The organism is Streptomyces sp. ISL-100 (assembly GCF_018614615.1).
Taxonomy (GTDB): Bacteria; Actinomycetota; Actinomycetes; order Streptomycetales; family Streptomycetaceae; genus Streptomyces.
Genome location: NZ_JAGGOK010000071.1, coordinates 1 through 91,746 on the forward strand (window position 1 = coordinate 1; position 91,746 = coordinate 91,746).

General features: G+C 69.3%; 82 protein-coding genes and 6 pseudogenes. 40 read left to right on the forward strand and 48 right to left on the reverse strand.

Translation table 11 applies throughout. The annotated features are described in order from the left end of the window. The coding region (locus J7E89_RS30590) for a GntR family transcriptional regulator (protein WP_214977986.1) at positions 1 to 758 on the reverse strand (758 nt) is incomplete at its 3' end. 327 nt (positions 759 to 1,085) lie between these two features. Here J7E89_RS30590 and J7E89_RS30595 point away from each other — a divergent pair. The 4 genes from J7E89_RS30595 to J7E89_RS30610 all read left to right on the forward strand — a co-directional run bounded on the left by J7E89_RS30595 (position 1,086) and on the right by J7E89_RS30610 (position 5,927). Continuing rightward, on the forward strand, positions 1,086 to 2,384 hold the full coding sequence (locus J7E89_RS30595; protein ID WP_214977842.1) for a sugar ABC transporter substrate-binding protein: 1,299 nt from the start codon (positions 1,086 to 1,088) through the stop codon (positions 2,382 to 2,384). A gap of 110 nt (positions 2,385 to 2,494) precedes the next feature. Then, positions 2,495 to 3,502, forward strand: coding sequence for a carbohydrate ABC transporter permease (locus J7E89_RS30600; protein ID WP_214977844.1), 1,008 nt, complete (start codon positions 2,495 to 2,497; stop codon positions 3,500 to 3,502). After that, entirely contained in the window at positions 3,499 to 4,380 is an 882-nt protein-coding gene (locus J7E89_RS30605; RefSeq protein WP_214977846.1) for a carbohydrate ABC transporter permease, read from the forward strand. Before J7E89_RS30600 ends, J7E89_RS30605 begins: the two co-directional genes overlap by 4 nt. An 8-nt stretch (positions 4,381 to 4,388) precedes the next feature. Next, a complete protein-coding gene (locus J7E89_RS30610) occupies positions 4,389 to 5,927 on the forward strand; it encodes a glycoside hydrolase family 3 protein (protein ID WP_214977848.1) in 1,539 nt (512 codons plus the stop codon). A gap of 62 nt (positions 5,928 to 5,989) precedes the next feature. Here the strand turns inward: J7E89_RS30610 and nagB are convergent, their stop codons facing one another. Further along, entirely contained in the window at positions 5,990 to 6,775 is a 786-nt protein-coding gene (gene nagB, locus J7E89_RS30615; RefSeq protein ID WP_214977850.1) for a glucosamine-6-phosphate deaminase, read from the reverse strand. A gap of 139 nt (positions 6,776 to 6,914) precedes the next feature. Between nagB and J7E89_RS30620 the strand changes: the two genes are divergently transcribed. Together J7E89_RS30620 and J7E89_RS30625 are read left to right on the forward strand one after the other, a co-directional pair. Then, positions 6,915 to 7,196: a hypothetical protein gene (locus J7E89_RS30620; RefSeq protein WP_214977851.1), complete on the forward strand. Its 282-nt coding sequence runs from the start codon at positions 6,915 to 6,917 to the stop codon at positions 7,194 to 7,196. 269 nt (positions 7,197 to 7,465) lie between these two features. Further along, positions 7,466 to 8,932 (forward strand): sensor histidine kinase, encoded by a 1,467-nt coding sequence (locus J7E89_RS30625; protein WP_214977988.1) that lies wholly within the window; start codon positions 7,466 to 7,468, stop codon positions 8,930 to 8,932. Between the two features lie 168 nt (positions 8,933 to 9,100). On the opposite strand, the gene J7E89_RS30630 is transcribed toward J7E89_RS30625, so the two are convergent. After that, positions 9,101 to 9,358 carry a WhiB family transcriptional regulator gene (locus tag J7E89_RS30630; RefSeq protein ID WP_004937597.1) on the reverse strand — a complete coding sequence of 86 codons (258 nt, stop codon included), beginning with the start codon at positions 9,356 to 9,358 and terminating at the stop codon, positions 9,101 to 9,103. Between the two features lie 318 nt (positions 9,359 to 9,676). After that, a complete protein-coding gene (locus tag J7E89_RS30635) occupies positions 9,677 to 10,645 on the reverse strand; it encodes a diacylglycerol kinase family protein (protein ID WP_214977853.1) in 969 nt (322 codons plus the stop codon). A 73-nt stretch (positions 10,646 to 10,718) separates the two neighbouring features. On the opposite strand from J7E89_RS30635, the gene J7E89_RS30640 reads away from it, so the two are divergent. Then, entirely contained in the window at positions 10,719 to 11,150 is a 432-nt protein-coding gene (locus J7E89_RS30640) for a hypothetical protein (protein WP_214977855.1), read from the forward strand. 40 nt (positions 11,151 to 11,190) lie between these two features. On the opposite strand, the gene J7E89_RS30645 is transcribed toward J7E89_RS30640, so the two are convergent. The 3 genes and pseudogenes from J7E89_RS30645 to J7E89_RS30655 all read right to left on the reverse strand — a co-directional run. Then, on the reverse strand, positions 11,191 to 12,228 hold the full coding sequence (locus tag J7E89_RS30645; RefSeq protein ID WP_214977857.1) for an RNA polymerase sigma factor SigF: 1,038 nt from the start codon (positions 12,226 to 12,228) through the stop codon (positions 11,191 to 11,193). Further along, a complete protein-coding gene (locus J7E89_RS30650; RefSeq protein ID WP_214977859.1) occupies positions 12,225 to 12,638 on the reverse strand; it encodes an anti-sigma regulatory factor in 414 nt (137 codons plus the stop codon). The genes J7E89_RS30645 and J7E89_RS30650 overlap by 4 nt, the downstream gene beginning before the upstream one ends. Before the next feature lie 227 nt (positions 12,639 to 12,865). Beyond that, a pseudogene (locus J7E89_RS30655) lies at positions 12,866 to 13,021 on the reverse strand (UBP-type zinc finger domain-containing protein); the annotation flags it as partial. A gap of 53 nt (positions 13,022 to 13,074) precedes the next feature. On the opposite strand from J7E89_RS30655, the gene J7E89_RS30660 reads away from it, so the two are divergent. Next, a complete protein-coding gene (locus J7E89_RS30660) occupies positions 13,075 to 14,271 on the forward strand; it encodes an RNA-guided endonuclease TnpB family protein (RefSeq protein ID WP_214977861.1) in 1,197 nt (398 codons plus the stop codon). Positions 14,272 to 14,330: 59 nt separating this feature from the next. Beyond that, a pseudogene (locus tag J7E89_RS30665) lies at positions 14,331 to 14,654 on the forward strand (Na+/H+ antiporter); the annotation flags it as partial. Here J7E89_RS30665 and J7E89_RS41295 read toward each other — a convergent pair. Together J7E89_RS41295 and J7E89_RS30680 are read right to left on the reverse strand one after the other, a co-directional pair. Further along, the gene (locus tag J7E89_RS41295; protein WP_251061330.1) at positions 14,633 to 15,772 is read right to left on the reverse strand and encodes a 1-aminocyclopropane-1-carboxylate deaminase/D-cysteine desulfhydrase; all 1,140 of its coding nucleotides are present in this window, start codon (positions 15,770 to 15,772) and stop codon (positions 14,633 to 14,635) included. The pseudogene J7E89_RS30665 and the gene J7E89_RS41295 overlap by 22 nt on opposite strands. Before the next feature lie 22 nt (positions 15,773 to 15,794). Further along, on the reverse strand, positions 15,795 to 16,385 hold the full coding sequence (locus tag J7E89_RS30680) for an N-acetylmuramoyl-L-alanine amidase (RefSeq protein WP_214977993.1): 591 nt from the start codon (positions 16,383 to 16,385) through the stop codon (positions 15,795 to 15,797). Positions 16,386 to 16,634: 249 nt separating this feature from the next. Here J7E89_RS30680 and J7E89_RS30685 point away from each other — a divergent pair, with 249 nt between their 5' ends. The 3 genes from J7E89_RS30685 to J7E89_RS30695 all read left to right on the forward strand — a co-directional run bounded on the left by J7E89_RS30685 (position 16,635) and on the right by J7E89_RS30695 (position 19,919). Beyond that, complete coding sequence (locus J7E89_RS30685) at positions 16,635 to 18,047, forward strand: family 2B encapsulin nanocompartment shell protein (protein WP_214977863.1); 1,413 nt, start codon at positions 16,635 to 16,637, stop codon at positions 18,045 to 18,047. Between the two features lie 84 nt (positions 18,048 to 18,131). Beyond that, on the forward strand, positions 18,132 to 19,175 hold the full coding sequence (locus tag J7E89_RS30690) for a family 2 encapsulin nanocompartment cargo protein polyprenyl transferase (RefSeq protein WP_214977995.1): 1,044 nt from the start codon (positions 18,132 to 18,134) through the stop codon (positions 19,173 to 19,175). A gap of 129 nt (positions 19,176 to 19,304) precedes the next feature. Next, positions 19,305 to 19,919 (forward strand): N-acetyltransferase, encoded by a 615-nt coding sequence (locus tag J7E89_RS30695; protein WP_214977865.1) that lies wholly within the window; start codon positions 19,305 to 19,307, stop codon positions 19,917 to 19,919. Here J7E89_RS30695 and J7E89_RS30700 read toward each other — a convergent pair. Next, the gene (locus J7E89_RS30700) at positions 19,894 to 20,469 is read right to left on the reverse strand and encodes a TetR/AcrR family transcriptional regulator (RefSeq protein WP_214977867.1); all 576 of its coding nucleotides are present in this window, start codon (positions 20,467 to 20,469) and stop codon (positions 19,894 to 19,896) included. The two genes, J7E89_RS30695 and J7E89_RS30700, sit on opposite strands and share 26 nt — an antisense overlap. 130 nt (positions 20,470 to 20,599) lie before the next feature. On the opposite strand from J7E89_RS30700, the gene J7E89_RS30705 reads away from it, so the two are divergent. After that, positions 20,600 to 21,178, forward strand: a complete 579-nt coding sequence (locus J7E89_RS30705; protein ID WP_214977869.1) for a dihydrofolate reductase family protein — start codon at positions 20,600 to 20,602, stop codon at positions 21,176 to 21,178. A gap of 48 nt (positions 21,179 to 21,226) precedes the next feature. Continuing rightward, positions 21,227 to 21,949 (forward strand): DUF6304 family protein, encoded by a 723-nt coding sequence (locus J7E89_RS30710; protein WP_214977871.1) that lies wholly within the window; start codon positions 21,227 to 21,229, stop codon positions 21,947 to 21,949. Positions 21,950 to 22,081: 132 nt separating this feature from the next. On the opposite strand, the gene snpA is transcribed toward J7E89_RS30710, so the two are convergent. Further along, on the reverse strand, positions 22,082 to 22,717 hold the full coding sequence (snpA, locus tag J7E89_RS30715; RefSeq protein WP_214977873.1) for a snapalysin: 636 nt from the start codon (positions 22,715 to 22,717) through the stop codon (positions 22,082 to 22,084). Between the two features lie 195 nt (positions 22,718 to 22,912). On the opposite strand from snpA, the gene J7E89_RS30720 reads away from it, so the two are divergent. Then, positions 22,913 to 23,875, forward strand: a complete 963-nt coding sequence (locus J7E89_RS30720; RefSeq protein WP_214977875.1) for a LysR family transcriptional regulator — start codon at positions 22,913 to 22,915, stop codon at positions 23,873 to 23,875. Positions 23,876 to 23,890: 15 nt separating this feature from the next. Here J7E89_RS30720 and J7E89_RS30725 read toward each other — a convergent pair whose 3' ends face one another. After that, entirely contained in the window at positions 23,891 to 24,493 is a 603-nt protein-coding gene (locus J7E89_RS30725) for a TetR/AcrR family transcriptional regulator (RefSeq protein WP_251061331.1), read from the reverse strand. A 76-nt stretch (positions 24,494 to 24,569) separates the two neighbouring features. On the opposite strand from J7E89_RS30725, the gene J7E89_RS30730 reads away from it, so the two are divergent. The 3 genes from J7E89_RS30730 (at position 24,570) to J7E89_RS30740 (ending at position 27,651) form a co-directional block, all read left to right on the forward strand. Then, a complete protein-coding gene (locus tag J7E89_RS30730) occupies positions 24,570 to 25,487 on the forward strand; it encodes a DMT family transporter (protein ID WP_214977877.1) in 918 nt (305 codons plus the stop codon). A gap of 68 nt (positions 25,488 to 25,555) precedes the next feature. Then, the gene (locus J7E89_RS30735) at positions 25,556 to 26,437 is read left to right on the forward strand and encodes an NAD(P)H-binding protein (RefSeq protein ID WP_214977879.1); all 882 of its coding nucleotides are present in this window, start codon (positions 25,556 to 25,558) and stop codon (positions 26,435 to 26,437) included. A gap of 11 nt (positions 26,438 to 26,448) precedes the next feature. After that, positions 26,449 to 27,651, forward strand: coding sequence for a winged helix DNA-binding domain-containing protein (locus J7E89_RS30740; RefSeq protein ID WP_214977999.1), 1,203 nt, complete (start codon positions 26,449 to 26,451; stop codon positions 27,649 to 27,651). Between the two features lie 20 nt (positions 27,652 to 27,671). Here J7E89_RS30740 and J7E89_RS30745 read toward each other — a convergent pair whose 3' ends face one another. Next, the gene (locus J7E89_RS30745; protein ID WP_214977881.1) at positions 27,672 to 28,337 is read right to left on the reverse strand and encodes an HNH endonuclease family protein; all 666 of its coding nucleotides are present in this window, start codon (positions 28,335 to 28,337) and stop codon (positions 27,672 to 27,674) included. Between the two features lie 384 nt (positions 28,338 to 28,721). Here J7E89_RS30745 and J7E89_RS30750 point away from each other — a divergent pair, with 384 nt between their 5' ends. Together J7E89_RS30750 and J7E89_RS42490 are read left to right on the forward strand one after the other, a co-directional pair. Next, positions 28,722 to 30,794 carry a calcium-binding protein gene (locus J7E89_RS30750; RefSeq protein ID WP_251061332.1) on the forward strand — a complete coding sequence of 691 codons (2,073 nt, stop codon included), beginning with the start codon at positions 28,722 to 28,724 and terminating at the stop codon, positions 30,792 to 30,794. Between the two features lie 130 nt (positions 30,795 to 30,924). Beyond that, positions 30,925 to 31,726, forward strand: a pseudogene (locus J7E89_RS42490) (ATP-grasp domain-containing protein). A gap of 155 nt (positions 31,727 to 31,881) precedes the next feature. Here J7E89_RS42490 and J7E89_RS30760 read toward each other — a convergent pair. From J7E89_RS30760 to J7E89_RS30785, 6 genes and pseudogenes are all read right to left on the reverse strand, one after another. Beyond that, positions 31,882 to 32,508, reverse strand: a complete 627-nt coding sequence (locus J7E89_RS30760) for a DUF5753 domain-containing protein (protein ID WP_214977883.1) — start codon at positions 32,506 to 32,508, stop codon at positions 31,882 to 31,884. Positions 32,509 to 32,633: 125 nt separating this feature from the next. Continuing rightward, positions 32,634 to 32,948, reverse strand: a complete 315-nt coding sequence (locus tag J7E89_RS30765; RefSeq protein WP_214977884.1) for a DUF6087 family protein — start codon at positions 32,946 to 32,948, stop codon at positions 32,634 to 32,636. 65 nt (positions 32,949 to 33,013) lie between these two features. Beyond that, positions 33,014 to 34,186 (reverse strand): ATP-grasp peptide maturase system methyltransferase, encoded by a 1,173-nt coding sequence (gene tgmC, locus J7E89_RS30770; RefSeq protein ID WP_214977886.1) that lies wholly within the window; start codon positions 34,184 to 34,186, stop codon positions 33,014 to 33,016. After that, positions 34,183 to 35,146: pseudogene (gene tgmB, locus J7E89_RS30775) on the reverse strand (ATP-grasp ribosomal peptide maturase). The gene tgmC and the pseudogene tgmB overlap by 4 nt, the downstream one beginning before the upstream one ends. Continuing rightward, a complete protein-coding gene (gene tgmA, locus J7E89_RS30780; protein ID WP_214977888.1) occupies positions 35,146 to 35,406 on the reverse strand; it encodes a putative ATP-grasp-modified RiPP in 261 nt (86 codons plus the stop codon). Before tgmA ends, tgmB begins: the two are co-directional and overlap by 1 nt. A 51-nt stretch (positions 35,407 to 35,457) precedes the next feature. Continuing rightward, positions 35,458 to 35,910 carry an ATP-binding protein gene (locus J7E89_RS30785; RefSeq protein ID WP_214977890.1) on the reverse strand — a complete coding sequence of 151 codons (453 nt, stop codon included), beginning with the start codon at positions 35,908 to 35,910 and terminating at the stop codon, positions 35,458 to 35,460. Positions 35,911 to 36,059: 149 nt separating this feature from the next. On the opposite strand from J7E89_RS30785, the gene J7E89_RS30790 reads away from it, so the two are divergent. Beyond that, entirely contained in the window at positions 36,060 to 37,370 is a 1,311-nt protein-coding gene (locus J7E89_RS30790; protein ID WP_214977892.1) for a helix-turn-helix domain-containing protein, read from the forward strand. A gap of 3 nt (positions 37,371 to 37,373) precedes the next feature. Here the strand turns inward: J7E89_RS30790 and J7E89_RS30795 are convergent, their stop codons facing one another. Then, positions 37,374 to 37,913 (reverse strand): NUDIX hydrolase, encoded by a 540-nt coding sequence (locus J7E89_RS30795; protein ID WP_214977894.1) that lies wholly within the window; start codon positions 37,911 to 37,913, stop codon positions 37,374 to 37,376. A gap of 235 nt (positions 37,914 to 38,148) precedes the next feature. After that, positions 38,149 to 38,544: a superoxide dismutase, Ni gene (gene sodN / locus J7E89_RS30800; RefSeq protein ID WP_214977896.1), complete on the reverse strand. Its 396-nt coding sequence runs from the start codon at positions 38,542 to 38,544 to the stop codon at positions 38,149 to 38,151. 144 nt (positions 38,545 to 38,688) lie between these two features. On the opposite strand from sodN, the gene sodX reads away from it, so the two are divergent. After that, entirely contained in the window at positions 38,689 to 39,114 is a 426-nt protein-coding gene (sodX, locus tag J7E89_RS30805) for a nickel-type superoxide dismutase maturation protease (RefSeq protein WP_214977898.1), read from the forward strand. Here sodX and J7E89_RS30810 read toward each other — a convergent pair. Beyond that, positions 39,018 to 39,647, reverse strand: a complete 630-nt coding sequence (locus J7E89_RS30810) for an ABATE domain-containing protein (RefSeq protein WP_214977900.1) — start codon at positions 39,645 to 39,647, stop codon at positions 39,018 to 39,020. The two genes, sodX and J7E89_RS30810, sit on opposite strands and share 97 nt — an antisense overlap. Before the next feature lie 101 nt (positions 39,648 to 39,748). On the opposite strand from J7E89_RS30810, the gene J7E89_RS30815 reads away from it, so the two are divergent. Continuing rightward, complete coding sequence (locus J7E89_RS30815; RefSeq protein WP_214978003.1) at positions 39,749 to 40,510, forward strand: trans-aconitate 2-methyltransferase; 762 nt, start codon at positions 39,749 to 39,751, stop codon at positions 40,508 to 40,510. Positions 40,511 to 40,577: 67 nt separating this feature from the next. Here the strand turns inward: J7E89_RS30815 and J7E89_RS30820 are convergent, their stop codons facing one another. The 3 genes from J7E89_RS30820 to J7E89_RS30830 are packed head-to-tail and all read right to left on the reverse strand — an operon-like array spanning position 40,578 to position 43,312. Next, the gene (locus tag J7E89_RS30820) at positions 40,578 to 41,339 is read right to left on the reverse strand and encodes an amino acid ABC transporter ATP-binding protein (RefSeq protein ID WP_285439308.1); all 762 of its coding nucleotides are present in this window, start codon (positions 41,337 to 41,339) and stop codon (positions 40,578 to 40,580) included. 1 nt (position 41,340) lies between these two features. Next, positions 41,341 to 42,312: an amino acid ABC transporter permease gene (locus tag J7E89_RS30825; protein WP_214977902.1), complete on the reverse strand. Its 972-nt coding sequence runs from the start codon at positions 42,310 to 42,312 to the stop codon at positions 41,341 to 41,343. Between the two features lie 43 nt (positions 42,313 to 42,355). Further along, complete coding sequence (locus J7E89_RS30830; RefSeq protein ID WP_214977904.1) at positions 42,356 to 43,312, reverse strand: ABC transporter substrate-binding protein; 957 nt, start codon at positions 43,310 to 43,312, stop codon at positions 42,356 to 42,358. Positions 43,313 to 43,834: 522 nt separating this feature from the next. Here J7E89_RS30830 and J7E89_RS30835 point away from each other — a divergent pair. The 5 genes from J7E89_RS30835 to J7E89_RS30855 all read left to right on the forward strand — a co-directional run bounded on the left by J7E89_RS30835 (position 43,835) and on the right by J7E89_RS30855 (position 48,647). Continuing rightward, positions 43,835 to 45,058, forward strand: coding sequence for an NADP-dependent malic enzyme (locus tag J7E89_RS30835; protein ID WP_214977906.1), 1,224 nt, complete (start codon positions 43,835 to 43,837; stop codon positions 45,056 to 45,058). A 352-nt stretch (positions 45,059 to 45,410) separates the two neighbouring features. Beyond that, positions 45,411 to 46,376, forward strand: a complete 966-nt coding sequence (locus J7E89_RS30840; protein ID WP_214977908.1) for a zinc-binding dehydrogenase — start codon at positions 45,411 to 45,413, stop codon at positions 46,374 to 46,376. A gap of 62 nt (positions 46,377 to 46,438) precedes the next feature. Beyond that, on the forward strand, positions 46,439 to 47,863 hold the full coding sequence (locus J7E89_RS30845) for a cellulase family glycosylhydrolase (RefSeq protein ID WP_214977909.1): 1,425 nt from the start codon (positions 46,439 to 46,441) through the stop codon (positions 47,861 to 47,863). A 5-nt stretch (positions 47,864 to 47,868) separates the two neighbouring features. Further along, positions 47,869 to 48,078: a helix-turn-helix domain-containing protein gene (locus J7E89_RS30850; protein WP_214977911.1), complete on the forward strand. Its 210-nt coding sequence runs from the start codon at positions 47,869 to 47,871 to the stop codon at positions 48,076 to 48,078. Continuing rightward, positions 48,078 to 48,647: a Clp protease N-terminal domain-containing protein gene (locus tag J7E89_RS30855; protein WP_214977914.1), complete on the forward strand. Its 570-nt coding sequence runs from the start codon at positions 48,078 to 48,080 to the stop codon at positions 48,645 to 48,647. Before J7E89_RS30850 ends, J7E89_RS30855 begins: the two co-directional genes overlap by 1 nt. A gap of 195 nt (positions 48,648 to 48,842) precedes the next feature. On the opposite strand, the gene J7E89_RS30860 is transcribed toward J7E89_RS30855, so the two are convergent. Both J7E89_RS30860 and J7E89_RS30865 read right to left on the reverse strand, forming a co-directional pair. Further along, entirely contained in the window at positions 48,843 to 49,832 is a 990-nt protein-coding gene (locus J7E89_RS30860) for a PadR family transcriptional regulator (RefSeq protein ID WP_214977916.1), read from the reverse strand. Between the two features lies 1 nt (position 49,833). After that, a complete protein-coding gene (locus J7E89_RS30865; protein WP_214977918.1) occupies positions 49,834 to 50,709 on the reverse strand; it encodes a DUF4097 family beta strand repeat-containing protein in 876 nt (291 codons plus the stop codon). A gap of 152 nt (positions 50,710 to 50,861) precedes the next feature. On the opposite strand from J7E89_RS30865, the gene J7E89_RS30870 reads away from it, so the two are divergent. After that, the gene (locus J7E89_RS30870; RefSeq protein WP_214977920.1) at positions 50,862 to 51,689 is read left to right on the forward strand and encodes a hypothetical protein; all 828 of its coding nucleotides are present in this window, start codon (positions 50,862 to 50,864) and stop codon (positions 51,687 to 51,689) included. Between the two features lie 57 nt (positions 51,690 to 51,746). Here J7E89_RS30870 and J7E89_RS30875 read toward each other — a convergent pair whose 3' ends face one another. After that, a complete protein-coding gene (locus tag J7E89_RS30875; RefSeq protein ID WP_214977923.1) occupies positions 51,747 to 51,932 on the reverse strand; it encodes a DUF6104 family protein in 186 nt (61 codons plus the stop codon). A gap of 150 nt (positions 51,933 to 52,082) precedes the next feature. On the opposite strand from J7E89_RS30875, the gene J7E89_RS30880 reads away from it, so the two are divergent. From J7E89_RS30880 to fxsT, 7 genes are all read left to right on the forward strand, one after another. Next, positions 52,083 to 52,517 carry a CU044_2847 family protein gene (locus J7E89_RS30880; protein WP_214977925.1) on the forward strand — a complete coding sequence of 145 codons (435 nt, stop codon included), beginning with the start codon at positions 52,083 to 52,085 and terminating at the stop codon, positions 52,515 to 52,517. A 7-nt stretch (positions 52,518 to 52,524) separates the two neighbouring features. Next, the gene (locus J7E89_RS30885; RefSeq protein WP_214977927.1) at positions 52,525 to 54,606 is read left to right on the forward strand and encodes a trypsin-like peptidase domain-containing protein; all 2,082 of its coding nucleotides are present in this window, start codon (positions 52,525 to 52,527) and stop codon (positions 54,604 to 54,606) included. Positions 54,607 to 54,757: 151 nt separating this feature from the next. Next, positions 54,758 to 55,798, forward strand: coding sequence for a MoxR family ATPase (locus tag J7E89_RS30890; RefSeq protein ID WP_214977929.1), 1,041 nt, complete (start codon positions 54,758 to 54,760; stop codon positions 55,796 to 55,798). Positions 55,799 to 55,805: 7 nt separating this feature from the next. Further along, complete coding sequence (locus J7E89_RS30895) at positions 55,806 to 59,084, forward strand: SAV_2336 N-terminal domain-related protein (RefSeq protein ID WP_214977931.1); 3,279 nt, start codon at positions 55,806 to 55,808, stop codon at positions 59,082 to 59,084. A 160-nt stretch (positions 59,085 to 59,244) separates the two neighbouring features. Beyond that, positions 59,245 to 59,388, forward strand: coding sequence for an FxSxx-COOH cyclophane-containing RiPP peptide (fxsA, locus tag J7E89_RS30900; RefSeq protein ID WP_251061344.1), 144 nt, complete (start codon positions 59,245 to 59,247; stop codon positions 59,386 to 59,388). 81 nt (positions 59,389 to 59,469) lie between these two features. Continuing rightward, positions 59,470 to 60,753: an HEXXH motif-containing putative peptide modification protein gene (locus J7E89_RS30905; RefSeq protein WP_214977933.1), complete on the forward strand. Its 1,284-nt coding sequence runs from the start codon at positions 59,470 to 59,472 to the stop codon at positions 60,751 to 60,753. A gap of 70 nt (positions 60,754 to 60,823) precedes the next feature. Next, positions 60,824 to 63,847, forward strand: coding sequence for an FxSxx-COOH system tetratricopeptide repeat protein (gene fxsT / locus J7E89_RS30910; protein ID WP_214977935.1), 3,024 nt, complete (start codon positions 60,824 to 60,826; stop codon positions 63,845 to 63,847). A 92-nt stretch (positions 63,848 to 63,939) separates the two neighbouring features. Here fxsT and J7E89_RS30915 read toward each other — a convergent pair whose 3' ends face one another. From J7E89_RS30915 to J7E89_RS30955, 9 genes are all read right to left on the reverse strand, one after another. Beyond that, positions 63,940 to 67,818 (reverse strand): multifunctional oxoglutarate decarboxylase/oxoglutarate dehydrogenase thiamine pyrophosphate-binding subunit/dihydrolipoyllysine-residue succinyltransferase subunit, encoded by a 3,879-nt coding sequence (locus J7E89_RS30915; RefSeq protein WP_214977937.1) that lies wholly within the window; start codon positions 67,816 to 67,818, stop codon positions 63,940 to 63,942. Positions 67,819 to 68,087: 269 nt separating this feature from the next. Next, complete coding sequence (locus J7E89_RS30920; RefSeq protein ID WP_214977939.1) at positions 68,088 to 69,182, reverse strand: HAMP domain-containing sensor histidine kinase; 1,095 nt, start codon at positions 69,180 to 69,182, stop codon at positions 68,088 to 68,090. Further along, entirely contained in the window at positions 69,179 to 69,919 is a 741-nt protein-coding gene (locus tag J7E89_RS30925) for a response regulator transcription factor (protein ID WP_214977941.1), read from the reverse strand. Before J7E89_RS30925 ends, J7E89_RS30920 begins: the two co-directional genes overlap by 4 nt. A gap of 72 nt (positions 69,920 to 69,991) precedes the next feature. Next, the gene (locus tag J7E89_RS30930) at positions 69,992 to 70,717 is read right to left on the reverse strand and encodes a spermidine synthase (RefSeq protein WP_214977943.1); all 726 of its coding nucleotides are present in this window, start codon (positions 70,715 to 70,717) and stop codon (positions 69,992 to 69,994) included. Positions 70,718 to 70,902: 185 nt separating this feature from the next. Further along, a complete protein-coding gene (locus tag J7E89_RS30935) occupies positions 70,903 to 71,529 on the reverse strand; it encodes a hypothetical protein (protein ID WP_214978009.1) in 627 nt (208 codons plus the stop codon). Positions 71,530 to 71,567: 38 nt separating this feature from the next. Further along, positions 71,568 to 72,959, reverse strand: a complete 1,392-nt coding sequence (locus tag J7E89_RS30940) for a hypothetical protein (RefSeq protein WP_214977945.1) — start codon at positions 72,957 to 72,959, stop codon at positions 71,568 to 71,570. After that, positions 72,956 to 73,750: an ABC transporter ATP-binding protein gene (locus J7E89_RS30945; RefSeq protein ID WP_214977947.1), complete on the reverse strand. Its 795-nt coding sequence runs from the start codon at positions 73,748 to 73,750 to the stop codon at positions 72,956 to 72,958. Before J7E89_RS30945 ends, J7E89_RS30940 begins: the two co-directional genes overlap by 4 nt. After that, on the reverse strand, positions 73,747 to 74,676 hold the full coding sequence (locus tag J7E89_RS30950; protein ID WP_214977949.1) for a zf-HC2 domain-containing protein: 930 nt from the start codon (positions 74,674 to 74,676) through the stop codon (positions 73,747 to 73,749). The genes J7E89_RS30945 and J7E89_RS30950 overlap by 4 nt, the downstream gene beginning before the upstream one ends. After that, positions 74,673 to 75,350: an RNA polymerase sigma factor gene (locus J7E89_RS30955; protein WP_214978011.1), complete on the reverse strand. Its 678-nt coding sequence runs from the start codon at positions 75,348 to 75,350 to the stop codon at positions 74,673 to 74,675. The genes J7E89_RS30950 and J7E89_RS30955 overlap by 4 nt, the downstream gene beginning before the upstream one ends. Before the next feature lie 128 nt (positions 75,351 to 75,478). On the opposite strand from J7E89_RS30955, the gene J7E89_RS30960 reads away from it, so the two are divergent. Then, complete coding sequence (locus J7E89_RS30960) at positions 75,479 to 75,946, forward strand: MarR family transcriptional regulator (RefSeq protein ID WP_214977951.1); 468 nt, start codon at positions 75,479 to 75,481, stop codon at positions 75,944 to 75,946. Between the two features lie 38 nt (positions 75,947 to 75,984). Here the strand turns inward: J7E89_RS30960 and J7E89_RS30965 are convergent, their stop codons facing one another. Genes J7E89_RS30965 through J7E89_RS30975 form a run of 3 tightly spaced genes read right to left on the reverse strand, consistent with a single transcriptional unit; the run spans position 75,985 to position 78,250 of the window. Beyond that, the gene (locus J7E89_RS30965; protein WP_214977953.1) at positions 75,985 to 76,530 is read right to left on the reverse strand and encodes a hypothetical protein; all 546 of its coding nucleotides are present in this window, start codon (positions 76,528 to 76,530) and stop codon (positions 75,985 to 75,987) included. A 14-nt stretch (positions 76,531 to 76,544) separates the two neighbouring features. Further along, on the reverse strand, positions 76,545 to 77,474 hold the full coding sequence (locus J7E89_RS30970; protein WP_251061333.1) for a DUF3626 domain-containing protein: 930 nt from the start codon (positions 77,472 to 77,474) through the stop codon (positions 76,545 to 76,547). A 53-nt stretch (positions 77,475 to 77,527) separates the two neighbouring features. Next, positions 77,528 to 78,250, reverse strand: coding sequence for a GNAT family N-acetyltransferase (locus J7E89_RS30975; RefSeq protein WP_214977957.1), 723 nt, complete (start codon positions 78,248 to 78,250; stop codon positions 77,528 to 77,530). A 178-nt stretch (positions 78,251 to 78,428) separates the two neighbouring features. Here J7E89_RS30975 and J7E89_RS30980 point away from each other — a divergent pair. Further along, positions 78,429 to 79,566, forward strand: a pseudogene (locus tag J7E89_RS30980) (LON peptidase substrate-binding domain-containing protein); the annotation flags it as partial. 46 nt (positions 79,567 to 79,612) lie between these two features. Here the strand turns inward: J7E89_RS30980 and J7E89_RS30985 are convergent. From J7E89_RS30985 to J7E89_RS31015, 7 genes are all read right to left on the reverse strand, one after another. Continuing rightward, the gene (locus J7E89_RS30985; protein ID WP_214978013.1) at positions 79,613 to 79,873 is read right to left on the reverse strand and encodes a hypothetical protein; all 261 of its coding nucleotides are present in this window, start codon (positions 79,871 to 79,873) and stop codon (positions 79,613 to 79,615) included. A gap of 738 nt (positions 79,874 to 80,611) precedes the next feature. Continuing rightward, on the reverse strand, positions 80,612 to 81,823 hold the full coding sequence (locus tag J7E89_RS30990) for a helix-turn-helix domain-containing protein (RefSeq protein ID WP_214977959.1): 1,212 nt from the start codon (positions 81,821 to 81,823) through the stop codon (positions 80,612 to 80,614). A 607-nt stretch (positions 81,824 to 82,430) separates the two neighbouring features. Then, positions 82,431 to 83,030, reverse strand: a complete 600-nt coding sequence (locus J7E89_RS30995) for a hypothetical protein (RefSeq protein ID WP_214977961.1) — start codon at positions 83,028 to 83,030, stop codon at positions 82,431 to 82,433. Between the two features lie 200 nt (positions 83,031 to 83,230). Beyond that, positions 83,231 to 83,701 carry a hypothetical protein gene (locus J7E89_RS31000; protein ID WP_214977963.1) on the reverse strand — a complete coding sequence of 157 codons (471 nt, stop codon included), beginning with the start codon at positions 83,699 to 83,701 and terminating at the stop codon, positions 83,231 to 83,233. Between the two features lie 11 nt (positions 83,702 to 83,712). Next, entirely contained in the window at positions 83,713 to 84,585 is an 873-nt protein-coding gene (locus tag J7E89_RS31005; RefSeq protein WP_214977965.1) for a P22 phage major capsid protein family protein, read from the reverse strand. Positions 84,586 to 84,588: 3 nt separating this feature from the next. Further along, positions 84,589 to 84,831, reverse strand: a complete 243-nt coding sequence (locus J7E89_RS31010) for a hypothetical protein (protein ID WP_214977973.1) — start codon at positions 84,829 to 84,831, stop codon at positions 84,589 to 84,591. 1,946 nt (positions 84,832 to 86,777) lie between these two features. Beyond that, on the reverse strand, positions 86,778 to 88,583 hold the full coding sequence (locus tag J7E89_RS31015; protein WP_214977980.1) for a recombinase family protein: 1,806 nt from the start codon (positions 88,581 to 88,583) through the stop codon (positions 86,778 to 86,780). 25 nt (positions 88,584 to 88,608) lie between these two features. On the opposite strand from J7E89_RS31015, the pseudogene J7E89_RS31020 reads away from it, so the two are divergent. Both J7E89_RS31020 and J7E89_RS31025 read left to right on the forward strand, forming a co-directional pair. After that, positions 88,609 to 89,910: pseudogene (locus J7E89_RS31020) on the forward strand (S16 family serine protease); the annotation flags it as partial. A 195-nt stretch (positions 89,911 to 90,105) separates the two neighbouring features. Beyond that, a complete protein-coding gene (locus tag J7E89_RS31025) occupies positions 90,106 to 90,642 on the forward strand; it encodes a cyclopropane-fatty-acyl-phospholipid synthase family protein (protein ID WP_214977982.1) in 537 nt (178 codons plus the stop codon). A gap of 77 nt (positions 90,643 to 90,719) precedes the next feature. Here the strand turns inward: J7E89_RS31025 and J7E89_RS31030 are convergent, their stop codons facing one another. Then, complete coding sequence (locus J7E89_RS31030; protein WP_214977984.1) at positions 90,720 to 91,583, reverse strand: lysozyme; 864 nt, start codon at positions 91,581 to 91,583, stop codon at positions 90,720 to 90,722. Positions 91,584 to 91,746: the final 163 nt, after the last annotated feature.

Sequence of the window (91,746 nt, forward strand, 5' to 3'; positions counted from 1 at the left end):
GGCCGCTTGAGGTTCGCCACGAACTTGTAGCGGTCGCCCCGGTACACCGAGCGCACCCACTCCACCGGATCGCCGTTTTTGTCGATCGAGTGCCGGGACAGCATCAGCATCGGCAGGCCCACGTCCGTACCGAGCAGTCCCGCCTCGCGCGGGGTGGCCAGCGACGTCTCGATCGTCTCCTCGGCCTCGGCGAGGCGGACGTCGTACACCTCCGCCAACGCTGTGTAGAGCGAGGTGTACTTGACGAGCGAGCGGCGCAGCGCCGGGAAGCGCTTCGCCGACAGGTGCGTCGTCTCGATGGCCATCGGCTCGCCGCTCGCGAGCCGCAGCCGCTCGATCCGCAGCACCCGGCCGCCCGGCGAGATGTCGAGCAGGCCGGCCAGGGTGTCGTCGGCCGTGACGTAACCGATGTCCAGGAGCTGGGAGGTGGGCTCCAGGCCCTGTGCCCGCATGTCCTCGGTGTACGACGTCAGTTGCAGCGCCTGCGAGACCTTCGGCTTGGCCACGAACGTGCCCTTGCCCTGGATCCGCTCCAGGCGGCCCTCGACGACCAGTTCCTGGAGCGCCTGGCGCACGGTCGTGCGTGACGTGTCGAACTCGGCCGCAAGGGTCCGTTCCGGCGGGACCGGGGTCCCGGGCGGCATGGTCTCCGTCATGTCCAGCAAATGCCGCTTTAGCCGGTAGTACTTGGGCACGCGTGCGGTACGGCCTGCCGCCGCCCCGCCCTCGGTCTCCGTACCGCCCCCGTCCGTGGCCATGATCCGCCTTCCCGACTTCTGTGCTGCTGCCGTCACCGGCTCCTCCGACTGTCGCGGCTCACATGGTGGCACGGCCTCATCACTGGTCGTCGCCCTTGCTCAGGTGTCGGTCCGATAACGGACGCGAGAGCCCTTCTTATACACCCTTGACACCCCTAAAGGTCTAGGCCAAGCTCCCGGTACTGGTCTAAACCATTAAAGACCGGGTCCCAGCCCCACGGGCAATCCCTGCGCAGCGACTTGGTTTCCGAGACGGGTTTCCGAGCCGTGATTCGACGCAACTCCCGGGCGGTGTGGGGATTCTCTTGCATCCCTGAGGAGGGTGGCGTGAAGCGCAAGCTCATCGCGGCAATTGGTGCGACGGCCATGATGGCTTCGGTCGCGGCGTGTGGTTCCGGAGACTCCAACGCTTCCAAGGACCCCAAGGAGCGCAACGAGACGCTCACCGTCTGGCTGATGGTCGACGCTCAGAGCACCTGGCCGGAGCTCGTCAAGGACGTCAACGCCCAGTTCAAGGCGAAGTACCCGAAGGCAAAGGTCAACGTCCAGTACCAGCAGTGGGGCGACAAGGCCAAGAAGCTGGACGCCGCGCTTGCCGGTGACAAGTTCCCGGACGTGGTCGAGCTCGGCAACACCGAGACGATGACGTACATCCTCAACGGCGCTCTCGGCGAGATCGACCCGAAGAAGTACGAGAACTCGGACACCTGGATCAAGGGCCTCAAGGACACCTGTTCCTTCGAGGGCAAGCAGTACTGCGTCCCCTACTACGCGGGTGCGCGCGTCGCGCTCTACAACAAGGACATGTTCAAGGCCGGCACCGGCTCGGACAAGCTCCCCGAGACCGAGGCGGAGCTGACCGAGGCCCTGGACAAGGTCGGCAAGAAGTACGACAAGGACAAGGCGTTCTCGCCGCTCTACCTGCCGGGCCGCTACTGGTACGCCGCCATGTCGTACGTCGCCGCGTACGGCGGCCAGATAGCCAAGTACGACGAGGGCGCCAAGGAGTGGAAGTCCAGCCTCGCCACCCCCGAGGCGCAGAAGGGCATCAAGCACTTCACCGACCTGGTCGAGAAGTACAACAACGGCGACAAGACGAAGGACGAGCAGGACCACGCCAACGTGATGGCCAATGAGAAGACCGCTCTTCTCTACGGCAACGGCTGGGAAGCCGGCAGCGTGATCGACCCCAAGGCACAGGGCAACGCCAAGCTGAAGGACAAGATCGGCGTCGCCGGTATGCCGGGCCCGGACGGCAAGGCACTGCCGTCCTTCATCGGCGGCTCCGACCTCGCCACCATCTCCAAGTCCAAGGTCCAGGACCTCGGCGAGGAGTGGATCTCGATGTTCACGAGCGCGAAGTCGCAGGAGGTCCTCGCCTCCAAGAACATCCTGCCCAACAACACCAAGCAGCTTGAGCCGCTGAAGGCGAAGCCGGAGACCGCTCCGATCGCCAACGCCGTTCCCGACGCCTGGTTCACGCCGATCGCTCCGGGCTGGACCGCCATCGAGAAGAAGGAAATTCTCGAGGTCATGCTGCTCGACATCATCAAGGGCAAGTCGGTCGAGGAGGCCACCGAAAAGGCCGACGCGGAGATCGACAAGCTGATCAACGAAGAGTCCTGAGCCAGCCACCCAGGGTCTCAGAGTTCCTTGATCGCTGACGGGGGCGGCGGTCCCTTCGGGGTCCGCCGCCCCCGTACTCCGGTACCCGGTCCGAACGGAAGGCCAGCACATTGAGTGCCGCCGACATGCTGCAATCCCCCGGGGGGCCACCCCCGGACCCCCGGCCCGACAAGCGGGCAGCAGACCCCCCGGCAACCATGAAGCAGGCCCCGGGACGCAGGCCGCGGAAGGCCGGCGCCCTGCTGCCATACCTCCTCATAGCCCCCGCGTTCGTCGCGATCGCCGCCGTCTTCCTGTGGCCGCTCGTCAAGACGGTGATCATGTCCTTCCAGGACGTGGGCCGCCGCGAGCTGTGGACCGGGGAAGCCGCCCCGTGGGTGGGATTCGACCAGTTCACCGAGATCCTCGGCGACGGCGAGTTCTGGGCCGTCGTCGTACGCACGATCGTCTTCATGGCCGCCTGCGTGGTGGCCACCATGGTGATCGGACTCGGCCTCGCCATGGTCATGCAGCGCATGTCCACCTGGGCACGGCTGATGCTGACGGCCGCGCTCATCGCCGCCTGGTCGATGCCGCTGCTCGTGGCGACCTCGATCTTCCGCTGGTTCGCCGACTCCGACTACGGCGTACTGAACATGGTCCTGAGCAAGTACCTCGGCCTGGACTTCCAGGGCCACAACTGGTTCCTCGACTCCACCCAGGGCTTCACCGTCATCGGCGCGGTCGTGGTCTGGGGCGCCGTCCCCTTCGTCACCATCACGCTGTACGCCGCGCTCACCCAGGTCCCGCAGGAGCTCGAAGAGGCCGCGTCCCTCGACGGCGCCGGCACCGGCGGCGTATTCCGCTACGTCACCTGGCCGGTCATCAAACCGGTCTTCCAGATGGTCGCGACCCTGTCGGTGATCTGGGACTTCAACGTCTTCGGCCAGGTCTTCCTGATCCGCGGCAACAAGCCGGAACCGGAGTACGCGCTCCTCGGCCTCTACTCCTTCGAGAAGGCCTTCGAGTCCAACTCCTTCAGCCAGGGCGCGGCGATCTCCCTCATCACGGTCCTGCTGCTGTCCGGCGTCGCCGTGTACTACCTGCGCCAGCTGCTCAAGATCGGAGAGGTCGAGTGAGCGCCTCCAGCCCCCAGGTGACGCCCCAGGTGACGCCGCAGGTCCTGCGGCCCGACCGCAAGAAGCACCGGACGGTCTTCAACGTCGTGGGGCTGCTGGGCTTCGTGGCCATGGTCTTCCCGGTCTACTGGCTGGTCATCAGCGCACTGCGGCCCAACGCCGAGATCCGCAGTTACGACCAGACCCTGTGGCCCTCGTCGATCACCTTCGACAACTTCCAACGGGCCATCGACATGCCGAACTTCGGCACGGCGATCCAGTCCAGCCTCATCATCTGCGTCACCGCCGTCGTGGGCGCCATGGTGCTCTCCACCATCGCCGCCTTCGCGATCGGCCGCTTCCACTTCTTCGGCCGCAAGGCCTTCATGATGGTGCTGCTGGTCGTACAGCTGCTCCCGCCCACCGCGATGCTCATCCCCATCTACATCCAGCTCAACGACCTGGGCGGGCTGAACGAGTACTGGGGCGTGACGATCATCTACCTCGTCTCCACGCTGCCGTTCGCGACGTGGATGATCCGCGGCTTCGTCATCAACATCCCCAAGGAGCTGGAGGAGTCCGCGATGGTGGACGGCTGCAGCAGGATGGGCGCCTTCTGGCGCGTCATCTTCCCGCTGCTCGCCCCCGGCCTCGCCGCCGCCTCGATCTTTTCGCTGATCAACGCCTGGAACGAGTACCTCCTCGCGTACGTCGTTCTCCAGGACAACGACAAGTACACCCTCAACGTGTGGCTGATGAACTTCACCACCTCACGCGGTGTGGACTACGGCGCCCTGATGGCCGCCTCGACGCTCATCGCCATCCCGGTCGTCGTCTTCTTCATGATCGTCCAGAAGAAGATGGCCTCGGGTCTCACCTCCGGCGCAGTGAAGGGTTAACGCCTCCCATGACGACCTTCGCACCTGGCACTGACACGCTGACGCGCGACGCGCTCGCCGTCCTCCAGCCCGGCTTCCTCGGCACCGCGGCCCCCGACTGGCTGCTGCGCCGTGTCGGCGAGGGCCTGACCTCCGTCGGCCTGTTCGGCCGCAACATCGCGTCCCCGGCGCAACTGGCCGCACTCACCGCGCAGTTGCGCGCCGAGCGGGACGACGTGCTCGTCGCGATCGACGAGGAGGGCGGTGACGTCACCCGCCTGGAGGTCCAGCACGGCTCCTCGTTCCCCGGCAACCTCGCGCTCGGCGCCGTCGACGACACCGGCCTCACCCGGGACGTCGCCCGCGAACTCGGCCGCAGACTGGCCGAATGCGGCGTCAACCTCAACTGGGCGCCGTCCGCCGACGTCAACTCCAACCCGGGCAATCCAGTCATCGGCGTACGTTCCTTCGGCGCCGACCCGCAGCTCGTGGCCCGGCACACGGCGGCGTACGTCGAAGGACTCCAGGCCTCCGGTGTCGCCGCGTGCACCAAGCACTTCCCGGGCCACGGCGACACCGCCGTCGACTCGCACCACGCACTGCCCGCCATCGACGTGGACTTGGACACACTGCACGCCCGTGAGCTGGTGCCTTTCCGGGCGGCCATCGCCGCGGGCTCCAAATCTGTCATGAGCGCGCATATCCTGCTCCCTGCGCTCGATCCGGCCCGTCCAGCCACTCTGAGCCCGCGGATCCTCACTGGTCTGCTGCGCGAGGAGCTCGGCTACGACGGGCTGATCATCACGGACGGCATGGAGATGCAGGCGATCTCCGCGACGTACGGAATCGAGCTCGGCAGCGTCATGGCGATCGCCGCCGGCGCCGACGCGATCTGCGTCGGCGGCGGACTGGCGGACGACGAGACCGTGCTGCGGCTGCGCGACGCGCTCGTCGCGGCCGTGCGGGACGGCGTACTGCCGGAGGAGCGACTGGCCGACGCGGCCGCGCGCGTGCGCGCGCTCGCGAGCTGGACGCGGGAGACCAGGGGGGCCCGGGGGGCCCCGGGGCCGGGCGCGGCTTCACAGGAGGGGACCGCGCCCGGCGCCGGCACGGGCCTTCGCGCCGACGTCGGCCTGGTGGCCGCGCGGCGGGCGCTGCGGATCACGCGGGCCGCCGGGTTCGAGCCCGTCACTTGTGCCCCGTACGTCGCTGCCTTTACCCCGGTCGCGAACATCGCCGTCGGTCACGAGACGCCGTGGGGTGTGGCCGCTGAGCTGGCGCGCCTGCTGCCGGGCACCGCGACGGACACGTACAGCAGCGGCGACTTCACGCCGGAGCAGGTGATCCGGGCCGCCGGGGAGCGCCGGATCGTCGCGGTCGTACGCGATGTCCACCGCCACCCGTGGATGGCGGTGGCGCTGGAGGCGCTGACCGCCGCCAGGCCCGGCACGGTCGTGGTGGAGATGGGCGTGCCGCAGGCGCAGCCGCGCGGCGGCCTGTACATCGCGACGCACGGCGCCGCGCGGGTGTGCGGTCTGGCTGCGGCCGAGGTCATCGCGGGCGTCTGACATACGCAAAGTGCCGGGGTCCCCCCAGTGGGCCCCGGCACTTTCCGTATGTCCGGCAGTTTTTACAGACCCTGCCAGGCCGGCTTGGCCGCGTACGTGGCACGGAAGTAGTCCGCGAGCTTCAGCTTGGACGCCGCCGCCTCGTCGACGACCACCGTCGCGTGCGGGTGCAGCTGGAGCGCGGAGCCCGGAACCAGTGCGGCGACCGGCCCCTCGACGGTCTGCGCCACGGCCTCGGCCTTGCCCTCGCCGGTGGCCAGCAGCACCAGGTGGCGGGCCTCCAGGATGGTGCCGATGCCCTGGGTGATGACGTGGTGGGGCACCTGGTCGATGTCGTTGTCGAAGAAACGCGCGTTGTCGACGCGGGTCTGCTCGGTCAGCGTCTTGATCCGGGTGCGGGAAGCGAGCGAGGAGCACGGCTCGTTGAAGCCTATGTGCCCGTCGGTGCCGATGCCGAGCAGCTGGAGGTCCACGCCGCCGGCCCTGCTGAGCGCGCGGTCGTACGCCGCGCACGCGCCCTCGATGTCCTCGGCGGTCCCGTCGGGGCCCATGAAGGACGCCTCGGTCAGACCGAGCGGCTCGACCACCTCGCGCAGTACGACGGAGCGGTACGACTCGGGGTGCCCCAGGGGCAGGCCGACGTACTCGTCGAGCTGGCAGATCCGGGCGCGCGACGCGTCGACTTCGCCCGCGCGGACCTTGGCCGTCAGGGCCTCGTAGATGGGCAGCGGGGACGAACCGGTGGCCACGCCGAGCAGCGCGTCGGGCTTGTGGCTCAGCAGCCGTCCGATGGCCGCCGCGATGAGCTCGCCGCCCGTTTTGGCGTCCGGAACGATGACAACTTCCACGCTGAGCCTGCCGATCTGAGAGGGGGACCGTATTGTGGTATAGACCAATCTAGCAGAGGCTGCGCCGTGTGCCCGGGGGTCTTCGCCAAGTGGATGCCCGTATTTCCATGGTCGGCCGAGACCCGCCGGTAGTCACCTTTTGCTTACGGCCCCTTCCCTCTGCACGACGCCGGAGGTTGAATCGGCCCTGCGCGATCAGCGCAATGCCAACCTCGCCGCGATCGAGGCCCTCATCCCGGCGGACATCGACGCGGGTGAACTGCCGCGGACCGCCGACGCCCGCGCCCTCGCGCGCTTCAGTGGCGCCGTGTTTCAGGGAATGTCACAGCAGGCCCGCGACGGCGCGACGAGGCAGGAGCTGGAGGCGGTCGCCGGGCACGCGATGCGTGCCTGGTCGGCCGTGGCGGCAACTGAGGGTTAATCTGACTGGGCACGCCATAGACATAAGGTAATGGTCTAGTCCACAATGAACAGGTAAAGCCTCCTCCCTCCCCGCACAGGAGGGTGGAACGAGGCACCGGCGCTCTCTGCCCTGACTGCGTCGTGGCCTCTGACGGCCGCGCGGGACCGCACATCCGTCGCACGGCCGGAGCAGCTCCGGGCTGCGGTGCCAGGAGGGCTGAGGGTCCCTCCCAGGCGCCGCGGCCATGGGGTTGCCGGAGCGAAGGTACGCTCGCACATGTGCCCTCCATGAACGACCTCGTCCGCCAGCACACCGCTCTGAGTGAAACCGACCTCGAGTGGCTTCACCTGCTGGTCTCGGAGTGGCAACTGCTCTCCGACCTCTCCTTCGCCGACCTCGTCCTGTGGGTTCCCACCCTCGACGGGACCCGCTATGTCTCCGTCGCGCAGATGCGGCCCAACACCGGCCCCACCTCCTACCAGGACGACATGGTCGGCCACCTCGTCCCACGCGGCCGCCGCCCCCTCCTCGACGCCGCCCTCGATGAAGGCCGGATCGTGCGCGAGGGTGACCCGGAGTGGCGGGAGGAGGTCCCGGTCCGGGTCGAGTCGATCCCCGTACGCCGCGAAGGCCGCGTCCTGGGGGTGATCGCGCGCAATACGAACCTGCTGACCGTACGCACCCCCAGCCGCCTGGAGCTGACGTACCTCCAGAGCGCCTCCGACCTGGCCCAGATGATCGCCGCCGGGTCCTTCCCCTTCCCCGCCCAGCAGGTCGACATGGACGCCTCGCCGCGCGCCGGCGACGGGCTGATCCGGCTCGACGCGGACGGCATCGTCCAGTACGCGTCGCCGAACGCCCTCTCCGCGTACCACCGGCTCGGCCTCGCCTCCGACCTCGTCGGCCACCACCTCGGCCAGGCCACGGCCGAACTCGCCCCGTCCCGTGGTCCGGTGGACGAAGCCCTGGTCAAACTGGCCAGCGGCTACGCCCCGCGCGAGACCGAGGTCGAGGGGAACAGCGGGGTCATCCAGCTGCGCGCGATCCCGCTGAAGCCCAAGGGGACCCGGATCGGCTCGCTCGTACTGTGCCGGGACGTCACGGAACTGCGCCGCCGTGAGCGGGAGTTGATCACCAAGGACGCGACCATCCGGGAAATCCACCACCGGGTGAAGAACAACCTCCAGACGGTCGCGGCCCTGTTGCGGCTCCAGGCCCGCCGGATGGACTCGGAGCAGGGCCGCGAGGCGCTCAACGAGGCCGTGCGCCGCGTCGGGTCGATCGCGATCGTCCACGAGACGCTGTCGCAGAACCTCGACGAGCGCGTCGAGTTCGACGAGATCGCCGACCGGGTGATCGCGATGGTCGCCGAGATCTCGCCGGGCAAGGTCAACTGCCGCCGTACGGGCCGCTTCGGCATACTCGACGCCGAGGTCGCGACGCCGCTGGCGATGGTCCTCACCGAAGTGATGCAGAACGCACTGGAGCACGCCTTCGCGCCGGCCGAGCACGGCTCGGTCGAGGTGGCCGCGGTGCGCGGCGGCGACCGCAAGGACGCCCGGCTGCTGATCACTGTCCAGGACGACGGCCGCGGACTGCCCGAGGGATTCGACCCGAAGCGCACCGGCAATCTGGGGCTGCAGATCGTACGGACGCTGGTGGAAGGCGAGTTGGGCGGGACCTTCGACATGGTGCCCGGTGCCGAGCGCGGCACGCGGGTCGTTCTCGACGTTCCCGTACGCGCCGACAAGTAACACCGGACCGGGGGCGGAAAAGCGGCGAGCCCCGGACCGAGGGTACGGTCCGGGGCTCAAAGCTCACGTTGCTATGCGCATCGGGGGTACTGCGCGCTGCGGCTCGGGGGCGGGTGGTGCGTACACGCTGTACGCGCCGCCAAGCTCAGGCTCGTGCGGGGTGGTGGTTCAGGCGGTCGCGTTACGCGCCCGGTTGCGGGCGGCGCGGCGCTTCATCGCGCGGCGCTCGTCCTCGCTGAGGCCACCCCAGACGCCGGAGTCCTGGCCGGACTCGAGCGCCCACTGCAGGCACTGCTCCATGACGGGGCAGCGGCGGCAGACGGCCTTGGCTTCCTCGATCTGCAGCAGCGCAGGACCGGTGTTGCCGATGGGGAAGAACAGCTCCGGGTCTTCCTCACGACAAACGGCGTTGTGACGCCAGTCCATGGCTGCTACCTCTCCTTGGTATTACAAGCACGTTGCTTGTGAATGTGAACGCTTTCACGAATCCCCCCGCAAGTGAAGGGCCGACTGCCAGTCGCCTGGTGTGGGTCCTGTGTGTGAGGAGGGGTTCTGGCTTTCAGCGGAGGCTGGTGTTGCGGGCCGTCCCGATCGCCATGTAGAGATTCGCAAACCTCGGCAGCGGATACAACCCCTTCCGGAAAGTTTTTTTTGATTCCTCGGTGTCGGGTAGGTCACAGCCGTACTTCTATGGGGTGTAACCCAGCCCGTACGTTCGAGTTAAAGGACTTTCGCGCGTTCCGCTCACACAATCACACGCAGTGCACGGCGAACGCCTGTGAACGTCACGCTCGTGCGCAGTCCTAGGTGGTCACCGTCCATCTGGAAGGGGAGCGGGGCCTTCGAATGCAAGGTGAAGTCGGTCAGGTCGTGCAATGTCACCGCATGTTTACCGTGCGGCCCGCGCTCGGGCGTCGAGGTCAGCAACTGGGTCGCGTAACGGGCTACGGCGGGAGTGGACAACTTACTCAGACCGAGCACGTCCAGGGCCTTGTCGAAGGAGGCCTCGGGGGACGCGTACATCGGACGATTGCCCAGGTAGGTCCAGGGAGAGGTGTTACAGACTATGGACAGCACAAGATCTTCGACCGGGTCGTGACCGGGGCGCTCCAAGGTGATCAATCCCTGGCGGCGGTGCGGTTCGGTCAGGAATTGGCGTACCACCTGGCGCACATAAAGGGCGTGCGTCGAACGCTTTCCGCGCTCCCTGTGCTGTTCGACTCTTCCGATCACTCCGGCGTCGAAGCCGAAGCCCGCGCAGAACGTGAACCAGCGGGCCGGAACTGATTCGTCCTCCGTGCCCGGGGTACCCGCGGCCAGGCCGAGACCCACCGTGCGCTCACTGCGGGTGCGCAGAGCGTCCAGGATCGCGCCGGTCGCCTCGACCGCGTCGTTCGGGATGCCCAGCGCGCGCGCGAAGACGTTCGTGGAGCCGCCCGGGACGACGGCGAGGCGCGGAAGCCTGTCCGGATCAGGGCCCTCGTGCAGGAGACCGTTGACGACCTCGTTCACGGTCCCGTCGCCACCGAGCGCGACCACGAGCTCTATGTCCTTGCTCTCCGCGGCCCGCCGGCCCAGGTCGCGGGCGTGACCGCGGTACTCGGTGGTCACGACCTCCAGCTTCATCTCGCTGGCGAGCGCGTGGATCAGGACATCGCGGGTGCGTGCGCTGGTGGTGGTAGCTGCCGGATTGACCACGAGGAGTGCACGCATGAGCGCCAGACTACCCAGTAGGGAGTACGTGGCCCAGACCTGGTCCGCGGAGGCAGGCCGTTACGCTGCTGGGGTGAGCAATGAGCAGACTCCCGAATCCGCCGCCGAACCCCGCCCCAGCCGGCTGACCGCCGCCGCCGGTCTCGCCGCGCTGGAGGGCCTGGCCCTGGTCGCAGGTGGCGCGTACATGCTCGTCATGGGGCTGCTCGGCAGCCCCGACAAGCCCGAGCAGGCGGAAATGGGCGGCGTGACACTGATCGCCCTGGCGCTGCTGCCGCTGCTGGCCGCGCGCGGGCTGCTCAAGTGTCGCGCGTGGAGCCGCGGGCCCGCGATCATCACGCAGATCATGGCGCTGCCGGTGGCCTGGACCCTGCTGAACTCCGAGGGCTCGCTGCTGATCCCGGCCGGCATCGCCCTCGCGGCCGTGGCCGTGGCGGCGCTGGTCCTGCTGATCAACCCCGAGACGAACCGGGCGCTGGGCATCCGCGGTCCCCGCGACGCGTAACGCCGCAGGGACAGCCGCAGGGACGTACGGAGCGTACGGGCTACTCCTCGACCAGAAGCTTTTCGCGGAGCTGAGCCAGCGTGCGCGCCAGCAGCCGGGAGACGTGCATCTGGGAGATGCCGACCTCCTGCGCGATCTGCGACTGCGTCATGTTCCCGAAGAAGCGCAGCAGCAGGATTCGCTTCTCGCGCGGCGGGAGGTCCTCCAGGAGCGGCTTCAGCGACTCCCGGTACTCCACACCCTCCAGCGCCTCGTCCTCGGAGCCCAGCGTGTCCGCGACCGCCGGCGACTCGTCGTCGGTGTCCGGCACGTCCAGCGACAGCGTGCTGTACGCGTTGGCGGACTCCAGGCCCTCCAGGACCTCTTCCTCCGAGATGGCCAGGCGCTCCGCCAGCTCGTGCACGGTCGGGGACCGGCCGTGCTGCTGGGAAAGCTCCGCGGTGGCCGTCGTCAGCGACAGCCGCAGCTCCTGGAGGCGCCGGGGCACCCGGACCGCCCACCCCTTGTCGCGGAAGTGCCGCTTGATCTCACCGACGACCGTCGGGGTGGCGTACGTCGAGAACTCGACGCCGCGCTCCGGGTCGAACCGGTCCACCGACTTGATCAGACCGATCGTGGCGACCTGGGTGAGGTCGTCGAGCGGCTCGCCACGGTTGCGGAAGCGACGCGCCAGGTGCTCGACCAGCGGCAGGTGCATGCGCACCAGCCGGTTGCGCAGCTCCGCCTTCTCGGCCGATCCGTCCGGCAGCTTGCGCAGCTCGATGAACATCGAGCGCGCATGACTGCGGTCGTGCGGATCGTGGCGTCCGCGCTCCGCGTGCTCCATGGAGTGCTGCCCGTGCTCGCTCATATGGCCCGCCCGCTCTGCCTGCTCCGCCGCCGCCGTCCCTACCAGGCCCCCCACCTCCGCCGGCCCGTCGACAGGTTCATCGACCGGGTGGGGTCGGGCCTGCTGCTCCGGGATGCCCGCGGGGGCGGGCGTCGCCGGCCCGGCCGGCTCGGCCGGTACCGCGCGCCCTCCTGCGGGCGTCTGTGGGCTGAGCTCCTCGTTACGCACCGGCCCGTCCCCGTTCCTCACGCCGGCCCGGGTCCCGCGCCGCGCTGTTTGTACAGGCTGATGGTGACCGTACGGTCCTCGGCGACCGTGGAGTCGACCTTGCCCGCGAGTGCCGAGAGCACCGTCCAGGCGAAGGTGTCGCGCTCCGGTGCGCGTCCGTCGGTGGTGGGGGCCGAGACCGTGACGTCGAGTGCATCTTCGACGAGCCGGAAGACGCAGCTGAGGACGGAACCGGGCACGGCCTGCTGGAGCAGGATCGCGCAGGCCTCGTCGACTGCGATGCGCAGATCCTCGATCTCGTCGAGGGTGAAGTCCAAGCGCGCCGCGAGTCCGGCCGTGGCCGTACGCAGCACGGACAGGTAGGCACCTGCAGCGGGCAGCCGGACTTCCACGAAGTCCTGGGTCCCGGGCTCGCCTGCGATCTGGGACACCCTCACCTCCAAGGTGGCACAAGCTCTTTCGGGGGACCGGGAGGGAGCATCCCCCCGGAGCCACGCGGTACGTCGTTCGCCGGTGACGCTATCGCGATCCATTCTGCCCTGTCGCCCGGGCCCCACCCGGGACTGTCACTCATGGTAAGCACATGAGTACGCACAGTGGCTAGGGGTCTGCGGCGCCCAATTGGAAACTACCGGCGCCGGGTTGACGTACCCACGCGTCAGACGATCGAACCGTCCACATAGCACCAGCGCCAGTTCTCGCCCGGCTCGAAGCTCCGCACGACCGGATGGCCCTCCCCCCTGGAGTGCGCGGACGCGTGCCGGTGCGGCGACGAGTCGCAGCAGCCCACGTGCCCGCATCCCAGGCACAGCCGCGGCTCGGCCTTGGGGCGTTTGGCTCACAAGCACGTTTGGTAGTTTGTGAGGCGTGAAGGCCGAGCAGGTGAAGCGGGCGTTCAAGTACCGCTTCCACCCCACGAACGAGCAGGCAGCGGAGCTGTCGCGCACGTTCGGGTGTGTTCGCAAGGTCTACAACCTGGCGCTGGAAGCCCGTACGCTGGCGTGGTACAAGCGCCGGGAGCGCATCAACTACAACGCCACCTCGGCGATGCTCACGCAGTGGAAGAAAACTCAGGAACTTGGCTTCCTGTCCCAGGTGTCGTCGGTGCCGTTGCAGCAGGCTCTGCGCCATCTGCAAGGCGCGTTCTCGAACTTCTTCGAGGGCCGGGCGAAGTATCCCCGGTTCAAGTCGAAGAAGAAGACCCGAAGGTCGGCTGAGTACACTCGTTCCGCGTTCACGTACCGCAGCGGTGCGCTGACGCTGGCGAAGATGAAGGACCCGCTGGACATTGTGTGGTCCCGCCCTCTCCCCGAGGGTGTTGAGCCGTCTACGGTGACCGTGTCCCAGGACAGTGCGGGCCGCTGGTTCGTGTCCATCCTGTGCGCGGACGCGTCCGTCAAGCCCCTGCCGACGCTGGATACGGCGGTCGGGATCGACGCCGGTATCACCAGCCTGGTGACGCTGTCCACCGGGGAGAAGATCACCAACCCCCGGCATGAACGCCGGGACCGCGCACGCTTGGCCAAGGCCCAGCGGGCCGTGGCAAAGAAGGAGAAGGGCTCCCGCAACCGGGACAAGGCCCGCATCAAGGTCGCCAAGATCCACGCCCGGATCGCCGACCGGCGCCGGGACTTCCTGCATCAGCTGAGCACTCGGCTCGTTCGTGAGAACCAAACGATCGTGATCGAGGACCTGACCGTCCGCAACATGGTCAAGAACAAGACTCTGGCCCGTGCCATCTCGGACGCGGCCTGGACCGACATGCGCTCCATGCTGGAGTACAAGTGCGCCTGGTACGGCAGGAGCCTGGTCACCATCGACCGCTGGTTCCCCTCCACCAAACTCTGCTCCGCATGCGGCACCATCCGAGAGAAACTGCCGTTGAACGTCCGCCAGTGGACGTGCGAGTGCGGCACCACACATGACCGCGACATCAACGCGGCACGCAACATTCTGGCCGCCGGACTGGCGGTTACAGCCTGTGGAGCGGGTGTAAGACCTCAACGGGAGTTCTCCCGGACGGGGCAACTCGCTGCGAAGCAGGAAACCCTCACTGCGAAGTGAGGAACCCCCCTCGTTCACGAGGGGGAGGATGTCAAGATGGCCAGGTTACGAGGCGGGGCGGGCGGGCGGCGGGGGCGGCGCGGCTGGAGGAGCTGCTGGCCGATCCCAGGAACGCACTGCCGCAGCCGCTCGCGGACCGGCTTCGGACCGTTCTGGAGAGGCGCCGAAACGCCGTGTGGGAACGGCTGGGTGCGGTGAACGAGGAGACCGGGGAATCGGCGGACGACACGTACCGGCGGCTCGCGGGGGAGATGATCGCCGCGGAACGGTCGGTCTTCGTGGAACTGCGGGACCAGCGGCGCATCGACGACGAGATGCTGCGCAGCCTGATGCGCAGGCTGGACCTGGAGGAGGCGGCGGCCTACCGGGCGGAGCCCGGCTGACCCGTGATCACTGCTGCGACGGTGGTGCCGGGCGGGAAGGCGCCGTCGGTGGCGAGGGTGGTCAGCCCGTACAGCATCTTGGCGACGTAGAGCCGCTCCACGGGCAGCCCGTGCCGGTCCTCGAAGTCCGCGGCGAATGCCTCGAGTTCCGGGGTGGTACGGGCGTATCCGCCGCAGTGGAAGCGGTCGTCCAGGGTCCAGGCGCCGACGGGGGCGCCGAAGGCGGCGTGCTGGAGCGCCCGTATCTCGTCACCGAGGAAGCCGCCCTTCAGCACCGGGAACCCGATGACGCGCTGCCCGGCCCCCAGGCCCGCCGCGAGCCCGGCGACAGTCCCGCCGGTCCCGGCGGCGACCCCGACGACATCGGCGACCCCGCGCAGCTCGCGCCCGAGCGCGACGCACCCCTGCACGGCGAGGGCGTTACTGCCCCCTTCGGGGACGACGTAGATGTCCCCCACCTCGCCCCTTCCCGCTGTGACATTTTGCGGCTCTGCCGCGTGGGGGCGCTGCCCCAGGCCCCACTCCTGAGCGGCAAATCCAGCCCGTCCAGGGGGTCCCTCCCATGCCCTTAAGGCTATGGGGGAGTTTGAGGACACGCCCGTAGGGCGTCCGTGTTGTCTGGGGGCTGGGGCTTGCCCCAGTTCGGGAAGGGGCGGGGTGGGGAAAAGACCCCGCGCAGCGGCAGCACTGGCCTGCGCCACGATCTCGGCCAGCACCTCCGGTTCCGCCTTCGCCCGGTACGTCGCCCGGTCCACGAAGTGCAGCCGCATGCCGTCCGCCACGCAGCGGGCGAGCGAGGGATTCAGGGGCCGGCCAGCCAGCTCGTCGCCCCGTACGACGCCGATCGTCGGGAAGCCCAGCAGCCGCCCGGCCGCAGCCGTAGCCCGCAGATGGTTCGAGTACGCGCCACCGAACGTCAGCACCGTACGCCCCGCCGCCGCCCACAGGTTCAGCTCCAGCTTGCGCCATTTGTTGCCCGGCAGGTCCGGGTGGATCAGATCGTCGCGCTTGAGCAGCAGCCGTACGCCGCGACGGGTGAAGCGCTCGTCCTCGGCCTGCCACAGCGGCGACGGCAGCCGCGGCCGCAGGCGGGAGAGGTCGAGCGCTTCGGGGGTCATGCATTTATTGTCGACGCAGGCGTCACTTCAGGCGTTCGTGGATACGCGCGCGCATCGCGTTCATCGAGAAGCCACGGGGGTCTATCTTCCCCGGCTGCCATTCGAGGTGGCCGATCACGGAACGCGAGTTCCACCCGTGGTGCCGGCAGACCGCGGCCGCCGCCCGCTCGATCGCTTCGAGCTGCGCCTCGGGCCACGGGTCCTCGCCGTCGCCGAGATTCTCGCACTCGAAGCCGTAGAAGTGCCGGTTTCCGTCAGTGTTGGATTCGTTGTCGGGCGGCAGCGCCCTCTCCGCGATGACGGCGCGCAGTACGTCGTCGTCGCCCAGCCCCGCGTGGTTGGCGCGGCCGTACCCGACCAGATGGATGGAGCCGCTCTTGGCGATCACGCCGTGGCAGAGCGGACCGGGGAGTCCCGGATAGCCGTCGCGGCAGATACGGACGGTTTTGGAGGTGCCAGAGGTGACGGTGTGGTGGATCATCACGCCGTGCACAGGGCCCCAGGGGCCCTTGTGGTTGCGGTTGTGCGTACGCCAGTCGCCGACCTGGACGACTTTGATGCCCTCGTCTCTCAGTACGTCGAGGAATCTGCTCGCGGACATGGGTGAGGCCATGGCCGCCTCCTTAGGTGAGTCGCGCATCATCTCGTACCGCTGCTTGTACCCGAACTCCGCTGCCACGACCACCTGTTCGGGTCGCGTGCGAGCCGATTCGGTCATCTTCCGCGCCGGCCCGTGGCCCTGAGGCCGTGCGACATGCCCCGCCTCCGGTGATCTAGTCACACTCGTTTGTGTAATGGCGCCCCGGCTCCCCCGACTGCAAGGGTTTTGACGCAAGGCAGCACATGATCGAGAGGGAGTCAGATGTCGGTCGAGGCAGGTTCCGAGATCCGCGAAGAACAGGCACAACCGCAGCAGAGTCTCGGTACGGCCGCCGCGCGGAACTTGGCCACCACCACCAAGTCCGCCCCGCAGATGCAGGAGATCACCTCGCGGTGGCTGCTGCGGATGCTGCCGTGGGTCCAGGTCCAGGGCGGTACGTACCGGGTGAACCGCCGACTCAGTTACTCCGTGGGCGACGGGCGCGTGACGTTCGTACAGACCGGGGAGCGCGTCCAGGTCATCCCCAACGAGCTGTGCGAACTGCCCGCGCTGCGCACCTTCGGCGACGACGCTGTCCTCAGCGAGCTGGCGCAGCGCTGCGCCCAGCGGGAGTACGCGGCCGGTGAAGTGCTGGCAACCGCTGGGGACGCTGCCGAAACGGTCTTCCTCCTGGCCCACGGCCGGATCGAGAAGGTCGGCGACGGCCCGTACGACGACGAGGCGGTGCTCGGCGTCCTCGCCGACGGGGCGTACCTCGGCGACCAGGCCCTCGTCGAGGAGAACGGCACCTGGGGGTACACGGCCCGCGCGCAGACCGCGTGCACCGTGCTGACCCTGTCGCGGCAGGACGTGCTGACGCTCGCCGACCGGGCGGAGTCGCTGCGCGACCACCTCGCGCGCGTACGTTCGCTGCCCCGCCAGCGCACCAACAAATACGGCGAGGCGCCCATCGACCTGTCCGCGGGCCACGTCGGCGAGGCCGTCGTCCCGCACACGTACGTCGACTACGACGCGGCGCCGCGCGAGTACGAGCTGAGCGTCGCGCAGACCGTGCTGAAGGTCCACAGCCGGGTGGCGGATCTCTACAACCAGCCAATGAACCAGACCGAGCAGCAGTTGCGGCTCACCGTCGAGGCGCTGCGCGAGCGCCAGGAGGACGAGCTCATCAACCACCGCGAGTTCGGGCTGCTCAACAACTGCGACTACGGGCAGCGCTTCCAGCCGCACGACGGTGTGCCCAGCCCCGACGACATGGACGAGCTGCTGTCGCGGCGGCGCGGCTCCAAGCTCTTCCTCGCTCACCCGCGCGCCATCTCCGCCTTCGGGCGCGAGTGCAACAAGCGGGGTCTGTACCCGGAGAGCATCGAGATCGGCGGCAGCCGGGTGCCTTCCTGGCGCGGTGTCCCGATCTTCCCGTGCAACAAGATCCCGGTGAGTGACGCCCGTACGACCTCGATCATCTGCATGCGTACGGGCGAGGCCGAGCAGGGCGTCGTCGGGCTCCAGCAGAGCGGCATCCCGGACGAGATCGAGCCGAGCCTGTCGGTGCGCTTCATGGGCATCGACGAGCAGGCGATCATCCGCTACCTGGTCACGGCGTACTACTCGGCGGCTGTGCTGGTGCCGGACGCGCTCGGTGTCCTGGAGAACGTCGAGATCGGCAGGTGGCGCTGAGCTGCCGGGCTCTCGCCAGGCGGGTCCGTGCCCCCGGCCGGAGGGCACCGTGCAAGCACAACCCTGGAGGAAGCGACCGTGACCATGACCAGAGCGGAAGCGGCCGCCACCGAGGGACACGAGGCGGTGGACCTCCTCGAACGGACCCGCAGCGTCGTCAACCCCCAACTGCGCACGGGCGTGGAGAGCCTGCCGGGGGCCATGCGGCGGATCGCGATGTACCACTTCGGCTGGGAACAGGCCGACGGCACCGCGGCCGCAGGACATGCGGGCAAGGCGATCAGGCCCGCCCTCGTCCTGGCCGCCACCCAGGCGCTCGGCGGGGACCCGGGCCTGGCTGTACGGGCGGCGGCCGCCGTGGAGCTCACGCACAATTTCACCCTGCTCCACGACGACGTCATCGACGAGGACGCGACCCGCAGGAACCGGCCCACCGCATGGGCGGTCTTCGGCGTACCGGACGCGATCGTCGCCGGGGACGCGATGTGCGCCCTCGCGCTGCGGCTGCTCGCCGAGGATCCGCACCCGGCAGCGGCCCGGGCGTCGGCGCGGCTCGCCGCCTGTGTCATCGAGCTGTGCGCGGGACAGCAGGCCGACTGTGAATTCGAACGGCGGGGGCCGCAGGAGGTGTCGCTGGACGAGTGTCTGACCATGGCCGAGGCCAAGACCGGAGCCCTGCTCGGGTGCGCGTGCGCGCTCGGCGCGCTCTACGCGGGCGCGGACGACGAGGAGGTCGCGGCCATGGACGCCTTCGGGAGGGAGGCCGGCCTGGCCTTCCAGCTCATCGACGACCTGATCGGGATCTGGGGCGACCCTTCCCACACGGGCAAACCGGCGGGCGCCGACCTGGCGGCCCACAAGAAGTCCCTCCCGGTGGTGGCGGCGCTGAGCTCGGACACCGAGGCCGCGGCCGAGCTCGCCGGCCTGTATGCGGGACCGCTGGACGGGGCCGCCGTGCACCGCGCGGCCGACGCCGTCGACCGGGCGGGCGGCAGGGACTGGGCGCAGGGGCACGCGGCGGACCGGATGGCCCGGGCCGTGCACCATCTGTCGCGGGCGGTGCCCGACCTGGGGGCGGCGGGGGACCTGCTCTCGCTCGCCGAGTTCGTCACCCGCAGAACACGCTGACCGGGGGAGCTGATGACGGCGGGCGCCCGGGAAAATCCGGGCGCCCGCCGACTCGCGTGGGGTCAACTCTAGGATCGATCACGTCAGTTCGGATGACAGATCCTGATCCTGGAGAGAAGAGGCCGGACCGTGGGCGTGGAGATACGACAGGCGGGGGAGAGCGATCGCGAGGCGCTCGTACGGCTGCTGGACGCGGCGTTCATGGACGACCCGGTGAGCAGCTGGGTCTTCCCCGACCGGGCCCACCGCGCCCGCGTGCACGGCACATTCCTCGGCGTCTTCCTCGACGTGGCCCTGAGCGAGGGACGGGTCGACGTAACCGAGGACGGATCGGCCACGGCCCTGTGGCTCCAGGTGCCGGCCGGGCTGCCGGAGGAGGAGGACGACACGCCGGCACGGATGAGGGAGACCGCCGATCCGGACAACGAACGCGCGGAGCTCGTCGGCCGGCTGACGGGCGAAGCGCATCCGCACGACCGGGCTCATGAGTATCTGCTGCTCATCGCCGTCTCCCCGGACCGCCAGGGCGAGGGGCTCGGCACGGCGCTGATCCAGCCGGTCCTCGACCGCTGCGACCGCGACGGCGTACCCGCCTACCTGGAGGCGAGCAGCGCGCGCAGCAGCAAGCTGTACGAGCGGCTCGGGTTTGCTTTCACCGGCCGTACGGTCGATCTGCCCGACGGGCCCCACATGTGGCCCATGTGGCGCGAGCCGAGTCTCATGCAGGCGGCAGCGAACGGCTGACCATCTTCTCGACCAGTGCGCCCAGTTCGTCCTCCGGGAGGATCCCGGGCAGGGTGAGGACTTCGAGCAGCAGGCCCGTCATGGCGAGATACAGCACCAGCACGTCGTCGGCTTCGCCCGGCAGTCCCGCGTCGAGGTGGAAGCGGATGTTGGCGTCGAGCGTGGCGCGGACGGCGGCGGTGAGTTCCGCCCGCAGGGCCGGGCGGCGGGTGGCTTCCAGGCGTAGTTCGAGCATGGCGAGGTAGCTGGTGCGCTCGTCCGTCTGCCGCTGTACGAGCCAGTGCATCAGCTCGGTGACCAGCTCGCGGGAGGGGGCGGGGCGCATGGCCTCGGCGACCCGTGCCGGGTCGGGCGTCATCCGTACGTAGATGTGGCGCCCGGCCTGGGTGAGCAGATCGTCGCGTCCGGTGAAGTAGTTGGACGCGGTGCCGGCCGGGCAGCCGGCCTCGGCGTCGACGGCGCGGAACGTCAGCCCGCGCGCGCCTTCGCGTGCGAGCACCTCGATCGCGGCGTCGACCAGAGCGGTCCTTCGCTCGGGATTACGGGCCATCGGACACTTCCCAACTCCCCTTTTGAGAAAGGGGCTTGCACAACCACTACAGGTGAAGCGCTATAGCCGTCGTGGTTGCGCGAGGGTGCATGATCCCCCGCCCCCCTTGTCTTCCAAGCAGAGGATCAGTTTGCGCAAGCTCACCTATTACGTCGGTATGTCCATCGACGGCTTCATCGCGGCGCCCGACGGCGCCGTCGAGTTCTATCCGCTGAGCGAGTCCTTCATGAAGGACTTCCTCATTGGCGAGTATCCGGACTGTCTTCCCACCCATGTGCGACAGCACCTGGGCGTGGACGCCCTGGAGAACAAGCACTTCGACACGATTCTCCAGGGGCGCGTCTCGTACGACGCGGCCCTGGAGCTCGGGATCACGAGCCCGTACAAACATCTGCGCCAGTACGTCGTGTCGCGCAGCGTCGACAAGTCGATCGACCCCGATGTCGAGGTCATCTCCGGCGATGTCGCCGCCAAGGTCCGCGAACTCAAGCAGGAGGACGGCCTCGGCATCTACCTGGCGGGCGGGGCGAATCTCGCGGGGCAGCTGCTGGAGGAGATCGACGAGCTGGTCGTCAAGGTCTACCCGATCGCGACCGGTTCGGGCGTCCCCGTGTTCTCCGCCGAGTTCGGCGTGTTCGACTTCATGCTCGAATCGAGCCGGACCTTCGACAACGGGACCATTGTCCTGACGTACAGCAAGAAGCGGTGACCGAGGGACTGTTCGGGGCATGCGCCCGAACGGGCTAAAGTCCGGCCCATGACAGGAGAGCCATGGGCCGGCTGGTACCGCGACCGCAAGGGTTCCGTCGCCGTCACCATCACGGCGGACGGGCAGCGGCTGCGCACCCGCATCAGGGGAGTCGACTTCGAGGGCGACAGCTTCGACGCGCTCGAACCGGTGGCCGGGCTGCCGTCCGAGGGCGGGGGGTTCGCGCTGTCGGGCGGATCGCTGTGCGACTGCGTACTCGAGTGGGACATCCCGATGCCGGTGTACGCCGACGGGCGGGTGCACCGGGCCACTTTGAGCTGCCTGCTCGCGCTCGGGAAGCCGCTTCACGGGGGTGCGATTGATCGCGAACACCTGTCGCTGACGCTGCACTTCGACGGGGCGGCGTACGAGTCGGAGCGGGCGGAGCACGACTTCGAGCACGCGCTGAAGGTGATTCAGCGGCGGCTGCCGGCCGGTGCGTATCTGCGGTCCTGCATCTCGTGCGCCTTCTCCGACTACCACCCGGCGGGTGGCGGGCTGTTCGGCAATCTTGCCTGCTTCCGGGGTGCGAAGGACGAGTACCGGGCGGTCGAGGGCAAGGACGCGCTGCTCGGGCTGTGGGACGTGCGGTCCGGGTTCGTGCAGGAGACGTGGGCGTGCGCGGACTTCGAGCGCCGGCCGGGGGAGGGGCCGGGGACGGGCTTTCGCGGTGCGTTTCCGTATGTGCGGGAGGGGTCGGCGGACCCGGTGTCCGCGGAGGCGGTGGGCTAGCCAGGCCCTGCGGGTCCGCTCTTCCCGTTCCAGCAGGACGATGCCCCGTACGCGCAAGACCGCTCCCCTTGTTGCCGGTTGGGGGGGGCGACTGCACGTGTACGGGGCATCCGGGCATCCGGGAGGCGGGGGTCAGGAGGCCGGTGCGAAGCCGTTCTGCCAGAGCTGGTTGACGCGGTTGCGCTCGCGCTGGTCCGGGGTGGCGTTCTGGCAGGAGGTGCCGGGGCCGCCGCCGGACATCAGCTCGCTGCACGGGCCCGAGTAGTGGTCGGGCAGGCCCAGCACGTGGCCGGTCTCGTGGGAGGTGACGCGGGTCGAGTTGTACTGCTGGTTCTGGCGGTAGTCGAGGAAGATGTAGCCGCTGCCGTGGCCGTCGGTGCTGGCGTACGAGCCGCGGGGGTCATTGCCCTCACGGTAGACGAAGTCCGGGTTCGAGCCTTCCTGGAGCTTCACGTTGGTGACGGAGCTGTTCCAGATCTGGGTGCTCCTGGCTATCTGGGTGCGGAAGGTCGGCGCGTTCGCCGCGGAGTAGACGACGGTGACAGCCAGCGCGCCCGGGTTCGCGGCGCGTTTCTCGGCGACCGACTTCTTCACGGCGTCGAAGAAGGCCTTGTTGGCGGCGGCGTTCTCCTTGGACTTCTCGTACGAGATGTATGAGTTGTGCGGGGCTGAAGGCGTCGCGGTCGCGGGTGCGGCGCCGAGCGTCGCGGCGGCGAGGCCGAGGCCGAGGGCGGTGGTGAGAAGGGTTCTGCGGTGTCGCGTGGTCATGTGGGGGGCTCCTACTCGTTCCGTTCATGTCAAACGGCTGGGTAGGGAGAGTGTCCGGCGCGCGGACCGGCCGCGGATGATGTCAGCCGGTGATAGCGCGAGCGCATCACCTCGGCCAACTCGCCTTGAATCAGAGGTGATTCCTGCGCTTATGGCGTCTGGTGTGGTCCCTGCGAACCGCCTTAGGGTCGGGGCATGGAGCTCGAGGTCAGGCACCTTCGTGCGTTGTGCGCCATCGCCGACACCGGCAGCCTGCACAAGGCCGCCCGTACGCTCGGAATGAGCCAGCCCTCGCTGACCACGCAGCTCCGCCGCATCGAGAACTCGCTGGGCGCCGAACTGTTCTCGCGCGAGCGCACCGGCTGCCGGCCGACGCCGCTGGGGCGTGCGGTACTCAGCAGGGCGCGTCCGATCGTGGAACAGATGAGCGCGCTCGTGGCCGACACGAGGGCGGCCGCGGCACGTTCCCTGGAAGGCCCGCAACTGCGTATCGGAGCGACCGCCAGCCGCGTCATCGGCGGGTGGCTACGCAGGCTCCGTACGCGGCTGCCGGAGACCGACACCTCCCTCCATGTCGACGTATCGGCCCGTACGCTGCTCCGGCTGCTCGCGGCCGGCCAGCTCGATGTCGCCTTCGTGCACGAGGTGGAGGGGTCGGCGCTACGGGTGCCCGACGGGCTCGAACAGCGCGTACTGGTCGAGCGCGAGCCGCAGTTCATCGCAATGTCACGGGACCATCCGGCGGCAGGCCGGTCCGTGGTCGAGCTCGCCGACCTGGCCACCGACCGGTGGATGGTCGACCCTGCAGTGGACGGCGAATGGGATGGCGTGCAGCGCGTCTTCGGCGCCTCCGGCCTCAATCCGCCCGTCCTGCGGGGGGATTACCACACCGCCACGTCCCTGATCGTGATGGGCGAGGCCGTCGCACCCTGCCAGCCGACGTCCGGGCCCCGCGACGACATGGCGATCCGGCCACTGCGGGGCGATCCGCTCGCCGTACGGCTGCTGCTGGTGTCGCGGCCGGGGTTTGCCGACGCGGCAGCGGTATACGCCGATCTGGAGGCGGCGTACCGCGACGCGGCGATGCGGGCACCCGGATACCGGCAGTGGCTGCTGCGCAACGAGAGCCCGCTGCTGGCGGGAAGCGCGGTGGCATGACGTACGGGGAGCGGGTTACGCGCCTGTCCTGATGAGGCGCCTAGCCTCCTCTCGGGCATGTGCGACCGCGTCCTTGAAGATGCCGAGGCCGTGCGCGACGAGAGCCCCTTCGTGGAGCAGCATGAGCGTACGCCCGAGCCGGTCGGCGCCGGCCCGGCTCCGGTGCCCGTCGATGCCCCTCGCCAGGTCGGTGAAGAGCGCGAGCATCCACTTCTTCTGGCCCGTGATGATCGCGTACGCCGGATGGGACGGATCACTGATCTCGGCGTGGGCGTTGACCATGCTGCACCCCTTGGGGCTGTTCTCCTCCATCCATGCCCGGGAAGCGTCGAATACGGCGAGGATCCTTTCCGCGGGTCGCTCTTCGGACTTCAGCCGCTCGGCGAGGAAGGCCCGCCAGCGCTCGTCACGGGCGGCCAGGTATTCCACGACGATCTGTTCCTTGGAGCCGAAGCGGTCGTACAGCGTCTTCTTCGTGACGCCCGCTTCGGCGGCGATCAGGTCGACCCCCACGGCATGGATGCCGCGCTCGTAGAAGAGCCGCGAGGCGGCGTCCAGGGCGCGCTGCGCGCCGGGGGTCATGGCGATGCGGCGGGGCTCCACGGTGCTGCTGCTCATGCCCGTCAGTATACCGATCTGTATAGTCGTTAGTGGGTAGACCGACCTGTATACCTGATGGGAGGGGTGGCCCCGTATGAACGTTCTGAAGAACGTCCTGCTCTCCGCCGCATTCGTACTCTGCTGGAGTTCCGGTTTCATCGGCGCGAAGCTCGGTGCGGGAAGCGCCGACGCGGTGACGATCCTGATGTGGCGCTTCCTACCGCTCGCCCTCGTCCTGGCCGTCGTCGCCGCCACCCTCATCAGGGCCGCGTGGCGTGGTCTGACGGCCCGCGCCCTGCTCCGCCAGGCGGCGATAGGCGCGCTCTCCCAGAGCGGTTACCTGCTCACCGTCTACTACGCGATCCAGCTGGGCGTTTCCAGCGGCACGACCGCCCTGACAGACGGCACCCAGCCGCTCGTCGCGGGTGCGCTCGCGGGTCCGCTCCTTCACCAGTACGTCTCGGCCCGGCAGTGGCTCGGGCTGTGCCTCGGCGTGGCCGGCGTCGCGGCCGTCACGCTGGCCGACGCGGGGGCCGTCGACGGCGTCGTTCCGTGGGCGTACGCGATTCCGTTCCTCGGCATGCTCTCTTTGGTGGCGGCGACGTTCCTCGAAGGCCGTTCCCGTGCACCGGTCGCACCCTCGGTCGCTATGACCGTCCACTGCGCCACGAGTGCCGTCGTCTTCACCGCCCTGGCGGCGGCCTCCGGAGCGGCGCTGCCGCCCGCCGAACCGTCGTTCTGGCTCGCGATCAGCTGGCTCGTGGTCCTCGCCACCTTCGGCGGGTACGGCCTGTACTGGCTCGTCCTGCGGCGCTCCGGGGTGACCGCGGTCAACACGCTCATGTTCCTGATGGCGCCGGTCACCGCGGTCTGGGGCGCGCTGATGTTCGGCGAGCCCTTCGGCCCGCAGACCGCCGCCGGTCTGGTGGCCGGCCTGGCCGCCGTCGTGATCGTCCGCAGCGATGGTGCCAATGGCCGTACGAAGGAATGCTCCCCGGCCGCGGTCCATTGACGCTGTAGGGGGCGGTCGCCTCCGCCGTCCGACAGGGACGTACGACGCAGCAGCAAAGGACCTCCTCCATGACCCCAGCAATCGCCGTCACCGGAGCGAGCGGCCGGATCGGTGGACGGGTCGCGCGCCGTCTCGCCGGCGCCGGCGTCTCCCAGCTCGTCCTCGGCCGCGACCCCGCCCGACTGCCGGACCTGCCCGGCGCGGTCAAGGCGCCGCCCGCTTCCTACGGCGACGCGCAGGCGATGCGCGCCGCCGTGGACGGTGCCGGGACGCTCTTCCTCGTCTCCGCGCACGAGAACCCGGACCGGGTGCGCGGGCACAAGACGGCCGTGGACGCGGCCGTCGCGGCGGGCGTCGAGCGGATCGTGTACGTGTCGTTGCTGGGTGCCGCGGCGGACGCGACGTTCACCTTCGCCCGCGACCACTGGCACACGGAGCAGTACATCCGCTCCACCGGCGTGCGCCACACCTTCCTGCGCGACAGCTTCTACCAGGCCGCGCTCCCCGCCATGACGGGCAAGGACGGCGTCATCCGCGGCCCGGGCGGCGAGGGACGCGTGTCAGCAGTCGCGCACGAGGACATCGCGGACGCGGCAGCCGCCGTACTCCTCGCCGAGCTGGAGGACCTCGACAGTCACGACGGCGCCACGTACGAGCTGACCGGTCCCCAGGCCCTGTCGTTCGCCGAGATCGCGGAGGAGCTGAGCCGGGCCACGGGCCGCGAGATCACCTACGTACCCCAGACGCCTGAGGAGGCATACGCCTCACGGGAGCGGTACAACGCCGAGCCGTGGGAGGTCCAGGGCTGGGTGACGTCGTACGAGGCCATCGCGAAGGGTGAGATGGAAACCGTCTCCGACGCCGTGCCCCTCCTCACCGGCCGCCCGGCGACCTCCTTCGCCGACTTCCTCGGCGAAAACCCGGACAGCTACCGCCACTTGGTTCGTTAAGGTCCGTGACTATGACGACGCGGATGCGGGTGGACTCGGCCGAGCGCAGGGCACGGCTGGCGTGGCGGCACCGGCTGGCCGTGGAGGCAAGGTCGGACGACCCGGTGGAGGTCGCTCGCGACCTGGTGGCGCTGCACGGCACCGACCCGTCGTCCGTTCATCTCGGCGCGCTGGTACGGATGCGGGCGGGCGGCGTCGCGGACGTCGAAGGCGCGCTGTACGAGGACCGCTCGCTGCTGCGGCTGCTCGGCATGCGCCGCACGGTGTTCGTCACCTCCCTCGACGTCGCGCCCGTCATCCAGGCGGCGTGCTCGCGCGCGGTGGCCGTGCGCGAGCGCCGCAATCTGGCGGGGTTCCTGGCGGAGACGGGGGTCGCCGCCGGCGCGGCCGGCATCGAGGAGTGGCTTGCCGGGGCCGAGCGGGCCGCGCTCGACGCGCTGGAGGCCGGGGGCGAGATCACAGCGGCGGAACTGGCGGCCGCCGACCCCCGGCTGAGCACCGAGATCGTACTGTCCAAGGGCAAGTCCTACGAAGGCCGCCAGAAGGTCGCCAGCCGGCTGCTGCTCCTGCTCGCCGCCGAAGGGCTCGCGGTACGGGGCAGGCCGCGCGGATCGTGGACGTCCCACCAGTACCGCTGGTCACCGCTGACCCGGTGGTGTCCGGACGGCCTGGCCGAACTGGACACCCAAGAGGCCGAGACAGACCTGGCCAGGCGCTGGCTGCGCACGTTCGGTCCCGGCACGGCGGACGATCTGCGCTGGTGGACGGGCTGGACCAAGACGCGGGTCAAGCGCGCTCTGGCCGAACTCCGCACGGTCGAGGCCGACCTGGAGGGCGGCGGCACCGGCCTGCTGCTCCCCGACGACCTCGAGCCGACGCCCGCCCCCGCGCCGTGGGCCGCGCTGCTGCCCGCCCTCGACTCGACGCCGATGGGCTGGCACGCACGCGACTGGTACCTCGGCGAGCACGACTCCCGCCTCTTCGACCGCGCGGGCAACATCGGCCCCTCCGTGTGGTGGAACGGCCGGATCGTCGGCGGCTGGGCCCAGGACGCCACCGGCGAGATCGTCTGCCGCTACCTGGAGGACGTGGGCCGGGACGCCGAGGCCGCCGTACGCGCGGAGGCCGAGCGTCTTGCCCCGCTGCTGACGGGTGTACGCCTGACTGCGCGTACGCGGGGCAAGACGTGGCTGGAAGAGGAGCTGACCGCCTGACGCCGGTCGCGCCGGTCGCGTCAGAGGGCCAGCTCGTAAGTGATCTCCTCCGTCGGGCACTCCACCACCATGTTCTGTAGCGCCGCCAGCTCGGCCGAATCCACCGACAGCTTCCAACGCCCCTTCACCGCCGCCCACTCGGCGATGTACCGGCAGTCCGCACTGTCGTCGGACGGCTCCCACCGCGCCGGATCCCGGTCACCCTTCAGGCGCTTCTCGCTGGCGGTCACAGCGGCGAGCACTCTCGGGTCGGCCATGTCGTTCGCGTACCGCTCCCGCTCCTCATCGGTCCACGCCCACGCACCGCTGCGCCACGCCTCAGCCGGCGGCACCAGGTGGTCGACGTCGAGGGACCCGGCGCCGGAGTGGTCCTTCTTGTCGTAGTACGAGTGCCAGGCGCCGCCCGTGATGGTGCACCACCGGTCGACGGCGGGCGGCGTGGTCGCCTCCGCGATGAGTACCTCTGCCCGCGTGCTGCAACCGTCCTGGTCCGGGTCGGTCCAGTGCTTGAACTTGCCGATGCTGTACCCGGCGCTGTCCTCGGCGGCGACGGGCAGATTTTCGATGGCTTTCTCGACCGTGGTACTGACCGTGTCACCGGGCGCGGCGTCGGCACCCGGCGCCGCCCCGACGACAACTGTGGTGGCGATAAGGAGTGTTGACACCAGGAAACTGAGCTTGCGCATACGGATCCCTCCATCTCGTACGGACGGACCAGTACTAGCGACACCTGTCATCCGGACACGCCGCAGAGTCCGTACAGATCACCCGCACGGGGTCATCCGACGTGGTGGGCACTCGACGGCCGGCCGCTCGCCGGGTTGCCGGGGTGGTGGTTCTCACTCGTGCGAGTGGATCTAGGCGTCCAGCAGGCGCAGCCCGGCAAGCCGTAATGCCTCCCTTGTGGTGGCGGCGATGAAGCTGTCGCCGAACGCTCCAGGACAGCCGCTCCTCCTCCGAGGTCCGGGCCGGAGCGGCGGGTACGAGAGGTACCCGCGACGGGATACCGCCGCCACGAAGGTCACTGGACGAACGTCGCTGCGACTGGCTGCGGAATGATGAGAGGCTGAATGGACAGCATGTCCATGTCGATGTCCGTGTCCCTGTTCATTTCTGGACTGCGAAGAACGCTGGGGCGAGCCGGTGAACAAGCCTGCCGGCGGCGCGTCGGCCGGGCCGGGGTGGCGGCCTCGGCGGGCTTCGCGCTCGTACTGGCCCTGCCCGGATCCGCGGCGGCCGCGCCTGGCGACCTGGACGCCACGTTCGGCGGCGGCGACGGCAAAGTCATCAGCGACGTCCTCTACGTCGAAGACAGTCAGGACGTGGCACTGCAGTCCGACGGCAAGATCGTCACCATCGGGAGCGGCTTCAACTTCGACGGGCCCAACGACTTCGTGCTGATTCGCTACAACACCGATGGCACCGTGGACACCGGCTTCGGCGCCGGCGGCACGGTGCTGGTCGACTTCGGCGACCTCACCAACGACGAGGGCCAGGATGTGGCGGTGCAGTCCGACGGCAAGATCGTCGCGGTCGGCCGCAGCGATGCGCCCGACGGCAGGGGCTTGTTCGCGCTGGCCCGCTTCAACACCGACGGCAGCCTGGACACCACCTTCGGCGACGGTGGCAAGGTGGTCACCGATTTCGGAACCGGCGGCAGCGCGGCCGCGTACGCGGTAGCGGTGCAGTCCGGCGGCGGGATTGTGGCCGCCGGAGGGCTCAACGGCGATTTCGTGGTGGCTCGCTTCAACGCCGATGGCAGCCCGGACACCGGATTCGGCGACAACGGCGCGGTACGTACGCCCTTCGCACGCGGCGGCGCGTCGGTCTTCGACCTGGCGGTGCAGTCCGACGGCACCATTGTCGCCGCCGGTCATGCCGGGTACGTCCCCAACGACTACGCCCCCGATTTCGCGTTGGCCCGCTACAACGCCGATGGCAGCCTGGACACCGGCTTCGGCGGTGACGGCACGGTCACTACGTCCTTCAACGGGGAAGACACGGCTCGCGGGGTGGCGGTGCAGTCCGACGGCAGAATCATCGCCGTCGGGAACGGCGCCGGCGATTTCGCGCTGGCTCGCTACAACGTCGACGGCAGCCTGGACACGAGCTTCGACGGTGACGGCAAGGTGACCACCGACTTCGGCACCTTCGACGCCCGCGCCTTCGACATGGCGCTGCAGTCCGACGGCAAGGTCGTCGCCGCCGGCGGCGCCGTCGGCAACTGGGCGGTGGCCCGCTACAACACCAATGGCAGCCTGGACACCGGTTTCGGCGGTGGCGACGGCAAGGTGACCACCGACTTCGAAGGCAACTGGGACGAAGCCCGCGGTGTGGCACTGCAGTCCGACGGCAAGATCGTCGTCTCCGGTAATGCCAGCGACAATCACGCGGTGGCCCGCTACTTGGGCGCCGGGGGCTCCACCCCGCCGCCCCCGGCCGGCGTGGACGTATCGGTCACGAAGAGTGGTACGAGCACCGTCAGCATCGGTGACCGGGCAACGTACACCGTGCGGGTGACCAACACCGACGACGACACGTTCGCCACCGGTGTCTCCCTGACCGACAGCGTCGCCGGAGCCGTTGCGACGCTGGTGTCGGCCATGCCCAGCCAGGGCACCTGCACCACCACAACCACCGTCAGCTGCTCCCTGGACTCCCTGGCCCCCGGCGCGAGCGCGACGGTGACCGTGGTCGCCGAACCGAGGTCCACCGGCACCCTCACCAACACCGCCAGGGCCGACGCGGCGGAAACCGATCCGGTGACGGTCAACGACACCGCGACGGCGACCACGACCGTGAACAACTCCCGTGGCTGCACCATCATCGGCACCAGCGCCGCCAACACCATCACCGGCACCAGCGGCAACGACGTGATCTGCGGCCTCGGCGGCAACGACACCATCCGAGCGGCCAACGGCTACGACACCGTCTACGGCAACTACGGAAACGACTGGATCGACGGCGGCTACGGCAACGACACGCTGAACGGCGGCTACGGCAGCGACACGCTGAACGGCAGTTACGGCAACGACCGGCTCAACACCGTCGACAACGTCTCCGGCAACGACACCGCCAACGGCGGCCCCAACTCCGACACCTGCACCACTGACCCGGGCGACACCCGCACCAGCTGCCCGTAAAAGGGCACACCCCGCCCAGCCGCCACCAGAGCCCCCGAACAGGGCCCTGGTGGCGGCTTTACTGATGCCCGAATTAATCCGAAGACACGAGCGAACCGCGGGCGGCAGCATGTTGTCCGTGACGGTGACGATGACGCGACGAGATTTCCTAGCTGTGGCGCCGCAGCGCACCCCGACCCGGGAGCTGCTCGCGGTGGCGGCCAGGCGCCGGGGGACGGACGTCGAGGTCCTTCCTTCCCCTGGCGGTGCGCGGGCAGTGGGTCAGCAACGCCCGGGCGGCCACTACTACGGCGGGCCAGTTTTCGCGGTGGTTGTCGCCGACGAACTCGGGGTAGCGCTCCTGGAACCGGCCGACGAATGGCTGTCCACCCTCCCCAGAGAGTTCACCAGGCGCGAGATCGCCCTGACGACCCTGGGCGCGGCGCGACATCTGTCGCACCCCGCGTTCGTCAAACCGCCGAGCGACAAGAGCTTCCCGGCCGATGTATACGCCGACGGCAGCGCCTTGCCCACAGGGCCGGAGCTCTCACCGGACATTCCCGGTGCAGATCGGCGAAGTGGTGATCTGGGCGGCGGAGTTCCGACTCTTCATCCTGGACGGCGAGGTACGGACCGGCTCGCAGTACGCCACCTTCGGACGCCTCGACGCGGCGCGACTGAAAGGGCACCCTCACCAAAACCCGGTCCTGGAATTCGCGGAACGCCTGCTTGCCACCTGCGCCCGTACGCTGCCCAGCGCGGTGGTGGTGGACGTGGGACTCTTGGGCGGTCCCACGGGGGACTGGGCAGTGGTCGAGGCAAACATGGCCTGGTTCAGCAGCTGCTACGCCGCCGACCCAGACCGGGCCCTGGACGTCGTCCTGCGTTCCGCCGGCCCACGGTCGAGGCCGCCCGACCGGGACCGCCCGTTCTGGCGGAACGTTCTGGCGTAACCGGCAGAGCGGCGAAGGGGCCCGGCCGGATCACCGGTCGGGCCCCTTCGATTCGCGTCCTCACCTGCGTAAAGGCGTCTCGCGTTGACTGGCGATGGGGTGCGACGGTCCTGATCGGGTGCCTGCGGACTGTGTGCGGACTGCGGGTGCGCCGCTTAGCCGCCTGTCTGATGCGGAGCGCTGGTCCAGAAGGATCGGGCTTTTCGGAGGAGGTCCTTCGCGGCATCTCCGTACGCGGCTCCTTCGCGTAGCAGATCGAACGCCTTCTGGTAGAGGTCAAGTTCGCTCTGCTCGGTAATGTCCAGGGCCGAAGAGACCAGCTCCACGTGGGCCCTGTCCGCCTGGCCGTAGATGTTGAAGGCATGGACGGGGAACATGTCCACCTGCGCCGTGGCAGGCAGGATCCCCAGCGTGACGGAGGGCAGGTCGATATCGCGGAGGAGACGGACGACCTGTGCCTGCATGACCTCGGGCCCGCCGACGTTCGTGTAGAGCGCCTGCTCGCCGAGGATGACGTCGTAGTGGTGCTCGCCGTCGTACAGAACCTGTTGTCGCTCCATGCGCTTGGCGACCCCGGACGGCACATCGTCGGGGACGCCGAGGAAGCTGACTACCTGCCCCAGGATCACGGTGGCGTACGCCTCGGTCTGGAGGGTTCCCCAGATCATGGTGGGCACGTATGCCCGGCCCGCTCGCGTGGCCTGATACCAGCCGATCACGTCATCCTGCACCGCTTCCGTACCGGTGGACAGGCGCTCTTGCCACGGGACTGAATTCGTCACCGCATCCCTCCTGAGGCATGCCGCCAGGGCGGCTGCCGATAGGTCGTAACGCGCGTCAGAGATCGCGTGGTGCTTTCCGATCCTGGTTCCCAGCGGCCTTGGTGCGCTCGCCTACTTCCAGCCGTTCAGCGCCCGTCGTAACGAGGCGTTTGGGGCTTGCGGTGCTCGCCGGGTCCTGGGCCGAGAGGTTTGGGCGCCGGCCCAGGAACGGGGGAGGTGCCCGCAGTGTCCGGGTGGAGGATGCGCTGTGCTTCTGCCAGGTTCGACGCGATGGTGTGCAGCTCCCAGGCATGGCCATTCCATCTCTCGATGACGCGGGGCGCATCGGGATCTACATGGGAGCCCTTCGGGCCTTCGCCGCAGGTGACCGGCGCGGCGCGGAGTCGGCCGATCTTCGCGTCACGGCGCTCCACCCAGCTCGACAGCGGCTCGTCGTCCATCGCGCTTCCCTACGGCTCGGCGGTTGTTCTCCCAGGAGGGTAGTGGCCCTCGCTTGCCCCGGTGGTCAGGCGAGACGGTGCTGCCAGCGCAGTGCCGGGTTGTCGCCGATCCAGTACGTGTGGGCCTTGGCGGTGATGTGGAGCTGTACGGCGGTGATGTCGGGGCTTCCCGCGTCCTGCCATACGGTGAGCGCCTGCTCGATGTCGTCCCACAGGGCTACGGGGCCTCCCTGCCGGATGGTCCAGTCTTCGCCGTCAGAGCTGAATTCGGCGAAGGACTCGCGCTCCGGATCGAAGACGTACAGGAGTTGGGCGCCGTCGCTCGTTACGGCGGCGCGGACGAACTGTGCGCCGGGGGCGGCGAGCTGGGCGAGGAAGGCGGGCATCCATTCCTCCAGCATGGAGGGCGCCACCTTCGCCTCCCGCTCGCTGTCGGCGTAGGCGGTGCGGGCGGACAGGTCGCCGGTCACCGGCACCAAGGCTTCGGATCGTGCCTGCATGAACGATGAGCGGCCGATGATTCGGCCCTCGGCGGTACCGTCCTCGCCGACGGTGACCTTCGCGAGGCCGGTGCCGTAGGACCATGCGCCGCCGACGGTGGCCAGGATGGTCCCGCCAGGCTTGGTCTGCCTGATCCAGGTGTAGGGGATACGGCGGACGGCGCAGGTGGCGATCACTCGGTCGTACGGAGCGCGGCGCGGGTGTCCGAGGAGCCCGTCCCCGGTTACGGTCCATGTCGAGAACCCGGCTGTTTCCAGCGCGGCATCTGCACGGGCCGCCACCGCCGGGTCCACCTCGATCGTCGTGACGTTGTCTTCGCCGAGGCGGTGGCACATCAGCGCGGAGGAGTAGCCGGTACCTGTGCCGATCTCTAGGACGCGGTGCCCGTCCTCCACGTCGAGGTGCTCGATCATGTCGACGACGGTGACCGGAGTGGTGGACGAAGAGGTGGGCGAGCCCGCGACGAGATCAGTGGTCTGGTCTGCGGTCAGGTGTCCGTCGAGCTGGGTGGTCAGGGACTGGTCGCTGTAGGCGATCTGGGCCCACTCCGCAGGATCGGTTCCTACTGCGGTGACCGGCCGCCATCGCACGCCGTCCACGGTCAGGAACACCCCTGGGTTCAGGAAGAGCTCCCGGGGTACGGCCTCCACTGCGGCTCGCCACTGGGGTGTTCTGAGGACGCCGGCTTTCTCCAGCCGGTCGGCGAGGGCACGCCGCTCGGGCGCGGTATCGGTCATGGGGAGACTCCTCGTGTCAGCAGGTCAGCGAATGCGGCGGACATCTTCAATCCGGTCTTCTCCTCCAGCCACGCCCATTGGCCGTTCGGATTCAGCTCCAGCCACCAGTAGTCACCGGCCCGGTCCATGGCGAGGTCAAAGCTCCCGGACACCAGCCCGAAGTGGTCCAGGTAGGCGAGGAGTGCCTTGCCCACGCGGTCGGGCAGGTCTACCACGGTGTAGGAGAGGGCGGAGTAGTCCTTGCGCCAGTCCAGCAAGCCGGAGTGGATCCGTACGGCGAACACGTGCGGGCCGACCACCAACACCCGCACGTCGGCGACCTTGTCCACGCGGGCCTGGAACAGGTGCGGCGTCACGCGCAAGCTGTCATCGATCTCGGCGGCCGTGACCGGCTCCGCCCACCCGGTCACCGGAACTCCGTCTCGCTCGTACGGGGTCCACCGAAGCGTCTTGTAGATCACCTGACCGTGGGCGGCGATGAACTCCCGGGCGTCGACCGGATCGTTGGTCACGAGCGTCGGTGGGACGGTAAGGCGGAGGCGCTGGGCAAGGGCGAGCTGAGCGGGCTTGTAGTCGGCGGCTGCGTTGCGGAGTGGATGGTTGACCCACAGCGGACCGTCGAGGGCGTAGAGCGTGCCCCCGAGCCCGTAGCGGACCTGCGCAGCCGCGAACCGCGCATCGTTGTCGCCCAGGTGCTGGAAGGTGGGCCAGACAGGGCGGCGCCAGTACGCCGCCCGTAATTGGGCCAGGTCGGTGGTTCTCGACGGGGTACGGACCTGCCCGGCCAGGGGCCGGGCAGGTGCCGAACCGAGCCGAGACCGTCAGGTCTGCGCCGATGTCGGCGGGGTTGAACCTGACCACCGGCACACTTCGCCGGTTGAGTTCGGTGATGACCATGTCGGCCGTGATGTCGTCCGCCTCGGTAGCCACCAGGACCGGCCTCTTCTCGGTCGCGTTCATCAGTCCTGATGGCTGTCCTGGTCGTGGCCCTGGTCGGGCGCGGAGTCGGAGTTCGTGGTCGTCGAGGTCTCGGTGCCCGAGCTGGTGCCGTGCTTGCCCATCTCGACCACCTGGCCCAGGCGGTCGCGGAACTCGCCGATCTGCGTGAGGGGATCGATGGAGACGGTGGCGTGCGGACGGTGCACGGTGGCCGGGTACGGCGCGAGTCGGCCCGCGCCCCAAGGGCGGGCGGGAGTGAGCTGTTCAGCGGAACTGGTCACGAAGGCTCCTCTGGGTGAGGTTCGGATGGTCAGGTGGTGTAGGGCGCGGCGTTACGCCGTCGCATTCGTTGTCCCCTTCGGGGTGTCGAGGACGAGGCGGGCCCAGACGGTCTTGCCGATCGGGTGGCGGTCGTGGTGGCCGGTCTCCTCGGCGAGTGCGGCGACCAGGAGCAGGCCACGGCCGCCTTCGTCGTCCTCGCCGGCCTCGACGGGGTGGGGCGGTGTGCGGCTGGCGTCGGAGACCTCGACGAGGCAGTGCGGTCCGTCGGCGGTCAACCGGACCTCGAAGAGATGTCCGCGTCTGCCGCCGTGCTCGACGGCGTTGGCCGACAACTCCCCGCACACGAGGACCACCCGGTCGATGTCGTCCGGGCCGTACCTCCAGCCCGTGAGCATCTTGGCGACGAGGTCGCGGACGAGGGGGACACACCGGCGGACCGGGCTGAACTGCATCTGCCATCGCTGGGCGGCGGCTTGTCGGTCGTACGTGGTCATCGCGTGCATCGCGTCCCCTCGTCGCGGGCGGGCTGTGGGGTACGAGTCCACCGCTACGGCGATCACAGGTTCAGGTCACAGTGATTACCCAACGTGGGTAACCTTCCTGGAAGTTGGTCCCACGCCGGTCCGCCCTCACGGGCGAGTGAGGGGGACAAGTGGCACGATCGCAGGCTCACCGGGCACTACCGCCCGAGCTGCTGACCAGTGCGGAATGGCAGGAAGCCTGCCGCCGCCGCGACTTCGCCCGCGTGTTCCGGCTGGTCAAGATCAAGGCCGGGATCTATCCCTCGCGGATCGCCGCACTGTGCGGCATGACGCCGAGCAGGGTCGGCGAGGTCATGGCCGGGCGGCGCGCCCTGGCCCATATCGACGTGATCGAGCGTGTCGCCGACGGCCTGCGCATCCCAGGCGCGATGCTCGGTCTCGCCCACCGGCCCTGGGAGATTCCCGCCCCGGCCCGTATACGGGAGAGGTTGCCTGAGCCTGCCCTTCCCGCAGCGGAGGAGCCCCAGCAGGCCGAACCCGGTCAGGACCTGGATGACCTGCTCGCCCTGGTCGACGGCCGGCCCACCCGCTCCACCCTCACAGCCTTGCGCTCCTCGGTCGAGGACTACTGGCGGCGCGACGACGAACACGGTGGCGCAACTCTGCGGCCGGCTGTAGTCGGCCACCTGCGCTATGTCGGCCGCCTTCTCGACACCGCTGACGGCGGCTTACGGCACGACCTCCAGGCGGTCGCGGCCGAACTGGCGCGCCTCTCCGGCTGGGCCTACTTCGACGCCCGCCAGTACAGCACCGCCCGGACCTACTTCACCCAGGCACTCAAGCTCTCCCACGGTCACGGCGACCGTCTCTTCATGGCCAATGTCCTGTCCTGCATGAGCCTGCTGGCCACCTACGACGGGAATCCGAACGATGCCGTTGCCCTGGCCTGCCGCGCCCAGGACGCGGCCCGTGCCGCAGGCGAACAGCCGCTGGTGATGTCGATGCTGCACCTGCGTGAGGCGTTCGCCCACGCCGCCCTACGCGACGCCCGGTCCTGCCACCAGGCCGTGGACCGGTCCCGCGACCACTACGAAGACTCACGCGTCCGCGAGGCCGAAGCGCCTTCCTGGGTGCGCTACTTCGACGAGACCAAGCTCCTCGTAGACACCGGCATCGCCTACGCCCGCCTCGGCGAAGCAGCCCGCGCTGAACCCCTCATCACCGAAGGCCTGCGCCGGGAAAAGGCCAGCCAGCAGCGAGGCCGGGCGTTTCATGCCTTCTGGCTGGCCAGCACCCAGCTCCAGCAGGGAAAGCTCGACCAGGCGTGCATCAGCGCCGGCCTCGCCCTGGACCTCACCGCGACCATCGACTCCCCACGTGTGAGTGGCCACGTCCAGGAACTGCACCGCCAGATGCTGCCGTACGCCCGCGAGGCTCCGGTCCTCGCTTTCGAGCAGCGCATGCGCAACGCTCTCGGCTGACCCTTACGCGCCGCCGATCGCCTCATCCAGGAGCAGGTACAGCAGGCCGACCAGGCTGCCACTGCTGACGACCTCACGGCGGTCGATCATGCCCCGGATCTCGGAGATCGGGACCCACTCGATCCGGTCGGACTCGTTCAGCTCGGTCGGCGGACCGGCGTACGAAGCCGCGTGCGCACGGAAGACGAAGTGCTCAGAGTCGGTGATGCCGTTCGCGGGCTGCGCGTACACCAGCGGCTTGACGCCCTCCACCCTCCACCCGGTCTCCTCCTCGACCTCGCGGGCGGCGGCCTGTTCGGGGGTCTCGTCCGCCTCGATGAGGCCCATCGGGAGTTCCCAGCCCCAGGTGTCGGTGATGAACCGGTGCCGCCACATCATCAGTACGCGCTTCTGGTCGTCGACCACGGCGGTCACGGCCAGATGCCGCATCCGTACGACATGGTGCTCCCATCGCCGACCGTCGGGCTGCTGGACGTCCACGAGCCACAGGTTGACCCACGGGTTGCTGTAGATCTGCCGCTCGCCATGGACGGTCCATTGCATGAGCCCAACTCCCTTGCCTCGGTGAGGTCTCCAGCATGTCACTTTGACGAGAATTCGTCCGCCGGTCGGTTCATCGTCCGTGTCGACGAGAGCTCGGCAGTCGTCCTGACCACGCCTCCCAAGTCCCTCCCGGGTGATCTTGGAAAGGCGGAACGGCCCGGCCATTTCAGATGGCCGGGCCGTTCCGTTTGCCGGTCTGACCTGCAGCGCAGCCCATGGCCGCGTCAGGCGCCGATCAAGCCTTCTTGGTCTCCCAGAAGATCTTGTCGATCTGGGCGATGTAGTCCAGCGCCTTCTGGCCCGACGCGGGGTCCGTCGAAGCCTTCGCGGCGCTCAGCGCCTTGAGGGCGTCGTTGACGACCTGGTGCAGCTCCGGGTACTTCTCGAAGTGCGGGGGCTTGAAGTAGTCGCTCCAGAGCACCGAAACGTGGTGCTTGGCGAGCTCCGCGCGCTGCTCCTTGATGACCGTGGCGCGCGCCTGGAAGTGCGCGTCGTCGTTGGCCTGCATCTTTTCCTGCGTGGCCTTGACCGACTCGGCCTCGATGCGGGCCTGGGCCGGGTCGTACACGCCGCAGGGCAGGTCGCAGTGGGCGCTGACCTTCACCTTGGGGGCAAACAGGCGGGAGAGCATGTAAGAGCTTCCTTCCTCGTGATCGTCTTCTCAGGTGGGACATTACTCCGTGAGAGAGGCGTTTTCGCGGGTGCCCCCATGGGCTTAGGTCAAAAGTCCAGGGTGAGTATGGGACTGGTGGAGGATCGGACCGGGAGGTACCGGATGGTGGATCAAGGGCACGAGCCGACAGCGATGTTCGGGGTCGCCGAGGTGACGGGTCTTTCCATGGTGCCGACGCTGCTGCACCGGGATCAGCTGCTCGTGCATTACGGCGCGGCACTGCGGCCGGGTGATGTGGCAGTCCTGCGGCACCCCTTGCAGCAGGATCTGCTCATCGTGAAGCGGCTGGCGGACCGGCAGGACGGCGGCTGGTGGGTGCTCGGCGACAACGCGGACGCCGAGATCGTGGACAGCCGGGCCTTCGGGGTGGTGCCGGCCGAGCTGGTGCTGGGACGGGTGCGGGCGCGGTACCGCCCGATCCGGGCCGGGCGTCAGCGTTCGGCCGGGGTGGTGCTGGCCTGGCTGCTGTCGGCCGTACGCCCCGTGCCGGCCGACCGCTCGGTCTCCAGGCGTTTGCGCGCCCGGTAGGCGGCGACGTTGGCGCGGGTCGCGCAGCGGTCGGAGCAGTAGCGGCGCGAGCGGTTGGTGGACGTGTCCAGGTAGGCGTTGCGGCACGGGGCTGCCTGGCACAGGCCCAGGCGGTCCGCGCCGTGCTCGGTGAGGTGGAAGGCCAGGCCCATCGAGGCGATGGCGGCGTACCCCGCGGTCGCGTTGGACGGGTGGTCGGCGAGGTGCATGTGCCAGTCGGGGCGGCCGTCCTCCTTGCGCGTCTCGTGGCCGGAGATCTGCGGGCTGACCGGGAACTCCATCAGGAGCGAGTTCAGCAGGTCGACGGCGAGGGTCTCGTCGCCCCCGTCCGCCGCTTCGAAGATCGCGCGCAGGCGGCCCCGTACGGAACGGAAACGGGTGACGTCCGCGTCCGTGGCACGGCGGGCCGCCGACGCGTTGATGCCGAACAGCGCCCTGACCGCTTCCACCGACGTGAGGGTGTCCTTGTTGCGGGCCGGCTCCTCGCTGTTGACCAGGCGCACGGCGTAGTCCGAGTAATAGGCCAGTTCCACTTGTAGTCCTTACGGGGGCGGTCTAAAGTCTGCGTAATGGCTGGTTGCGCTTCGAGGGTATTACGGAATGGGGTGGAGGAGTTCTGATGGCGGAGACGGGCATGGGGACGACGACGGGGACGGACTGGGCGGCCTGGCAGGAGAGCTGGGACCGGCAGCAGGAGTGGTACATGCCCGACCGCGAGGAGCGGTTCCGGGTCATGCTGGACATGGTCGAGGCGCTGGTCGGCCCCGAGCCGCGGGTGCTGGATCTTGCGTGCGGTACGGGAAGTATTACGGACCGGCTGCTCAAGCGGTTCCCGAAGGCGACCAGCACGGGCGTCGACCTCGACCCGGCGCTGCTCGCCATCGCGCGGGGGTACTTCGACGGGGACGAGCGGGTGACGTTCGTGACCGCTGACCTGAAGGACGACGAGTGGACGCGTGCGCTGCCGTACACGTCGTACGACGCCGTCCTCACCGCCACCGCCCTGCACTGGCTGCACATTGACCCACTCGCCACCCTGTACGGGCAGCTGGGCGGCCTCGTGCGCGCCGGCGGCGTCTTCATGAACGCCGACCACATGAAGGACGAGAGCACCCCGCGCATCAACGCGGCCGAGCACGCCCACCGGCACGCCCACATGGACCGGACCAGGGCCGAGGGCGCGGTGGACTGGGCCGACTGGTGGGCTCTCGCCGCCAAGGACCCCGTACTCGCAGAGCCGACCGCCAAGCGGTTCGAGATCTACGGCGAGCACGCGGACGGCGACACGCCGAGCGCCGAGTGGCACGCGGGGACGTTGCGTGAGACCGGCGGGTTCGCGGAGGCGCGGGCCGTGTGGTGCTCGCCCTCGGACTCGCTGGTGCTGGCCGTGAAGTAGCGACGACCGCGATACGCGAAGGGGCGGTACGGACCGGATGGTCCGTACCGCCCCTTTCGCGTAACCGCTAGAGAACCTTCGAGAGGAACGCCTTCGTGCGGTCGTGCTGCGGGTTCGTCAGTACGTCCCGCGGGTTGCCCGACTCGACGACCACGCCGTCGTCCATGAAGACCAGCGCATCGCCGACCTCACGGGCGAAGCCCATCTCGTGCGTGACGACGATCATCGTCATGCCGTCCTCGGCCAGACCGCGCATCACGTCGAGTACGTCGCCGACCAGCTCGGGGTCGAGCGCCGACGTCGGCTCGTCGAAGAGCATCAGCTTCGGCTCCATGGCCAGCGCGCGGGCGATCGCCACACGCTGCTGCTGGCCGCCGGAGAGCTGCGACGGGTAGTTCTTCGCCTTGTCGGCCAGGCCGACGCGGTCCAGCAGACGCTGGGCCCGCTCGCGGGCCACCGCCTTCGTCTCGCCCTTGACCTGGACCGGGGCTTCCATGACGTTTTCGAGCGCCGTCATGTGCGGGAAGAGGTTGAAGCGCTGGAAGACCATGCCGATGTCCCGGCGGTGCGCCGCGACCTCGCTGTCCTTCAGCTCGTAGAGCTTGTCGCCCTTCTCGCGGTAGCCCACGAGCCGGCCGTCGACCGAGAGCCGGCCGGAGTTGATCTGCTCCAGGTGGTTGATGCACCGCAGGAATGTGGATTTGCCGGAGCCGGACGGGCCGACCAGACAGAACACCTCACGCGGGGCGACCTCCAGGTCGATGCCCTTGAGGATGTGTGCGGCGCCGTAGGACTTGTGTACGCCCTCGGCCTTGACCATGGCGGTCATGTCAGGCCCTCCTGGGACTGTTGAGGGAGAGCAGGTTCGCCTTGACCTTCTGGAACGGAGTCGGCGGCAGCTGGCGCAGCGCACCCCGTGCGTAGCGGCGCTCGAGGTAGTACTGCCCGACGCTGAACACGCTGGTCAGGACCAGATACCAGACGGATGCCACGAGCAGCAGCTCCATCACGGCGAACGACGTGGAGCCGATATTCTGCGCGGCTCGCGTCAGGTCGACGTACGAGACGACCGCCACCAGGGACGACGTCTTCAGCAGGTTGATGAACTCATTGCCCGTCGGTGGCACGATCACCCGCATCGCCTGCGGCAGCACCACGCGCCGCATGGTCTTGCTGTTGTTCATACCCAGGGCGTGCGCCGCCTCGGTCTGGCCCTCGTCGACCGACTGGATGCCCGCCCGGACGATCTCGGCCATGTACGCGCCCTCATTCAGGCCCAGACCCAGCAGGGCGACCATGAACGGCGTCATGACGTCGACCATCTCGTCCTTGTAGATCGGACCGAGGTTGAGGTATTGGAAGACCAGGCCCAGGTTGAACCACAGCAGCAGCTGCACGAACACCGGAGTTCCGCGGAAGAACCAGATGTACAGCCAGGCCACTGCCCCCGTGACGGGGTTCTTCGACAGTCGCATGACCGCGAAGACGACGCCGAGCACCAGGCCGATGGCCATCGACAGCACGCTGATCAGCATCGTGCGGCCCATACCCCCCAGGATCCGGTCGTCGAAGATGAAGTCTCCGACCGTGTCCCAGCGGACGTTGCCCTGCGAGAACGCGTAGACCAGCGAGCCGAGCAGCGCGACGACGATCACGCCGGCGACCCAGCGGCCCCAGTGCCGTACCGGGATGGCCTTGATCTGCTCGGGTGGAGCGGTGGAAGCGGTGGTGGCCGGCACCTTGGCGGCCGGGGAGTCCTCGGGGGGCTCTTCGGCCGGCGCCTTGTCGAACTTGTCAGTCACTGTGACTGCCCTTCAGTGAAGCTTGAGGCGAGAACGCCAGGACTTACTTGCCGGCGTTGACGGTGGCCTCGGTGACGGCGCTGTCCTTGACGTCCCACTTCTCCAGGACCTTCTCGTACTCGCCGTTCTTGATGATCGCGTCCAGAGCTGCCTTGAGCGCGTCGCGGAGCTCCGTGTTGTCCTTGTTGACGGCGATGCCGAACGGTCCCGCGCCGATCTGGTCGCCGGTGACCTCGAAGTCCTTGCCGCCGCCCGCGGTCTTCGCGATGTGGGCCGCGACCGGGTAGTCGTTGAGGTCGGCCACAGCGCCGCCGATCTTCACGCGGGTCTGCGCCTCGGCGTCGGTGTCGAACGCCGAGATCTCAAGCTTCTCCTTGCCGCACTTCTTGGCCTGGTCCTTGAAGGTGTCCTCGTAGATCGTGCCGCGCTGGACAGCGACCTTCTTGCCGCACAGGTCGTCCAGGGACTTGATGTTCTCCGGGTTGCCCTTCTTGACCAGCAGCGAGACGCCCGACTCGAAGTAGTCGACGAAGTCGACGCCCTTACCGGCCTTCTTGCCCTTGTCGTCCAGGCCCTCCTGGCGGGCCTTGGTGTCGCTCATGGCTGACATGACGATGTCCTGGCGGCCGGTGTTCAGCGACGTGATCAGACCGTCGAAGGTGCCGCTGGTGAACTCGAACTCGACGCCGAGCTGCTTGCCGAGGGCCGCGGCGATGTCGGGATCGATGCCGACGATCTTGCCGCCCTCCTCGTACTCCATCGGGGCGTAAGCGGCGTCCGTACCGACCTTGATCTTGCCGGCGTCCTGGTACTTCTTCGGCAGCTTGTCGAAGAGCGGGGCGTTGGACGACTTCGTGCCCTTGGTCTCATCGGCGCCCGAGCCGGAGCCGGTCTGGTCACCGCAGGCGGTGAGCAGCAGTGCGCCCGCGACCGCGATAGCGCCGACCGCGGCTGTCCGGGACTTGTTGGCGGTCGTACGGCGGGTGGTGCGTGCGGTCATGGTTGGTTCCTCCGGCGAGAAAAGGGGAGTGGCCTGGGAGGTCGGGCACACTACTTCGAGTATCGCGACCTCGTGTGATTACGGCATCTTGCCATTCGGACTAGCCCATTCAGGGCTCCAGTCATGTCAAAATCGGGTAACGGGTGACCCCCGAATCTCAACAGGCCGGTACATCAGGGCCGGACCATCTGTTGAGCACTGCCATTTCGGCCGGAAAATCTTCGGCCCGTCTCGCCATTTGGAACCGATTCATGCCACAAACCGGACTTGTCCGCACATGCATGCATGAGTCGTGTCACCGAGGTGATATGGGCTCTCGTTGATGCCGCCGATCAGGTAGAAAAGACGGTTACACCCCTCATCCGGGGCTCAGGGCGCGTGTGCGGCGCGCCCGCGCGTACGTACCTCCTCTCTGTCAGGGCGGGCCAACCGCCTGGTGCAGGGAACGGACGCGGTGCCCGCCCACCCCTCCTCACCAGGAGCGGCCACCCTCAATTGATGAAGACTTAAGGGGTAAAACAAATGGCAGCGGAGATCGTCAATCCTCGCAGCGACAGCAGCACGGACAACAGTGCGGAAGGTGCTCCCGAGGAGCCCTTCGATCCGGCCTTCGCCCTGCACCGGGGCGGCAAGATGGCCATCCAGGCGACCGTTCCGGTGCGCGACAAGGACGACCTGTCCCTCGCGTACACGCCGGGCGTCGCCAAGGTGTGCAGCGCGATCGCGGAGCAGCCCGAGCTCGTGAACGACTACACCTGGAAGTCGAACGTCGTGGCCGTCGTGACGGACGGTACGGCGGTTCTGGGGCTCGGTGACATCGGTCCCGAGGCCTCGCTCCCCGTCATGGAGGGCAAAGCGATCCTCTTCAAGCAGTTCGGTGGCGTCGACGCGGTTCCGATCGCGCTCGCGACGACCGACGTGGAAGAGATCATCGAGACCGTCGTGCGGCTCGCCCCGTCCTTCGGCGGCGTGAACCTGGAAGACATCTCGGCGCCGCGCTGCTTCGAGATCGAGCGCCGGCTCCAGGAGGAGCTGGACATTCCGGTCTTCCACGACGACCAGCACGGTACGGCCGTGGTCACCCTGGCCGCCCTGCGCAATGCCGCCAGGCTCACCGGCCGTACGCTCGGCGACCTGCGCGCCGTGATCTCGGGCGCGGGTGCGGCGGGGGTCGCCATCGCGAAGTTCCTGCTGGCGGCGGGGCTCGGTGACGTGGCGGTGGCCGACCGTAAGGGCATCGTCAGCCGGGACCGCGAGGATCTGACGGACGTCAAGCGCGAGCTGGCCGAGATCACGAACCGGGCCGGGCTCAGCGGCTCGCTGGAGACGGCGCTGGCCGGTGCCGATGTCTTCATCGGCGTTTCCGGCGGTACGGTGCCGGAGCCGGCGGTGGCTTCGATGGCGCCGGACGCGTTCGTGTTCGCCATGGCCAACCCGAACCCCGAGGTTCACCCGGATGTCGCGCACAAGTACGCGGCGGTTGTCGCGACCGGGCGCAGCGACTACCCGAACCAGATCAACAACGTTCTGGCCTTCCCGGGGATCTTCGCCGGTGCGCTTCAGGTGCGGGCGTCGCGGATCACCGAGGGCATGAAGATCGCCGCGGCGAACGCGCTGGCGGATGTCGTCGGTGACGCGCTGGCCGCGGACTACGTGATCCCGTCGCCGTTCGACGAGCGGGTCGCCCCGGCCGTCACTGCGGCGGTGGCCGCGGCTGCTCGCGCGGAGGGTGTGGCGCGGCGGTAAATGCTGCGGGCTTTACCTGTACGGGCCGTGTGGCTCCCCTGTCGAGGGGGGCGGCACGGCCCGTGGGGTTTGCGGCGCGGGTGCGGGTGCGGGTGCGGGTGGCGGGTGGTGCGGGTTGCCTGCGGCGCTGTCCCCTGCCCGCCCCTTCCCGAGGCTGGGGGGCGGGCCCCAGGCCCCCGGGGACGCCCTTCGGGCGTGTCCTCAATCGCCGGACGGGCTCCTATGGAGCCCGTCCGGCGATTGAGGACGAGCAGCGCCGCAGGCACCCGTCACCCGAACTCGCGCCGCGTGAGGGACGCGTCACACCGATGCATGGTTCCGCCACGCACCCGCCCGCCCTATCGTCAAGGTCATGTTCGCTGCCTACGCCGCCCGCATCGACCGCGACCACCCGCTCAACGGCCTTGAGCTGGGCGAGCGGCCCGCGCCCGAGGTGAAACCCGGCTGGACCACCGTCAAGGTCAGGGCCGCCTCCCTCAACCACCACGACCTCTGGTCCCTGCGCGGGGTCGGCCTCGGCGAGGAGGCGCTGCCGATGATCCTCGGCTGCGACGCCGCCGGTATCGACGCCGACGGCAACGAGGTCGTCGTGCACTCCGTCATCGGCGAGACCGGCCACGGCGTCGGCCCGCGCGAGAAGCGGTCGATCCTGACCGAGAAGTACCAGGGCACCTTCGCCGAGCTGGTCACCGTCCCGGCGTGGAACGTGCTGCCCAAGCCCAAGGAGCTGTCCTTCGCGGAGGCCGCGTGCCTGCCGACCGCCTGGCTCACGGCGTACCGGATGCTCTTCACGAACGCCGGCGTACGGCCCGGCGACTGCGTCCTCGTGCAGGGCGCCGGCGGCGGTGTCGCGACCGCCGCGATCGTGCTCGGCAAGGCGGCCGGTCTCAGGATGTACGCCACCAGCCGCGACGAGGCCAAGCGCAAGCGGGCCGTCGAGCTGGGCGCGGTGGAGGCGTTCGAGCCGGGCGCGCGGCTGCCGCAGCGCGTGGACGCGGTGATCGAGACCGTCGGCGCCGCCACCTGGTCGCACTCGGTGAAGTCGCTGCGCCCCGGCGGCACGCTGGTGATCTCGGGCGCGACGAGCGGCCCCAACCCGCCGTCCGCCGAGCTGAACCGGATCTTCTTCCTGGAGCTCAAGGTCGTCGGCTCGACGATGGGCTCCAAGGACGAGCTGGAGGACCTGCTCTCGTTCTGCGCGGCGACCGGCGTACGCCCGGTCATCGACGAGGTGCTGCCGCTGGACCGTGCCCGCGAGGGCTTCGAGCGGATGGCGGGCGGCGACCTTTTCGGAAAGATCGTGCTGACGGCCTCTTGATGGTCCGTCAGTTCTGCTGATTGCCTCTCCGGTACGCGTCCACGTGTGCTGGAGAGGTGTCCATGCGAACGTTCAGAGGCATTGGTGCTTTCGTCTGTACGGTCGCGCTGGCAGCCGGGGTCCTGACCCCGGCCGCGAGCGCGAGGGAAGGCGCGGGCGGCATACCCCCCGGCATACCCCGGCTGACCGACGACCGGGGCCGCGTCCTGACCCTGCGCGGCTGGAACGTCGAGGACAAGGCGAACCGCGGCGACAAAGCGCTGTCCGCCATCACCGAGCGGCATTTCCGCGACCTGAACGCCAACGGCTTCAACTTCGCCCGGCTGCTCGTCTTCTGGGACGACCTGGAGCCCCGCCGGGGGCAGTACAGCGCGGCGTACCTCCGCAAGATCGAGCGGATCCTGGACTGGGCCGAAACGTACGACATCCAGGTGCTGATCGACGCCCACCAGGATGTCTTCGGCCCGGCCTTCGGCCATCGCGGCATCCCGGAGTGGGCGACGCGCACCGACGGACTGCCGTTCACGCCGAACCCCGACGACTGGTTCTCCGAGTACTTCCAGCCGGCCGTGCAGCGCGCCTTCACCCACCTCTACGAGGACCCGGATCTGCGGCGTGCCCAGGCCGGCATGTGGCGGGTGCTCGCCGACCGGTTCGAGGACCATCCAGCCGTGCTCGGATACGACCTGATCAATGAGCCGATGGGCGAGCTGAGGGAGGGCGAGGACCTGCCCACCGCAGCACGCCGGATCGAGCGCGACCAGATCACCCCCATGCACAACCGCCTCGCGGACGCCGTACGTTCCGTCGACCACGACAACTGGGTGTTCGTCGAGCCGACGCCGATCGTGGGCGAGGGCGTGCCGACCGGCCTCGGGAAGATCAAGGACCCGAAGGTCGTGTACGCCCCGCACTTCTACAACACCGCGATGGAGGCGGGCGCCGACTACGACCCGGCGGCCGGCTGGATCGAGTCGTACGAGGCGGCTGTCACGGCGTACCCCAAGGAGCACCGCGTGCCGGTGGTCGTGGGGGAGTGGGGCCCGCTCAACAACTCCCTCCCCAACATGGGCCGCTTCTACCGCGAGGCGCTGGCGTCCATGAACCGCTACAGCTCCGGCTGGGCGGGCTATGTGTGGTGTTACGGCGGTGGCTATTGCGCGGTGGACCAGGCAGGGAGGTTCCGTACGAACAAGGAGCAGACGGCGTCGCCGTACGCGTCCGCTGTCGCGGGCCGGGTGCGATCGGAGTCGTACGACCCGGCGACGCGGACCTACCGCCTCTCGTACGTCGCCTCCGGGCGCGGCGCCACCGAGCTGTCGCTGCCGTCGCGCGCCCGTGACTGGCGGGTGGCGGTCGACGGGGCGGCGTGGGTGGTCGGCGGTCGGGTTCATGCCCGGCCGGGGGCGCGGATATCGGTGACGGTCGGTCCGGCTCCCTCCGTGTCAACTGCGGTTGACGGTCCCGGGTTCGTCAATGTAGGTTGACAGGCATGACCGATGCAACGGATCTCGCCGAGCGCGCGGGTGATCGCGACCCCCGGGTCGGGCTGCGCGCTGTTGTCGCCCTGCGGCGGCTGCTGGAGCAGCTCGAAGCCGTGCAGGTGAGGAGCGCCCGCGCTCAGGGCTGGTCGTGGCAGGAGATCGCGGCCGAACTGGGCGTCAGTCGGCAGGCCGTCCACAAGAAGTACGGGAGGCGTTGATGTTCGAGCGGTTCACGAAGAGTGCCCGGGGTGTGGTGAAGGGCGCGGTCGTCCAGGCGGAACGGGCGGACGCGGACTCGGTCACCGAGGAGCACCTGCTGCTGGCCCTGCTGGACCAGGAGGGCACGCGCTCGTCCTTCGCGTTCGCGTCGCTGGGGATCGCCGGGCGACGGGACGCGGTGGCGGGTGCGCTGGCCGACGCGCGGCGCCGGGGTGGCCTGTCGAAGGCGGACCAGGAGGCGCTCGCCGGTATCGGCATCGACGTCGCGGAGATCGTGTCGAAGGTCGAGCAGGCTCACGGCGAGGGCGCGATGCAGTCCGGCCGCGGCGCCCGGCGCGGTGTGCTGACGGGGCACCGCCCGTTCACGCCGCAGGCGAAGGCGGTACTGGAGAAGTCTCTGCGGGTCGCGCTGGGGCGCGGCGACCGGCACATCGGCGACGAACACCTGCTGCTGGCGCTGGTCGCGCAGCCGGGTGCGGTGGCCGATGTACTGGCGGAGTACGGCGCGACGTACGGGGCGGTGGAGCGGGGGCTGTTCGGGGGCGGCGGCGAGGCCGAGGTGGGGTGACGGGGCGCGGGCCTGGGTGGGGTCGCGGGTGCGGGTGGGCGGGGTGCGGGCTGCCTGCGGCGCTGTCCCCTGCCCGCCCCTTCCCGCTGTGACATGTTGCGGCTCCGCGTGAGGGGCGCTGCCGCAGACCTCACTCCTCAAAACGCCGGAGGGGCTGGATGGTGCGGCCGAATCCAGCCCGTCCGGGGTCTGGGGCTACGCCTTCGGGCCGCGCAGCAGTGCGCCGATGTGGGCCGCTGCCGTCGACAGGTGGTGGCGGGCCTCGCGGAGTTCGTGCTCCGTTACGCCGTGGTCCCGGGCCGCGTCGCGGATGTCGTCGCGGAAGCGGTCCAGCAGGCGGTCCAGGTCGCGGGCCGGGTCGCCGGACGGGGGCTCCTGGGCCCACGCGGGCTCGGGGGGTGTGTCCGCGCGCTCGACCTTGACCTCGACGTCGGCCGGCTCCTGCGGAGGCGCCGCCGGACGGCCGAAGAAGCCGAACTCCTTGGTGACCTCGGCGAGGCCCTCGCGTACCCCCTTCGGCCAGTCGCCCCGCGCGAAGTGGTCCTGTACCTGCTGCGCGATCCGCTGCATCTGCTCGCGCGCCTTCTCCTGCGCCTTCTCCTGGGCCTCCTTGGCCTGGCGGCGCGCCTGTTGCGCGTCCTCGCGGGCGCGGCGGCTCTCGTCCTTCGCCCGGCGCGCCTGCTCCTTCCACTCCTGCTTGGCCTTGCGCAGCTCCTCCTTCGCCACGTTCCATGCCTCGCTGTCGCCGAACACGCTCTCCCAGTCGCCGCCCCCGGGCTGCGACGGTGCGGCCTTGTGGCGGGTCTCGCTCGCCGCGGCCCGCATCTCGCGGCGCAGGTTGCCCGCCGCGCCGCGTACGTCGTCGCGGATCTCGGCGGCCAGTTCGGAGACCGACTCGCGGATCTCCAGCTCCAGGTCGGCCAGTTCGCCGCCGCGCCCCGCCAGTTCGGCGCGGCCCGCGTCGGTGATCGAGTAGACCTTGCGGCCGCCCTCGGTGGCGTGCGTGACCAGGCCCTCGGCCTCCAGTTTGGCGAGGCGCGGGTAGACGGTGCCGGCGGACGGGGCGTACAGGCCCTGGAAACGCTCCTCCAGGAGGCGGATCACTTCGTACCCGTGGCGCGGCGCCTCGTCGAGCAGCTTGAGGAGGTACAGGCGCAGACGGCCGTGGGCGAATACGGGGGGCATGTCAGAGCACCTTCTTGTTGGCGTCGGTCGCGGTGCCGGCGTCGGCCTCGTACAGGTCTTCGTCGGCCGCCGGGCGGCGCAGCAGGGCGATGGAGCCGGAGACGGTCGTCGCGCGCAGCCGCCCGTTGCCGGCCCCCAGCGTGCCCGTGATCCTCTTCGCCCCCCACTGGCCGCTGACCCGCAGGTCCTCGAACGCGTTGGAGACGGAGCCGCTCGCCGTGTTGGCCTCGACCGTCGCGTCGGCCGGGTGCGGCAGCCGGATGGCGACCTCTCCGGAGACCGAGGTGAGGGCGATGTCGGTGGGCTTCCCGGCCGGGTCCACGTCGACGACCATGTCGCCGCTGACCGAGTCGGCCCGTACGGAGGATCCCGAACCGTCGACCACCGTCAGGTCTCCGGAGACCGAGTGGAAGCGGAGGTCGCCGGTGACGCCCTGGGCCTCCACGCTCCCCGCGACGGTGTCGGCGCGGACGGCGCCGGAGAGGCCGACGAGGGTGGTGTCGCCGGTGATGCCGCGTACGTCCGTACGTCCGCGGATCCCGGAGACGACGGCGCCGGCGCCGATCACGCCGACCTCGACGGAGCAGTCCACGGGGACGGCCAGGGAGACGACCGCGCTGCGGTGCCGGCCCTTGGGATCGAGCCACTTGAGGAAGCCCTTCCAGGGCAGGTCCTCGTACGCGACGGTGAGAGTGCCGTCCTTGTGGGTCACGGTCAGTGGCGGGCCGTCGATCGCGGAGACTTCGAGGCGGGCGGGACCTTCCTCGATGCCGACGACATTCACTGTCCCGTTGACGATGCGCACGTTGAGCGCGGTCACCGGGTCCTCGAAGGTGAGCTTCCGCGGCTCCGCGACCGCCCATGTCGGCTCTGTCATGTGGTCCTCCCCGATCTGGCCGGTCCGACGCAACATATCGCGTCTATCGCTAAACACGATATATCGCGGCTGGGGGAAGTCAAGACGGGGTTGTGGCGCGAGCGGCCCACTCGTACGCGCCATATGCGGGCAAAGTGCCCTAGCGTGAGGGCATGAACGCGACATCCGGTCCCGGACCCGTCGGGGCGCTGCTGCTGTGCGGGGCCGAGCCCGAGGCGGTACGGCCCGCGGCGCATCTGCTGCGCGAACGGCTGCTGCTGTCACCGGCCGGTGGCTCCGCTGATGGCTGGAGCGTGGTCGTACCCGAGGGCAAACCATGGCTGGACGGCGGCGAACCGGTAGACCGCGTCCTGGCGGGCTGGGCCACGGCGCTCGCCGTCGGCGTCACCTGGCCGGTTCTCGCCCTCTGGTGGGACGCCGACCGGGCCGGCTTCACGCTCGCTTCGGGCTTCCGGCGGCAGGTCGGCTACGAATGGCTGGCGGACGGGACGCCGGTGGGGGAGGACGAGGCGATGCGCACGTTCGCGGCGCGGCTCGGGCTCGACCCCGTACTCGATATGGATTCCCTCGCGGCGCTCACCCGCCCCGACCCCGACGCGGACGGCAGGGCCCGGCTGCTCGGCCTGATCGCGGTCCTGTCCCGCCTGGGCCTCGCGCTCCCCCCGGGCCTGACGCCCGGCGAACCGGCCGACCGGCTGCGGGAGGCGGCGCGGGTGCAGCCGGGCACGGAGTCGGTCGAGTGGTCGGGCTGGCGCGACGCCGTGCGCGCGGAGCTCGACGTGGTCGAGAGCGGGCCCGTCGGCCCCTGGGTACGCGGGCCGAGGGCCCGCCTGCTGAGCGGGGCCCAGCTGGCGGCCGGCGTCTCGCTCGCCCTGTGGGGACTGCGGCGGCGCAGCGGCGGCTGGGCGTTCGCGGGCGGCGTGCTGGTGGCGCAGGGGGCGCTCGGTCTGGCGTACGACCGGCTGCGCGCCCGCGCCTGACGCGGAGGCCGGGCCGCGACCGCGAGCGTGCGCCCGTGATGCGCCGCCGTGCCCCTCCTACTCCGCGTCGTCCTCGTCGTCGTCCAGGCGGGCCAACCAGGTCGCGAGCCGCTCGACCGGAACCTCGAAGTCCGGGTTGAGGTCGACGAACGTACGCAGCTGCTCGGCGAGCCACTCGAACGTGACTTCCTCCTCGCCGCGCCGCTTCTCCAGCTCCTCGATACCGCGATCGGTGAAGTACAAGGTGTTGCTCCGTGGGTGGGACAGGGGTCGGACAGGGGGTGGACAGCGGTTGTTCCAAGCCAGGATAGGCACTGATCCCGGAGTCCCTCGCGCTCGTACCCTGCAGCGATTAACCTTCACCATTCATCGCGTGGGGGAGCGGGGGACGCTGTGGCCAATGGGATCGCACAGGTTCGGCTCGACGACGGGACCGTCGTCTGGGCGCGTGTCAGCGAGGCGCAGGAGCTCGACCGGGGCGGCGGTTACCGGGACACCGGGATCGGTGACCGGGTCGTTTCCATGGCGGGTGGACTGACCGATGTCGTACAGGGTGTGGTGCGGTCGCTGCGCGCGGGGTTGCAGCCCGCCGCCCCCGTCGAAGTCGCCGTCACCTTCGGTATCGAGCTGTCCGCCCAGGCCGGCAAGGTGATCGGGGTTCTCGCGGACGGCGGCGGCAAGGCCTCCGTTTCGGTGTCGCTGACGTGGACGGAACCGGTCGCGGATCCGGTCGTGGATCCGGCAGTGGATCCGGGGGCGCAACCCGTCGCGGATCCTGCCGCCGGGCCGGGCCCCGCGCCCGGATCGTCGGCCCGCGGCACGTTATGAGCGCGCCATGAACGCCTTCGACGAGATCGTGCGCCCCTCTCTCGTACGCATTGCCGCGCCCGGAGCCGGGTATGACCCGCACGGCACCCACTACTGGGGCAGCGGATTCTTCATCGCCCCCGGCTGGGTGCTGACCTGCGCTCATGTCGTGGGAAAGGGGGAGGCCGCCGTGTGGAGGGGAGAGCGTGCGCTCGGCATCACCTGGCAGGGCGGTGTGACCACGGGCGAAGTGGTCCTCGCCAAGCCGCGGCCCGCCGACCCCGACGAGCCGCCGTACCGCTGGGAGTTCCCCGACATCGCCCTGGTACGCGTCCCGGACGCGCAGGACGCCGCCTGCGTCTGGCTCAGCGAGCGGCCCCTGGACATACCCGCCGACGTAAGCCTGCACGGCTGGTCCAGGGAGACCGGCGACCTGGGCATACGGCAGGGCATCGGCCAGGCCCACGCCACCGACGGCAAGGCGCTGCTGCTGCGGGGCAGCCTGCCCGTGGAGGGCTGCTCGGGCGGCCCGGTCGTCGATCTCAAGCACGGCGCCGTCATCGGCATGAACAAGGGGCGCGGGGAGCACGAAGGGGCCGCCGTACCCATCACGGCCCTGCGCGAGCTGCACGATCTGCGGGGCGGCGACATCCTCCACACGGTTCTGAGCGAGCACGACCGCCACCACCTGAGCCGGTTCCGCAGCACCTCCGCCGCCGGCGGCGGCTGGACCAAGGCCCAGGCCGACCTGCGCAAGGGGGCCCCCGGGTTCCTGCCCGTCGCGCGCGCCCACCTCTTCGGCCGGTTCGCCGAACTGCCGCCGCCGACCGGGCCGGGCGAGGTCATGGTCCTCGTGGACGACGTCAAACGCCGTGTCCTGCACAGCGATTACCAGTCACCCATCGAGCACGACCCGCGCACCTGGCGCGACGGAGTCGGACTGCTGCACGACCTGCGCGGCCGGGAGGGCGGGCACGACCTCGACGACGACGCGGTGCTGCTGTACGCCGCCAAGGTCGTCAGGCACCTTGCCGAGCAGGGCCGGGGCGGGTGCCGGGCGGACGGTCCCCAGCGGGCCGCTCTCGGCGAGCTGGGCGAGTGGATCACCACACAGGGCGAGTCCGCGCACCAGGCGATCCGCGAGGAGATCGCGCAGGTGCTGGACCTTCGTGACGCGGCCACTCCTGCGGTGGAGTTGGAGTTCCAGTCCGTACGGGAACGGCCGGCCGGCCACGCCCGCGCCGACGTGCTCGTCGAGATCGACCCGGTGCACTACGGCGACCGCTACCCGTGGCGCGTCAAGCTCCTCTACGAGGGGCGCACCGTCAGCCCGCTGTCCGGCGACGACCGCGGTGTGCGCCGCGCCGACCTGCGCGAGACCCTGCGCGAACCGCTCGCCGACGCCCTGCGCCGCGGCGACAGCGGGGAGCATCTCGCGGCGATCGAGGCCCTGTTGCCGCGCGAACTGTTCGACGAACCCCTCGACACCTGGCGGCTCTCGCCCGAGGACGACCTCTTCGACGAGCACAGCATGGCGCTGGGAGAGCGCCGCATCGTCGTCATACGGGACCGCAGGCGCCGCGACCGCCCGGCGAGCCCCGAATGGCGCCGCCGCTGGCAGGCCGCCGTCCGCGGGCCGCTCACCGTCGTACCGCTGCGCGGCGAAGTCCCCGCGTCCGGGCACGGCCCGGGTGCCCGCAGGGAGTCCCGCAGGGCCACGTACGCCAGGCTGTCCGACGCCGAGGACGGCACGGTGCCCGTGTACTGCGGGCCGGTCGGCAGTGGTGACGGGCTCGACGCCATGGCCGCCGCCATCGCCGCCGGGCACCCGCTCGCGTTGTGGCGCAGGTGCGGCCAGGATCACAGCGACTGCCGGGAGTTCCACGTACGCGCCGACGAGCTGCTGGCGCGCGCCGACGGCGTGGACGGGCTGCACCGGCACATACGTTCCCTGCGCATCATCTCGATGGATCCCGACGCGACACCCGACACGGTGTCGGAAGCGGCCTGGGCCGCCTCCGTCGCCGTACTCTTCGATCCGCCCGACCGTCCGCCGTACGACGGTGTGCCCCTTCAGGCGCCGCCGCAGCTCTCCGGGCCGAGCACATGACGGCCCGTCAGGAGGTGGGTGGAAAGATGCGCCGAAAGACGCGTCGAATGCCTGGCCAAATCCCGGGAACCGGTCCTGAATCAGGGTCGGCAGAGCGGGACTTGAACGGTAACGTCAGCCCCCGGACCACCTACCCGCGAGGTGAAACTCAGTGACAGACTGGCGGATCTATCGCGGCGCGGGACTGCCGCACGACGGCGTGCGACGGTTACCCGGCCCGCCTCCCTGGCGTGATTTCGCCGCAGTGGGCCCGGACCCCGACGGCACAGAGGGCTCCGACGCCACCGACCCGAGCGCCGCCCGCAGGCTCGGCGTACAGCGTCGGCTGGTGGAGAACCACCACCCCAGACCCGCCGAGGTCGACGCCGTCAACGCTGCCCTCTATCTGCGCCGCCCACTGCTCGTGACTGGCAACCCGGGCACCGGAAAATCCACTCTCGCTCAGGCTGTCGCGCACGAACTCGGCCTCGGACGCGTCCTGCGCTGGCCGATCGTCAGCCGGTCCGGCCTCCAGGACGGGCTATACCGTTACGACGCCATCGGCCGCCTCCAGGACGTACAGCTGGAGCGGGCACAGGGCGGGGCCGGGGCGGCTGCCTCAGGACACTCATCGCCCTCGGCCATCGGCTCGTACGTACGCCTCGGACCGCTCGGCACCGCGCTGCTGCCGTCCGAACAGCCGCGCGTCCTGCTCGTCGACGAGCTCGACAAGAGCGACCTCGACCTGCCGAACGACCTGCTGAACGCCCTGGAGGAGGGCGAGTTCGCCATCCCCGAGCTGGAGCGCATCGCCGACCGCGAGCCGGTCGTCGACGTCCTGACCGACGACGGCCGCAAGGCGGCAGTGCGCGGCGGCCGGGTCCGCTGCACCACCTTCCCGTTCATCGTCCTCACCTCCAACGGCGAGCGGGACTTCCCCGCCGCGCTGCTGCGCCGCTGCATCCAGCTGGAGCTCGAAGCGCCCGGCGAGGAGCAGCTCACCGCCATGGTCGAGGCGCACCTGGGCAGTGACGCAGCGATCGAGGGCCGGGACCTGATCGAGCGGTTCCTCGGCCGCGAACCCGGCGAGATCATCGCCGCCGACCAGTTGCTCAACGCCCTCTACCTCACCCAGCACGCCCCGCGCGCGGAGCGCGTCACGCGCGAACGCATCGCCGAAATGCTCATGCGACCACTCGACCGCCCGAGGTGAGTGCCGGATGGACCTGGGGGAACTTGTCGGCAGGCTGAGGAGCGGCGGCCTCGACCCCACGGCCGAGGAGGTCGCCGACGCCGTCTGGCTGGCTCAGTGGCTGCCGTCGGGCCGTACGCCGACGGGCGCGTCCGGCGACCCCCGGGAGCGTGGAGGCGCCACCGCTCCGGGACAGGAGACCGGCCGGGACGCGGACCGGGACGCCGACCGGGGCGGGCGCGCGGTCCGTCCCCCGGCGGGCGACGCGGACTCCGACGCACCCGACACCGACGTGCCCGGGCCTCACGGGACCGCTCCCATATCGCTCTACGCACCCGGCGGCCGGCGGAACCGGGGCGCGGGAGGCTCCGCGAACTCCGCCGGCGCCGCCTTCCCCGTACGCGCTCCGGCGGCTGCCGCGCTGCCCGGGCTGCTCGGCCTGCAACGCGCGCTGCGCCCCCTGCGCCACTACACTGCCACCGCCGTGCGGCCGGCCGCCGACGGGCGCCTCGACGAGGACGCCACGGCCGAGCGCAGCGCCATGTCCGGCGTCATCACCCCGGTGCTGCGGCCCTCCGAGCGCCCCCGCGTGGACATCCAGCTGCTCATGGACACCGGACCCGCGATGGCCGTCTGGGAGCGGATGGTCGAGGAGCTGCGGCAGGCCTGCCAGCAGTCCGGGGTCTTCCGTGACGTGCAGGTGCACCAGCTGTACGACGCCGGGGACGGCGAGGCGCCCCTCATCGGTACGACGACCGGTCCCGGCGGGCACACGCGGATGCGCCCCGCAGACCAGTTCCACGACCCGACGGGGCGAAGGCTCACGCTCGTCGTCAGCGACTGCGTCGGCCCGCTGTGGCAGCAGGGCCGCGCGCAGCGGCTCATCCACCAGTGGCCGCGGAGCTCACCGCTGGCCGTCGTGCAGCCGCTGCCGCCGCGTCTGTGGGCCCGTACCGCACTGCCCGCCGAGCCGGGGCTGCTGGTCCGGTCGGCGGCGTCCGGCGGCCGGACGGCCTTCCTCCCCGACGAGGAGCCGTGGGAGCCGGTGGAGGCGACGGCCAGGCCCGTGCCCGTACTCCCGCCGACCCCCGAGGCGTTCGCGTCCTGGGCGCGGCTGCTGTCCGACCACGGCGGCAGTACGGTGCGCGGCTGGGCGGCCTGGTCCGACAATGCCCCCGCCCACGAGCTCCCGGACCACATCGCGTCCGCCCCGCCACCACCCCTCCCGCCCGACCGCGGCGCCGGCGAACTGCTGCGTGCCTTCCGCGCGAACGCGTCGCCCGGCGGTGTCCGCCTCGCCGTCCACCTCGCGGCGGCGCCCCTCACCCTGCCCGTGATGCAGCTCGTACAGCGCGCCATGCTGCCCGACACCGGACCGATGGAGCTCGCCGAGGTTCTGCTCGGCGGGCTGCTCAGGCAGCTGCCGGGACCGGACTCCAGGTCGCCCTGCTACGTGTACGCCGACGGGGTGCAGGAGCTGCTGCTGAACTCGCTGGGCCAGGACGCGGCGGCGCTCGTGCTCAAGCACTGCTCTTCGTACGTGGAACGCCACTTCGGCAGGGGCGCCCGCAACTTCTCGGCACTGGCCGCGGCCAGGCTCTCCGAACGCGGCGCCGCGGCTCCCGGCCTCCAGTGGCAGCAGGGACGTGGCGGGGAGGCAGGGGAGGCCGAGGCGGACGACGGGGCCGGAACCGGAACCGAAGCCGGCGGCGAGCCCGAGCTGTTCGCCGAGATCCCCGCACGGGTGCTCCGCTTCTACCAGCCCGACCTCATCACGCCCGAACCGCTGGCCGAGGCCGAACGCCTCCTGGGCCAGTGGCACTCCCAGGGCGACCCGTCCCTGCTCCGCCGCGCCCGCGAACGCGCGGAGGCCGCGCTGAGCGGCGGCGACGGCCCGGACTCCGGCGGGGTGCCCGAGAGCGAGACCGGGGTCGTGCGCTCCGGCGTGGTGCTCGGCCGGGTGCTGCTGGCAGAGGCGGGGGCTCCGGCGGTGCGCGGCACCGAGCGGGGGCGCGAACTGCTCCTGCGCGCGGCCCGCACCCTCACCGAAGCGCGCGACCGCGCTCCCGAAGGCAGCCACGGCCGGGCCGACGCCAGCCTCGAACTCGCCGCCGCGCACCACGCCCTGTGGCGGGAGACGCGCGACGCACAGCACCTCGCCGCGGGCCTGGACGCGCTCACGGGTGACGCCTCGGCGTGGCCGCCGGCGTCCCGCAGGGTGCTGCACCTGCGCCGGGGGCGGCTGCTGCTCGCGCGGCACCAGGCCGAAGAGGCGGTACGTGAACTCCGCACGGGATGTGACCTGCTGGACACCGAAGACGTCCCCGACAGCATCCGCTGCACCGCGCTTCTCGACCTCGCCGACGCCCTGCGGGCCGCCGGCGCCCCGCACGCCGACACCGCCGAGACCCTGGCCCGCGCCGAACAGTCCGTCGGTGAAGAACCGGCACTGCGCCTGCGCTGCCTGACCGCCCAGGCCCGCCTCCACGACGCGGCGGACGACCGCACGGCGGCCGACCGGGCGTATGAGGCAGCCGCTCAAGCCGCCCCGCCGGACAGCGCGAAGCGGTGCGAACTGCTCACCGAATGGGGAGAGTCGCTGCTGCGCCGTGCCGCCGCCGAGGACGGGCCCGCCGGGGAGGACGCCGTGGGCAGGGCGGAGAGCGTCCTGCGCGAAGCGCTCGCCGGGATGCCCGCCCGCTCACCGTCCCGCAGCAGACTGCACCTGCTCCTCGGCAGCGCGCTGTCGCTCCGCTTCCAGCGGGTCGGCTTCCTGCCGGACCTGTACGAGGGCCGCCACCTGCTGGAGGAGGCCGCGAAGCGGCTGACGGACGGCGCGTTACGGGCCGAGGCATGGCTGACGCTCGGCCGGGTGCGGTTCGAGCTCGTCCGTCAGTCGGCCGCGACCCTGTACTCGGACGCTCTGCAGGCGTTCGAGAGCGCGCAGACCGACGCCGACAGCGCGCACGGAGACGGCGGGCAGCGGGACGGCACGCAGGCGGCCGGGCCCGGCTCCCAGGCCGCGGCGCGAGCGCTGTACGCACAGGGCTGCACGCTGGAATTCATGGGCCGCACCGAGGCCGCACGCCGGGCGTACGAGCACGCGCACGAGCGATGGCAACGGCTGGTCTCGTCCCTCGTCCCCGTGGACTGGCGCGAGGCAGCGGCGCCGCGGGAGCGGATCGCACGCCTGGCGGAGGGGGAGCGCGGCACGGAGGTCCGGGCCGACGATCCACGGCTGCCGGAGGCGGACCGGCGACGGCTGGCGCCCCCCTGGCGGCCGTTCACCGGGGTGAGAGCCGGTTGACCGGAGTGAAGTCGAACATGTTTCTGTTTCACCGGTGTCGGGAAGAACTGGGCAGCCGCTGCGGCCGTGCGGGACGGGTGCCGGCAGGGAGGAGTCGAGCGTGTCGCACAGGAACACCGTGGTTGCCGGCCCTGGGCAGGACGCCGGACGATCTCCGGCCGTGCCCGATCTCACCGACCTCGACCTGCGGACTTTACGCACCATGGACGATCCGGGACTTACCGAGGCGGTCGGCCATGTGCTGGAGCGGTCCCGGGAACTCGCCGAAGCGTGGTGGTCGGACGGCGAACCGACTCCGCGCTGAACAGCGGCGCTTTCCGGTCAGATGGATGGCCGGGCCAACCGGTCGCGCCGCCCCTGTGGCGAAGCCCGTCACAGGGGCGGCATGACCGCGGCTCCCCTGTCGGCAGCCCTGTTCGCCCGACTCGCCCGCACCCGGCCCGACGCCGCGTGCACCACCGCGTTACGGGCCGGGCTGCATGCCCGCAGGCTTCTGCTGCTGAAGTCCCTGCTGGCCCGCCTCGACCGGCAGCGCGCCACCGCGGCGCCGGCGGCGCGTGAACGCTTCGGCCGGCACTGGCAGTTGCTGGAGCACGCGGAACGACGCGACCCCGCCCTGGTCCGGGACGTACTCGACTACCCGATGACCGGCGCCTGGCTGGCCGGAGCCCTCGCCTCGCCCGAAGGCCCCGCCCTCGACCGGCACCTCGCGCACTTCGGCTCCATCGCCGCCACCGCCGCCGTGCGCGCGGGCTGCGACCTGCGCCTGGTCCTCGACGCACCCGCCGGGCTGCTTTCCCTGCCGGGTCTCGGCGCTCTGCGCTGCCCGGCCCACCGGGCCGAACTTCACGCCCGCGGCCGGAGCGTACGCATCACCGGCGGCGGCCGTACCGGCGCCCTCCTGCTGCGGCGGACCGGCAGCCGGCACCGGCCCGCGGGCGTTGGGCCCGGCTGGTCGCGGCTGCGCGTCCTGCCCGGCGGCGCCGCCGTCCTCGACGACCTCGACCCCTACCGGGTCCCGCCCGGCGGGATCGGCGCCGACGCCATGCCCGCGGCGGAACGGACCGCCGTCGCCGGGGAGCCCTGGGTGCGCCTGTGGCGGCAGGCCTTCGCGCTGATCGGGGCGACCGACCCCGGGCGGGCCGCCGAGATACGGGCCCTGCAACGGGTCGTCGTGCCCCTGGCCGTGACCACCGCGGCGTACGACGGGAGCCGCCCCATGAGCGCCACCCTGCGGGCGGCGCCCGGCAGCGTACTGACCTCGCTGCCGGCCGGACCGCACGAACTGGCCGAGGTGCTGGTCCACGAGACCCACCACACCAAACTGGCCGCGCTCCACGAGCGCGTACCGCTGTACCGGCCGGACGGCGAGGGTCTGCACCGGGTCGGCTGGCGGCCCGACCCGCGGCCGGTCGCGGGCGTGTTCCAGGGCGCGTACGCCCACCTGGCGCTCACCGACCTGTGGCGGCGGGCCGCGACCGGCGGCGGGGCACCGGTGGCCTGGCGGCGGCGCGCGGGGGAGCAGTTCGATCAGCATCGCGAACAGGTCGCGGAAGCCTTGTCCGTACTTCAGGAATCAGATGAACTGACCATTGAGGGGCGACAGTTCACCGGGGGGATGAGGGAGCACCACGCGAGCCTCGGCGCGACGCAACCGGCCTTTGGGTAACACTGTGTCAATCAGCCGTGACGTTCGGTCGGCGGGCGCGGGACTGGGCGCGAGACAGGGAGACGTACAGATGGTGGATCAGCGGCGGTCGGGCGGGTCCGGTGCGGCGGACCGCGGCGGCCAGAACGGGCCCGAGCATTTCCTCGTGGTCTTCCCCGGCTATCACCGGCCGTGGGCCAACTGGATCGCGCAACGCCTGGAGGCGCACGGCCACCGCGTCACCCTCCAGCGCTGGGACCCGCCCCGCGAAGTCCCGCTGGAAGAAGCGCTCGGCGACCTTCTGCTGTCCACCGGGCGGGTTCTGCTCGTCCTCAACGACTGGTTCTTCGAACTGGGACCCCGGGCCCCCGGTGAGTGGAACGACGTCCTGCGGGGGTACGTCGCCGACAAGGCGGAGCGGTTCGCAGCGGTCAACCTCACCAACCGCCAGCTGCCCCCCGCCACCGCCGTCCTCGAACCCGTCAGCCTGTGGGGCACGGGCGAGGAGGAGGCCGAGGAACGGCTCCTCGGCAGACTGGGCATCGAATTCCGGCGCGCCACCGGCCGCCGCTCCCCGGCGGGAGGCTCCCGCTTCCCGAACACACCCCCCGAGATCTGGGGAGAAGTCCCACGCCGCAACGGCCGGTTCACCGGCCGCGACGATCTGCTCACCGAACTCCAGTCACGCCTGACGGAAGCCGAGCGCGGCAATTCGGCCTGCACTCTCCTCGGCATGTCAGGCATCGGCAAGACCCAGATCGCCGCCGAGTACGCCCACCGCTTCAGCACCGAGTACGACGTCATCTGGTGGGTCAACTCCGACGACCGCAACATCCAGCGCGACCGCTTCGGCGAGCTCGCCGCCGAACTGGACCTGCGCAGCGGCAGCGAACCGGGTGAGCGCATCCGCGCCGTGCGTGACGCACTGCGGCGCGGTGACCCGTACAGCCGCTGGCTCATCATCTTCGACGGCTGGGACGACACCGACGGCGCGAACGTCCTGCTGCCGCACGGCCCCGGACACACCATCGTCACCTCCCGCAACCGGGGCTGGGGCGACCACACCGACGTACTCGAAGTGCCCAGCTTCGACCGCGCCGAGTCCACCGGCTACCTGATGCGGCGCGCCCCGCACATCACGTCGGCCCAGGCCGACGAGGTCGCGGCCGAGTTCAGCGACGTACCCCTGCCACTCGTCCAGGCCGCGTCCTGGCTCGGTGAGTCCCGGATGGAGGTGCCCGAGTACCTGCGCATGGTCCGCGAGGGCAGGCTGTCCGCGGTTGACGAACCCGTGGGGGACGGCTTCCCGCACTCCTCCCTCACCTCGTGGTCGATCCTCATCAACCGGCTCCGCCGCACCCAGCCGCAGGCCGTCGAAGTACTCAGCCTGTGCGCCTCCTTCGCGCCCGGCCGCATCCCGCTCGGTCTGGCCCGCGCCTACCCTCAGGCCGACCTGCCCGAGGACCTGCGGTGGATGAGCACCGACCTGCCGGCCTGGACCCGGGCCCTGGACACACTCGTCAACTACTCGGTACTCACCCGGGAGAGCCGGGGCCCCGTCAACACCGAGATGGGGCCGCACCAGGAGTCCGTGCACATGCACCGGCTCGTCCACGACATCGTGTCCCGGCTCACCAACGACGAACACCGCGAGGCCCACCGCAAGGCCGTACGGACCCTGCTCGCCGAGGCCGACCCCGGCAACCCGCTCGACAGCAGGCAGTGGCCGCAGTACGCCGAGCTGCTGCCCCACCTGGAGCCGTCCGGCGCGCTCAGCAGCCGCAACAGCCGGGTCCAGGCGGCCGTACTGAACTGCCTGCGCTACTGCGTGCGCAGCGGCGAGTCCACGGCCGGCACCCGGCTCGCCGAAAAGATCCGGACCCACTGGACGACATTCATGGACCCGCTGGCCCAGCACATGCTGGATCTCACCGCCCAGCAGAGCAACCTGCTGCTCGCCTCCGGCAGCAACCGTGAGGCGTACGAACTGGGGCGCGCCCTGCGGGACCGGCTGCTGGTCGCGCAGCCGCGCGACGAGCTCGGCGAACTCAGTGTCAACAGCGGCCTCGCCGGCAGCCTGCGCCGCCTCGGCCGGTACGACGAAGCGCTGGAGCTTCAGCGGCAGGTGCTGGCGGACGCGGAACGACTGCTCGGTGAGAACGAACTCACATCCCTCAGCGCCCGGCACAACCTCGGCGTCGGACTGCGGTTGCTCGGGCGCTACCGGGAAGGGTACGAACTCGACCTGGAGACCTTCAGCCGCCGCGAGAACGTGCTGCGCGCCCGCCACATCACCACCCTCAACTCCGGCAACGCGATCGCCCACGGCCTGCGGCTGCTGGGCCAGTACCGCGACGCCGTTGCCCGCCAGGAGCCGGTCGTACGGCTCCATGTCCAGATCCTCGGCCCGCAGCACCCACAGACCCTGTCGGCGCGCAAGCAACTGGCGCTCGCCAGGCGCCGCGAGGGCGGCTTCCCGCAGGACGTCGGCATGCTGATGGACAGCCTGATGGAACAGATGGAGCAGGTGCAGGGCCGTACCCACTACACGACCCTGTCGTTCATCACCGACTACGGGAACTTCCAGCGCGAACACGGCGACCTGGAGAAGGCCAAGGACCTGATCGCCGAGGCCGAGGCGGGCTACCGGGCGCTGCTCGGCCCCGCGCACCCCGTCGCCACCGGCATGCTCGCCAACACCGGTCTGGTGATGCAGGCGGCAGGCGACCGGAGCGAGGCCATGTCCATGTTCGAATCCGCGCTCGCCGGCCTGACCGCCACCCTCGGGCCCGACCACCCGTGGGTCCTGGGCTGCGCCCTCAACGCGGCCGGCGGGCGCAACTTCAACGGCCGGGTCGGGGACGCGGCGGAGCTGAGCCGGGACACGCTGCGCAGGTCCCGCCAGGTCCTCGGCGACGACCACCCGCTCACCCTGTCCTGCCAGACCGCGCTGGCCGCCGACCTGCGGGCCCTGCGGGAACGGGAGGAGGCCGACAAGGTCGAGGCGGACGCGCTGCTCACGCTCACCCGCACCCTCGGCGCCCAGCACCCGCACACGCTCTCCGCGCGCCAGCGCAACCGCCCGTACTGGGACTTCGAGGCGTACCTCGGCTGATTTGCCCGTACGCACCCAAAGGGCCCGGCGCCGCAAGATCGCTGCGGTGCCGGGCCCTTTGGGGCGTACAGGCGCTGATCAGGTCAGGCCGGTCAGGCCTCGAAGACCTCGTTCAGCAGCTGCTGCTGCTCCGCCTGGTGGCGCTTGGCCGAGCCGACCGCCGGGGACGAGCCGTGCGGGCGCGAGATGCGCCGCAGGCGCTCGCCGTGCGGGATGTCGGCGCCGACCGCCAGGTCGAGGTGGTCGATCAGGTTGAGTGCGATGAACGGCCACGCACCCTGGTTCGCCGGCTCTTCCTGCGTCCACAGGTACTTCTCGGCGTTCGGGTACTTCGCGATCTCCTGCTGGAGCTCCTTGCCCGGCAGCGGGTACAGGCGCTCGAGCCGGATGATCGCGGTGTCCGTGTTCTCGCGCTTCTGACGCTCCGCCGCGAGGTCGTAGTAGACCTTGCCGGCGCAGAAGACGACCTTGCGGACTGCGGCCGGGTCGACCGTCGTGTCGCCGATCACCGGGCGGAAGCCGCCCGTCGTGAACTCTTCCGCCTTCGACGACGCCGCCTTCAGACGCAGCATCGACTTCGGGGTGAAGACGATGAGCGGCTTGTGGTGCGGGTTGTGGACCTGCCAGCGCAGCAGGTGGAAGTAGTTCGACGGCAGGGTCGGCATCGCGACCGTCATGTTGTCCTGCGCGCACATCTGGAGGAAGCGCTCGGGACGGGCGGACGAGTGGTCCGGGCCCTGGCCCTCGTAACCGTGCGGCAGCAGGAGCGTGACGCCGGACGTCTGGCCCCACTTCTGCTCGGCCGAGGAGATGAACTCGTCGACGACGGTCTGCGCGCCGTTGACGAAGTCACCGAACTGGGCCTCCCACATGACCAGCGACTCGGGCCGGGCGAGCGAGTAGCCGTACTCGAAGCCCATGCACGCGTACTCGGAGAGCAGCGAGTCGTAGACGTTGTAGCGGGCCTGGTCCTCGGAGAGGTACTGGAGCGGGGTGTAGTCCTCGCCGGTGTTCTGGTCGACGAGAACCGCGTGGCGCTGGCCGAACGTACCGCGGCGGGTGTCCTGGCCGGACAGCCGGACCGGGACGCCCTCCATCAGCAGGGAGCCGATGGCGAGGGTCTCGCCCATGCCCCAGTCGATCGTGCCGTCCTCCACCGAGGCCGCGCGGCGCTGCATCTGCGGCATCAGGCGGGGGTGGACGGTGATCCGGTCGGGGATGTTGACCTGGGACTCGGCGATCCGCTTGACGATCTCCTGGGAGACCGCCGTCTCGATGGCCACCGGGAACTCGGCCTGGACCTCCGGGGTGTGGGCCGGAGCCGGGTTCGAGGTGGCTTCGCGGACCTCCGCGAAGACCTTCTCCAGCTGGCCCTGGAAGTCCTGGAGCGCCTGCTCCGCCTCTTCCAGCGTGATGTCGCCGCGACCGATCAGCGACTCGGTGTAGAGCTTGCGCACCGAGCGCTTCACGTCGATCAGCGTGTACATCTGCGGGTTGGTGAACTGCGGGTTGTCGCCCTCGTTGTGACCGCGGCGGCGGTAGCAGATGAGGTCGATCACGACGTCCTTGTTGAAGGACTGGCGGAACTCGAAGGCGAGCCGCGCGACGCGGACCACGGCCTCCGGGTCGTCGCCGTTCACATGGAAGATCGGCGCCTCGATCATGCGGGCCACGTCGGTCGCGTACATCGAGGAACGCGAGGACTCCGGGGCGGCGGTGAAGCCGACCTGGTTGTTGATGACGATGTGGATCGTGCCGCCGGTGCGGTAGCCCCGCAGCTGCGACATGTTGAGCGTCTCCGCGACCACACCCTGGCCGGCGAAGGCCGCGTCGCCGTGGAGGGCGAGGGGCAGAACCGTGAAGTCCGTACCGCCCTTGTTGATGACGTCCTGCTTGGCGCGGGCGACACCCTCCAGGACCGGGTCGACCGCCTCCAGGTGCGAGGGGTTGGCGACGAGCGAGACCTTGATCTGCTCCCCGTCGAGACCGGTGAAGGTGCCTTCGGCGCCCAGGTGGTACTTGACGTCGCCGGAGCCGTGCATCGACTTCGGGTCGAGGTTGCCCTCGAACTCCCGGAAGATCTGCGCGTACGACTTGCCGACGATGTTCGCCAGGACGTTCAGGCGGCCGCGGTGGGCCATGCCGATGACGACCTCGTCCAGGCGCGACTCGGCGGCGCTGTCGATGACCGCGTCGAGCAGCGGGATGACGGACTCGCCGCCCTCCAAGGAGAAGCGCTTCTGGCCGACGTACTTCGTCTGCAGGAAGGTCTCGAAGGCCTCAGCGGCGTTCAGCCGGCGCAGGATGCGCAGCTGCTCCTCGCGCTCAGGCTTGGCGTGCGGGCGCTCCACGCGGTCCTGGATCCACTTGCGCTGCTTCGGGTCCTGGATGTGCATGAACTCGACGCCGACGGTCCGGACGTACGAGTCGCGCAGCACACCGAGGATGTCGCGCAGCTTCATCATCGACTTGCCGGCGAAACCGCCGACGGCGAACTCGCGCTCCAGGTCCCAGAGCGTGAGGCCGTGCTCGTTGATGTCCAGGTCGGGGTGCTTGCGCTGCTTGTACTCCAGCGGGTCGGTGTCGGCCATGACGTGGCCGCGGACCCGGTAGGAGTGGATCAGCTCGAAGACGCGGGCGGCCTTGGTGACGTCGTCGTCGTGGGAGACGTCGATGTCCTTGAGCCAGCGGACCGGCTCGTACGGGATCCGCAGCGCTTCGAAGATCTGGTCGTAGAAGTCGCTCTCGCCGAGCAGCATGTTGGCGAGGATCCGCAGGAACTCGCCGGAGGCGGCGCCCTGGATGACCCGGTGGTCGTACGTCGAGGTCAGGGTCATGACCTTGGAGATGCCCAGCTTGTTCAGGGTGTCCTGCGAGGTGCCCTGGAACTCGGCCGGGTAGTCCATCGCGCCGACGCCCATGATGAGGCCCTGTCCGGGCATCAGGCGGGGCACGGAGTGGACGGTGCCGATGCCGCCCGGGTTCGTCAGCGACGCCGTGACGCCGGTGAAGTCGTCCATCGTCAGCTTGTTCGCGCGGGCGCGGCGGACGATGTCCTCGTACGCCTGCCAGAACTCGAAGAAGTTGAGCGTTTCGGCCTTCTTGATGGCCGCGACGACGAGCTGGCGGTCACCGTTGGGCTTGACCAGGTCGATGGCCAGGCCCAGGTTGACGTGGGGCGGCTTCACCAGGGTCGGCTTGCCGTCCTTCTCCGCGAAGGAGTAGTTCATCGACGGCATGGCCTTGAGGGCCTGCACCATCGCGAACCCGATGAGGTGCGTGAAGGAGACCTTCCCGCCCCGGGCGCGCTTGAGGTGGTTGTTGATGACGATGCGGTTGTCGAACAGCAGCTTCACGGGGACGGCGCGCACGGACGTGGCCGTGGGCAGTTCCAGTGAGGCGTTCATGTTCTTGGCGACCGCCGCGGACGGACCGCGCAGCGTCACGTACTCGGGGCCCGCGGGGGCCTCGGTGGCGGGCTGGGCCTTGGGCTCGGCCTTCGCCTTCGCGCCGGCCTGCTGTGCGGCGGCCGGTGCGGGGGCGGAGGCGGGCTTGGCGGCCGGAGCTGCCGGTGCGGCGGCCGGTGCGGCCGTCGCGGGGGCCGGGGCCTGGGCCGCGGGCTTTGCCGCAGCGGGTGCGGCAGGCGCGGCGGGGACCGGCTGGTTGGCCGCGGGCGTCGCCGGGGTGGCGGGCGCGGCGGGTGCCGGAGTGGCCTGGGCCGGCTGTGCGGCGGCCCCGGTCACGTCTTCGGCTTCGGGGGTGGCGGACTTCTCCGCCGCCGGGGTGGATCCGGGCTTGTAGTCGGCGAAGAAGTCCCACCAGGCGCGGTCGACCGAATTCGGGTCCTGGAGGTACTGCTGGTAGATCTCGTCGACGAGCCACTCATTGGGACCAAAGGCAGCGGCAGGGTTCTTCCCTTGCCCGTCTTGGTCGGTCGAGACGCTCGGGCTACTGGGGGACTGAGACGACACGGCGTTAACCGCCCTCTTCCGCTTCGCAAGGTGATGGACAGCGGAAATAAAGGCTACGCCTCCCCGGCCGAGAGGTGCAGGCCGGGCGGGCCTTCCGTCGCGTAAGTCACATCGGAGTGCTGGTTTCGTCGCATGGAATGGCGGGAAACAAGCGTGGTTCCGGTGTGGTCCGCTGTGGTCCGGGTAGGACGGACCGTGGTTACGGCCCACTTTGGGCCGCACCCCCAATGGATGACACGCAGAACGTGTGCTTCCGGTTCGACCCTACGTCAACTCGCCGGCCGGGGGCTTCCCGGAAGAGTGACCTGGATCCGGCAGCCACGTGCGGATTCGGCCACTCCGATCCGCCCGCCGTGCAGATCCACCGCCCAGCGCGCGATCGCGAGCCCCAGGCCCGTACCGCCGTCGCTGCCCGGCCCGTGCGGCGCCGGCAGGCTGCCGCGGTTGAAACGCTCGAACACCCGGTGCCACTCGGACTCCGGTATTCCGGGGCCCTCGTCCAAGACCTCCAGGTCCAGACTCTCCGGCTGCGTACCGCGCCGGGCACGCACAGTGACACGCCCGTGCGGCGGGCTGTGCTTGACCGCGTTGTCGAGGAGATTGGCGACGACCTGGTGCAGCCGCTCGATGTCCGCGTGCGCGGTCAGCTCGGGCGGCGAGACATCGAGGTGCAGATGCACGTCGGTACGCGTATGACTGCCGGACCCGGAGGCGAGAGAGCGCTGCGAGGCGATCACATTGACCTCCTTGAGCACGCCGGAGAGGTACGGCCAGACCTCGAAGCGGTGGGCCTTGAGCGGTACGACGCCGTTGTCGAGGCGGGACAGGTCGAGCAGCGTCTCGACGAGCCGGCCGAGCCGCTCGGTCTGTTTCAGCGCCGTACGCATCGTCTCGGGATCCGCGGCGGACACCCCGTCCACGACGTTCTCCAGCACGGCTCTCAGCCCCGCGATGGGGGTTCTGAGCTCGTGCGAGACATTGGCGACCAATTCCTTGCGGTGCCGGTCCACGGCCTCCAGATCGTCCGCCATGCGGTTGATCGTGGCGGCCAGGTCACCCAGCTCGTCCCGGCGGCCCGCACCGCGCACGCGCCGGGTGTAGTCACCGTGCGCGATGGACTTGGCCACCGTCGTCATCTCGTCGAGAGGTGACGTCAGACTGTGGGCCACGAACTGGGTGATCAGCATCGACGCGATGACGGAGAAGACCGTGATGAAGCGCAGCTCGGTCTTGGTGCGGAGCGCGACGAGGATGAGCCCGGTGGTGATGAAGACCGAGACGACGACGAGTGTGCCGAGCTTGGTCTTGATCGAGAAGGGACGCAGCCCGTTCCCCTGCCTGGTCCCGTTCCCCGGCCTGGTCATGCTGGTGGAGTCTCCAGGGCGTACCCCACACCATGAACCGTACGGATGCGCTCCGCGCCGATCTTCCGCCGCAGCGCCTTGATGTGGCTGTCGACGGTCCTGGTGCCCGACGCGTCCGCCCAGTCCCACACCTCGGCGAGCAGCTGCTCGCGCGAGAGCACGGCGCGCGGCGTGTTCGCCAGGCACACCAGGAGGTCGAACTCGGTCGGAGTGAGGTGTACGTCGTCACCGCGCACCCGGACGCGGCGCTGCGCGTGGTCGATCTCCAGCTCGCCGAGGCGCAGGATGCCGCTGCGCGGCGTCGAGGCGGCGAGCGTGGCCCGCTCGACCCGGCGCAGCAGGACGTGCACCCGGGCCGCGAGCTCGCGCATGGAGAACGGTTTGGTCATGTAGTCGTCGGCGCCGACTCCGAGCCCGACCAGCATGTCGGTCTCGTCGTCGCGCGCCGTCAGCATCAGTACCGGCACGGGCCGCTGCGCCTGGACGCGGCGGCAGACCTCAAGTCCGTCGAAGCCCGGCAGCATGATGTCGAGAACCATCAGATCGGGCTGCCACGCCTCGGCGGCGTCCACCGCGGCGGGTCCGTCGACGGCCGTCTGCACCTGAAAGCCCTCGGCGCGAAGTCGCGCGGCAATGGCGTCGACGATGGTCGCGTCGTCCTCGACGACCAGCACCCGGCGCTGAGCGCCCGGAGTGGCCGCGAGGCCGTTGTGGCTGGTGTGTGTCTGCTGCTCCATTGCCCCGCCCCTGGGAGTTCTCTTCTATCCCACGTGTAGGGCAGCAGCGTAGATGCACTGACAGCGTCCCGGCTACGCAGGGCGAACCGCGAGATGGACCACGTCAGGAACGCCCCGGGCAACTTGGATCTCTTCCGTCCTAACCAAGTTGAATCCGGCATTCCGCAACGCATCCTCGAATGCGGCGGACGGTTTGGCCGACCAGACGGCGAGGATTCCCCCTGGTCTCAGCCGTCTCATGCACCCCGCGAGCCCCTGCGGGGAGTAGAGATTGGCGTTGTCGTCGGTCACGGTCCAGTCGGGCCCGTTGTCGATGTCGAGGCAGAGCGCGTCGTACCTGTCCTGGTATGTACCAACGCTCCCGATCCGGTTTTCGCAAACGTAATCCACCAGATCGGTGTGAATGATCTCGCATCGTGGATCGGCGAGCGCGTCGCCGGAGATCCGTGCGAGTGGTCCCTCGCGGTGCCAGTCGATAATCGCCTGCTCACGCTCGATAACCGTGATCCGCCCCCAGCGCGACTGCGCGGCGGCGCGGGCGAGCGAGAAGCCGACGCCGAGGCCGCCGATGAGGAGGGCGGGGGCCGGGCGGTCGGTGTCGGGGCTGGGGAGTGCTTCTAGGGCGGCGTCGATGAGGAGGCGCTCGGAGCGGCCGTCGGAGGTGTCCATCAGGAAGCAGCCGTTGGCGATGATCTCGAAGTGCGCTCCGCGCTCCCGCAGAACGACTTCGCCGTAGGGGCCCTCGCGCCGGTCGATGGTGGTGGCGGTGGCGGTGGCGTGCGGAGCCTGGGTGGCCATGGGGGAACCTCCTGGGGACGGTTCGGTGCTTCCTTCGGTCGTCGGGGGCCATCCTGGCGTCGCGAAGACGGCGTGAACAAACGATTTCGGGCAGGGGGACCCGGACGGATTACGGGGGCGGCGGAGGTGGAAGGGCCGAGTCCAGGGGGACCCGGCCCTTCCGTCGTACTTCGTGCGCGGGGGCGTCAGGCGCGTCCGTCTTCGGGGCGCGCCCCGCGACGTACATACAGCGCCACTCCCGTCACGAACGCCACACCCGCCACCACCCAGGCGGCCACCTGCGGCCCCGGCTGCATCCACCACGCCCACACGGCGGCGGCGCCGCCGGGGGCGCGGGGGGCGGCCAAGTACACGGCGCCCCCGTACAACGTCATCGGCAGCCAGCTCAGCCGTGCCCCGAGCAGCGCGGCCGCGGCCGCTGTCACCCCGGTGGCGCCCAGGACGTTACGGACCATGGCGGGCGCGCCGAACGCTTCGGGGTGGCCGGGCACGGCCAGTGCGAGCAGCCCGCCGGCGAGAACTGTGAGCGCGAGCAGATGCACCAGGCGGCGCGGCCACCAGGGGCGTACCGAGGTGCGGTCCAGCTCCTCGGTGTGCGAGTACAGGCCGACGCCGACCGCGGCGGTCACCAGCAGCGGCGCGAGCGCCAGGACCGGGACGCGAGCGGTGTGGTCGAAGTACGGCCGGTCCTCCAGCCAGTCGGCGGTCCAGGCGGCGGTCGCCGCGATACCGACGACCGAGGCGACGGTGAGCGGGACAGCGCGGGAACGGATGTACGGGTGGAGGTGTTTCGCGGCGGTCGGGGGCGTCAGGATCGTCAGGGTCCGGGCGCCGGCGCCCCTGGTGGCGCTCACAGGACCGGCACTTCGGCCGGCGTGCAGTTCTTGCTGGTCGCCAGGTAGCGCCCGAGCCATTCCCTGCGCTCTTCGTCGCCCATCGTCTTGAGCCGGGCGGTGCCGTCAGGCGTGGAACTGGGCGCGGAGGTGGTGGCGGAATTGGGGGCGAAGTTACTTCCGGTGTGGTCGAGGGGCGCCAGCCAGCTCAGGACGGCCGCGTCGGTAAGAGCGACCCGTTCGCTGCCGGCCCTGTCCTTGTTGAGGGCCGTCTCCGGGCACTGCCGCCGCATCAGCGACGCAGCGGTCTGGAGGGCGTAGTCGTCGGGATCGGTCAGCTTGTTGCGTACGACGCTCCAGCCCCGCGACACGTCCGGCAGCGCCGCCTCGCCCTCGTCCGCCCGCGGCTTCTGGTGGCTGTCCAGGTAGGCGACCGGCGCACCCTTGACGCCTTCCAGCCGGGAGGTGACCCCGGTCAGGGCCTTGGTGACCTCGGGGAGCAGCGCGCCGTCCAGGCCGCTCACGCAGATCTTCGGGGCGGATCCGCTGCAGATGGCGCGCCTGAGGGCCGGGTCTTGCCGCCACATATCGAAACCCGTCTGCGTGATGAGCGTGGCGGCCGCGAGCGTGGCGGCCAGCGGCAGGAGTGCGACGGCCCGCAAGCGTGCGGCGTACGCGAGCAGCGCGGCGAGGCCGAGACCCCCCAGCCACACCACCGTCACAGGGCCCTGCCACCACACGGGGAGATAGCTGCCGGCGTCCGTAGTCACGGCCGGGCTGAGGAACCGGACGTCCGAGGAGAGGTACGAGGGGAAGCCGACGGTGACGTACATGAGCGCCGCTGCGACGGGCGCGCTCAGTCGCCAGGGGATCAGCCGCCCGGCGACGAATCCGAGGACGGTGGCTGTCCCGAGCCAGGCCGCGTCGGTCAGCGCGATCGACAGGAGCGGGCTGCCGCTGAACGCGTACGGCCAGGTGGCGAGGAGAACGACGGCCGCGGCGGCGACGTATCCCGCCAGGATCCACAGCACCAGCGGCGCGAGGCAGAGAAGGGTCTGGGCGAGCGGCGTACGGACGCTGGTTTCGCGCAGCTCCGTCATGCCGCGCCGACGCTCGCGACCGCCCTGCCAGCATCCGACGGCGGTCGCGAGCGGGCCGCCGAGCAGGGCCGAGGCGGAGTGCAGCAGGCTTTGCGTCTCGCCCCAGCTGCCTTGCCACTGGGCCGCCTTGAAGACCATGGGCGCGATCAGGGTCACCATGACGGCGATTCCCAGCCAGGGGCCTATGCCACGGCGCAGCTCGGCACGCAGGGGCGCAAGCAGCCGCGGGGGTCGGGTGGTGGTGGCGGTGGTGGGTCGGGAGGAGGTGTCGGTGTCCGTACTCGGGCGGGGGCTTGTCCCGGTCGTCATCGGGCCGCTCCCGTCGTGCGGTGGGTGCGCAGGGCGGCGGTGTAGCCGCGTTCGATCGGGTTGTCGCCCAGGGCGGGGTCGTCGTCGCCGTTCGCGAGCCCGGAGAGCTGCTCGGGTGTGCCGCGGTAGGCGACGCGGCCCTGCTCGATGAGCGTGACCGCCGTGCAGGCAGCCGTTACGTCTTCCACCAGGTGGGTGGAGACGATCACTGTGGAAGCGGTGCCCAATTCGCGGAGCAGTGCTCTGAATTCGACGCGCTGCTCCGGATCGAGACCGGCGGTCGGCTCGTCGAGCAGCAGGATGTCCGGCTCGTTGACGATGGCCTGCGCGATTCCGACCCGCCGCACCATGCCGCCGGACAGTGACTTCACCTTCGCGTCGATTCGGTCGGTCAGCCCGACCCTTTCAACCGCCCGCTCCACCGCCTCCGGCGTGGCCGCCGCAGGCATCTCTTTCAGCCACGCGACGTACGCGACGAACTCCCTCACCGTGAAGCCGGGGTAGTACCCGAATTCCTGTGGCAGATACCCCAGCCGACGGCGTACAGCAGAACGCTCGCGGTGCCCCGACATGTCGCTGCCCAGCAGCTCGACCCTGCCCGCAGTCGGTGTGGCGACCGTGGCCAGTACCCGGATGAGGGAGGTCTTGCCCGCACCGTTCGGCCCGAGGAGGCCATGCACGCCGGTACCGAAGTCCAGGTCGACGGCGTCGAGTGCGGTGGTCTTGCGGTGCCGGACGGTCAGCCCGGCGACGGCGACGGCCGTTGCTGTCGTGGCTGCTGTGGTGTTCAAGAGAACTCCAGTCGGTCGAAGGAGGTACGGCGCAGGGCGAGCAGCCCCGCGAAAAGTGCGGCGGCGGCGGCCCAGCCGCCTTGGGTCAGGGGCCCGCCGAGGTAATCCGCGACGGGAAAGGCGGCCAGGTCGCCCGGGAGCCGGCTGCCGGCAGGCCCCGGCGCGGTCACCACCGGCAGCACCACGGCCAGCCCCCACGCGGAGCCGATGGCTCCGGCGGCGGGTCGGCACCCGACGTACGATCCGAGCGCCAGCGCCCCGATGGTCAGCGCGAGCCCGGGCAACAGCCAGGCGGCCGCGCCGGGAACGCCCGGGGCAGTGGGGAGTACGGCCCCGGCGGCGGTCAGCAGCGGGAGGCTCACGCCGAGCACGGCGGCCGTCCGGAGCAGGAGAAGCCGCAGGCCGCCGGAGGGAGTCGAGGCGCTGATCTCGTACATCGGATCGGCATGCCTGCCGTACGAGACGGCGACCCCGGCCAGGGGCAGCAACGGAGCCAGCGCGAGCAGCAGCGGCCGGGCCCCGTCGAACCCGGCGCCGTACGCCAGCCCGACCGCCCCGGCCCCCACGAGTACGACGGCCACCACCCAGGCCCCCCGCAAGGCGGGCCCGGCGCTCCACACCACCCGCCCGAAGCGCCCCCCGGAGCTTCGGGCGGGCCTGGGCCGGGGCTGCCTCGGTACTGCTGGTGTCGCGGCGGCGAGTACCGCTTCCCTGAGGGACGCGAGCGCGGGGCCGGCTGCGCCTGCCCGTACCGCTGCCGAGACCCGGTTCGCGCACTTCCCGCACGCCTCGACGTGCTTCTCCAGCGACCATGCGTCGGGCTCTGCGATCGTCCCGGCTGCGTAGCGCGCTGCCAGAGAGTCGTCCACGTGCCAGGTCGCGTGCCGAGCCGAACCCGGTGCGGCTGAATGCCGTTCCGCCGTCATGCTGTGCCTCCCAACGGCTTGTTCCTGCTGACTGCGTCGGCCACAGCGGTGACTGCGGTCGCTGAGGTCATTGCGCTCAATGAGGTCAGTTCCGCCAAGGCCTCGCGCAACTCGCGCCGTGCCCGCATCGCCCGGGTTTTGACCGTGCCTTCCGCCAGGCCGAGCAGGCGGGCGGTCTCGCGGGTGGTCAGCCCGTCGATCACCGTCGCGCGCAGGACATCGCGCAGCTCGGGCGAGATCCGGTCGAGGGCGGTGCCGACGTCCCCGTACTCCAGCCCCGCCAGCACCCGTTCCTCAGCGGAAGGCGCCGCCCCGGAGGGCACGAACTCGGCGCGTTCGGCCCGGTCCGACCGTTCCGCCCGCGTCCGCGCCCGCTGGGCGTCGACCAGCCGACGTGCGGCGATCACCCACAGCCACCCGCCGGCTTCCCCGCCCCGGTGCGAGCCGGCCGACCGCCAGGCCGTCACGAAGGTGTCCTGGAGGACTTCTCGTACGGTCTCGGGGTCAGCGCAACGCCGGGTCAGCCGGGCGTGCAGCCACCCTGCGTGCCGGTCGTAGAGCGCGGCCAGCGCCTCCGAGTCCCCTTTGGCGACGGCGCGGAGCAGTGCCGCGTCGTCGGCGGCGTGGTTGTCGGCGTCGGCGTCGGCGTTCCGGTCTCCCCCCGAGGGGCGCATCAGTCTCACGTTCTCTCTATCGCTCGCGCTGATGCGAACGGTTCAGGACGTCGTTGACCTCAAGTGGAGTTGAGGTCATAGCTTCGGGAGTTGTCACTTCCGGTCCGAACCGATTTGAGGATGCCGCTATGACACTCTCGGACGCCGAACTGGCGCAGCAGCCGATCGCTTACTGGACGGATGTGGCGCACAAGGAAATCCTTGCCTTCATACGCCGCGAGCTGGCGGAGCTCGGCATGTCCCAGCCCCAGTACTGGACGCTGCGCCATCTTTCCGTCAACGACCTGTCCGAGGACGGCGAGGGTCGTACCGTCGAGGAACTGACCGAGGCGATGCGGGACTACCTGGCGCCGCAGGACGACCTCGTACCGGACACCGAGGACTTGGTGGTACGTGGCTGGCTGACCCGTGACGCCACGACCGGACGCCTGACGATCACCGAGGCGGGCGAGGCGGGGCGGCGTCGGGTCAAGGACCACGTACCGGCCGTGCGGGCCAAAATCCACGACGGCATCAACGCCAGGGACTACGTCACCACGATCAAGGTCCTGCGCCGGATGATGCGCAACGTGGGGGGCGCCGGGAGGGCGGAGTGAAACCTGCGAGTCTGCTTACTCCCAGAAGCAAGCCTTGGTTACGGCAGTGGCAGGGCGGCGACGATTCTGTCCAGTGCGGGTACTGGCTTTGAGCCGTCCGTCACCACCTCGTGGCCCTGGTGGACGACAGCCGTGGTGAGGCCGTCGGGTATCGGCTGGCTTCGCATGTTGATGCGGGGCAGCTTCGTGAAGTCCGACTCGGCCAGAGCCTTGCGGAGCTTGGTGAGTTCGTCGGGCTTCATCTTGTCCCTGCCAACCGGCTTGGCGCCCGACAGTGTTGTGTACGAGCCGTCGGCGTTGACCAGGACGCTCTGGTGGCGGCCGTCGATTCCGCCGCTCACCGTTGCCGTGACGAGCCGCCTGTCCGCCGGGTTCGTCGGCTCCGCCGGGTTCGTCGGCTCCGGCGAGCGCGTCGGCGCGCTCGGGGATGAGGTAGGGGTAGGGGTAGCTGGGGCATTTTGTGGCGGCGAGTTGCTGTCGGTCGCGCTCTCCCGCGTACCTCCGCCTCCACATCCCGCCACCAGCAGAGTCGCTGCCACCAGCAGCCCTCCAGCCACCGCTCCCTCGCGCGCCTTGCGTCTCATACTTCGACCACGTCTCATACGTCGCCCAACCCCCTCCCGTACCGCACCAGTACATGCCACAACTGCTTGACGTACTGGAGCACCTCGTCCTGCGAACCCCACTCCGCCCAAGCCTCCGGCTCCCCTACGACGGAAGCCGCCGCGTGGCCGAGTACCTCGGCACTGAGGATGCCCTCCCGCGCGTACGAACGGCAGACCCGTGCCGCCAGTGGCACCATCACCGGCCCCCGGAACTCCGCGTCCACCTCCTCCGGCGCGAGCGCGAACCCTGCGTGCCACTCCACCGGGACGCCCGTGTTCGCCAGCAGCTGTGCGGTCTTCGTGCCCCGGAACGACGGGTCGAGCACCAGAGCCTCCGCGTCACGAGCCAGGTCGATGTCGCCGTGCACCTGCGCCTCGATATACGTGTCGAGCGCGCGACCCTGCACGGGCACGGGAGGCGGAAAGGGGCTGATCGTCCCGCCCGTCGCCAGCCAGGCCGCCAGTACCGGCCCGAACACGTCGATCGTGCCCACGTCCTCCGGGCCGAAGTGACTGTCCGGGTGGCAGTACGTCGCCCGGGCGTGTACCTCGGCCCGCAGTCGCACGTAGCAGGAACCGAAGCGCGGCGCGGCGCCGTCGGGGTGGTTGAGGACGTTGAGCGCCCCGTACTTGGGGCGCTCGGCGCCGGTGGCCGTGCGGTATGCCCCGCCGAAGAGGTGAAACTCCCACTCGTCTCTCGGCCCGCCGGGGTACGCGGTGCGGCTGCCGTTGGACAGGCCCGTCTCGTACTGGCTGCGGTAACGGCCGTCCGCCGCCAGGGACTCGGCCACGGTCCGGCCGTCGGCGAGCAGCCGGTCCGGGTGGAAGTTGAGGGTGATGCGGGCACGTTCCCGGACACCCGCGAGGAGCCTTTTGTGGGCGGTGCCAGGCGCGGGAACCCGCCCCGCGGCGCGCAAAGCCATGCCCCTGACATGTTCCAGTGCGGCACTCTGCGCCGCAGTGAGGTGGAAGCGGTTCATCGCCCGTGGTGCGCCGGGCTGAAGTTCGCCGTCATGGGGAGGCCGTCCTGACTCGGTTCGGCCGAGTAGGTTACGCCGACCAGTGGGGCGTACACCCGCCATCCCAGCGACTCGTACAGCCCCCGCCCTTCCGTCGTCGCGCCCAACACCCCTACCGTGGCGCCCTGTTCGTACGCCGCGCCCTGGAGCGTACGCATGACCAGCGCACCCAGGCCCTTGCGCCGGTGTGCGGGGTCCGTCTCCACCTGGTCCACCACCGCGGTCCTGCCGGTCGGGGCCACTTGGCCGCGCGCGGCGAATCCGCCGTCGGGGGCGAGGACCAGCACACGGGTTACGCCGCCGCGCTGCCAGGACTTGACTGTGTAGCCCTCCGGGGCGTCCGTGCGGGGTAGCGCGTCCAGCGGTGCCGTCATCAGCCAGCCAGGGCCGTCGGACACCCACTCCACCCCCAGCCACGGCGCGACTGTCTCCGGCTCCAGGAACATCTTGAGCGCGACGGCCGGCGCGGCGTACGCCTTGGCCAGCTTGCGGACCGTCGCCTCGTCGGCGTCGGTCATGACGTGCCGGGTGGCGTGGTGCGGGAGCCCGACGTCCACCGTGAGGCCCCAGGGCTGGGGCACGGGGTCTGCCGCGCCTCGGGACACGACCCATCCTGCGACCCACGCGCGGACAGCCTCGGCGGTCGAGTCGAAGGGCGGCGTCGAGTCGTGTGGCGGCATCGGCACTCCGGAAGTAATAGACGTTGACTCCATTCACCTATTACATACCGTCTGCGTCGCGGGGGACCTCAAACGGCCCCATCCATTGATCGCTGACAGCGAACGCCCGCCCGGGAACATTCCGTCGCGTCCAAGCATTGAGTCGGCATAGCTCAAGTTCACTGCCGAAGGGGAGATCATGGCATCGACGTCCAACCCGCTCACCCTACCCGTGCTGCCGCTCGATGACGAGGTCGTGCTGCCGGGAATGGTGGTGCCCCTGGACCTGTCCGATACCGACGTACGCGCCGCGGTGGAGGCCGCCCAGGCTGCCGCCCGTTCCAGTGGCAACAGCGGCAGCACCGGTAGCAGCGGCAACAGTGGTAACAAGCCGCAGGTGCTTCTCGTTCCGCGTATCGACGGCACGTACGCCGCCACCGGCGTCCTCGGCACCGTCGAGCAGGTCGGGCTTCCGACGGTGACCCCGGCGCCCTGATCCGCGGCCGCAGCCGCGTCCAGATCGGTGCCGGGACCACCGGACCCGGCGCGGCGCTCTGGGTCGAGGGCACGGGCGTCGACGAGACGGTGCCCGAACCGCTCCCCGGAACGGTCGCCGAGCTGGTCAAGGAGTACTCGCCACCAGCTGGCTGAAGAAGCGCGGCGCCTGGCAGGTCGTCGACCGCGTCCAGCAGATCGACGACGTCTCCGCCCTCGCCGACAACTCCGGCTACTCACCCTTCCTCACCACCGCCCAGAAGGTCGAGCTGCTCGAGACCGCCGACCCGGTGGTCCGCCTCAAGCTCGCCGTGAAGTGGCTCAGCGAGCACGTCGCCGAGCAGGACGTCGCCGAGTCCATCGCCAAGGACGTGCAGGAGGGCGTGGACAAGCAGCAGCGCGAGTTCCTGCTGCGCCGCCAGCTCGACGCCGTACGCAAGGAACTGCGCGAGATCAACGGCAAGGAAGGCGAGGACGAGTCCGACGACTACCGGACCCGCGTCGAGGCCGCCGACCTCCCCGAGAAGGTGCGCGAGGCCGCCCTCAAGGAGGTCGACAAGCTGGAGCGGTCCTCCGACCAGTCGCCCGAGGGCTCCTGGATCCGGACCTGGCTCGACACCGTCCTCGAGCTGCCGTGGAACGAGCGGACCGAGGACCAGTACGACATCAAGGGCGCCAAGCAGGTCCTGGACGCCGAGCACGCCGGCCTGGACGACGTAAAGGAGCGCATCACCGAATACCTGGCCGTGCGCAAGCGCCGGGCCGACCGTGGCCTCGGCGTCGTCGGCGGCCGTCGGGGCGGCGCGGTGCTGGCACTGGTCGGCCCGCCCGGCGTCGGCAAAGGCTAACACAGTTGGGTGGACCCGCCCTGACCTGCGGAAACGTGCCCTACGGGCGCAGCGTTACGCGCATCGGCCCCACCTCGGCCGCCCATTCCTCGCCCCGTTCTACAGCGGCGGCCCCCTCGCTGATGATCTGCTCATGGAGGGGCGTAGCAACGTGCAGCATCACGTGAGCGCGCGTCATGATCTCTTCGCTCTGATAGACGTTCAGCAGAACGTCAGTGATCAATTCCGAGGCCGATTGGCCGTCCGGCCGCTCATCGCTTCCGGCCACGTCTTCCGTATCGATTTCCCACGCAACATGCATGGGGGCACCTTAAAGCCAGCGCAGGCAGCAAAAAGGCCCCGCCCAATGCGCCGGGGGAGACGCACGGACGGGGCCCCGATACCCACCCCTACCGGCCTGCGCCGCCGCAGTAACGGGAGGGACGGGGGACTAGACGGCCCAACCTCGGGCCACGAGTAGCGCAACGGTCGTGATCCACACTGCGACACCGAGGAACGTCACGAGGCGTTCCCAGCACCGCCGTCTCACGTGTCCGCGCGGCACCGCTGGCACTCCGGAATCCGGCACGGGGGACGGGGCGAACCGGGCGGGAGGTAGACCACACCAGACGCCACATCCCGCGCTCCGCCGTACTCGGTCCACCAGCCCTCGGGAGAGCCTGCGTACGGGCTGTCAGGGTCGTCTATGAGGCTGACTAGCTCCGGGGCCGGTAACGGCGTCTCCTGCTGTCTGCTGACTCTCGCCGGGACACTCACCGGGGGCACCGTACGGCGTGCCGGTAGACGACGATCGGCGCACCGGACTGCCTTTCGAGTGAGCCCCGGTGTACGCGCTCAAGACTCTTGATCGGTTGCTTACAGTCCGGGCACGTCTGACCAGCGGGCGCGTAGGTCGAATACTCGAACTCCCGTGCATCTGTGGTCAGTTGCGGTGTTTCGCTGGCCATCATCTCGCCGTCCCCTCGCATTGCGTCGGAGCAGCGAGCATCCCGCCGGACGGCCAGCGGCTACAGGGACGGAACGTCCCCCTTTTCGGGCCTTAGTTGGCGACCCCCAAAAACTCGGCGAGGCGACGCAGACCGACCGGCCGAGCACCGCCCTCCCACAGATCCGTCACGATGGCGACGGCCAGCGTGTGATGCCGCATCCAGCCGGGCGCAATCTGCCGTAGCCGCGTGAGGGCATTAACGGCACCCTCGGCATTCCCCAGGTCCGTATGCGCCCGCGCCACATCGAGCAATAGCCACGTGCGCCAGGAAGGGGGCGTGTCCGCGCTGAGCCGCATTCCCTTTGCAAGGTCTAGCGCTTCCTCGGGCCGCTCATGCTGGACAGCGAGGCGGACGCGTTCGATGCGTACAGACGACCGGCTGAATACTGAGACCATTTTCCCGTCAGCCGGGGGCGGTAGCGCGGCCAGTTTCTTTGTCGCGTTCTCCGCCGTGGTCATCATTTCCCGCGCCTTGTCGTAGTCGCCGGAACGGGCGGCACTGGTCGCAGCCGACATGACCAACCCGCCCCACACGCGTACGCCCTCGGCACTGTCGTGGTGTTCCCGCTCCACTTGGTCGGCAGCGTAAACGGCTAGGTTCTCCGCGTCGCCCAAACGGTTCTGCCGCTGATAATTCCATGCGACGGAATTACTGATCATTGCGGACAGCAGCGGATCGGATGAATCCCCGGCGGCGTTCATGGCGCGCTCAAGAGCAGACAGCGCTAGGTCAACCTTGCCGAGACGGATAGCGAGATGACCGGCCAATTGCAGTGACTTCCCCAACGCGGACTGCCCCACCGCCCTTTCCTCGGAGTTCCCTATGGCGGCAGCAAAGCGAGCGTCGGCAATGATGCCCGGTAGTACGTCCATGAGGCGGCCGAATTCGGCGTTGTGGTAGATGGTCCATGCGTCGGAAATCTCGCGCCGCAACAGCGAGGGTGTGAGCCGTTCCGTGTTCGTCGGCTCGGGCAGCGGAGCGAACAGCGGCGGCATGATCGCGCGGCGGACGGCTACGAGTTGGGGCGGGTCGGCCTCACCCGTAGAGGGCACTCCGGGCGGGTCCCCCAGTAGGGCAGTCAGTTCCACCCCGAGACCCTGCGCCAAGTCGTGCAGCGTCGGCAGTCGCGCGCTGTGCTTCCGCCTCTGCTCAAGCTTCTTGATCACGTCCACGGACACGTGAGACCGCTCCGCCAACGCTTCCTGTGTCAGGTCAGCGATGCGGCGGAGACGTGCCAACCGGTCGCCCAGGTGCTCAGCCATGCAGCGAGGCTACGCCGCGAGAGGCAGTACGTCAGGTAATCTGACGCACCGTCAGATATGGCTAGTTGCAGCGTGAACACGAGAATCACCTAGGAACGCAGAACGCCCCCAACAGCGGGAAGCCATCGGGGGCGAACACCACCCCTTGACGTTTAGGTGTGGTCGGCTTGCGCGGGGGATCGCCTGCGGATCACAGGTGGCGATATCTCAAGGGGACGTTGGGGAGTCGGCACCCGTGGACCCGAGGCCGGCAAAAGTCGCACCTTTCGATCAAAGGTGCTCGGCTCACAGAACGCCACGGATGGTGACCAGTGAGCGTTTGGGCGACTTGGAAACCCGTAGCCAAGCAGAGCTGCTATACGCTTGCGATGCCCAAAAAGTTCGATTAAGAGGCATCCCCCACCCCACCCTTGGGCTACGGAATGTCACCGTTAAATGCAAGGTGCCAGGTGTTCAGCGAGTGGTTCGCCGCTGCTTCTGTTCCGCCTGTCGCTTATGGAATTCGTCCCAAGACATGGTCGAACCCATGCGGCAGGCACCCTCACGCAAGCCACGGAGAGGGCATCCAGGATTCAGCCCAACATGCCCGCACATCACGCACTTGATCTCACGCTGACTGTCCATCGCGTCGCGCCTTTCGCTCTGTATCGAACGCCTCTTGAAAGGCCCGTGCCTGGCTTGATCCAGAACCGGGCGTCGCCTTGAAGCGGGCCAGGTACTCATCACGCTTTGCGGCATCCTCGGGGGGCATGGAAACGCCACGGAAAAGCGGGAGGGTCTGGCAGTGGCAACCCCGGTGGAATTGGTCAGGCTCCATGAACTTGGAATAGGCCGCCCCTCGGCTGGCAAGCATTGCGCAGAATCCGCATGGGTCGGTATCCGTCATGCGATACCACCCGATCACTTCGGCGTCATTCTCCCGAGCCTCGGCCAGCGCGTCACGGCCGCCCGATTCAGCGAGTCGGCCAGCGTCTAGGGCTAGGTTCCGTCCGGCGCTTTCCATCGTGTCGTCAAGGGACTTGAGGAAATCCGGATCGTCCAACCGGCCGCGCTTCATCTCTTCACGGAGCGGAGCGGTGTGGACGTAGTAACTCACCTTGGCCTTACCGGCCTCCGCCGCAGTGTCTCGGCTTTCCCATAGGTCGTCGTCGCCAGCGTCGCCAGCGTCGCCAGTAGCCGCTTTGCGGGCAGCCTGGTGATAGTTCACACCCTCGGCATATGAGCGACTGCGCGAGGCACTGACGAGAGTCTGAAACTCCCGGACCACGGCCGGTGATCCCTCGGCCGCTCGCTGCGGAGACAGGCCACGCCACCAGGACGCGACCCGCTCCACAAGCGATTGGGAAAGGTCCACCTGAGCTTGGTAATACGCCTGCGATGCGGCGTTGAACTCAGATTGACGACTCACTACAGCTCCCGCGACTTCCGGATAATCCGGCCGACGATTCCACCGGAGTTTGAATCATTGGGGTCCAGGCCACCCATTCCGAGACCCGACGTACGCGCGTCGGCATACTTGGCCAGCGTCGCGGCTTCCGTTGCTAGCTCCTCGGCAGTCTCGCCACGCAGGAACGGCATTAGCTCATCAGGCAACCCGTGACGGCGGGCGGCGCGTTCACGCTCTAGCGCTACCTCGGCGGCCTTTACGCGCGCTTCTGCGTCGTCCAACTGCGTATTAAGTTGCTGGCGCAGATCCTCGGAAGTGCGGAGCGCCGAAGAGGCTTGCTCTACTTCCGCCCGCAGGTCATCCAGCGAGGGGCCCTCAGTGCCCGTAGGCGGGGTGGAATCAATCTCGGGGACCGATTCCACCTCCGGTGCCTCAACAGGGCTTCCAGCGGACTCCCGTGGCGTCTCTGGCGTGTTCTCTACCTCAGCCACAATCACCCTCCTTACGCGGGCGGAGTCGCCAGCTTGAGACCCACCGAACGCTGAGTGTCTAGAACGGTTGCGCCCACGAACGCCTCAACAATGCTGCGCTCCTGTCGGCTCTCGCCCTCGAACGCCACAAACCAAGTCATCGCGTAACTCTGGCCGTCCTCATCGGTCGCCGACGCGCCGTTAACCGAATACGGCTTAGCAGGTGCCTTGATAGCAGCGGCGAAAGCCTCACGGGTCATTGCAACAGCGCCCGTGATATACGGCGTCATGTAGATATCGAACCCGTGAAGGCGGCCCACAATCGCGTCACGGAGAGCGGACGGCGAACCGGCAGAATCGACATTCGAGAGATTCGGGTCCATCAGGAGAACGCGCTTGATCTTCGGATCAACCACCAGGACACGCGACTTTGCGTCAACCTCGCGGGTGTCGAGAATCTCGCCAGCCTCGGTAATCGCGTCACGAGGGTTAGCCGGATCAATCGTCAGCGTGCCAGCGTCGATAACCGGCTGAATAGCCCCGGCAATCTCCTTCTCAACACGCTTAGCCACACCGGCAACCTGCGGCATAAGGACCTGTGCGCTGAAGTTCTCGACATTCAGCGTCATGTCCTTAGCCGACAGCTCGATTCCGCTCATCGCGTGAGTGTTGAGCTTTACGGGAACCGTCTGCTCATTGAGCGTACTGGTTACAGCGGACGTGGAGCCGGTGAACGGCTGTGCCTCAATCACGCGGGGAACGCGCACCCGCACTGTGTCGCCTCGGCCACCGGCAAACTCTGCCTCGGCGTCGCGGAATACGAGACGACCTAGAACTAGCTCAGCCTTTAGCAGCGAAGCGGCATTCTTAGCGACTACGTCACTTACGGCGAAGATGTTAGCCATGGGTTAGACCCCCTCGGATAGAACGGTGTTCGTCGGCTGTGCCTTGCGGTAATCGGTCACGATGTTGAGCACAGCGATAAGGCCGTGAACCGACTCGCGTACGTCGTCAGCGGTCACGAGGTCATCGCAAAGCAGCTCGACCGCGAATAGGCGGTGCGCGTCAAGGACGGCGTACGGGTCGGTGACCACGCCCGCGCGATACTGGTTAAAGGCGAACTGAGCGTCAGCCTTGAGGTCAGGGGACATGCATAATTCCAATCAAAATGAAACGCCCCCCAGTAGTCGCAATGACCACCAGGGGGCGTTACCAACTAACCGCGCTATTTCTAAGGGGCGGGCCGGTTAACGTTCCCCGGCCCATATTCATAAGTAGCCGTCTACGCGGCCTTGGCACGATTGCGTCGTGCCCATTCCCGCTTGCGTGAGCGCTCCCGCTCGACCTTGCAGCCATCGCATATCTGCGGCCAGCGCCGAGACGAGACAGCGGGACGGGTGACGCTGAATTCATGTGCGCATTCACGGCATGTGCCGGTGAACCGCTTCTGCCCGTGGCTCATGTCCACCCAACCGGCGGCCGTCGCCCAAGACTTGGTTACCGAAAGGGTCTGCGACTGTCGCCGGACAGCGATCCGGGTAAGGCGTTCAGCCGGGCTGTGTAGTTCCCACAGGGGTCGCCACGGGTCATCCATCGCATCGCGCAGCGAACGGGCCGCAGACGCCCGTACAGCGACCTCGGGGTAAGGCTGCGGCTCGTCCCCCTCACGTCCCCGCGCACGATGCAACTCCCCATCCGCCTCGGCGGTTAGGTCGCGGACGATAAACCCGGCCTCTTCGATAGCGGCGCAGGCGGACATGGCGGACGGGTCATATTCGATACCTAGGAGGGAAGCGGCGGACGCCCAATCGTGGGCACCGTAGAAGGACACGGGAAACCTCCAAATGAGAAAACCCCCAGATTCCAGCCGGCTGGGGGTTAGAGAATTCGAACGCATGAACCACCCCTTAACGTTTAGGGGTGCTCGGTGGAGCGTGTGTTGAGTGTCGATTGCGAAGAGAGTTTTACCGAGCCTCTAGGGTTCTCTTATGGCTCTTGACTTTGATGTCGAGAATCAACACTCAACATAAAGAGAGAAATCATCCCTCTCCCCGCTGTGCCCGTTATCGCTTCCTCCGGTAGGCGGCGCGGTCCTTGCAGCGGCGCGAGCAGTAGACGGCCGGGCGGCCAATCCCCTTGTCCTGTACGGGCGTTACGCAGTCAGGACCAGCGCAGCCACCGGCGGGGAACAGGAGGGCGTCAACGATCTCCAGCGCGGAAACGATGAATTCGTGCACCTCGGGCGCTGTGAGAGTGCCTGCGAATAGGGCCTCTCGCGCCGCCTCCTCTGCTTGCTGTATTTGACGGCGGATCATATGACGGCTTCCCTGGCCGAGGGGGGAAAGGTTGTTATTCATTGAGTAGGTCTCCTCTAATGTCCGCTGAATGGGTAGCCGATTCCGCGTTAGTCCGCGCAATGGGTACCGGGGCGGAATGGTTTCCGCTTATGTCCGTAGGAAGTGATGGAGCATCCCGCGCTAGTCCGCGTAAGGGGTATGGCCCACGGGGTGATCCCCGCTCTAGTCCGCGCAAGGGGGAGGGCGTTCCGCTTTAGTCCGCCTAAGTTGCCCAAAGAAACACCCCCGCCATCGTTGACGGGGGTGTTTCTGGGAGGGGGCGGCAGGAAGTCTTAAGCGATTCTCTCGGTGTAACCGACCAACAGCGCTAGCCGGGCTGCCTGTAGATCAGCCGAGTTCCCGAGGTTTGCGCGGAAGGCGCGCACAAGTCGGCCGCGCTTGCTCCGCTCCTCGGTCGCCCATGCATCCATTCGGGCGCTAAGCGTTTCCAGGTCAAGGGTGTTCGTGATCGGCACCGCGCTGCCTCCTCGCTGTCTCTCCTCGGCGGGGTTCCGATATGCAGAGAGGGGGCCGGTAAAGCGCCGCTCTCACTGGCCACTAGGGGAGTCGGTTAAGCGGTGCGTTTCTGACGGACCGTCAGGTAATACTCGTGTGTACGCCTGACGGCCTAGCAGGCGTTCCCCGGTACGCGGTCCCATCGAGGCGCCGCAGGACGCTTAGGCGGGCTCCTGTGGCTTCCTGGGGGCAAAGCAAAGGGCCCCGCCCGGATCACTCCGAACGGGGCCCTGATGTTGGCTTGCCTACGCGGCCATGTCCTCGGCCTCGGCATCCTCGGCGGGGGGTTCGGCCCAAGCGATATCCACGCGGGGGCCGATGATGGCTTTCTTTCCGGGGGCGGAACCGATGACGTTGGACTTACGCACTGTGATGCGGTCAACGAATAGCCGGATGAGTTCGCGCCGGTCGTCAATGCTGGCCTTGGCCCACCATGTCCCCTCCCCGATGGGGTCGCCGTCCAAACCATCCTCCCGCGCTGTCCATTCAGCGATGGGGAGGACGGGCGTTGCGCTCTCGTCCAACTCGGCTAGCCGCTCCTCGGCCGCCTCCATTCGCATGGACGCTTCCGCCTCGGCACTGAGGAACGCGCGCCGTCCGATCTTGCCTGAGTAGCCACCGGCCTTACGGTCCTCGTACAGCTCCTTTAGTGCCCGCACAGCGTCCGCCCTCTCTGCGAGCAATTCGGAGCGCTCACCGGCCCGTTCAGGGGCCTCATGGAGCACACCCCACCGGCGCGCGGCCTCGGCCATGATGTCGCCGGTTTCGGGGTCGTCCTCGGCGGTCGTGATGAGTGCGAACACCCGACGCGTCACGTAGTCGTCAAGGCCAATCATGTTGATGGTTACGGTGCCGTCGTGCTGGCCCGGCTTGATCTTGTTTCCGCGCTTGCAGTGGTACGACGACTTGGAAGGGTTGGCCAATTTCCGGTGACCGACCATCACGTTGGCGCACTCGCACCAAAGGCGATCCATTGCGGTAAGTAGCGCTTGCTCGGCGCTGCGAGTCTGGCCCTTACCTCGGCCGGTAGCGTCTAGGCCGGGCTGGATTTTCCACCACTGAGCGGGCGGGATGATCGCTCCGCACTCAAGCTCAATCGGCCGCATGGTCACGGGGTCGCGCTTGATCCTGTAGCCGGTCACCTTGCCCGCATCGTTCTTGATCGGGTCTCGGTCGAATCCGGCAATCAGCGGGTCGCGCAACATGCGCTTGAGGGCCGCCGGGTCCCATTCGCTATCGGCCGTCTTCTTGCCCACGATTTGGCCGCGCGTCGGCACCTTGGACTCACGGAAGCCAACGCAGATGCCGTTTAGCGATCCGGCCCGGTTGCCCTCTCCTCGGCGGTTCTGTGTCGTTCCGCCCATGTCGGCCTCAAACAGATTGGCCGCTTGGCGCAATACGTCGCCCTCGGTCTTGAAGGGGCCGGAAAGTTTGGTGCGGGCATGGCGCAGCTTCTGAATAACGATGATCTGCTTGGGGTTGTCGGGGTTGGGAACCTCAACCGGGTACAGCTCGAAACCGTACGGCGGCTTACCCATGAACCCACCCAGACGCTTAGCCATGCTGTGCGCGCCGCTGACGGCCCGGCTCTTGTTCTTGCTCTCGTTGTGGGCAGCGTCAAGGCTCATCATGAGGTGGATCAAGTCCATAAGGTTTCCCTTACGGAAAGTCCCCTCCGAGGTGGACACGATGACCACACCGAGGTTCAACAACTCCGAGACAATCGGGATTGCGTCCATGACCTCAAGGCGAGAGAACCGGCTCACATAGTCAACGATGATCATGTTGACTTGGCCCCTGCGGCACGCGGTTAGCAGTCGCTCGAATTCCGGCCGCTCCTTATCGGACCGAAAAGCGGACGTGCCGAGTGCTTCCGAGAAATGACCGACCCATACAATGTCCTCGCCAGCGCTGGCCCTGCGTTCCGCCTCGGCCCGGTTGTTGGCTCGCTGTACGGCGGGGGATGTGGCGCTCTGGTTCTTTCGCGCCTCGGACTGCCTGTCATAGCCTGCCGCGTGGTATGCCATGCCGGTCACTCGCTCCGTGGTCATGGGGGGAATTTAGCTCCCCCAACTGGGTTTAGGCAAGACGTCCCTCGGCGAGTCCGTCGCGCACGCCATGGGCCGCAAGTTCGTACGGGTCGCGCTCGGCGGCGTACGCGACGAGGCGGAGATCCGCGGACACCGTCGTACGTACGTGGGGGCTCGTCCGGGGCGGATCGTGCGCGCCATCAAGGAAGCCGGGTCGATGAACCCCGTCGTCCTCCTGGACGAGATCGACAAGGTCGGCTCCGATTTCCGCGGCGACCCGGCCGCCGCGCTGCTCGAAGTCCTCGACCCCGCCCAGAACCACACCTTCCGCGACCACTACCTGGAGGTTGAGCTCGACCTCTCCGACGTCGTCTTCCTCGCCACCGCCAACGTCCTGGAGGCCATCCCCGAGGCCCTGCTCGACCGCATGGAGCTGGTCAGGCTCGACGGCTACACGGAGGACGAAAAGGTAGTCATCGCCCGCGACCACCTGCTGCCGCGCCAGCTGGAGCGGTCCGGACTGGAGCCCGGCGAGGTGACCCTCGACGACTCCGCGCTGCGCAAGCTGGCGGGTGAGTACACCCGTGAGGCGGGCGTACGGAACCTGGAGCGGTCGGTGGCACGCCTCCTGCGCAAGGTGGCGGCCCAGCACGAGCTCGGCGAGCAGAAGCTCCCGCTCACGATCACGGACGGTGACCTCCGTGCTCTGATCGGCCGGCCCCACCACGTCCCCGAGTCCGCCCAGGACCCGTCGGAGCGCCGTACGGCCGTTCCCGGCGTGGCCACGGGACTCGCGGTCACGGGTGCGGGCGGCGACGTCCTCTTCGTCGAGGCGTCCCTCGCCGACGAGGAGACGGGTGGCGCGGGGCTGACCCTCACCGGCCAGCTGGGCGACGTCATGAAGGAGTCGGCCCAGATCGCGCTCTCCTTCCTCCGCTCGCACGGCGCGGAGCTGGAGCTGCCGGTAGCGGACCTGAAGGACCGGAGCGTACACATCCACTTCCCGGCGGGCGCGGTACCGAAGGACGGTCCGAGCGCGGGCATCACGATGACCACGGCCCTCGCGTCGCTGCTGTCCGGGCGGCTGGTCCGTACGGACGTGGCCATGACGGGCGAGGTCTCCCTGACCGGACGCGTCCTGCCGATCGGCGGCCTGAAGCAGAAGCTGCTGGCGGCACACCGGGCGGGTACGACGACGGTCGTGATCCCGAAGCGGAACGAGGCCGACCTGGATGACGTACCGGCCGAGATCCTCGACAAGCTGGAGATCCACCCGGTGACGGACGTCCGCCAGGTCCTGGAGATCGCGCTGGCTCCGGCAGAAGTACGGGTGCCGGCGGCGGCGTGACGGACGTCGCCGGTGGCCCGGCTGTGGCGGCCCCCCTGCTCCTCTCAGCCGACTCTCGGCCGAGCGGACGGGGGGCTTCCGCGCGTGGGGCTTCCGCGCGAAAGGGCAAGTAATCGGATACAACGGAGGTAGGGCGCGAACGGCGGGCGAAGGTGACGGCGACAGCGACGGCGACAGTGAGGGCGAGGTGGCGGCATGGGCGTTCCTGAGCGGCTCACGGTGGCCGTCGGCCTTCTCGAGCTACGTCCCGAAGACCGCGTACTGGAGATCGGCTGCGGGCGCGGTGTCGCCGCCGGGCTGATCCTGGAACGTCTGCCGCGCGGCGAGTACGTGGGGCTGGACCGCTCAGAGGTGGCCGTCGCGGCCGCGAGCGAGCGCAATGCCGAGGCCGTGTCCGGGGGCCGGGCCACGTTCGTCCACACCGCGCTCGCCGACGCGGACCCCGAAGCGCTCGGCCGCTTCGACAAGATCCTCGCGGTCGACGTCAACGTCTTCTGGACCGGACCGGCCACGCAAGAGCTGGAGCTCGTCACCCGTCTGCTACACCCGTCGGGCAGCCTGGTGCTCTGTTACGTTCCGTCGGATCCGGCGCAGGTCGCCAAGGCGAAGGGCCTGCTGCTTACGCACCTGAGCGACGCCGGGTTCATCGCCACCGCGACGACGCACGCGCTCGCGGACGACGCGTCCTTGCTGGCGGTGGTCGGGGCGGTCGCACAGCTGCCGGGGGGCTGACGGCTGCCGCACCGGTCCCGCGGTGGCCGCGGGACCGGGTTCGGCCGGTCAGCTGTCAGCCGCCAGTCGTCGGCCGGTCAGCCGTAGGCGAGGGCCTGTACGCGGTCGAGGGCACCGTTGAACTTGTTGTGGTCGCCGACTATCGGGCCTGTGGAGGTGTACTGCCACATGGTCTGTACGCCCCAGCCGGGCGGGAGTTCGCCCACGGTCGTGTTGTACCGGGCGATCCACAGCGGGTTGACGGAGCCGAAGCCGGCGTAGTTGCCGGTGCAGGTCTTCCACCAGCTGGTCGCCGTGTAGATGACGGCGTCACGGCCGGTGCGGGCCTTGTAGGTGTTGAGGAAGTCGCGGATCCAGGCGACCATCCCGCTCTGCGTCTTGCCGTAGCACTGCGCGCCGTAGGGGTTCCACTCGATGTCGAGCGCACCGGGCAGCGTCCTGCCGTCGCGCGACCACCCGCCGCCGTTGTCCACGAAGTAGTTGGCCTGGTTGGCGCCGGTGGAGTCGTTCGGTGTCGCGAAGTGATACGCGCCGCGGATCATGCCGACGTTGTACGAGCCGTTGTACTGCTGCCCGAAGTAGGGGTTCTTGTAGTAGTTCCCCTCGGTGGCCTTCACGTAGGCCCACTTCACGCCGCTCGTCCACAGGGATGCCCAGTTGACGTTGCCCTGGTGGCTGCTGACGTCCACGCCCTCGGTCTGGGTGACGCGGGTGTCGCGCGGCAGGCCGCCCTGGCCGTCGTGCTTGATGACGCCCATGCCCATGTGGGCGGAGCCCGGTTCAGGCTTCTTGGCGGCGGCGGCGGCGGCGGTCGCGGTGGCGGTGGCGGTGGCCGCACCCGGGAGGGTCACGACGAGGACGAGCGCGGAGAGGAAGGAGAGGAGAATCCCGGCCGCCGCGGTGTGCGGGCGGCGGGCCGTTCCGGATCTGTGCACGGGCATTGCGTGCCTCCGAAAGGCTCGGTGGGGGATACAGAACAGGTCTGGGGCGACCTGTCGACAAAGCCACTGGTGTGGGCATGTCACGCATGAAGCTACGCACGTAGACAGGGGGTGCGGAAGAGGGGCCGGGTGCCGCCGTTGGTCTACCTCTGATCTTGGCCAG

What these genes read in the sequence shown, in the direction of transcription:
- J7E89_RS30610 (WP_214977848.1), top strand. Translation starts at nt 4,389, where the DNA reads ATGACGACCTTCGCACCTGGCACTGACACGCTGACGCGCGACGCGCTC.
- J7E89_RS30625 (WP_214977988.1), top strand. Translation starts at nt 7,466, where the DNA reads ATGAACGACCTCGTCCGCCAGCACACCGCTCTGAGTGAAACCGACCTC.
- J7E89_RS30630 (WP_004937597.1), bottom strand. Translation starts at nt 9,358, where the DNA reads ATGGACTGGCGTCACAACGCCGTTTGTCGTGAGGAAGACCCGGAGCTG.
- J7E89_RS30635 (WP_214977853.1), bottom strand. Translation starts at nt 10,645, where the DNA reads ATGCGTGCACTCCTCGTGGTCAATCCGGCAGCTACCACCACCAGCGCA.
- J7E89_RS41295 (WP_251061330.1), bottom strand. Translation starts at nt 15,772, where the DNA reads ATGACCCCCGAAGCGCTCGACCTCTCCCGCCTGCGGCCGCGGCTGCCG.
- J7E89_RS30680 (WP_214977993.1), bottom strand. Translation starts at nt 16,385, where the DNA reads ATGGCCTCACCCATGTCCGCGAGCAGATTCCTCGACGTACTGAGAGAC.
- J7E89_RS30685 (WP_214977863.1), top strand. Translation starts at nt 16,635, where the DNA reads ATGTCGGTCGAGGCAGGTTCCGAGATCCGCGAAGAACAGGCACAACCG.
- J7E89_RS30690 (WP_214977995.1), top strand. Translation starts at nt 18,132, where the DNA reads ATGACCAGAGCGGAAGCGGCCGCCACCGAGGGACACGAGGCGGTGGAC.
- J7E89_RS30700 (WP_214977867.1), bottom strand. Translation starts at nt 20,469, where the DNA reads ATGGCCCGTAATCCCGAGCGAAGGACCGCTCTGGTCGACGCCGCGATC.
- J7E89_RS30710 (WP_214977871.1), top strand. Translation starts at nt 21,227, where the DNA reads ATGACAGGAGAGCCATGGGCCGGCTGGTACCGCGACCGCAAGGGTTCC.
- snpA (WP_214977873.1), bottom strand. Translation starts at nt 22,717, where the DNA reads ATGACCACGCGACACCGCAGAACCCTTCTCACCACCGCCCTCGGCCTC.
- J7E89_RS30720 (WP_214977875.1), top strand. Translation starts at nt 22,913, where the DNA reads ATGGAGCTCGAGGTCAGGCACCTTCGTGCGTTGTGCGCCATCGCCGAC.
- J7E89_RS30725 (WP_251061331.1), bottom strand. Translation starts at nt 24,493, where the DNA reads ATGAGCAGCAGCACCGTGGAGCCCCGCCGCATCGCCATGACCCCCGGC.
- J7E89_RS30730 (WP_214977877.1), top strand. Translation starts at nt 24,570, where the DNA reads ATGAACGTTCTGAAGAACGTCCTGCTCTCCGCCGCATTCGTACTCTGC.
- J7E89_RS30735 (WP_214977879.1), top strand. Translation starts at nt 25,556, where the DNA reads ATGACCCCAGCAATCGCCGTCACCGGAGCGAGCGGCCGGATCGGTGGA.
- J7E89_RS30740 (WP_214977999.1), top strand. Translation starts at nt 26,449, where the DNA reads ATGACGACGCGGATGCGGGTGGACTCGGCCGAGCGCAGGGCACGGCTG.
- J7E89_RS30745 (WP_214977881.1), bottom strand. Translation starts at nt 28,337, where the DNA reads ATGCGCAAGCTCAGTTTCCTGGTGTCAACACTCCTTATCGCCACCACA.
- J7E89_RS30750 (WP_251061332.1), top strand. Translation starts at nt 28,722, where the DNA reads ATGGACAGCATGTCCATGTCGATGTCCGTGTCCCTGTTCATTTCTGGA.
- J7E89_RS30765 (WP_214977884.1), bottom strand. Translation starts at nt 32,948, where the DNA reads ATGGACGACGAGCCGCTGTCGAGCTGGGTGGAGCGCCGTGACGCGAAG.
- tgmC (WP_214977886.1), bottom strand. Translation starts at nt 34,186, where the DNA reads ATGACCGATACCGCGCCCGAGCGGCGTGCCCTCGCCGACCGGCTGGAG.
- J7E89_RS30785 (WP_214977890.1), bottom strand. Translation starts at nt 35,910, where the DNA reads ATGCACGCGATGACCACGTACGACCGACAAGCCGCCGCCCAGCGATGG.
- J7E89_RS30795 (WP_214977894.1), bottom strand. Translation starts at nt 37,913, where the DNA reads ATGCAATGGACCGTCCATGGCGAGCGGCAGATCTACAGCAACCCGTGG.
- sodN (WP_214977896.1), bottom strand. Translation starts at nt 38,544, where the DNA reads ATGCTCTCCCGCCTGTTTGCCCCCAAGGTGAAGGTCAGCGCCCACTGC.
- sodX (WP_214977898.1), top strand. Translation starts at nt 38,689, where the DNA reads ATGGTGGATCAAGGGCACGAGCCGACAGCGATGTTCGGGGTCGCCGAG.
- J7E89_RS30815 (WP_214978003.1), top strand. Translation starts at nt 39,749, where the DNA reads ATGGGGACGACGACGGGGACGGACTGGGCGGCCTGGCAGGAGAGCTGG.
- J7E89_RS30820 (WP_285439308.1), bottom strand. Translation starts at nt 41,339, where the DNA reads ATGACCGCCATGGTCAAGGCCGAGGGCGTACACAAGTCCTACGGCGCC.
- J7E89_RS30830 (WP_214977904.1), bottom strand. Translation starts at nt 43,312, where the DNA reads ATGACCGCACGCACCACCCGCCGTACGACCGCCAACAAGTCCCGGACA.
- J7E89_RS30835 (WP_214977906.1), top strand. Translation starts at nt 43,835, where the DNA reads ATGGCAGCGGAGATCGTCAATCCTCGCAGCGACAGCAGCACGGACAAC.
- J7E89_RS30840 (WP_214977908.1), top strand. Translation starts at nt 45,411, where the DNA reads ATGTTCGCTGCCTACGCCGCCCGCATCGACCGCGACCACCCGCTCAAC.
- J7E89_RS30845 (WP_214977909.1), top strand. Translation starts at nt 46,439, where the DNA reads ATGCGAACGTTCAGAGGCATTGGTGCTTTCGTCTGTACGGTCGCGCTG.
- J7E89_RS30850 (WP_214977911.1), top strand. Translation starts at nt 47,869, where the DNA reads ATGACCGATGCAACGGATCTCGCCGAGCGCGCGGGTGATCGCGACCCC.
- J7E89_RS30855 (WP_214977914.1), top strand. Translation starts at nt 48,078, where the DNA reads ATGTTCGAGCGGTTCACGAAGAGTGCCCGGGGTGTGGTGAAGGGCGCG.
- J7E89_RS30860 (WP_214977916.1), bottom strand. Translation starts at nt 49,832, where the DNA reads ATGCCCCCCGTATTCGCCCACGGCCGTCTGCGCCTGTACCTCCTCAAG.
- J7E89_RS30865 (WP_214977918.1), bottom strand. Translation starts at nt 50,709, where the DNA reads ATGACAGAGCCGACATGGGCGGTCGCGGAGCCGCGGAAGCTCACCTTC.
- J7E89_RS30870 (WP_214977920.1), top strand. Translation starts at nt 50,862, where the DNA reads ATGAACGCGACATCCGGTCCCGGACCCGTCGGGGCGCTGCTGCTGTGC.
- J7E89_RS30885 (WP_214977927.1), top strand. Translation starts at nt 52,525, where the DNA reads ATGAACGCCTTCGACGAGATCGTGCGCCCCTCTCTCGTACGCATTGCC.
- J7E89_RS30895 (WP_214977931.1), top strand. Translation starts at nt 55,806, where the DNA reads ATGGACCTGGGGGAACTTGTCGGCAGGCTGAGGAGCGGCGGCCTCGAC.
- J7E89_RS30905 (WP_214977933.1), top strand. Translation starts at nt 59,470, where the DNA reads ATGACCGCGGCTCCCCTGTCGGCAGCCCTGTTCGCCCGACTCGCCCGC.
- fxsT (WP_214977935.1), top strand. Translation starts at nt 60,824, where the DNA reads ATGGTGGATCAGCGGCGGTCGGGCGGGTCCGGTGCGGCGGACCGCGGC.
- J7E89_RS30920 (WP_214977939.1), bottom strand. Translation starts at nt 69,182, where the DNA reads ATGACCAGGCCGGGGAACGGGACCAGGCAGGGGAACGGGCTGCGTCCC.
- J7E89_RS30925 (WP_214977941.1), bottom strand. Translation starts at nt 69,919, where the DNA reads ATGGAGCAGCAGACACACACCAGCCACAACGGCCTCGCGGCCACTCCG.
- J7E89_RS30930 (WP_214977943.1), bottom strand. Translation starts at nt 70,717, where the DNA reads ATGGCCACCCAGGCTCCGCACGCCACCGCCACCGCCACCACCATCGAC.
- J7E89_RS30940 (WP_214977945.1), bottom strand. Translation starts at nt 72,959, where the DNA reads ATGACGACCGGGACAAGCCCCCGCCCGAGTACGGACACCGACACCTCC.
- J7E89_RS30950 (WP_214977949.1), bottom strand. Translation starts at nt 74,676, where the DNA reads ATGACGGCGGAACGGCATTCAGCCGCACCGGGTTCGGCTCGGCACGCG.
- J7E89_RS30955 (WP_214978011.1), bottom strand. Translation starts at nt 75,350, where the DNA reads ATGCGCCCCTCGGGGGGAGACCGGAACGCCGACGCCGACGCCGACAAC.
- J7E89_RS30960 (WP_214977951.1), top strand. Translation starts at nt 75,479, where the DNA reads ATGACACTCTCGGACGCCGAACTGGCGCAGCAGCCGATCGCTTACTGG.
- J7E89_RS30965 (WP_214977953.1), bottom strand. Translation starts at nt 76,530, where the DNA reads ATGAGACGCAAGGCGCGCGAGGGAGCGGTGGCTGGAGGGCTGCTGGTG.
- J7E89_RS30970 (WP_251061333.1), bottom strand. Translation starts at nt 77,474, where the DNA reads ATGGCTTTGCGCGCCGCGGGGCGGGTTCCCGCGCCTGGCACCGCCCAC.
- J7E89_RS30975 (WP_214977957.1), bottom strand. Translation starts at nt 78,250, where the DNA reads ATGCCGCCACACGACTCGACGCCGCCCTTCGACTCGACCGCCGAGGCT.
- J7E89_RS30985 (WP_214978013.1), bottom strand. Translation starts at nt 79,873, where the DNA reads ATGCATGTTGCGTGGGAAATCGATACGGAAGACGTGGCCGGAAGCGAT.
- J7E89_RS30990 (WP_214977959.1), bottom strand. Translation starts at nt 81,823, where the DNA reads ATGGCTGAGCACCTGGGCGACCGGTTGGCACGTCTCCGCCGCATCGCT.
- J7E89_RS31005 (WP_214977965.1), bottom strand. Translation starts at nt 84,585, where the DNA reads ATGGCTAACATCTTCGCCGTAAGTGACGTAGTCGCTAAGAATGCCGCT.
- J7E89_RS31010 (WP_214977973.1), bottom strand. Translation starts at nt 84,831, where the DNA reads ATGTCCCCTGACCTCAAGGCTGACGCTCAGTTCGCCTTTAACCAGTAT.
- J7E89_RS31015 (WP_214977980.1), bottom strand. Translation starts at nt 88,583, where the DNA reads ATGACCACGGAGCGAGTGACCGGCATGGCATACCACGCGGCAGGCTAT.
- J7E89_RS31025 (WP_214977982.1), top strand. Translation starts at nt 90,106, where the DNA reads ATGGGCGTTCCTGAGCGGCTCACGGTGGCCGTCGGCCTTCTCGAGCTA.
- J7E89_RS31030 (WP_214977984.1), bottom strand. Translation starts at nt 91,583, where the DNA reads ATGCCCGTGCACAGATCCGGAACGGCCCGCCGCCCGCACACCGCGGCG.